Below are 107972 nucleotides of genomic sequence, written 5' to 3'. Positions count from 1 at the left end.
TTCGTAGGCCTTTTCTATTGCCTCGGCTATGATGTCGGCGATTCCCTGCGGGTGCGGGGCATCGCTGACGACGAACCTCAGCGAGCCGTCGGGATCAACGTCCACGTAACCGAACACGAGCATTTCTTTGCCCTCTTCGATCTGACCGAACTCCTCCTCGAAGATCTTGTAGTCGTCTCCAAAGGCCTCAACGGTTATCTTTCCAGTCCCGTCATTGAGGATGAAGACTATCGTGTTGTACTCTTCCGTTACCGTCTTCACGTTGCCCTTCTCATCAAAGACCTCGTAGGACATCGTCCCTGAGCCTTTTGTGAGTATCTCCTCGACCCTACCCTCGATGGCGAAGAACTGGTAGCGGTTCTTCTCGCTCAGATCCTTTATTTTAACGAGCTTGGGCGCGTAGTGCTTCTTCTCGTCCCATGGAGCCGGGTCTATCTCGTAGTCCCTCCTCGCGAAGAACTTGCCGAACTTGAAGTCCACGAAGTCAGGGAAATAAGCCGAAGCCGCCGCTATGACCGCTGCCAGAGTGCCCATCCTTATGTCGGCAACTAGGGCGGGGAAGAAGGTCGCCGCGGCGAGGCCCGATATGTAGTGAGTGAAACCCCTCATCTCACATCACCCCAGTCCGAGCAGGTGCATGAACACTTCTGTGTGGCCGGTCATGCTGAGGAGTACTGGCAGTATGAGGCCGCCGAGGCAGTAGCTCCTCCTCGTGTTGAAGGCAGCCGCCATTAGGCCGATGGCAGTTGAGACGAAGAGCACGACCACTCCCATCCAGCCCGTCAGGAGGTAGGAGATAACGACGAGAACTGCCGCGACGAAGTAGGAGACCTTCTTGATGTGCATGACGTTGAAGCTCCTCGCTATGAGCCTTGAAAGCCCGTAGGTGAAGAGGAAGCTTATTCCAGAGGCGAGCAGGATGACGCCGATGGCCGCTATGTACTCCGAGTAGCTCTTGGGCGTGTAGAGGGAGCTGACGAGCCACGCTCCAGCTCCCCTCGTGAGCCTCAGGTTCGGCAGGAAGAGGAGTGAGAAGGCCCCGACGTAGTAGAGGACTCTGTTGACGCCCTGGCTGATGATGAATGCGTCGTCGCCGCGCTGGCTCGTCATATGCCCCGCTACCATTGCTCCCATACCTCCAGTGATTATCGGATAAACTGCAGCTATTGTCCCTCCGAGGGCACCTCCGAAGCTGGCCTTCAGGGTGTTGTAGATACTGCTCTCGACTTTGTCCTCGGGCTTCTGCGGGAGCATCGGCGGGTTGGAGAGTATGTTGAGTATCACCCACGACATTCCGAAGAAGCCTATGAACATCGGCGTTAGCCTCGTGTAAGCACTAGTCGCTGGCAGGATGTTGGTGTTCGTGACTATGAACCCGAGTATCCCCGAGAGGAAGAACACGAAGATTCCGCCGAGTATCTGCCTCCAGGCAAGCCAGAGCCTTTCCTTCACCGTCTTGCCCCTGTCGCCTTCCTTGGGCCACTCGCTCATGAACATGAAGAGGACGATGGCCACGAGGAAGTAGGTGATGTACGGGCTGGTCGCCTGGTATATCGGCGGCAGCACCTTGGGGAATACGAAGAGCATTCCGAGGACGAGGATCAGCGTTCCCGCAACGGCCCCGATGAGGTAGAGCAGTACCGCCTCATGCCCCCTGCCGAGGAGGAGGTACCTCTGTGTCGGGAAGAGGAGGAACACTGCACTCTCGTCAGCAACGCTGAAGTAGACGCTGGAAATTGCGCTCACGTAGGCGTAAGCGACTATGGCTCCCACTGCGAAGAACGGGAACGCCTGGACTGGCATGAGCTCACCCACGCCGAAGACCGCCACCAGTAGGGCTATGATGTTGTAGATGTGGAACCCTGGAATCCAGGATATCAGCGAGCCGAAGAGCACGCCGGCGAACGACCAGATTAAAAGATCTGAGAGGGGGAGCACGGCCATCACCTCACCTCTATGGCATCGGCGGTGTACGGGATGACCTCAACCGTCCCCTTGTACTCAGTCACGTAGCCTCCGACCCTTATCGTCTGTCCCTCGCTGAAGGTTAGGTCTCCTCCGACGCTCTTCGGGATGAAGATAACCAGCTCCCCGCTTCCGTCGTCTATCGTGAGCTTGATGAAAGTCCTTCCTTCGTAAACGTCCTTGATCGTGCCCTCAACGATTACTGTTTTGCCCTTCATGTCGAGGGTGACGTCGCCAGTCTTGTAAGTCTCGGAAGGTATAGCCTCGATGACGGTGAGTGAGACCACTTTCTTTGCGTCGGCGTCGTAGGTTATCTCTATCCTGCTTCCCGTTCCGGCCTCGAACGGGTTCGGGAGGAGTTCGCGGCTGATTGAGAGTGTGGCACTTCCTGTATCGTCGCTGACGGTGATGTAGTAGCCGTTGTCGTAGTCCAAGCTATCCCAGACCACGGTAAGGTTCACCTGGCCAGTAGCTGAGGAAAGCTCTGAAACGGTGACCTCCTTGGTGGTCTCAGTTCCTCCTTGCGATGGTGCTCCCTCGACCTTCACTGCCTCGGTGGTGTACACTACGAGCTCCGGTGCACCGTTGTACTCTTCCACGTAGCCTGCCGTATAGACCACTGAGCCCTCGTCAACGCTCAGTTCTGCACCGTTCGGTATGAACACCGCTATCCCACCGCTTCCGTCGTCGAGGGTGAGCTTGAGGTTGTCTCCAACTGCCGCTACCTTGACTGCTGTCGCGTTGAGTGCTATGACCTTACCCTTCATGTCGAGCGTAACCTCTCCAGTCTGGTAAAGCTTCGGTGGAACTGCTTTTGCAATCTCCAGGGAGGTTACACTGCCGGAGAGCGGGTCGACAACGAGTTTGAGAGTGCTCCCAGTGGCAGCTTCGAGCGGGTTCGGTAGGAGATCCTTGGTTGCCGTCACGGTCGTGCTTCCCGTGTCGTCGTGGATTCCAAGGTAGTACTCTCCGCTCTCATAGGAGAGGGAGTCCCATGTGACCGTCAGGAGGAGCGGCTCGGTTGCGCTCTTGAGGTCAGATACCGTTCCCTCAACTGGCCCGCTCGCCCCTATCTTTCTGATGGCCTCTGGGTGGAAGACGACAATCTCAGGCTCGTCGCGGTAGAGCTCAACGTAGCCGCCTATCTCAACTAGGTCGCCCTCCTGTGGGACGTAGGCCAGCTCGTTGGCAGTAGTCCTTGGCACGAACACCGGGAGGCTTCCAAGGGTTATCTTGAGGTTGCCGCTGAGGTTCGCAACGTCCGTGACCCTGCCCGCGACGGCCACTACTTTGCCCACCATGTCCGATGTAACGTCCTCAGGCTTTATCTGAACTGGCGGAACCGCAGCCTGCACGGTCAGGGACTCTCCCTTGAGATTGTTCGGATCCTTGACGAACCCCCTTATGACGAGGACGCTTCCTTCACCCGCGTCGAGTGGGTTAAGGGCCATCAGGACGTCCCTCGAAATGGAGACGGTGACGCTGTCAACGTTCAGGTAGTAGGTTCCGTTGGCGTAGGTGAGTCCCTGGAGGGAGCCGACGAAGTCAACGAGCTTTCCAGTGTATTTTCCAAGCTCCGAGGCCTTAACCTTTGGAAGCTCGACTTCTGAAGAACCGACTGGCCTTCCCAGTGCCTTTATTCCGCTGCCCGTGTAGACAACTACCTCCAGGCTGCCGCGGTACTCGTCGAGGTAGCCGGCGACCTCAACGCCGAGCCCTTCCTTGAGGTCTGCTAGGGTCTCGTTGGAGAGCTCCCTGAGGGCGGCCGACGGTATGAATACGTCTATCTTCCCCGTTCCGTCGCTCACGACGAGCTTGAGGTTCGAACCGACGTTCTGGACGTCTTCAATATTCGCCTTGACTGCCACTATCGTGCCCTTCATGTCGGGTGTTAAAACTCCGATCGGAAGGAACTCCGTTTTGACGGCCTCAATGACCCCGAGGTACGCGCCGACGAGCCTGCCGTCGTCACCCATCTTTCCAGCGGCCTTGATTAGGCTTCCGCTTGCCAGCTCGAACGGGTTGAGGTTGGCGAGGACTTCCCTCGGGACGAGAACTTCGAGGTAGTTGGTTCCGTCGGTGAGCGTGAGGACGTAGCGGCCGCTCTCGTAGGTTATTCCCGTGAGGCTGCCCTGAACTGACATGACCATTCCGACGTAGCCAGGAGCTTCCGCCAGCGGAACGAGCGGCGCGCTCTCTATCGGCGTCACTTTGAACTGCTCAAGCGACCTGACGACGATTTCAGGCGAAGTCCCCTTGTAGAGGTAAACGATACCAGGAGCATAAACCGTGTCTCCAACCTTCACAGAGACGTTGTTTTTGATGAGGAGAACCCTCGGTATGAGGACGGTCACGGGCGCAACTCCAGTATCAACCGTCAGGAGGTAGCCGGAGCTGACGTTGGAGAACTCGGTAACGACGCCCTGAACGGCGACGTAGGTGTTGCTCATGTTCTCGGTGAGCTCCATCACTGTTTTGGGACTCTCGGAATAGAGCTTGTTATTAAATTCCAGGCCCCCGAGATATTGGAGTATCGCATAGGTGTAGGTCTCCCTAACGCGGAGCTGCACTTCAGCGGTGACGTTGTCTCCCGGGAACGGGATCACGCCCTTTTCAACCATTTCATCCGCGAGCGGCGAGTAAACCCTGACGTCCATCTGACCAGTCCCGTCGTCTATCGTGAACGTCAGCGAGAGCTTACCGCCGGATTCCGATACGTAGGGAACGCTCGAGATGGTTCCGCTCAGCCTTACGACGGCGTAGTTCATCATGTAGTTGCCAGTGACGTCGCTGACCTTCATCAGCGGGGCCTGGGCGCTCTGAGCAGCCACCAGGAGCACCGCGACCCCAATCACCGACAGCAGAAGGGAGAGGTATTTCAGCTTCGATACGTCGATCTTCTTCTGTTCCTTTAGGCCGTGATAATACAGCTTTTTCTCTTGTTTTTCGCCGGCCATAAACCTGACCTCCGATTATTTAACGTAGCGGAGGGGTTGGTGGGTGGCCTTTTTAACACTTTCGTGTCAAATCAATTCAGAGGTGGGCAGAACTGGGTAGGATTCAACATGACTTTCAGATATTGTAACTCTCAAGCCCTTGCACTGTCAAGGAAAAATAAGGTGAGAAGAGCGTCAGGAGTCCCCCTTCAGAATCTTCTCAACCTCAAAGCCTTCCTCGTACTTCTTCAGCTTCCTCTCGAAGAACTCGATGAAGAGCTTGTAGCGCTTGGCCCTGTGCTTCGGGCTTCCGCGGATGCTGTGGCCGTGTGCTCCCCTCCTGAATATCGCTATGTATGCCTCCTTTCCAAGGTCTTTGAGAACGTTGTAGAACATCAAACTTTGATCGAGCGGGCAGCGGTAGTCCTCAAGGCTGTGGATCAGCAGAAGCGGTGCCTTCACCCTGTCAGCGTAGAACAGCGGGCTTAACTTGCGATAGTTCTCGTTTTCGAGCGGGTTAGGGCCAATTACCTCGACATCGTACCAGAGGCCTATGTCCGAGAATGCGTAGCTGGTCAGCCAGTAGCTTATCCCGTTCTCGCTTATGCCTGCCTTGAAGAGGTCTGACTGCGTTACCGCCCAGTTCGTCATATAACCTCCATAGCTTATGCCCGTTATACCAACCCTCTCGCGGTCTGCCTGGGGCTCAAGCTTGAGGAACTCTTCTATGCCGTTCATTATATCCTCGAAGTCTTCCAAGCCCGTCCTTTCGAGAACTCTCAAAGCGAAGTCTTCATCGTAGCCGTTGCTCCCGCGCGGGTTCACAAAGACGATGTAGTATCCTTTGCTCGCCATCAGCTGCATCTCGTACTTGAAGTAGTGGCCGTACATTCCCTTCGGCCCGCCGTGGACGAAGACTATGACCGGGGCTTTTTCTCCCTCATTGAGTTCGGGCTTGATGTACCAGCCGTCTATCTCGAGGTCTTTGCTCCTGAAGCGGAAGTGCCTCGGCTCGAAGGTCTTAAGCTTTTCAAATATCGGCCCGTTGTAGTCGGTTATCTGCTTAAGCTCGCCATCGTAGAGGTAGAGCTCCCTTAGCCTCGTTGCTGTCTCTATAAGGAGTGCTATCCTTCCGTCATGGACATCGAAGCCCATTATCCAGTGGTCGCCGACGATGAGCGGCTTGACTTCCCCGTCCCAGAGGTAGAGGTTCACCCTTCCAGCGTCGGGAACCGTGAAGTAGACTTTCCCGCCGCCGAGCTTTGCACTCCCTGTGTTGAGCGGACCTTCATATACGGGCTTAAGTTCTCCGTCCCAGAGGTAGAGCCAGTCGTGCTCGCTCATGAACTTCTTCTCCCTCTTTCCGTGGAGGAGGATGGCCTTTCCGTCGGAATCAACAGCCTCGAATGAGACCCTCTCGAAGAGTTTTTCCTCATCTCCGTCCTTCCATAGGTAGATGTCGTAGAACTTGAAGAGGGCCGGCTTACTCCCTTCCCTGTGCGGGACGTTGATAACTACCCCATCGCCGTGCCATACCCCGCTGGAAAAGCGCGGCTCCTCAAACTCCTCAAGGATTTCTTCGCTCTCCGTGTCAAGTATCCAGAAGGTGGTCTTCTCGCCGTCGAGGAAGCCCATGTTGTCGAACCAGACGGGAACGTCGTCGTCGAAGACGAAGTCCTCATCGTCCCTCCTCTTGAAGCCCACAACGAGAAGCCTCCTCGAGTCGTCGTTCCACTGGACTGAGCGGATGTTTTTGGCGGAGAGGACTTTCTTTGCGCTGAGGGTCTCAATATCTGCAACCCATATCTCGGTCTCCTTCTTCTCCTCGTTGGAACGCATGAATGCGAGCTTTTTCCCGTCCGGAGAAATTCTCGGCATTGAGGCGTTCTCAACGAACCTCTTGGTTCCTCTCTCAAGGTCTTCAACGACGACGGTGCTCTCGTATTTGTTGTCCTTCATGTTGACCTTCGTGAGAACGTAGGCAACTTTGCTTCCCCTTATCCTGGGATCGCCGAGGTAGGCGAACTTAGAAAAGGCCTTCTCGTTCCATTCGATACTGCTCATAACGGTATCACCGAATTATGTTTGAGCCGAAGCTTATATCGTTTGCGGAAGGTTTTAAACTCCAAACCTGTAGTTTTCCTCCATGAGGGAGACAACCGCGGTTGGAATCATACTGGCGTTGGGCGTTGGAATCTCACTTGTAACAAGGGACTACCTCGGCATAGCGTTCGCCGCGCTTGGAATTCCGGCGTATCTGGCCTACACAGCGAGGGAGCAGAACATCCTGGCGAAGTCCAGGCTCTACGACAGGGACCTCTTCCTGATGATAGTTATCTCAGCGGCGGTCATACTGGCCTTCAACTACTTTTTCGACCCAAGGGCGGGCCTGATAATACTGGCGCTGGCGGTTCCACTGATAGCGCTATACGCGGACAGGCTAAAGACCAGAAAGAAGGTCCAGAACGCGTGAGAGGCTTCCGGTTCTCTTGTAGTGCCTCAGGGCATCTTTCATTTCTTCCCTGAACTTCTCGTCGAGGCCAAATTTCTCCCGCACCCTCTTTGATATCGCGTTCTCGCCTATGAATATCATCGCCATCGCCGAGGTCAGGTTGTTGGGCCTTCTGAACCCTGCCTTCTCGAAGTCTATCAGATAAACGTCCTCGCCGATTATGATGTGCTTCCCGCCCTGTATCTGCCCGTGGTCTATGCCCAGCCTGTCGAGGAGGGCTGTTTTCTCCACTATCTTGAAGAGATGCCCCTTTTCTACGTCCGCGAAGAGGATGGGTTCACCCTCGGCGAACTCCCTGATGAGGTAGGGAAGGCCCTCGAACTCGCCAAGGCCAACGATTGGAGGGGTTACCCCAAAGGTGGAGGCAATTTTGGTAAGCTCCGCCTCTTTTTCGAAGTTGCTTCTCGGTGAGTCTGGTCTTTGAAGCTTTATCACGACTTTCCTCCCGCCTAAAACTCCAGTGAAGACTAGGCTCGTCGTCCCCTTGGCGAGTGGCTCAACGCCTCCAACGCCCTCCTCGGCCAGGTGCCTTAGAAAGTCCCCCAGCCTTTTACTACTTATGATGTGTTCGAACGTCATACGCGATAAGCTTAAATAGTCCGGCGATAAAATATTTTTGGTGATAGCCATGGTGACGGCTTTTATTCTGATGGTTACGGCCGCCGGAAAGGAAAGGGAAGTTATGGAGAAGCTTCTTGCCATGCCCGAAGTTAAAGAGGCCTACGTGGTCTATGGTGAATACGACCTCGTTGTTAAGGTCGAGACCGAGACGCTCAAGGACCTTGACCAGTTCATAACCGAGAAGATAAGGCGCATGCCCGAGATTCAGATGACCTCGACGATGATAGCCATCTGAACTTCTGACTCTTTTTGTTCTCTTACTCACTGACTTGGCTATTTCTGAGTGCCAGGAATACCCTGTCATTGTCGTTGTCAAAAAGGAAAGAAAAGTGCTCACCCCACCATTTTTAGGAATATTTCTTCGAGGGAGGGTTCTTTGATTTGTAGGGTGAGTATTTTCGCTCCCCGTTTTGCCACGTAGTCGTGGAGTTCTTCTCTAATGTCTCTCTCGGCCGCAATCCTGTACTTGTTCTCGCCGAGGGGTGAAGCGCGCCAGGGAGCACTGCTCCAGTCGACGGGCTTGCTCGTCTCCAGAATTATCGTATAGCCCGCTTTCTCTAGGAACTCGCGTTTGATCTCTTCCAAGCTTCCTTCCCTGATGAGTTTTCCCTTCACGATGACTCCAACGGTATCGCAGATTTCCTCAACGTGGGCTAGGATGTGGCTTGAGAAGAAGACCGTTTTTCCGGCTTTTCTCTGTTCTCTTATGATGTCCTTGAATTCTGCGATGCCCTTCGGATCCAGACCGCTCATCGGCTCGTCGAGGATTAAGAGGTCTGGGTCGTTGATGAGTGCCTGGGCCAGGAGGAGTCTCTGTCGCATTCCCTTCGAGAACTTGCCCACCTTCCTGTTCTTAGCCTCGCTTAGGCCGACTAAGTCTAGGAGTTCTTTGATTCTTTTCTCCTTCTCGGTTTTTGGTATTTTGAATGCATCCGCGATTATGTCGAGGGTTTGGACTGGTGTGAGAAAGTCCCAGAGGGTCGCATGCTCGGGCATGTAGCCGATTCTCTTCTTTGCTTGGACGAGTTTGTTCTCGTCGAATTTTCCATCCCTGAAGACTTCTAGGTCGAAGAGCTGAATGTGGCCTTGTTGTGGGAAGATTAGGCCAAGGGTGCTGAGGATGGTGGTGCTTTTTCCTGCTCCGTTTGGGCCTAGGAAGCCGTAGATTTGGCCGGGTTTTACTTCTAGGTTGAGGCCGTTGAGGGCCTTAACGTCCTTGTAGAATTTGACGAGATTCTCAACCCTCATCACAAACCATCACCTCAAATCCATCCTAAGGAACCTGACTAATCCAAGCGCGAGGTACACGGGGGTGAGGCCCAGGATTATGAGAACCGGGGCCGGATTTTTGGCTATGGAGTGGCTGACCCCCAGGTATTCAATCGTGTATGTTCCGTCGTTATTGAACGAGATTTTTTCTATGTCTTCAAACGCCTCTATCATCATTACCTGGGGTGCGTAGAAGAGGTACTTCAGGTGGTACTCTTCCTGAAGCTCCTCAAGCCTCTGCTGGTACGCCGAGGCCTCTTCCGGGGTTAATTTGAGAAAATCTCCCCTCTTCTGGATTCCGAATTCCTTATCCGCTTTCTTCTCTGCCCACCCATCAACAACCTGGGGCATCACCAGGGAAGTCACAAGGAATAGGACAAGGGCAACTCCAAGGGCCGTGTTCTGGGAGCGTATCACGCTCGATATGAGAATTCCCAGGGCAAGGAGCTGGAGCATCGCCAGGAGGATGAGACCGTTGGCCAGCACGAGGTCAGAGATCAGCTTCCCCGTGAGCGAGACTCCGTAGTACTTCGTTATAACGAAGGAGAGCAGGGTGGCGATGAGCATGGCCACGATTATGCTGACCGACTGGCCCAGGAACTTGCCAAAGAGGTAAGTAGCTCTTCTTATGGGCTTGCTGAGGGCCAGTCTTATCGTCCCGTTCTCAAGGTCGGAGTTCAGCGCGGTTGCCCCAGCGATGAGCGCGTAGAGCCCTATGAAGAGGAATGCACCCGCTACCACGTATTCTACGAGGCTCACTGCCAGGACTTCCTGAGGATTCGAGGCACTCTCAAGGTTGCCTTGGATTTCATAAAAAGCCATGATGTAGATCAGCACCATCAGAGCCGTTATCAGCCAGAACTTCTTCTGCCGTATGCTGTTCCCAGCTTCTAGTTTTAGACTCCACACCTATATCACCTCAGGTCTGCCTTTTTGAACTTCAACCAAGAGGCGCCGAGGTAAAGTACCGTTGGGACGATCAGCATAAGCAAGTTTGCCTCATAGTCTAAAATACTGTCCAGTGGCCCTGGCGGCAGTGCTTTCTTCGGAGACACCGCCGATGCTAGGACAGAGTGCTGAACCTCTGGAACCGGGAAGTAGAGGGCCTTTCTCGCGAACTCTTCAGAGCGTCCAAACACTGCCATAAATGCTATCGGTACTGCGAAGTCCAGCAGGAAGGCCAGCAGGATTGAGGTTAGGAGTGCTTTTCTGCCCCCTGTGAGGGTTGAGAGCAGGTAGCCGAGGGCAAGGTAGTAGAGGAGCGAGAGGAAGACCAGAACTCCGAAGACGAGCCCAATTTCAACGGCCCTCCTTCCACCCCCGAGGTGAACGGCGTAGGCGATGAGAACCCCCGCGTAAAGGGCCGTTCCGAGGAAGACCGCCACCACGTCACTCAGGAGCGTTCCCAGGAAGAAGTCCTTTCTCCTTAGGGGCTTGCTGAGCAGGACTCTGGCAGTTCCGTTCTCCACGGTCGAGCTTATTGAAAGCGCCCCGAGCGGGAGAACCACGAGGGGCAGGGGAACCCCGCTTAGGTTGAAAATGAGCGAGTTCAAAAGGCCTGCAGGGCCGTAGTGGGTGTAGCCTTTGCTGAGGGAGGGTAACTTCATCAGTGCCATCAAGCCTGAGAAAACTGCAAAGGCAATGAAGCGCTTGCTCTGCAGGCTCAGACCGAGGAAAACTCCGTAAAGCCCGCGCAGTGGGGAGGAGACACCCACGGGCACTTCCGCGGGTAGGGATCTGGATCCTCTGAGCTCCGTCAGTCTGAAGATCTCCATTCCAGCGATTGAGAGGGCAAGTGAGAGGGCTAAAAGCTCTCCAACGGGTCTGTAGGATACCGAGATTTCACTTTCAAGAGAAAGAACCTTTCCGAGATAAACCGTCGGGATAAACGAATAGTCTAGCTCTCCCGCGAGGGCAAGGATGACGAAGGCCCCGAGGCCGAGAACGACTCCGAAGTCTCGGGAGGTCGCGAGCGGGAGCAGGAGGAGGGCGATTCCGATTACACCGATCAGCGAGAGCGAGAGTGCGAGCGAGCCGAGAACGTAGTCCCTGACCTCGAAGTCGTGAAGGAACATCGCGAGAGCTCCCGAAAGCACTATCCCAATAGTGGAAGCTAAGGCGAGCTTTAACCCCTCAATGACCCAGTTGAGGAAGTAGCGCCTTCTCGTTAGTGGCTTTGAGAGCATCAGGACTAAGTTGCCGCGCTCAAAGTCCGAGCCGAAGCGCGAGAGGAGGAGAATCAGGATAACTGGGAAGATCAGGTACTTGAGAAAGACGGGAAGCCACTCTGTCAAAAGTCTGAGTGTCACTAAGTAGCCAAGCTTTTCTGGGGGGAGTGTTATGTTGTGGACGCTGAAATAGTATAGCTCCAGCTCTACTCCGATGGCTGGGAAGAGAGAAAGGAGGAAGACGATAACTGGATGGTTAGTTCCGATCCGTTCCATCAGCTTGGCTCCTTTCATCTGACCACGCCCCTAAGCTCGATTCTGAGAGCGCGCAGATGGATAAGGAGTATAACGGGTAGCGTGAGAATAAGGAACAAGACGGCGACGAGGATTGAGTTCTCCTGGAGCGTTGGACTCATCAAAAGCCCTAAAAACGGGAGCACTACGAGCGCCAGTTTCCTGCTGAAGAGACCGATGAGAAAAATGACGGCCGACGTGAAGAGAAGCACTGGGAAGGAGGGGCCAAAAACAGGTGTGAAAAGAGTAAAAACGGCCGAAACCACGAGGAAACGCCTGGTTATGTATGTCCTTCTTACGGGTTTGCTGAGGATTAGGGAGTAATCTTCCGAGAGGATCTCCAGCACTGCCAGGGGGAGGAGGAATAGGGAGAAGAACGCCTTAAGAGTTCCCTCAACCGGAAGGATCAACACCATGAAGAGCGCGAGGAACGCTCTCGAAGCCCAGAGGGCCGCCACCTCCTTCCGAACCCACCAGGGGAGCGATTGGACGTACAGTGATGGGAGTGTCGGTCTTAGAAGTCCGCCTGGTTCGAGGCGGAGGAAAGTAAGGAGGGAAACCGCGAGTAGAAGGGCCGTAAAGCCAAGAGAAACCCCGAACCTAAGAAATGCATCTTCTCGATCTCCACCCGCAACGTCGCGGGCAAAGAGTTCGAGCTGGACGCCGGGTGAGAAGAACGCCATATTGCCGTACTCCTTTTCGAGGGAGTGCACGATAGCAGAGTACTCGGCTTTTTTGGCCTCGTAATCAGCAAAGGTCTCGATTCCCAGCGCTTTCTGAGCGTTGTCTTGGGCCTTCATATCTATGTAGCCCATTGGGACAAACGTCAGAAAGAGGAAAATCACAGTCCCCACGAGGACGACCTTCTTCGGATTTTTGAGGAAAAACGCGGTTAGGTATCCCATTGGAAGGAAGGGAAGGGCAAACACGGCATAGAGGGCGCTTATGGGTTTTATGACTGCAGGGAGGAATACAAAAAGGGACAGTGTGATGTGGGAGAGGAGGAGTCCAATGAAGAGCCCGGCCCTTCGGAAAGGCTTAGAGAGCAGTATTTCAATGCCCTCGGAAATGCTCATCGGGAAAACCGATGAAAGCAAGAAGCCGAGGGCTAAGTAAGGAATTATGGGCGAGATTTCACTATCAATGAGCATGGAGATCAGGGTTAGGGTCGATGCAACCAGGAGGGGTCTTGAGAGCCGTCGTGCTTCTATTTTGAGGATGGTCAGCATTTTATCACCACAGGAATTCAATCGGGATTTGGCAGGAGGCATGAATGCTAATGAGCCACTTTTTATATATCTAAAAACTTTAGCACTACTTTAAAGATATCCTCAATTCCAATCAGGAAAAGTTAGAAGGAGAACTTAAAAATTTACCTCTTGTCTGTTCCTCATGCGCTTTAGCCCTCGCGGCATCCTTAGACCCTTTGAACACCGCTAAGGGACATGGGATAATGGGCTGGCCGGCATCGTGGGGAGTACACTCCAACTTCGACCTCTAATTCTGGAGGGAGATACGGCATAATCACAGCCGTGGCTGCCACTGATCAACGTCCTCCTTGAGCACGTTTGACACCGCGATTGCAAAGAACGCTATTACCACCGCCGAGACGAGGACTGCCCACCAGTAGCGACCCATCAAGGCTCCCTGCTTGAGAAGTTCTGAGGTGTAAGAGCCCCAATTAGTGCCAGGAATAATGTTGAACAGACCGAGCACCGAAACAAACGCCACCACCCTGGGGAAGAGCATGCTGACGTAGGAGAGCGTATAACTGAGCACGAGGGGGAGAATGTGCCTCAATATTATGTAGACATCCGAGGCACCCATGCTTTTGCTGGCCGCAATGTACTCCTGAACTTTCTCATTTTCCACTATGCCCCGTACGGAGTTGGAGTACTGGCTGAAAAAGAAGAGCGCTATGATGATCCCGGCGAGCCAGTCTGGGATAATGAGTTTAGTGTACGCTCCCACCTTGGAAACGGCGTATATCATTACCAAGACGAGAGGGATTGCCGGTATTGAGTGAAACGCCTCCACAAGCACCCTGGCAGCATCACCGATAACGTTGGAGTAATAGCCTGACATGACGCCAAAGGGCAGGCCTATGACTATAACGAACAGCACTGCAAAGCCAGCGAGCACAATAGTTCCCCATGTGGCCCGTACAAAGCCGGCCCATAGATCCCTGCCATATCCGTCGGTACCCAACAGGCCGTAGGCGTTGCCGAATAGAACTACCTCCCCAGATTCGACTCTAATTGTGTAGTCCCCCATCAAAAGAGTCCCATCTCCAGAGAGGAAGAGAATCTGAGCAGGCTCGTGAAGAACAATACTCCCCTCATCGAGGCCCAGCTCCCTTCCGAAGGCTTTGACTTGGGCGGCCAAGGTGACGTTGGAGTTGACGCTTCCCGTTCCCGAAAGCCTGATTGAAAGGCCATCCGGACGGATTATGAGGAGGGTGGCGTTTGAAAGCACCAAGTTGGTCGGTAGGGTTCTCACGGACACAACAACCTCATCCCCTTCGCTTAATTTAAGCGACCCCATGTCTGCTCTTGGATGCCAAACAGGGAGGGCGTTTTTTGGATAGTCGACCCAGTAAAGCCTATCGTCCCAGTGCTTCATCTCCTCTGAAGAAACCGAGCTACGTGCGCCCAGCATGAACACGATAAAAACAGCCACCATCATGAGTCCTCGCTTGTTCACCCTCATGCCGTAATCCCCCTCGGGTCAAGTCTGGTTTTGAGGAATTCGACTGCCATAGCTATAAGGAGGTTCAGCACTATGAATACCAAGAGAGGGAATGCAAAGAGGCTGGGGACGAAGTAGAAGGTTTCTGCCATTGAACCGGAGAAGCTTGAACCAATCATTTGTCCCAGCCCTCCAAGCTTAAAGAGGTGGTCAACGACGATAACTATGCCCTCGACCTCGATTAAGTGAGAAAACCATATGGACAGCGCCGGCACGGATATCGCCCTAAGGGCGGACATCAGAATCCTGTTTTCGGGAAGGCCCATAGCACGTTTGTAACTCACATAGGGGTTGAGAACCTCCCTGCTTAACAAAAAGTAAAACTCGACGGCAAGATACCAGAAAGAGGTCAGGACGACCGTAAGAACGGGGAACACCATGCTCTCAAGGACATCGGGTAGCCCGGCACCTGGTCCGGGGGATATTACGAGATCGTTGGGGAGCGGCGAGTAAATGATGAGTAGGATGAAGACAACACCAGGCCACCAGGCGGGAATTCCCAAAACCACCTTGGTAAGGTTATTCAATAGCCCAGCCACCCTCGGACTTTTTAGTGCCCAAAAGGCAACCATGAGCGAGAGCGGGACTAAAATGATCTCGGAGATAAAGAGGAGAATCAAAGTTCGCAGAAGAGCCTCTTTTCTTGGAATCCTGAACTGGTATAACTCAAGTTTTCTCCAAATTTTGTCCTGAGGGGGTTTTACCGACGATACGAGTGCATTAAAGCCCACAACCACCGAGGGCTTTGTGAGTTCCGGGTACTTCTTGGGAGCTATGTACTTCATGTAGTATTCCTCTGGCGTCATGCCTAACTTAGGGGCGTTTTTGTAAACCTCAGGATGTTTTAGGATATCGTTTTTTGCCATCTCCCTAAGTCCAGCCTTGACGCCCGTTCCCACTAAAAAGGTCACCAGCAAGAGCGTCAGCGTGAACCTGACGGCCACCCGGAGCAGTCCCCGTGCGTTTCTCAATCAAATCCCTCCAAAATAATGTCCCTTCAGAAATCGACATCCCAACTGTTCCTCACTTTCCTTTTAGACTTATATCGAGACTTAGGGAATCCCCTCCCTCGTTCCTGATGATAACCTTCCAAGAACCCTCGGGAAGCTTCACGGTCTCCTTAACCTCGGTAACGTTCTCCCTCTTGAAAATCTCCTTTGATCCGTCCGAGGAGACTATCAGCAGGGTAAACGGACCGTTTCCGGAGACATTCACGTCCAAATCCACAGGTCCCTTAAAGGAGTACCTGAGCTCTTTATGAGGTCCAATTATCTTGCCCTTCGAGTAAACGAAGTTTCCTCCCTCCATGCATCCGGCAACGAGAGCCACAAGGAGCAAACTGGTTAAAACTACGAGGCCCCCTCTACTCATCCTTCATCCCCCGGCCGATAACTAAAATTCCCAAAGCAGAAATGATCACGAGACATTATAAATTTTACCTCTTCTTTGAGACATTGCACTTTATGGATGGGGATAGATAAGTAGCAAAACTAAACACAATAACAATAAAGAAAAATCCTCACTTGTTCATCATCAGCCTTATCCTCTCGGCGGCGTCCTTCGCCTTGTCGGAGATGTTGCTGAGGGTTCTGGCTATGTTGAGGATGTAGAAGCCCTCGCTCCAGTCCATCCTGCCAGCGTTCTGGAAGACCAGCCTCATGAGTTCGGTATCGAGGCCGTCGATCTTGCTTTCGACTCCCTCAATCTCATGTATGATCTCGTACTCCCTCTCGATCTCCTTCTCCGCAAAGCCGCTCTCGATGACCCTGTCCATCTGGACTATTGCCTCATAGACAAGCTTAGCCGCTTTGATGCTCTCAGTGCCCATCTGAAGGATGACTTCTTTTATCTCCTCTGGAATGTTTCCTGGCTCTTTAACGAGGAGCCACTTGGCCGTGTCCTCTGCGGCATCGGCCACCTTGTCCTGCATGTGGAGGTATATGAGGACATCCTCCCTCGCCACCGCCATCATGAGCTTCGAGCTGAGGGAGTCCCTTATCTCCTCTTTTATCCTGTCCGCAACGTCCTCAAGCCTGTCCACTTCGAGGGCGAGCTTCTTCATCTCCTCGTAGTTGCCCTCGCGCCACGCCTGGAGCGCCTTTTCGAGTGTTTCAACGGTCTGAAGGGCCACCTCGGCGTGCTTTATCAGAGGTTTGAACGGACTTTTCGCAAAGAGCTTGGTCCAGACCTGCATGCTATCACCCCACAATCATTAGCACCTTGAACAGGAAAGCACTTATTAGGGCCGCCACGGGAACCGTAACGAACCACGAGATGATTATATCCCTAACGATGTCCTTGTTTATTGCCTTTACTCCCCTGGCGAGGCCAACGCCGATGACCGCGCCAACGACAACGTGGGTCGTTGAGATTGGAAGCCCGAGCCAGCTCGCCACAAGGACGACTGTAGCGGCCGAGAAGTCTATTGTAAAGCCGCGCGTGTTGGTAAGCTCGGTTATCTTCTTCCCAACGGTCTCCATAACGCGGTAACCGTAGGTGGCCACTCCAATAGCTATGCCAAGGCCTCCCATGGTCAGTATCCACCTCGGAACTGGAACCTTCATCCCGGCCATCCCCATAGTTGCCACCGCGTAAACAGCCGCCACAGGCCCTATCGCGTTGGCGACGTCGTTAGCACCGTGGGCTAAGGCAACGTAGCCAGAGGTTATGACCTGAACGCGCCTGAAAATCGACTCAACCCCTATAAACGGGTCAGATGACGGGAACTTAACCCTGAGGGTGAGGAAGAGTATCAGGAACACAACGAGGCCTGCAGGAATGCCGTAGAAGAGCACTCCAGTCTTCAGGCTCTTTCCGTGGAGAACCTTGATGTAGAACATCGTGCCTATCACAACGAAGGCCAGCCCAATCCAGAAAGGCGACCAGATTTTGGAGCTTCTAACGGGGTCTTTTCTTTCGAAGATGCTCTTGGTCAGGGCCTTGAAGACCAGGAAGGCCATTATGGCGCCTATTATCGGCGAGAGTATCCAGCTGAGAACCACTTGAGTCATCTTGCCCCAGTTGACTATTGAGAACCCTGCGTAGACTATGCCGTAGCCCACGATTCCGCCTATGATCGAATGGGTAGTCGAGACGGGCAGGCCGAACTTAGTGGCTATGACCAGCCAGATCGTAGCGGCAAGCAGAGCCGCAACCGAGCCATAGATAAGCACCGTTGGATCGGTTATCCTGTCCGGGTAGAGGATTCCTTTCCTTATCGTCTCCGTGACGCTCTTTCCGAAGAAATACGCTCCAGTGAACTCCAGAACGCCAGCTATCAAAACTGCCTGCTTAGGAGTTATCGCCTTTGCACCAACGGCTGTGCTCATTGAATTCGCCGCATCGTTCGCTCCTATGGCCCACGCCATTCCAAAACCGACGATTATAGTTATCAGCAACCAGGGATCCATGACCGCCACCAGAGGTAGCAAAATTGTGCTATATAAATATCTTGCCGCAGTAGAATATACTCATGAAGATGTCTCTATATAGGGTGGATAGAATAAATAGAAAATCAGGGAGAGACTTCAACAGGTTCAACCTCAATCGAACCGTCGTCCCTCATAAACAGGCGGACGTAGTGGTAGAAGCCACCCTCCTCTGGCTTGGCGTAGAGTGGAGCACCTCCGCCACCAGTTATGACAAACGGAACTCCCTCGTAGGTGCCGTACCAGTAGACGTGGATGTGGCCGAAGATTCCGAAGGCGTTGTATTCCCTCATAAGTTCGAGAAGCTTCTTGGCATCAGAGGGGTCAAGGGTGTGCTCATCGCTCGGCCTCGGGTCGTAGGGCGGCGCGTGCATGACTATGACTGGCCTCTCTCCGCGTTCCTTCGCCCTTTCAAGTTCTTTCTCCAGCCACGCCCACTGTTCATCGGTGAGCCTGTAGCCGTTCATAACGTCGTTTGCGAAGATGTAGCGGTAGCCCCCGAGGCTGAAGGCGTAGTCAGTCGGGCCGAAGTAGTAATGGTAGATGTTGACGCCCTCCCCATTGTACTCGTGGTTCCCAACGGCCACGAATACCGGCTTGTTCCACTTCCAGGCCTTCATAAGCTCCTCCCACTGGTAAATCGTGCCCGAGTACACGAGGTCGCCGCTGTCAATAACAAAGGCACCGTTTTCCTTGTTGATTGCGTCCCTGATCTTGAAGAAGACCTCTGGCTGTTTCTCGCCGCTTCCTGGCCTGTGGTCGCCGAACGCTAAAACGGTGTAGTTGCTAACGTTTGCAGGTATTATTGAGAAGTCTCCAGAAGAGACCACGACTACCTTCGTTCCGCCGAAGATTGCCTCTTTCATTGCGTCTTCCTGGTCACTCACGGCCATAACGTAGTTGGGGTTGATGTTGTCTATCACATAGGTGAGGGTTATCCCTTTGTTGTTCTTCACCCTAACGCTCACGTTGAAGCCGAGGGCACGGATGTAGACCTTGGTGTCGTTCACCATCCTGATGAATCCTCCGCTGACTGTTATGTTCTCTCCTTTAACGACGCGCCAGTAGTACTGGAAGGGTTCGTCGAATATTATCTGGTGGAGAGTAACGAACTCATCTTCCCCCGCGATTCCATCGAGGTTCGTGTCCCCTATCTCCTTCACGAGCATCCCCTCGAAGTTCCCCGAGCGGACAACCGCCGTCCTGTCGAGCTGGGCTTTACCTGATTTTACACCCGCGAGGAAGTTTAGTGCCGCACCGACTCCTGCCCTGCTCGTGCCGGAGACCACCATTGCAGGGTTTCCTTCTTTGGAGTTGAATATTGCAACAACGCCGTGCCAGGGGCCGATGTAGTGCATGCCGTTCTTGTAGGCTATGTATCCAAAGAAATCAAGCTTCTGCACCTGAACCGGCTTTCCGAAGAGGATTTTCTTTGAATAGACGTCCTGTGGCGATAAAACCAGGATGCCGCTTCCGGGGTATTCGGAGGAGGGCTTAACGCTGGCATTTGGGAAGTAGTGCTTGACAAGGTCTTCGTAGCCATTGCTTACGTAGAATGTCTCGTTGAAAAGCTCGTACCAACTGGCGAGGACCTTGCCGGGGGCGTAGCTCTTGAAGTTTATGCCTGAACTCCCAGCGCTCATTGAAGCTGTTTTCGTGTTTGTGTTGGTGGTGCCTCCTATGCAACCGGCTATGAACACGACGGACAGTATCAAAAGAGCGACGGGCTTTCTCATTTTCATCACCTTGGCTCTCATTCAAATCGTCGGGGAACGTTTAAATATGATTCGATTCAATCTCCTATGGTGGTACCATGTTCGTCGGGCACTATAAGGATGTCCCGGAAAAAAATACGGGTTTTGAGGGAGTGACAATCCGCTGGCTCGTTTCTCCGAAGCTCGGGGCAAAGAACTTCGCGATGCGCTACTTCGTCATGAAGAAGGGCTCTGAGATTCCAATCCACCAGCACGACTGGGAGCACGAGATATTCATTGTGAGGGGCGAGGGCATAATAACCAACGGAAAGGAGGAGTTCCACGTTAAGGAAGGCAACTTCCTCTACGTTCCGCCCAACGAGCCGCACGGCTACAAGGCAACTGGAGAAACGCTGGAGTTCCTCTGCATAATCCCTGCCAAGAAAGAGGCGATTCCAGAGGAAGAGTGGGCCTGAGTTCTCACTCACTTTTTTCCATCTCTCCCCGCAGATACGTTGAACCAGCCCACGTAATCTTGGCCCGGGTTATTTCCCCTTTCTCGCCGGCATCGAGGATTATCTCCTTGTAGTTGAACGTCCTGGCATCAATTCCGCCCTTCTCTCCCTGTCCGTGAACGAGAACCTCAACTTTCTTCCCAAGATAAGTCTGGTTTATTTCGTAGGCTATCTGGAGGCGGAGCCTGTGGAGAATCCTGGAGCGCTCCTTAACCTTCCAGCCTGGAAGCTGTTTCCACTTAGCCGCGATCGTTCCAGGTCTTGGTGAATACCTGGAGACGTTTATCTTGTCGGGTCTGACCCTCTTCACAAGCTCAACGGTGTTCTGGAAGGCCTCTTCGCCTTCGCCTGGAAAGCCGACTATTATGTCGGTGTTGAGATTCAAACCCGGAATTTTCCTGCGGAACTCACTAACGATTTCCTCGAACTCCTCAACCGTGTAGTTTCGCCCCATCCTCCTCAGGACTTCGTTGTCGCCGCTTTGGACGGGCAGGTGAAGGAACTTGTAAACCTTGGGGTCTTGGTAGACCTCTATCAGCTCGTCGAGGAACTTTATCACGTGGTTTGGGTTCATCATGCCGACGCGGATTCTAAAGTCTCCTTCGATGGCTGTTATTTCGTCGAGGAGCTCTGCCAGGTTCGTTCCGATGTCAAAACCGTAGCACCCGGTATCCTCGCTAGAAAGCTGGATTTCCTTGTAGCCCCTTGCGAGGGCTTCCTTTACCCACTTCAACACGAGTTCGGGCTTGTAGCTCTTGAGCACACCGCGGGCAAACCTTGTCGCGCAGTATGTGCAGGCGTTGAGGCAACCCTCGCTTATTGGCACAACGAAAACTACACCTGACTTCCAGAGACGCGGCAGTTCGAGCTTGTCTACCTTCCTTTCCTTCCAGCCCTCAACTGAGACCAGCTTTCCTCCGCGTTCGGCAAGGTCTATCGCCTCGGCGATTCTGTCTATGCTCTTGACGCCGAGCATCCCGGAGACTCGGGGGTCAATAACGTCTGGATTAACGTGAACGAGGCATCCTGTAGCGATGACTTTCTTTCCAGAATCGAGCAGTTCGCGTATTCTCCTCGCCATCTTGTGCTCCGTTGGGTCTTTAACGGCACAGGTGTTCACAACAACGTAATCAGCGCTTTCAGGACTTTCGGCTAACTCATAGCCAGCCCTAAGCAGAATAGCTTCCATAATCTCCCCGTCTGCTTTGTTCCTCGTGCAGCCGTAGCTCTCGACGTAAACCCTGACCATCGGGATGGGTTCAGAAGTGGGTTTAAAAAACAGACGGGTCAAAAGTGGGAATAAATGAGAGTGAAAAAAGAACTCTCAATCACTCAATGACTGAGGCGAAAGCGAACTTCCTCTTGACTGAGTTGATAACGATCTCAACCTCGTCGCCGACCTGGGTGTTCGGGACGAATATGACGAACCCCTTTATCTTGGCGATGCCGTCACCGCCCTTTCCAAGGCTCTCAATCTTGACCGTGTATCTCTCCCCAACCTTAACTGGGGCTTCCTGTCCATATCCACCAAACCTGTCTCCATACATATCCAACACCAACTCTTTCAACTTTCGGGGCCCTTCGGGAAGACTCCAGAAGAGTCCCGTTGTTGGGTTAGTCGCGGAGTATATAAACCTTTGGGTCACTTCGCCAGTTTTTCGGCGATCTCGACCGCTTTTTGAACCCCAGCCTTTACCTCATCGCTCAGCTCCATGCCCAGGTCTATCTCCTTCGCGACTATCCCGATAAAGTGAATCTCCGCTCTCTTCAGCCTCTCATCGAGCGCCATGAGGAGCTTCAGCCCATCGATAGCACCCATGAAGTGGGCGCTCCTGATTTCTGCCTTCAGCTTCTCGAATATTTCCTCGCCACTAAAGTGAACTACCTCTCCGGGCTTCAGTTTATCGCTCAGGATGGCGTCGATGATTACTATCTCTCTTCACCGTTGTAGTGGTTGGCGAGGCGGAAGATGTCCGTCCCAACTTCGAGGACGTTGTAGCCCTTCTCCGCGAGAATTCTGCCCGCTTTCAGCCCGGCTCCGTCGTCTTTCATCAGCTCGTTGCCGAGGTCGAGGATGAGTACTCTCACGGCTAACCACCTATGATTTCAACCTTTTCCTTCTCAGCCGGAACCTTGAAGTCGTCGTCTATCGTGGCCAAGGAAAAGCCGTGCTCGATGCAAGTGGCAAGAATAAGAGCATCGTTGGGAAGGAGCGCGTACTTCTCTATCAGCTCGCGGGCTTTAAAGAGTGCATTCTGAGTCGTGGGTATAAAACCGAAGTCCTCTAACACCTTGAAAACAGTGGACAGCTCTTTGGGTAGCCTCTCGGGATGACCCTTTATCGTCCGAGGAGATGCCCCCAAGAAGTATCCTAAAAGAATGTAAACAACTTCACTGAACACGACCTCATTGATATAAAGAACGTCATCACTTTCTTCAAACTGTTCAATCAATCCAACAGCCCGCTCGTTTCCCCTGAAGTACTCAATCAGGACAGAACTGTCAATCAATAAGTCCCTCATAGAGCTCCCTCTTTATCTCTTTCCATGACTTATCGGTCTTCATGATCCCCTTGAGCTTTTTCAGGTTCTCAAAGAGCTCCTTCTTGTGGGCCAGATACCAAGCCCTAGCTTCGACGTCTTTCCGGAACTCCTCGGCGTACTTCTTCGGGACTTTAACATGAATCACAACATCAACAAGCTCCTCGGCCATGCCCTCACCATTGAAAAATATGCTTGAAACCTTAAAAAAGTTGAGATGCTAAAGCCTCGCCACGTGCACTGAACAGGAGATGCACGGGTCGTAGGCCCTCACGACCATCTCCGCGAGGAGCTTGAGCTTCTCCGGATCGTCGTTGTAGTGCTTCTCCGCCATCATCCTCACGTGCTGCTCCATCATGGCGAGGTTGAATGCCGTTGGGGTTATTATGTCTGCGTAGCTGACCCTTCCGTTCTCGACCTTGAGCGCGTAAACGAGCACTCCACGCGGGGCTTCGGTAGTTGAGACACCGAAGCCGTCCTTCAAAGCTACCTCGTCCCTCGGCCTTATCGGCCACTTCGCGAGGGCCTCGTCAATCAGGTCTATCGCCCTCTCCGTGAAGTAGACGAGCTCAAGCGCCTGCGCGAGGTTGTTGGCGAACGGATTGGTGGATCTCAAAAGGTCTTTATAGCTCTCGTAGAGCTCCTTAGCCCTTCCGTAGAGTGTATCGGCGTTGTTCACGAGGCGCGAAATGGCACCAACCATGAAGGGCTTTCCGTGGTAGTGGCTGTGCTTGGCGAAGCTGTGCTCAACGACGAACTCCTTTATGTGCTCCCTGTACTCCTCGCTCGGGAACTCATTTCCGTCCGAGGCCTTGAGGTAGTCGCCGTAGATGCCGTAAACTCCGTTCCTCGGCTTGACCGCTATGTGGGTGATCGGCCCCTCGACTTCCTCGTACTGCTCAAGCTTCGTGAAGAGCTCGAAGGTGTACTCCGCCTTCGGAAGGGCTTCCTTAAGGCGTCTCTTCATATTCTCAAGGACGCTCTTGTCCGGGAGCTTTCCGAAGCCGCCCAAAACTGCGTTCTCCTGGTGGATGGCTCTGCTTCCGAGTTCGTCCATCATCCAGCTCCCGAGGTTCTTTAGGTCGAGAGCTATGCTCATCTCTTTCTTGTACTCGTCTATCATATGGAGCGGCCCGGAGTAGCCCAGATAATCGGGCAGGACGAGGAGGTAAAGGTGGAGCGCGTGGCTCTCTATCATGTCGCCTATGTAGAGGACTTCCCTGAGGGCCTGGATTTCCTCGCGCGGGGTGAAGCCTATCGCCTTCTCAGCGGCCTCAACGGCGGTGAGTTTGTGGGCCGCCGAACAGAAAGAGCATATTCTTGGGTAAATCGCTAAAGCTTCGTCGAGCTTCTTGCCGAGGGTTATGGCCTCGAAAAACCTCGGCCCCTCTATGATGTTGAGCTTGACTTCCTTCACGCCATCGTCGCCGACAACGATCTCAACGCCGCCCTTGCCCTCGACTCTCGCTATGTGGTCAACGGTGATTGGGAGATAAACGTTCTTCATTCTTTCACCTCCTGGAAGATTTTGTTAACCATTTCCTCGAGCTTCGGGTTGTGGGCGTTGAACATCCTCATCCTCTCCAGGATCTCCTCTTTGGTCAGTCCTTTCTCCCTGAAGACCCTCGCTAAGGAGTCGAACCATGCCACATCGTATCCTATCGCCCCACGACAACCAATGCACGCTATTCCATAGGCAGGGCATCTCGCGTCGCAGCCGGCCCTCGTTACCGGGCCAAGGCATGGCTCGCCCTTCTCAAGGAGGACGCAGGTGTTGCCCCTGAGCCTGCACTCCAAACAGACTGGATAGTCTATGTCCTCGGGCCACGAACCTATGAGGAGCGTTCCGAGGGTGTAGAGGAAGTCCCTCTTCTCAGGCGGGCAGCCGTAGATGTTGTAGTCAACCTTGATGTAGTTGGAGATCGGCTCTGCCATCTTTGGCTGGAACTTGACCTTGGCGTCTCCATAGACGGTCTTCCAAAGCTCCTCCAGTGGTTTGTCCTTCTCCCAGCTCTGAACGCCGCCCTGGACGGCGCAGGAGCCGACTGCAACCACTATCTTGGCATTCTCGCGGATTTTCTTGACGAGCTCGGCCTCTTCCTCCGTTGAGACGCTCCCCTCGATGAAGGCTATATCAACGGGCTCGTCCTCGTAGGAGTCCCTCTCCAGCATGAACCAGCAGGCTATCTCGACGTTCGGAATGAGCTGGAGTATCTCGTCCATCATCGCGAACTGGAGCTGGCAGCCGTAGCATGAGGTCAGAGCGTAAAACCCAATCCTTATCTTCTTCTCGCTCATCTTCATCACCTCAGTCGAGCAAGCCCGGTGTTGATATTATGTCGAAGTAACCGAAGACAGGCCCGTCTTTGCAGATGTACTTCCAGCTCGTGCTCGTTCCGACGTTGCAGTGGCCGCACTTGCCAATTCCGCACTTCATTTTCCTCTCGAGGGTCACGTAGATGTTCTCGGGCCGGTAGCCGTAGTTGATGAGGGCCTCGAAAACGGCCTTGTACATCCTCGGAGGTCCGCAGATGGCCACGGCAGTCTTCTTCGGGTTCGTGTTCGCCTCGGGAATGAAGTTCTGGGGTCTTCCGTGTAAGCCTGGCCAGTCAGGGTCTCTCGTAACGCTCTGGATTATCTTGACGTTCTCCGCCTCAGCCAAGTCCTTCATGGCCTCAAGCTCCTTGTAGAAGAGGAGATCCTTACCATACCTCGCCGTGTTGATGAAGGTTATGTTGCCGTACTTCCAGCGGTTGTCCATGGCATACAAGAAGACGCTCCTGAGCGGTGCAGTCCCGAGACCCGCGGCTATGAGGAGGAGGTCCATTCCCTCCCACTCGTCAACCGGGAAGCCGTTTCCATATGGCCCCCTCACGAGGACTGTATCTCCCGGCTTGAGACGGTGGACGACCGTTGTGACTCTCCCAGCCTTCCTGATGCACAGCTCGAAGAAGCCGCGCCTCATCGCTGAGGAGCAGATGCTTATCGGGACTTCACCGACTCCGGGGATGGTGAGCTGGACGAACTGCCCCGGCCTGAACGTCCACTTTTCTGCAAGCTCAGCATCCTCAAACCTGAACAGGAACAGCTTTTCCTTCTCAGTGAGCGGGTAGACTCTGAGCACCTTGGCCCTGTGAAGAGCGTATGGGTTATCGTTCGGCATCATTATCTCCTTTGGAAGAACCATGCTCATAGCCCATCACCCCTTATGTGGGAGGCGTAGGCGAAGCCCCTCTTCGGAATCTCCTCGGTTATCTCGCTTGGACAGGATTTCTCTTCGAGGCCGAGAATAGTCCTCAGGTTCCTCACGAAGCTTATACCTGCAGGGCAGAAGTAGGTGCACCTTCCACAGCCGACGCAGTAGCTCAGGCCGAGCTTCTCGTTGTAGGAGTTCTTACAGAGGTAGCGGTTCCTGAAGCGGTCTTTCTTCGTCGGCCTGAAGTTGTGGCCGCCGGCGACAAGACCGTGGCTCCTGAACTGGCAGGAGTCCCAGCGCCTCTCGCGGTAGCCGGTGTTCCCGTCGAGGTTCACTATGTCCTGCACCTCGTAGCAGCGGCATGTCGGGCAGGTGGTATTGCAGATTCCGCAGGCGAGGCAGAGGTCGGCCTGTTCTTCCCACATCGGGTGCTCCATCTCGAGCTCGAGGAGGTAGCGCAGGTTGCTCCAGTCCTCGTGGTACTTGAACGCTTGAGAGCGCTTGTTCTCAAACTCCCTGAAGTTGCAGATGTCCTCGGTGGTTACCTCCTCGAAGAGCTCCATGTTCTTGTCCACTATCCTGTGGCCCGTCGGTGAGCCGACTCTGACGAGCCATCCATCGGGAAGCTCGTGGAGGAAGAGGTCAAAGCCGTCATCGGCAAAATCTGTCTCCCTCAGGTTGCAGAAGCAGTATTCATCTGGCATGCAGCTTATCCCGATGATTATTCCCTTTTCCCTTCTCGCCTTGTAGTACTTGTCTGGGAGCTCGTCGAGGTAGACCGTATCGAGGATTTTGAGGCCGTGGATGTCGCAGGCGTGAAGGCCGAAGATCACAAAGGGTTCAACGTCCTCGATGGTTTCCCTGTACTCCGGCCTGCTCAGGTCGAACTCGAAGAGCTTCTCCCTCGGGAGGAAGAAGAACTTCTTCGGCGGCATTATCGTCCTGTTGTAATTGAACTCGACCTTTCTGACGTCGTCTATCTCTCTGAAGTCGTAGAACTTCTCCGAGATCTTCACGGGAGCGTAGAGCTTACCCCACTCCTTCAGGCGCTCAAGGAATGTGTACGTGTTTTCCTTCGGGAGCTTAACGTATCTCAACCTTACCACCCCCAATGAACATAAACATACATGCGTCCAATTATGTTCATTTATTGAGAGTAAGAGACAGCCTTAAAAAGCGTTTTTAAACCCAGAAATTCAAAACCAAAAGTTTAAACTCTTTTGTTTGATTAAAATCTCTTAGGTCAACAAAAAAGTTAAACTCATCGTGGATTCTTTGTGGAGCGATAATGAACAACACTGAGTTTTGGGGTTCAATTTTGGTTGTTTGTGGATTTGGAACCTTCAATACTTAAATAGGGCGGTATTGAACTTTTGGTTTGAAAATAACCGTTTGAAAAACGCTTTTATGGGCATTCTTTCAAAAAATACTGGGAACTTAAAGAAGATGTAAGCCCATTCAGCGGGCTCGCAGGTGATATCTGTGCTGAAAGCGGAACTCTGTATTGGGTGCGGGGCGTGTGCAGGTGCCTGTCCTTATTCGGCTATTTTGGTTTTTGAGAATGAAGTTAGGAGAATACTTTTTGAGCCCGCGAAATGCGGAGACTGTGCCTTTGAATGCAACGAAGTTTGCCCCACTGGAGCACTGGAGGGGAGACCTGAGAGTATGGAGCTGGCCTTGGAGTTTGCCCGCTGTGCTGTCTGCGGAAAACGTCTCAACAGCACCAAGAAAGAAGCCGATTATCTCGCAAACCGGCTTCTAAAAACTGGAGGAAACCCTGAACTCGCCTTTCTGTGTAATGAATGCAAGAGAAAGAGGCTGTTTAGGGCGTCGAATAAGTACGAAGCTTACACGGGGTGATTAGGGATGGAAGGGATTAGATTTGCGTTTCTATGTAGGGAAAAACCCGAGCCAACCGGAAAGAAGGTGGCCGTCATCGGGGCGGGACCCGCCGGTCTGGCAGCCACAGGGTACCTCGTCTGCCAGGGACACGAGGTTCATGTTTACGACAAGCTGCCTGAACCCGGAGGTCTAATGCTGTTTGGAATACCCGAGTTTAGGATTCCTATCTACAGGGTTAGAGAGGGCTACAAAGAGCTTGAGAAGGTCTACAACGTCAAGTTCTTCACGAGAACGAAGGTATGCTTCGGTAATCCCAAGGAGAGCGGCGATGAGTTCGTTGAGCGCAGAATAGAGTTCGAGGAGATCCTAAAGAACTACGATGCCGTTCTGATAGCCACAGGCACTTGGAACGCCTACGTTCCAACGATACCAGGTTCAGACCTTGAGGGGGTCTACCCGGCGCTTGAGTACCTGTTCAGGATCAAGAGCGCCAAGCTGGGCCATATGGACTGGAGTGAAGTGCCCCCTGTTGAGGGGAGAAAAGTCCTCGTGGTAGGCGCGGGACACAGCGCCGTTGACGCGGCTCTTGAAAGCATAAACCTGGGGGCGGAGAAGGTCTACATGAGCTACCGCAGAACGATAAGGGAGGCCCCCGCGGGGGCTTACGAGATCAACCTCCTCCAGCAGAGAGGGGTTAAGTGGCTGGAGAGGACAATGCCTGTCAGGATAATAGGTGAAAACGGAAGGGTTAGAGCTGTTGAACTCGTCAAAACGGAGCTGAGCGAGCCAGACGAAACCGGGAGAAGAAGACCAATCCCGATTGAGGGCTCCAACTTCCAGATCGAGGTTGATTACATGGTCTGCGCAGTTGGCCAGATGCCAACCCCACCGTTTTCCAAGGAGATGGGCATAGCGCTTGACAGGAAGGGAAGGATCGTCGTGGATAGCAGGCACATGACCAGCAGGGAGGGCGTCTTCGCTGCGGGAGACGTTGTTCTGGGGCCATCAAAAGTTGGAAGGGCTGTCAAGGACGGCCTGTATGCAGCCGAGTCCATACACCTGTGGCTGATGGGGAGGTGAGGGAAATGACGAGGAGGATACTCCACGTTGATTACAGCCTTTGCATTGGTTGTGAGACGTGCGAAGGAGTCTGCGACTTTATTCACGGCGGCAGACCCAACATAAAGGTCTATTACACCATTACAGGGATCCCCGTTCCCATAAACTGTCGTCACTGTGAGAAAGCCCCATGTATGGACGTCTGTCCTGCGGGGGCGATCTACCGCGACAGCGATGGGGCCGTTATAATAAACCCCAATAAGTGCATAGGCTGTCTGATGTGCCTCGCCGCCTGTCCTTTCGGAGTTCCCACTTTTGATGTCAAGCTCAAGGCAGTTACTAAGTGCGACATGTGTGCTGATAGAAGAAGGCTTGGAACGGCCCCAGCGTGTGCCGAAATGTGTCCGGCAGGGGCCATATTCTTCGGAAAGCCCGAGGAAGTCGAGGAAAAAGTTAGGAGAAGAACCGCCGAAAAGATAGCACGGGAGCGGCTGGCGGCGGTTAACTTGGAGGGAGTCGGACGGATGCTCTGACGCCGCTTGATGCTTTGACCTTTATTTTTCCTGCTTGGAACGGAGGTTCGGAAGTATCTTAAACTCTTTTGTTAGCCACAGTGCTTCTGAGAATACGAAAGGTGTTAACATAGCCTTATTACTCAATACCTCGACTATCATAACCTTTTGTTAAAAACCAAGCGATTTAAAAACGGTTTTAAGCCAGAAGCGGGAGTTCTGTGTGGGGATAAAAAAGTACAGTGTTGAATATTAGTGCTGTAATGACGCATGATGTACAGTGCGATGATGGAGGTGTTGAGAATGGATGAAAAGCTCGTCCCTGTGGTCTGCCCCTACTGCGGTGTGGGGTGCAGGCTGTACATTAGGAGTTCTGACGGCCATCCCCTTGGCATCGAGTACGCCAATGACATACCCGGAATCTCAAACGAAAATGGAAAGCTCTGTCCCAAGGGCAACGCCGTTCTTGAGTACGTCCTCGCCCGGGACAGGCTTAAGAAGCCATTAAAGGCGAAGGAGCAAGGCAAGTTCGTCGAGATAAGCTGGAGTCAGGCCATAAAGGAGGTCGCCGAGAGGCTTAAGGAGTATTCAAAGGACGATCCGAATTCAATGATGTTCTTCGGCAGTGCAAAAACTTTCAACGAGCCAAACTACCTTATACAGAAGCTGGCCAGAATGCTCGGAACCAACAACGTTGATCACTGCGCGAGACTCTGCCATGCATCAACAGTTTCCGGCCTCAAAGCCGTCTTCGGCGCTGGGGCGATGACGAACACATACAGGGACATTGAAGAGGCGAACGTTATCTTCATCATCGGCCACAACTTCGCCGAGACTCACCCGGTTGGCTTCCGCTACGTTCTCAAGGCCAAGGAGAGGGGAGCTAAGGTCATAGTGGCCGACCCGCGCTTTACAAGGACAGCCTGGTTCGCCGACATTTACCTGCAGCACTACCCCGGTACCGACATCGCCCTGATAAACGGCCTCATTCATGTCATCATAGAGGAGAGGCTCTACGACGAGAAGTTCGTCAGGGAGAGGTGCACGGGCTTCGATGAACTCGCCAAGACCGTTGAGAAGTTCACTCCCGGGTACGTCGAGAAGATAACCGGCGTTCCAGCAGATCTGATAGTCCAGGCCGCGAGGACGTTTGCAACGGGGGGGAAGGGCGTAATAACGTGGGCGATGGGAATAACCCAGCATACCCACGGACACGACAACGTGAGACTGCTCGCAACGCTTTCAGCCATATGTGGCTACCAGGGAAGGGAAGGCTGTGGAGTATCCCCAATGCGCGGCCAGAACAACGTCCAGGGAGCCTGCGACCTTGGAGTACTTCCAAACGTCTTCCCCGGCTACAAAGCGGTTTCCGATCCTGAAGGGAGGAAGTTCTTCGAGGAGTTCTGGGGAACCGAGCTGAGCGGAGAGGTGGGACTTACAGTCATCGAGGCTGCCCACGCCATAGAGAAGGGGAAGGTCAGGGCCTACTACGTCATGGGTGAGAACCCTGTCATAAGCGATGCTAACACCAACCACGTCATCAAGGCCCTCCATAAGCTTGAGTTCATGGTCGTTCAGGACATAGTTCCCACACCGACCATGGAGTTCGCGGACATAGTTCTCCCGGCTGCGGCTATGCTTGAGAACGAGGGCTCCCTCACGAACACCGAGAGAAGGGTTCAGTGGAGTTTCCAGGCGATCAACCCGCCGGGGGAGGCGAGGCCGGACTGGTGGATAGTCAGTGAGATAGGCAAGGCCGCTGGCTTCACAGGAGACGGGCCGAAGGGCTTCAACTATTCCGGCCCAGAGGACATTCTGCGTGAGGTCAACGCCTGCACCCCACAGTATCGGGGCATAACTCCAGAGAGGCTCAAGGCAAACTTAGCTGGAATACACTGGCCGTGCCCGAGTGAAGACCATCCCGGCACGAGGGTTCTCTACAAGGAGAGGTTCCTGACCAGCGATGGCAAGGCGCACCTCGCGGCCGTTGAGTACCGCGGGCCGGCTGAAACACCGGACGAGGATTACCCGTTCCTCCTGACGACAGTGAGGTACGTTGGCCACTACCACACCCTCACGATGACCGGAAGGAGCAGGGCCCTCGTCAAGAGGTGGCCCGAGCCCCTCGCTGAGATACACCCTGAGGACGCCGAGAGACTTGGAATAAAGACCGGGGACTGGGTCAAAATCGTCACAAGAAGAGGAGAGTATCCGATCAGGGCAAAGGTCACGAGGACAGTCAAGAAGGGGGTTATAGCGGTTCCCTGGCACTGGGGAGCGAACGTCGTTACCAACGATGCCCTCGACCCAGTGGCCAAGATTCCGGAGACCAAGGCCTGCGCCTGCAAAGTCGTCAAGATTACGGAGGAAGAGGCCAGGGAGCTCATGAAGAAGGTACCTCCCGTTATACCAGAGATTGAAATTGTTAGGGGGTGACCTGAATGGCCAGAAAGACCGTTTTTATAGACTTTTCAAAGTGCATCGAGTGCCGCGCCTGTGAGGTAGCCTGCGAGCGCGAACACAACGGAAGATCATTCATAAACGTCTTTGAATGGCAGGAAATGGCCGCGATGGCCCTCAACTGCCGCCACTGTGAGAAGGCTCCCTGCCTCGAGGTCTGCCCGACAAACGCACTCTATCGCGATGGGGATGGAGCAGTTCTGCTCGCCCCCCAGAAGTGCATTGGCTGTCTGATGTGTGGAATCGTGTGCCCCTTTGGAATACCAGAGCTTGACTCCCTTGACAAGATAATGATGAAGTGCGACCTCTGCGCCCACAGGAGAGCCGAAGGAAAGCTCCCGGCGTGTGTGGAAACCTGCCCGACCGATGCCCTTCTCTTCGGCGACTTCAACGACATCCAAAGGATGAGGAGACAAAAGTTCACCGAAAAGGCGATAGAGATAGCCAAGAGCGGCGAGAGAATACAGTTCAGGGGTGTGTAGGTATTTGTAGTTTCCTAACTTTTTCCTTACTCGTGGAGACGCATACCAAACGGGGGGTAGGGCGACCAAAAGTGCTGAAGAGGGATGAAAATGCCTGAAACGTTGAAGTGTTCCTTAATACCATTGGAACATCTTCCTAATGGTTTGGGAGTCCCGCAAATAGACCCAGAGCTCTGCATCGGTTGCGGCGCCTGTGTTAATGTTTGCCCTGCGGGTGCTCTGCAGGCTATAGACGACTACATGGAAGGTATCAGGAAGATATCCCTCAACATCGGAAAGTGCACTCCATGCACTCGTTGTGAGGAGGTCTGCCCGACGGGGGCTATTAAGATAGCAACTTTTGAGGTTATCTCTCTGAGGAAAAGGGCTTACGTTGAGGTTGTGGAACTAAGGCTTCACCTATGTCCTGGTTGCGGGAACTATGCCGATTACACAGAGAGATCGCTGGAAAAGTCCCTCCAGATGCTTTCGGAAGGAATGTTTGATCGCGATGAGATAGTGGGAAGGGCCGTTCTCTGCAGGAGTTGCCGCAGAAAGCTCACGGTAAATGAAACGATGAGAGCAAGTAGGGAGGGATAAGATGAACCTTCGTTCCTTTCTGTGTTTTCTCCGTGATACCACTCGGAAGGGCCTATCACGTGGGCTTGGAACATCTTGAGGAAAGGTTATGAAGAATAGGAGGTGATCGAATGGTCGATCCGAAAGAACAAATCCTGTATGGTGTGGATACCACCTTTGAGGGGATAGCCAAGAAGGCCACCCCCAAGTTCAGAACAACCCCCGGAAGGTTACTCTTTGCCGGCTTTATGGCTGGAGCGTTCATCGCCTTCGGATTCCTCTTGGCGGTGGTGGCGGCTTCCGGCTACAGCCCCAAGCTCTTCCCTGACAAGGGAAACATATCCGCCTTCAAGCTCCTCCTCGGTGCCGTCTTCCCTGTCGGCCTCATTGGGGTTGTCATAGGCGGTGCTGACCTCTGGACCGGCAACGTTCAGTTCCTCAGCTCCGCGAAGGTTAAGGGCTACGCCGACTTCAAGTGCGTCCTCTACAACTGGTTCGGAAGCTACGGGGGCAACTTCATAGGCTCAATCTTCCTTGCCCTGCTGGCAACTACCCTAACCGGACTCTTCGGCCACGTTGGAGACCCTAACACCTTTGGAAAAGTCACGGTGAGCATAGCCACGGGCAAGGTTTCAAAGGACATGCTCGCGCTGTTTTTCCTCGGCATCGGCTGTAACTGGCTCGTCAACCTTGCAATATGGCAGTCTGCTAGGGTTCAGGACGGGGCAGGTAAGATACTCGCTATATGGTTCCCAATCTTTGCCTTCGTCGCCATAGGCTTTGAACACGCCATCGCCAACATGTGGGCGATCCCAACGGGGATACTCCTCAGCAACTACACCATAACCTGGACAAAGTTCTTCCACAACCTGATCCCGGTGACCTTCGGCAACGCCGTCGGCGGCTTCCTCTTCGTCGCGTTCTACTACTGGTACCTCAGCCACCCGGAGCTCACCGCCGAGAGGCTCATCAAGGAGATCGTTGACTTCCTGGTTGTCTTCATAGCATTCTGGATCGTCGCGACCCTCGTACCTGCTGGAATAGCAATGGCACTCGACAGCGCTCTCGGCAGTGGTGCAATGTACGCCGTTCCGCTTGCGCTTTCAATCTACTACATAGCGGGCACGTTCTTCCTGGCCAAGATTGCCAAGCCCGCCTGATGCATTTTCCTTTATTACCCCCTAATTCGCAGCATTGAAGTTCTTAATTTAACTTTTAGATTTGAACCATTGGTTCAAAACGAGCCGTTTAATACCTTCTCTTGCCAAACAAAAGCTTGGGAAAAGCGTTTTAAGCAGAATGAGAAATCGGAAGTGAGAGGTGCTGAAAATGTCTCATCTGGAGGTGGTAGTTTGCCGTTCATAGTGGCGTTCCTCTTCGCCTACATCGTGTGGCTGGTCTTAACAGCGGGAAGCAACGGACTGCTGTGGAGCACGGAAGAGCTAGTGGCTGGACTGATATTCGCGGCAATAATCGGCTATGCGACGAAGGACGTGGTAGGTGAGAACTCAACGCGCTTCCTGAACCCTGTGAAATGGCTCGGCTTCATAGCATATGCACCGGTTCTCTTCTGGGGCATGGTGAAGGCCAACTTCGACGTCGCTTACAGGGTCATAACGGGGAAGATAAGGCCGGGGATAGTCCGCGTCCCAGTTGACCTCAACAACGACGCCCAGTACACAATTCTCAGCAACTCGATCACACTCACCCCTGGAACCCTGACAGTTGAAGCCGATCCGGAAGAAAAGGCGCTCTACGTTCACTGGATCAACGTGCCGGAGGGCCTTGAGAGGCCCGAAAGCTCGGAGCCGGTTGCTGGGCCCTTCGAAAAATGGGCCAGGAGGCTGGGAAGATGATGGCATTCTTCTATGCGATGGTTCTCGTTGGGATAGCGGGTTTAATCTCGGTGCTGAGGCTCATACTCGGGCCAACGGTTCCCGACAGAGTAGTCGGCGTTGACACCCTCAACACGCTCGTCGTCGCGGGCATGGTTCTCCTCGGAGCGGCCTACGACAGGACGATCTACATCGACATCGCGATAGTGTACGCCCTTCTGAGCTACATAGGCACGCTCGTGATAGCGAAGTACCTCCAGGGGGGATTGGCATGAACTACGTTGAAGTGCTCATCTACGTCTTCCTCGGAATAAGCGTGACCTTCAACCTCCTCGGAAGCTTCGCGCTCCTCCGCTTCCCCGACGTTTACACAAGGCTCCACGGCGCCACCAAGTGCACGACCTTCGGGACTATCTTTGCCGTCTTTGCCGTCGTCACCCACGCCCTCTACCAGCTCCACAGGACAGGGGACTCCAAGTATCTCCAGATGGCCCTCCACAGCTTCATTGCCCTCATAGCGCTCCTACTCACGAACCCGACGGGAGCTCACGCGATAGCCAAAGCGGCACACCTCAGCGGAGTCAAGCCGGTTAGAGCGGTTGTTGATGCCTACGAGGAGAAGCTCGGGGGTGGTTCCGAATGAACGCCGTTGACCTTGATATGCTCATCCAGGCCATAATCCTCGTCGGAGTGCTGATCACGGCCTATCTTACGATACGCTACCGCGACCTTCTGTCGGCGGCTTTGGCCTCGGCAGCGATGAGCCTCTTGCTCAGCCTTGAGTTCTACACCCTGCACGCGCCGGACGTTGCCATAGCCGAGGCTGCCGTCGGAGCGGGCGTTGTTACGGCCGTTGTTGTTTACGGCATCGCGAAGACGGAAAGGTGGGAGCGTGAGGTGCCATGAAGAGAACCTTAGCTTATCTGTCGCTCCTGTTCATACTCGGTGCGCTCCTCTACATAGCGAACCCCAACTACGGCCTCAAGTTCGGGCCCGGCGGAGAAGACTGGCTGAAGTACCGCTACACCGACAACTACTACATCGAGCACGGCGTTGAGGAAGTCGGCGGAACGAACATCGTTACCGACATCGTGTTCGACTACCGTGGCTACGATACCCTTGGAGAGGCTACCGTTCTCTTCACCGCCATAGCCGGTGCAGTTGCCCTTCTAAGACCCTGGAGGAGGGATGAGGAATGAACGACTCCGACATGGGTGTTATCGTCAGGACTGCTGCGAGGGCTACGATACCGCTCATCGGAATATTCGGGGCCTACGTTGTCATGCACGGCCACCTCACACCGGGTGGCGGCTTTCAGGGAGGAGCCACCATAGCAGGAGCCGGAATCCTGTTCCTGATAGCATTTGGATTAGGCGAGATGAAAAAGCGCTACAACAAGCACCTTTACTCTGCCCTCGAAGGCCTCGGCGGCCTCGTCTTCCTCGGTGCGGCGATGCTGGGTATAGGAACGGCCTTCTTCTACAATACCCTCTGGCACAACGGCCCGTTCTTCAACGGAAAGCCTGGAACGCTGCTTTCCGCTGGATTCCTGCCGATAATGAACCTCGCAGTCGGACTGAAGGTCTTCACGGGACTTGTTAGTGCCCTAACTGCCATAGCCCTCTGGAGGAGGTGGAAGTCTTGATTCAGTTCCAGTTCATAGTTGCGTTCCTCATGATAGCCCTCGGAATCTACGCGTTCCTCGCGAAGAGGAACCTGCTCAAGCTCGTGTTGGCGCTCAACATAATAGACGCTGGAATTCACCTGCTCCTCATCAGCCTCGGCTACAGAATGGAGCTCAACGAAGTCCCGACCGCCCCAATTTACACCGGGTACGAGACGCTCAAAAGCCCGATGGTCGGCCCGCTGCCGCAGGCGCTCGTCCTCACGAGCATAGTCATCGGCGTCTGTGTGCTTTCCCTAGCCGTTGCCCTGACGATAAACGCCTACCGCCACTACGGAACCCTTGACGTGAGAGCCCTGAGGAGGTTGAGGGGATGAACGGCGAGACGATCTTACCCTACCTGATTATCGTCCCGCTCTTCGGAGCATTCTCAATGCCGATAATCAGTCTGGCAGGAAGGAAAGCCAGAGAGGCATGGACGGTCATTATCTCTGGAATAACCCTAATCATTGGCTCCGCGGTCTTCTATTCAGTCTACGAAAACGGCCCGATACTTTACACCCTCGGCGCTAAGAGCCCGTTCGGCAAAGCGAATTTCCCGGTCAGGATAGTCTGGGAGGTTGACCTGCTCTCAGCTTTAATGGTGCTCATGGTGACCCTCGTCGCGTTCCTTGCCGTTGTCTACTCGCTCGGCTACATGAAGCACGACACGGGTCTGGACAAGTACTACACCCTCATCCTGATCCTCGAACTAGGAATGCTCGGCATAGCGATAACCGGCGACCTCTTCAACTTCTACGTCTTCCTGGAAATAATGAGCATAGCCAGCTACGCCCTCGTCGCCTTCAGGAACGACACCTGGGAGGGCATCGAGGCGGGCATAAAGTACATGTTCGTCGGCTCGATAGCGAGCTCGCTCGTCCTCCTCGGGATAGCACTCCTCTACGGCCAGTACGGGACGCTGACTATGGGCTACCTCGCGATCAAGCTGTCTCAGAACCCGAGCGTTGTTGCCAAGGTGGCTTTAGCCTTCTTCATAGCGGGTCTGCTCTTCAAGAGTGGTGCTTCTCCTGTTCACATGTGGCTGGCCGATGCCCACCCAGCAGCACCGAGCTCAATCTCGGCCATGCTTTCAGGCCTGGTCATCAAGATAGGCGGTGTCTACGCCCTGGCGAGGATACTCTTCAGCATCTACGGGGCGAGCGTCAGCATGAAGACCGTCGGCTGGGTGATCATAATCTTCGCCTGCATAACCCTCATAGTAGGCAACGCGATGGCGGTAATACAGACCGATATGAAGCGCCTTCTGGCCTACTCCTCCGTCGGGCAGATAGGTTACATCCTCCTCGGCCTCGGAATAGGTTTGGCAGCCTACGGAAGCAGAACTGGAGATATTGCCCTCGCTGGAGCGATATATCACACCTTCAACCACGCCCTCATGAAGGCGCTCCTCTTCCTCATAGCTGGAGCGGTTATACACGAGCTCGGAACGAGGAACCTCAACGAACTGAGCGGTTTGGCCAGGACAATGCCGAAAACAACGTTCGCCTTCCTCATCGGAGCGGCCGCGATAATCGGAATGCCGCCGCTGAACGGATTCGCGAGCAAGTGGCTCATCTACGAGAGTTCTGCGATCTTCAACCCGGTTCTCGGTGCAATAGCGATAATTGGAACTGCATTCTGTACGGCGGCCTACGTCAGGGTTCTCTACACCTTCTTCGGAAGGCCGAGCGAGAAGGTCATGAACGCCAGAGACCCGGAGGCGAGCATGCTCTGGCCGATGATAATCCTGGCTTTGGCAATAATCATCATGGGACTCTTCCCGTGGCAGATAAGCGACAAAGTCATGATTCCAGCGGCTAAGGCCCTCGAAAACCAGCTCGGATACATAGCAACACTGATGGGGGGTGCCTGAAATGTTCGGTTATTGGGATGCCATTTACTTCGTCTTCGTCTTTATCATCGGCCTCATCCTGGCTTATCTCCTCGACAAGTGGGCGAAGAGAAGCGGAATGGGAACGAGGGAAACCGGAGATGGGACGAAGATATTCATCAGCGGCGAAGATCCGGACAGGATAATTCCCGGCTTCGAGCACCTGGAGGGCCACTACACGGGAAGAAACGTCATGTGGGGCCTAACCTACGCCCTCAAGAACTTCTTCACTGTGCTCAGGAGGGATCACACAGGCCTGCTCACTGACTACGCGAGCTACCTGGTGATAACGACGGCCTTCGTGCTCGGCGTTTTGTTAATCTGGGGGTGAATGATGATGGAGCACATTGATGAGGTTCGCATTCACTTCCCGTCCGAAGGACGGACTAAACGTGCGAACAGTGAGAATAGTGCCAGTACGAGCCACCCCCTCTGGAAAGAAGAAGGTTTTGGGAGTGAAAATGTTTCCGCGAGCGCTTTGCGAAGCAAAGGGCTCATATGGGGGTGAGGTAAGATGGCGATAACAGTTCCCGCCAACCAAAACGGGCAGAAATCAAATCCATCGGAGCGCGAGAGGCTCGAAAAGAGAATAGCCCAGCTCTGCAGGTTCCTTGGAAAGTCGCCCTGGGTATTCCACGTAAACAGCGGCTCGTGCAACGGCTGCGACATCGAGATAATAGCCGCTCTAACACCGCGCTACGACGCTGAGCGCTTTGGAGTCAAGCTCGTCGGCAGCCCAAGGCACGCAGATATACTGGTCGTTACGGGCCCCGTGACCAACCAGAGCCTTGAGAGGGTTAAACTCGTCTACGAGCAGACACCAGACCCAAAGATAGTCATAGCCGTTGGAGCATGCCCAACCGGTGGAAGCGTCTTCTACGAGAGCCCGTTCACAAACGCCCCGCTGGACAGGGTTATCCCCGTGGACGTTTATGTTCCCGGCTGCCCGCCGAGGCCTGAGGCCATTCTACACGGCGTCGTTCTTGCCCTGGAGAAGCTCGCCAGGATGATTAAGGGGGAGGTTCCAGAGGAGGTGGGAGAATGAGTGAAGCTAATCCCATTACCGAGGTTAACGAAGTCAAAGAACCGACAAAGGCGGAGGATGTTGCAAGGAAAATAGCCGAGCGCTTCCCGAGCGCGAGCGTTGAGGTGAAGACCAACAAGTGGGGCAGACAGAGGGTCTGGGTGAGGGTTCCGAGGGAGGACTACAAGGCTTTGATGAGTTTCATCAAGGGGCTCGACCCAGAGGCCCACTACTCGATAGGAATAGAGCAGGACTGGGGAGAAGAGCTGGGCTTTCTCAGCCACATCCTTATCCACTACAGGGACGCTCCTGCGGTTTCACTCATCGTGGACGTCCACGCACCAAAGGACGACCCGGTGCTCCCAGATATCAGCGACGTCTTCCCGATAGCGCTCCAGTTCGAGAGGGAAGGCATGGAGATGGTCGGGCTTGACTTCGAGGGTGCCCCCGACAAGAGGAGGCTATTCCTTCCAGATGACTTCCCAGAGGGCATCTACCCGCTCCGCCTCGACGATAAGGGCATTTCAGAGGAGATGGTCAAGAACGCTGGTCATCCATACTTGTTAGGGGGTGCAAAGAAATGATGCCCGTTAGTGAGGTTCACGCTCACCCGCCGTCAGGCATTTTCAGTGAGGTGAACAGTATAGAGAAAGCGAGTAGTGGGGCACCCAAAGGGATAAACTGGCCCGTTTTGGGAGTTAAAGCTTTTCCGCCAGCGCTTGCGCAAGCAAGGGCTGTGATGGTGAAGAACGCGGGTCATCCGTACCTGATGAAGAAGGGAGGGGATTCAAAATGACCGAAAAAGTCGAGTACTGGGTCAAGATACCCTTCGGTCCAATTCATCCAGGCCTTGAAGAGCCCGAGAAGTTCATACTCACCCTAGACGGCGAGAGGATAGTTGACGTTGACGTCAAGCTCGGTTACAACCTTCGCGGAATCCAATGGATAGCCCTCAGGAGAAACTACATCCAAATAATGTACCTCGCCGAGAGGATGTGCGGAATCTGCTCCTTCTCTCACAACCACACCTACACGAGGGCCGTTGAGGAGGCTGGAGGCATAGAGGTGCCCGAGAGGGCCGAGTACATCCGCGTAATCATCGGCGAACTCGAGAGGATTCACTCCCACCTCCTCAACCTCGGCGTTCTTGCCCACGACATAGGCTACGACACCCTGCTTCACCTCACCTGGCTGGCAAGGGAGAAGGTTATGGACACCCTTGAGGCCGTCTCAGGAAACCGCGTTAACTACTCGATGGTGACGATAGGCGGCGTCAGGAGGGACATCGACGAGAAGAAGAGAAGGATCATCGAGGAGATGATAAAGTACTACAGGGAAGTCTTCCCGCAGATAGAGGAGGCTTTCCTCCACGATCCAACGATAGAGGCCCGTTTCAGGGACACAGCAGTGATAAGCAAGCGCGTTGCCCTGGAGCAGGGAGCCGTTGGCCCAACGGGAAGGGGGAGCGGAATCAGGGACGACGCCCGCTGGAGCGAGGGGCTTGGGGTTTATCCGGACCTCGGCATAAAGCCGGTCATGCCGCAGGATGTAACGGGAGAGAGGCCGAGGGGGGACGTCTTCGACAGGATGGCCGTCAGGATAGGGGAGCTCTGGCAGAGCCTTGAGCTCATAGAGCACGCCCTCGATGCGATGCCCGACGGGCCGATAAAGACCTTCCCGAAGGACAACGTCCTCTACGCCAAGCTGAGGCTGATGGTTGACGGTGAGGGAATAGGCAGGTACGAGGCGCCGAGAGGAGAGTTGGTGCACTACGTCCGCGGAAAGAAGGGAAGCGATAAGCCGCTCCGCTGGAAGCCGAGAGAGCCGACGTTCCCGAACCTCTTCGCGGTTGCCAGGGGAGTCATCGGCGACCAGGTGGCGGACTTTGTGGTTGCGGTTGCTTCAATAGACCCGTGCCTGAGCTGTACCGACAGGGTTGCCGTTGTGCAGGACGGGAAGAAGAAAATCCTGACCGAGAAGGACCTCCTGAGGGAGTCGATAAAGAGGACGCGCGAGATCAACCCGGAGATCAAGGGAGACCCGAGCCCGCTTGGTGTTGGCTGTGTGAGGTGATAGCATGGACGTGGTAAGCAACGTGGTTTACCCAATCGCGGGCCTGCTCGGCCTCTACGCCTTCGTCTCACTCGCTTCACTCGTCTGGGAGGGAATAGACAGGAAGTTAGTGGCCAGAATGCAGAGGAGAATCGGTCCCCCTATACTCCAGCCGATCTACGACTTCCTCAAGTTGGCGAGCAAAGAAACTATAATACCGAACACCGCGAACTACATGTTCAGGGCCGCTCCTGTTCTGGCCTTAGCCACCGCTATAGCTCTCCTCGCCTACACGCCGATGGGCTTCACGCCGATTCTGGCGAGCAAGGGAGACGTCATCGTCTTCATCTACCTCTTAACCCTCATCAGCTTCTTCAAGATGCTCGGCGCAATAAGCTCGGGGAACCCGTACGCCAAGATAGGTGCAGCGAGGGAAGCGACGATAATGGTCTCAAGGGAACCAGCCATGATGCTGGCGATATTCACCATAATGTGGCGCATTGGAAAGCTAGGCGTTGACAAGCCCTTCAGTATGGGGACGTTCTATCAGCACAACATATGGGAGATAGGGACTCCGATGAGTTTCGTTGGGGCAGTTATACTCCTCTACGTCTTCGCCGTTTGGCTGGCGAGCGAGATAGAGGTCGGGTTCTTCAACATACCCGATGCCGAGGAAGAGATAGCGGAGGGACTCCTCGTCGAGTACAGCGGAAGGTACCTGGCACTCCTCAAGCTGACGCACTCGATAAAGGCCTTCATCTCAGCGTCGCTCGTTGTCGCGATATTCTTCCCGTGGGGAATCTCGGGCTACTTCGGGCTGAGTGGCCTCTCAGCGAACGTCGTTGACCTGCTCTTCCACACGCTTAAGGTGTTCTTGGTTCTCTTCATTGTCCAGAGTGTCTTTAGGGCAGTAACGGGAAGGCTGAAGATAACGCAGGCCGTTGACTTCCTCTGGAAGAACGTCTTCCTGGCCTCGCTGATCGGCTCGCTCCTCATAGCGATGGAGGTGATAATGTGAAGGCCCCAATCCTCGTCCCAGTGGTGCTCAGAAACCTCTTCAAGAAGCCGGCGACAAACCGCTTCCCGCAGACGGAGCCGGTTCCGATTCCCGAGGACTTCAGGGGAATGATAGCCTACAACGTGGACAAGTGCGTCGGCTGCAGGATGTGCGTCAATGTCTGTCCAGCTGGGGTCTTCGTTTACCTGCCGGAGATAAGGAAGGTGGCCCTCTGGACAGCTCGCTGTGTCTACTGCGGCCAGTGCGTTGACGTCTGTCCTACAGGGGCGCTCCAGCTCAGCAAGGACTTCCTGCTGGCCAGCTACGACAACCACGACGACAGGTTTATCCCTCTGAAGCCTGAAAAAGTCGAGGAGATAAAGAGGAAGCTGGAAGAGCAGAAGAAGGCCAAAGAGGCCGCGAAGAAGGAGAAGGAAGGGAAGGCATGATTACGCCGTCACCTTTACTTTTATTCCATACTGTTCAACGCTGAAGCCCATGAGCTCAGCCTCGCCCTTGAGCCTCTGGTAATGGGCCCACTCTACGTTGGCAAGGTATTGGTAGACCTTTCTGGCCTCCTCGTTCTCCGTTATTGAGGCGAGATGTCTGTACAGCTCCATCGCAACGAGCTCGGTCTCCATCGCTATTGCGAGAACTTTGGGTATGTTCTCCGGGTCTTCAAAGGCCTTTGAGAGAACCTCCGCTTCAATGTACGGCAGGTCAACTTTTTTCGGTTCTTCACCGTAGGTTTTAACGTATATCCTCTTCAGAGTGTCCCCGTGCTCCTCAGATTCCTTGGCCAGCTTCCTGAAGGCAGAGAGGAGACCGGGCGGAAGCCTAAGCTCCTCAGCTTTTTTCGCGAGCCCCCAGTAAATCCTGGCCTCCTCATATTCGCCCCAGATCCAGTAGGAGAGGATTTCGCGCTCGGAGAGCCCAAGCAACATATCTTTGAACCTTTCCAGAGTCTCTTCAAGGTCTTCCATTGACGATACCCCCTGCCAGCTTTTTCAGGGACTCATAGTGTCCCCTCTCAACGTCCGCCAGCGTGAGATAAACCCTTTTGAGCTCCTCCTTTTTGCACTCCTCCGCGAGCTTTCTGTATATCGTCTCGGCCAGCTTCTCGCTCTCCATCGCTATCTCCAAAACGTCCTTCAAATCCTCGACCTTCCAGAACTTGCCGAGGACGTTGAGGGATTCAACGTTCGGAACGTTCACCTCGACCAGCTCGTCCCCGTAGTTCTGGCGGTAGATTTTGTAGAGCTCGTCGCCGTGCCCCTTTGACTCGTCACCGAGCCTCTTGAAAGTGTTGACAACTTCCTCTGGCAGTCCAAGCTCCTTAGCACGCTCGGCGAGCTTCCAGTACGTTTCAGCCTCTTCGTATTCACCTTTAATCCAGTAGCTTAACAGCTCCCTCTCGTCCAGCTTCCTTATCTCGTTAAGGATCTCCACGACCATTTCAATCACCCAGCTTTTCGTATTCCGCCTTCAGGGCCTCGTAATGGGTCCTCTCAACCTCAGCGAGTTTGAGGTAGAGTTCCTTCAGCCGTTCATCTTCCACCTTCTCGGCGAGAAGCTTGTAAACCTTATGGGCGGTCAGCTCGCTCTCCATCGCAGCCTCAAGGACTTCTTTTATCTGGTCTGCCCTCTCGAACTTGTTGAGAACTGATAGAACTTCTACCGGCGGTATGTCAGTCTTCGGCTCCCTTGAAAAGCTCTCCTTGAAGATTTTCGTCAGCTCCTCGGCGTGCCTCTGGGAGTCTTTTGAGAGCTTTTCAAAGACCTTGACAATACTCTCCCCAAGACCGAGCGCCCTTGCTCTCTCGGCGAGCTCCTTGTAGAGCTTTGCCTCTTCCCTCTCCCCACTTATCCAGTAGGCTAAGGCCTCTTCGTAGCTCAGCTTTGAGAGCATCTCAATGACCTCATCAACGTCCATCATTTTGACCACAGTGGGAAAACGGTGCCCACCCTAATAAGCCTATTCCTCTACCTCGAAGCGGAGAAGCTCCCCACGCCTGAGAACTCCCACTCCAGCTTTCTTCCCGAGGACTTCAACGATGACGGTGTAGTCTGGATCACTCAGATTCACCGGCAGGTTATAGCGCTCGACTATGAGCGAGCCGAGCTTTATCTCAAGCTCCCGCTGGGAGAGTTTTTTGTTTCCCCTGACCTTTGCCCTCACCGCAAAGCTACCCTGGATTCTCTCAGCGAGGTTTAGTACTGCATCCGCTATCTCGTCAAAGGAGGCCCTCACAAGGACTTCCAGCGGCACAACCCTTTGGATTGCCTGCGTTTCAAAATCTTTGAGCCTTCGAAGCGCTTCTTCCTTTGATAGGGGAGTTTCAGCGAGCAGGACACCCCTCCAATCGGTTCCATGGACCTTAACCTTTTCAAGCGCCCACTCCAGCTCGAGTATTGCATCGCCTTCCCTTCCCTGCGGGCATGTTACTAGGAGAATCATATCAGCTCACCGATGGACAGGTTTTTATATTCCGAAGGACATTCTAAATCGGTGAGGTGAAATGGAAAGGGATGGCCTTAAGTTTTACCCTTCTCATTCATATGACGTTTATGGTCTCTCTCACAACCCGTTTGAGCAGCTCGCAAGCGAAGGAATAGCCGACGTTGAGAGCATTCACGTCTACCAGGAAGTTGATATGCGCCTCCAGATGATAATCTCGGAGGTAATTGGCAATAAAAGCTCGATAGCCCTCAGCATAGTCGGCCCCCTTGGAATGGGAAAGACCCAGAGGCTCAAGAACATAGCCAAGGCCATCGAGGACAACGGCGGAAAGGCCATTTACGTCAAGGTTGACACCAATGACATCTTGAAGCTCACGCGCGACATCTTCTATGCCCTTAAGCCGCCGAGGAGCAGGACGAACATCTTCCTTGAGAACCTCTCGAGGAAGTTAGGCTTCATAGACAGACTTGAAAAGATGCTGAGCGACCCGAACGAGTACAAGAGCAGGGACATTGCGGAGCTTCTGGTTGAGCAACTCAAAAAGTACCCCTACTCCGCTCTCCTTTTGGATGAGCTCGAGAACATGCAGGGAGCGGGAGAGAGGGAGAAGATACAGTTCTTTGAGATGCTGAGGCACGTGATAAGCACGATGCCGCCAGGGTGTATAGTGGCCTTCGCCTGCATCCCGGAGGCGTACGAGGAGTACACGAAGATATTCCCAGCGTTCTTCATGAGGCTCCACTACGAGTTCAAGCTGAGGCCGATGAGCGTCGAGGAGACATTTGAACTTGTCAAGAAAAGGCTCAACAAGGCGAGAGTGAAGGACACGGACGACCCGATCTATCCGTTCACGGAGGAGGCGATCAAGCTCATCCACGATCTGGCGAGGGGCAACCCTAGGCAGATTTTAAGGCTCCTCCACTACGTCCTGAGCGAAGCGGCGAAGCACAAGTTCGACCCCATAGACGACTACGTGGTGACGACCATCCTCGAAGAGCCGAAGAGCCTTGAGGAGTACCTGATGAGGATTCCAAAGGACTACAAGGACCTCGTTGAGGCGGTGGTTTTTGAGTTCAAAGGAGGCCCTGTGAGTTATATTCAAGTGGCCAAAGCGGTCAAGAAGCCGGGCATGCAGGTTTATGAGAGCCTCAACGAGCTCGTGAGGCTTGGCTTTCTCGTTGGAGACCCGAACGGCAGCTACAAGGTTCCTGACTATGTCAGAAAGTTTTTAGAAGAGGGACAGGCCGAAAAGCTGAGGGGTGAGTGAATGCCGAACTACGATGTCCACGTCCTCAGCGGGATAGTTACCTATCCGGTGGCCGTCCTCGTAGGTTTCCTTCTCAAAGTCTATCTGGGGGTTCCGCTTGAACTCACGTCAACGGCCATGGTACTTGGCTATGCCTTCTACGTCCTTGGGAGCGATCTCCCTGACCTAGACCACCCCGATGCCCTTATACACAGGGGTGCAAAGCCCATAGCCAGCGTTGCAGTCGGAAGCGCTGTTTACTTATGGGCAAGCGGATGGGTAAATCTCAGCCCAGAATGGGCCTCAGTTGTCGCGGCCTGGGTGATCGGAGCCGTTGGGGCTTTGGTTGGATGGTACGCCTTCACCTGGCTGATGCCGCACCATAGGGGGATCGTCCACTCTCTCCTCTTCGCGGCCGTTTACGGTCTGTTGGCCTTCCTGCTCGTTGAATACGGGCTTAGAATGAGCACTGGGGAAGCTATCTATGTGGGACTGTCCGCGTTCCTGGGCTACACCCTGCACTTACTCCTCGACGGTTCCCTGAAACTCGTCTGAATTTTCGTTTTTCAGTTCACACTTTTGTGGAACAAGGCTTTTAAATTGTCCACTTTAGTGGATGGCGGAGGTGAGTAAAAATGTTCAGCCTTGGAGGATTCTCGCGCGGTGGGGAGTACGAGAAGAAGACCTGGGACGTTCTCATCATTGGAGCAGGGCCAGCTGGGTTCACAGCGGCTATTTACGCCGCCCGCTACGGCCTTGAGACACTGATCATAAGCAAAGACCTCGGCGGAAACATGGCCTTGACCGATCTTATAGAGAACTACCCCGGCTTCCCAGAGGGGATCAGCGGTTCAGAGCTGACCAACAGGATGCACGAGCAGGTGAAGAAGCTCGGCGTTGACGTTATCTTTGATGAGGTGGTGAGGATCGATCCAGCGGAGTGCGCCTACTACGAGGGGCCGTGCAAGTTTACGGTGAAGACCGCCAACGGGAAGGAATACAAAGCCAGGACGATTATCATTGCCGTCGGTGCCGCACCGAGGAAGCTGAGGGTTCCCGGTGAGGAAGAGCTTACGGGAAAGGGCGTTTCTTACTGTGCAACCTGCGACGGCCCGCTCTTCAAGGGCAAGAAGGTCATAGTAGTCGGCGGTGGAAACACAGCCCTCCAGGAGGCCCTCTACCTCAAGAGCATCGGCGTTGACGTTACCCTCGTCCACAGGAGGCAGCAGTTTAGAGCCGACAAGATACTCCAGGACAGGTTCAAGGAGAGCGGCATTCCAGCGATACTCGACACGGTAGTTACTGAGATCATCGGAAAGGACAAGGTTGAGGGAGTTAAGCTGAAGAACGTCAAGACGGGAGAAGAGACCGAGATGAAGGTCGACGGCGTGTTCATTTTCATAGGCTACGAGCCGAAGACCGACTTCGTGAAGCACCTCGGCATAACCGACGAGTACGGCTACATCCCGGTCGACATGTACATGCGCACCAAGGTTCCGGGCATCTTCGCCGCTGGAGACATAACAAACGTCTTCAAGCAGATAGCGGTGGCGGTCGGCCAGGGTGCAATAGCAGCTAACTCTGCAAAGGAGTTCATCGAGGAGTGGAAGAATAAGAACAGCGAGTGATCTTACTGTTTCTTTTTCTTACTTCTCAAATGCTTGCTTCGTTTAGCTCGGGATATTTCTCGAAAAATTTTCGGTCAAAAATGTTCATTGATGAACACAGGCTTATATAGGGGAAGGACAACGTTCTTCCGGTGATGCGCATGGTGGTTAGACCGAACGTTAAGGAACTCCCGGGGCCCAAGGCCAAGGAGGTTATTGAGAGGAACTTCAAGTATCTGGCCATGACAACCCAGGACCCAGAGAACCTCCCGATAGTCATCGAGCGCGGTGAGGGTATAAGGGTCTATGACGTTGACGGAAACGTCTTCTACGACTTCGCGAGCGGCGTTGGTGTCATAAACGTCGGCCACTCCCACCCGAGGGTCGTCGAGGCCATAAAGAAGCAGGCCGAGAAGTTCACCCACTACTCACTGACCGACTTCTTCTATGAGAACGCGATAATCCTCGCCGAGAAGCTCATCGAGCTGGCCCCCGGTGACATCGAGAGGAAGGTCGTCTACGGCAACAGCGGTGCCGAGGCCAACGAAGCTGCCATGAAGCTCGTCAAGTACGGAACCGGAAGGAAGCAGTTCTTAGCGTTCTACCACGCCTTCCACGGAAGGACGCAGGCGGTTCTCAGCCTCACCGCGAGCAAGTGGGTCCAGCAGGATGGCTTCTTCCCGACCATGCCGGGCGTTACCCACATCCCCTACCCGAACCCCTACAGGAACACCTGGGGCATTGACGGTTACGAAGAACCCGACGAGCTAACCAACAGGGTTCTCGACTTCATCGAGGAGTACGTCTTCAGGCACGTTCCGCCGCACGAGATTGGAGCTATCTTCTTCGAGCCGATACAGGGTGAGGGCGGCTACGTTGTCCCGCCGAAGGGCTTCTTCAAGGCCCTCAAGAAGTTCGCCGACGAGTACGGAATACTCCTCGCCGATGATGAAGTTCAGATGGGCATAGGAAGAACCGGAAAGTTCTGGGCTATCGAGCACTTCGGCGTTGAACCTGACCTCATCCAGTTCGGAAAGGCCATTGGCGGTGGTCTCCCGCTGGCTGGCGTTATTCACAGGGCGGACATAACCTTTGACAAGCCCGGCAGGCACGCGACGACCTTCGGAGGAAACCCGGTTGCCATTGCCGCTGGAATAGAGGTCGTCGAGATCGTCAAGGAGCTCCTCCCGCACGTCCAGGAGGTCGGAGACTACCTCCACAAGTACCTTGAGGAGTTCAAGGAGAAGTACGAGGTCATCGGCGATGCCAGGGGTCTCGGTCTTGCTCAGGCAGTCGAGATCGTCAAGAGCAAAGAAACTAAGGAGAAGTACCCCGAGCTGAGGGACAGGATCGTCAAGGAGTCAGCCAAGCGCGGTCTCGTCCTCCTCGGATGCGGCGACAACAGCATCCGCTTCATACCGCCGCTCATCGTCACCAAGGAAGAGATCGACGTTGCCATGGAGATATTCGAGGAGGCCCTCAAAGCTGCTCTGAAGTGAAAGCTTTTAACTTCCCCCTATTTTTTATTCTGGTGATGCAAGATGACGGATATAATAAGCGAGCTTGCCCACTACACACCCTACGTTTTCCTCTTAGCCATAGTGGTGTTTCTGGCTTACATCTGGGTTAACAGGGAGAAGTTCAAGAGCGTTAACACAATAGCCATAGCCGGCATTGCTGCCGCGCTCGTTGCCGTGGCAACCTATGTTATCAAGATTCCGACGCCGGCAACCAGTGGCTACATAAACCTCGGAGACACCATGGTCATGTTCACGGCGATGCTCTTTGGTCCTGTTATTGGAGCGTTTGCAGGTGGCGTCGGTTCAGCACTCGGTGACGTCATTAGTGGCTATCCTGGATGGGCTCCTATAACCTTGGTCGTCAAGGGCATTGAGGGACTTGTGGTGGGATATGTGGCGAAGAGAATGCAGGGGAACTCAGGGCTCATCGTTGGTGGAACAATAGGCGGGCTCCTGATGGTCACAGGTTACTTCCTCTTTGAGGCCTACGCCTTCGGAGTTCCGGCCGCGCTTGAAGAAGTACCGGGGAATCTCCTTCAGGCGGTTACGGGAATTATCGTAGGAACACTGCTCACGAACGCAATAAAAAAGAGATATCCAGAAGTGGAGGCACTAATTTAGACGTCGAGGTTTTTAATCTCGTTCCACACTTCCTTTTCTTCGATTATGGGTTCAACGGAAACTCTTCTTGATGCCTTCTTTATCTGGCCCAGATAGTTGGAGTCTGCTATGACTGCATCATAGCCAAGCTCCTCAATTCTGTATATTTTGAGGTTTATCTGCTTCAGTGCATCTTTTGAGTACTCTATGAACTGCGGGCCCGCCAGCATTATGTTGGGATTCATTCCTTCGGATCTTAACTCCTCTATTACTCTCCTTATCACTTCGAGTATCTCACTCATCTGGAGCACCCTCTACTATTTTTACTCCACTTGAGGTTCCAATCCTGTTGGCTCCTGCCTCTATCATCTCAAGAGCCTGCTCATACGTCCTTATCCCGCCAGATGCTTTAACGCCCATCTCGGGCCCAACTACCTTTCTCATCAGCCTGACGTCTTCAACAGTCGCTCCTCCTGTTCCGAAGCCGGTCGAGGTCTTAACGAAGTCGGCGCCGGCCTCCTTCGCCAGCTCGCAGGCCTTAACTTTCTCTTCCTCAGTTAGATAGCAGGTCTCGATGATTACCTTTACCTTGGCCCCTCTCTCGTGGGCGACTTTGACAACTTCCGCTATGTCGTTCTTTACGTACTCGTAGTCCTTATCCTTGAGGGCGCCGATGTTTATCACCATGTCGAGCTCATCTGCGCCATCTTCAAGGGCCCTCTTTGCCTCGAAGACCTTGACCTCCGTTGGGGTTGCTCCCAACGGAAAGCCTATGACGCTCGCAACCTTAACGTTGGCGTTCTTCTCTCTCAGGTAATCTTTGGCGAGTTTGACTCTGTAAGGATTGACACAGACCGCGTAGAAACCGTACTCAATGGCTTCATCGCAGAGCTTTATTATGTCCTCCTTGGTGGCATAGGGCTTCAGGTTCGTGTGGTCAATATATCGTGCAATCTCCCTCTTGTTCATCTTACATCCCTGCTTAAAGTTAGGTTCATTACAGTATTTAGGATTTTTCCCGCTAAAAATGAGTACTCCATCATCAAAAATGCGTAGTTCCGGAAGATTATAACAAATTCCTCCTAAGCACCCTTAGAAATCTGTTTGAGACATCTTCGTCGCCCAAATTAGGCTCGATCTCCCCCTTAACGATCATTTCCAGTACTTCAACTGCGTTGTCCCAGTTCTCTTCCAACGTTTCTCCTTTGGGTATGGGGTTCCTGAGGACGTACCAGCGGGAAGTTTTTTCGTCGTACACGATTATTCTTGGGATGTAATCCAAGTCAAGGAAAGTATTGTCTAGGGTCAGCTCTATTCGAAAACCGGGTATCTCCAGGCAGCCCTCTTCTCGAAGTTGCTTTTTCCAGTTCATCTTGTTTACCCCTGATAATCAGGTGAAATTAGCATTTTAAAAATTCGTCCCCTAGATTTTGACCATCAGAATTATAAGAGGGAACGAAAAATATCACCCGAGGTGATTAGCATGGAGAACCCGTTTGAGATAACCAACGTTATAGCGAGGGAAATCCTCGACAGCAGGGGAAACCCAACGGTTGAGGTCGAGGTCTACACCCCGATAAGCATGGGCAGGGCCGCCGTTCCGAGCGGAGCAAGCACCGGAACCCACGAGGCTCTTGAGCTCCGCGACGGTGGAAGCCGCTACCACGGGAAGGGTGTCAGAAGGGCCGTTGAGAACGTGAACAAGATAATCGCCCCCGAGATCATCGGAATGGACGTCACCTGGCAGAGGGACATTGATACCCTCATGCTCGAGCTCGATGGGACAGAGAACAAGAGCAACCTCGGTGCTAACGCAATACTCGGCGTTTCTCTAGCCGTTGCCAAGGCGGCCGCCAACGCACTTGGACTGCCGCTCTACCAGTACATAGGAGGAACCAACGCTTACGTCATGCCCGTTCCAATGAGCAACGTCATCAACGGAGGTGTGCATGCTGGCAACGAGCTCGACTTCCAGGAGTTCATGATCATGCCCGTTGGAGCGGACTCGTTTAGAGAGGCTATAAGGTGGGTGAGCGAGACCTACCACGTCCTCAAGAAGGTCATCATGGAGAAGTACGGGAGAAATGCTGTGAACGTCGGAGATGAAGGTGGCTTCGCCCCGCCGATGAAGGAAGTTACCGAGCCGCTCGAAGTCCTCATCAGGGCTATTGAGGAAGCAGGCTACAAGCCTGGCGACGAGATAGCCTTCGCCCTCGACGCCGCTTCCAGCGAGTTCTTCGACACCGAGAAGAGCAAGTACGTTGTTGCTGGGAAGGAGTACGACAAGGGTGAGCTCCTCGAGCTCTACCGCGAGCTCGTCACGACGTATCCAGTAGTCTCAATCGAAGACCCGTTCCACGAGGAGGACTGGGAAGGCTTCGTCATGATAACGAAGGAGCTTGGAAGCAAGATACAGATCGTCGGCGACGACCTCTTCGTCACCAACCCGAAGAGGATAAGGAAGGGTATTGAGATGGGAGCAGCGAACGCGCTCCTCCTCAAAGTCAACCAGATCGGAACCCTCAGCGAGGCAATAGATGCCGCCTACACATCCTTCAGAGCAGGCTACGGCGTCGTCGTCTCCCACAGGAGCGGAGAAACGGAGGACGCAACAATAGCAGACCTCGCCGTTGCCCTCAACGCGGGTCAGATAAAGACCGGTGCCCCGGCCAGGAGCGACAGGAACGCCAAGTACAACCAGCTCATAAGGATAGAGGAGGAGCTCGAGGGCATAGCCGTCTATCCAGGAAAGAAGTTCAGGAACCCGTTCCTGTGACTTCTTCTCCTTCTTCCAGCATTTTTCTCAGCTGTTCCCTCTTTGTTTCGAGAATTTGTATTATGCCGTCGAGGATTTTAAGGTACTCCTTAATCGCTTCCCTTTCGAACTCCTGCCTGCTGTAGCCCTTCTCCTGGAGCTTCTTCCTCATTCTTTCATGGTACTCGATGGCCACGTAGAGGGATTTAAGGGCCAGCTCATTGGCCTCCTGGAGCCACCTCCAGCCGTTCTCGGTGAGTCGGTACTTTACGCGCCTCCTCCTTCCCTGGTACTCTTCCTTGGGCTCTATAAGGCCCTCCTCGACCATTTTGTTGAGCATGGTGTAGAGGTTCCCGTGACTCGGCTTCCATATCCCCCAGGCTATCTTCTCTATCTCCTTGAGGATTTCATAGCCGTGCGTCTCTCCTCTAAGCCCGATTATCAGCAGTATCATGTTCTTTATTGGAACCGTAAACATGTCCCTCACTATTTTCTCCTCGGGCAACATACGCTCACCGCCCTCGAAAGGCTTATAAATCAGGGTCCGCCACATATGTTTGGATTAAACATATTTGAATCAGACAGATTTACTATTGACATATAACTGTCAACCTCTTAAAAAGGTTGGGGTGGTGGCAATGGCGTGGAACGACTGGATAGCGAAACATCCCAAGATTGTGCTGGCGGCGTGGATAGTCATCATAGTCCTCATGGCGCCGCTCGCAGGAAAACTGAGTGAGCTTACCGATTACAGTACGGAGCAGATGGTCTCCCACGAAATCGAGTCAATCAAAGTTCAGGATTTAATGGCCCAGGAGTTCACGGGAGCACAGAACGACAACCTCACGTACCTTCTCATCACGAACATCAACGTGAACGATGAAAACGCGAGGAAGGCCTACTATTCTTTCAAAGACCGGGTTGAGGGCAAGTACGCCTCCAACGTTACATCCTACTACGATGCCCTGGATATGCTCTGGGAAATGGACTACGAGCTCACGCTCAACGTAACAAGGATGACCGCCAACATAACGGGGCTTCTCTACACGAGCGTCAAAGGCGCCCACGATGGCTATGGTATGGCCCTCAACCAGGTTCTTCTCCTCAAGAACACAACTGATATGGTAAAAACCAGCCTCGTCGGAACAGCCCAGGGATACGTTGCCCTTAAGAACAACCTTACGTCCCTTTACACCCAGCTCAACGCGACTGCAGGACTGCTTCAGATGGCCGATGGCATCTACGTCCAGCTCTGCGCCCAGAACCCGAACATGACAGCCCAGGAGAGGGCACAGGCACTCCAGAACGAACTGATGGTCAAGGTTCCCGAGAGTCAGCAGGCCATTGTCCCTGCGGTCGTGCAGGCGGTTGTCTCTGCCGACCCCTACTGCACGGGAACTCTTCTCTCCAACAAGGGGCTGCTTGAAAACACGACGGTTGAACTCGTGTACGGCATGATAACGAGTGCCGGAACTCCCCTCCCGTTTGAGATTCCGAAAGAAGTTCTCTTCCAGCTCTACGAGAGCGGAGGAAACGAGACTGTAATCGACACCATGGCACAGAACATGCTCAAGGCCCAAATAGCCGAGCAGATGAGGGGCCTCGCTCCGAACCCAGAGGCCCTTGCAGAGGTCATCGTGAGCGAGGTCGTCAAAGACCCCTATGGAATAATAAGCGGCGAAAAACTCGAAGATGCAACTGTCAGTGTGGTTCTTGCCCTGTCCCCGCAGAAGACTGAGGACACCGAGAAGCTGGTCAGAGCTCTCTACAACGGCGCAGACCCGAAAGAGCTTGCTAGAGAGCTGTTCTTGAAGGGAATGCAGGAACAGATGGCAGGCCAGGAAATTCCTGAAGAGTTCGCGGGGGTTATGAACAACCTCATCGAGCAGGCCATCCAGAACTACCCGATGAGCGAGGAAGAGCTCGAAAAACTTGTGAAGGACGCCGTTAAGTCCATGGTGTCCGATTACGCCAAGAACAACCCCTACGGAGTGGAGTTCAACTTTGACCAGGACCTTCTCGTGGACATCGCCTTCAAGTTCAAGGACAACCCCCAGGCAATATCGAAAGATGATGTCAAGCCCCTCGCAGAACAGCTCTGGCCAATCGTCAAGGAAAAGGCTGGAACCTACCTGAGCATGCTCAAAAGCGACGACAACACTACGCTCCTGATAACCTTCATACCGTTTGGAAGGCCAGGTCCGAGCGGCGATGAATTCAGGTATCTCGCCCAGAACGCGACGGAAGTCAAGAAGGTGGCCCTCGAGGAGTTCGGAAAGTACTTCCCTGAGGTCAAAGGCGCCCTCGGTGGCACCCCCGTCCAGATGCACGAGATGACGAAGTACGGCCAGGAAGACAACCAGAAGACGAGCCAGGCGAGCATCATAGGCGCTCTCATCGTGCTCTTCATCCTGATGGGCGGCGCCCTCCTGGCGACGTTCCTTCCGTTCACGGGTGTTGCAACGTCTGCACTCACGGCCCTCGGAATAGCTTACCTCCTGGCCAAGGGCGGGATACTCAACGTCGGAAGCTGGGCACAGATGCTGACGATCACCACAGCCCTCGGTCTTGGAATTGACTACTCGACTTACTACGTCCACCGCTTCAAGGAGTACATTGCTGAGGGCTACGACCACGAGAAAGCGGTCGCAGAGGCACTTAGGAGGGCTAAGGATGCAGTCCTTGCGAGTGCGTTCACAGACATCATAGCCTTTGCCAGCTTCGTTCTGGCATGGGAGTTCCCGATATTCCAGCAGATTGGCATAATCGCGCCGCTTGCCGTTGTTACTGTCCTAGTAGCGAGCCTTACGTTCATCCCGGCAATAACAGCACTCATAGGCGATAAGAGCTGGTTCTGGTGGCCAAGGCACATCAAGCACATTGAAACCATGGACGTCCACGAGAGGAGTAGAATAGCCGAGTGGGTCGTTAAGCATGCCAAGGTAGTGCTCCTCATTGGCCTGCTCATAGCGGTTCCGGCAACGTACACGTTCTTCACGTTTGAGGGAACCCACGACATAAGCCTATTCCTGCCGGAGGGCAGTGAAACTCTCACCTTCATGGAGCTGAGCCAGGAGAAGCTCGGTGCCTCGATAACTTCGCCGAACTACGTGATCATAGACATTGGACACAAGATTACCGACGACGACCTTAAGCTGATCGACGAGATAACGGCCCACATAGCGGGAATGGAGGGAGTTAAGGCTGTCTATTCACCAACTAGACCCTACGGCGAGCCGGTCAGCAACCTCACGCTTTCAGCAATCAAGGCCCTCGGTGGGGACAGGTTCATCTCAAAGGGCGGTACCATGGTCATGATACAGATCGACCCGGTCTACGCTCCAACTGACGAGAAGGCGAAGGAGCTCGTCAAGGGCCTCAGGAGTTACATGGCCGAGCTTGAGAAGGAGGGCAAGATAAGGGAGGGCCTCGTCGGCGGTGGAGCGGCGCTCTCAATGGACCTCACAGACAGAATCAACGATATCTTCTGGCACAGGATAATCCCAGTGGCGCTGGTGCTGATGTTCCTGTCGCTAATCCCGACGCTCAAGGGACTCCCGGCGGTCGTCTCGACAATGATCACCATCTTCATGGGCGTCATGACGAGCATCTGGGTATCAACGTGGCTCTTCGGCAAGGTCTTCAATCAAGAAGTCATGTGGTTCCTGCCGCTGATGGTCTTCGTCGTGCTCATGGGAGTCGGCATTGACTACAACAGCTTCTATCTGGTTAAGGCCAGGGACGAGTTCGAGCGCAGGAAGCCCGAGGAAGCCCTCATAGTCGCGGCAGGAACGATGGACATGCTCGTCATAGGCCTTGCAGTCGTCCTGGCCAGCACCTACGGAGCCTTGATGCTCAGCTCGACGTGGGGAACGAGGGAGATGGGCTTTGCCCTCTCAGCGGGAATCCTCCTGACAGCTGTTATGGCAGTGTACTTCATTGGGCCAGCCTTCATGAGCCTCTTCGGGGAGAAGGCCTGGTGGCCGCTGTTCAAGAACCAGAAGGATGCAAAGAAGGAATGATTTCCTTCTTTTCCCATTTTTGTCCCAAAAGGGTTATATTCTCTGGACACTGTCCTTTTCTGGAGGGTAAGAATGGAGCGAAAAAAGCTCAAAATCTACATCCCCGGTATCAAGTTCCCTTCAATCTCGGTCACGGGCAACGCCTGCGCCCTGAACTGCGCCCACTGCGGAAAGCACTACCTCGAAGGCATGAGAAAGCCCGAACGTGGTGAACTTTTGAGCTATTGCCTCAAGTTAGCGGAGGAGGGTTACAACGGCTGTCTCCTGAGCGGTGGCATGGATGGACGCCTGAAGGTTCCGCTCGACTTTTATGCGGAGGAGATAAAGGAAATTAAGAAGAGAACGAACCTCAAGCTCAACGCCCACGTGGGTTTTATTGATGAGAGCGACCTAGAGTGGGTTAAATACGTTGATGTCGTTTCCCTTGACTTCGTTGGTGACAACGACGTGATAAGGCGCGTTTACAAGATAGACAAGACTGTTGAGGACTATCTGAGGGTTCTTGACATTCTAACTGAAGCCGGTGTGAGAGTCGCACCGCACATAACGATAGGTTTGGATTTCGGAAAGATTCACTGGGAGTACAAAGCCATAGACATGCTGGTAAAATATCCGATAGACGTGCTCGTTCTCGACGTTCTAATTCCAACAAAAGGCACAGAAATGGAGAACATTCCAAAGCCGAGCGTCGAGGAGAGCCTTGAAGTCGTTAAGTACGCGCGTGAGATGTTCGATGGCGAGCTGAGCATAGGCTGTATGAGACCTCTCGGAAGATGGAGGTTGGAGTTTGACAGAGGGGCAATCTTAACAGGCGTTGACAGACTGACGAATCCGCCCAGAAAAGTTATCGAATGGGCAAAAGGGATAAGGGACGTTGAGATTATCTACGAGTGCTGCGTTATGTAGGGCTCACCAAACCTCGCATCATCACAAATCAGAAAGGAGAACGCCGATCATCGCCCTCTATTTTCAAAGTTCTTCCTTTACGGTAACGAACGAGACCATTGTAACCGTCTGTCCGATTCCCTTTATCTCCCTTAACTTATCAACAACGATTTTACCTACCTCTTCTGCGCTTGGAGCACGGACCTTTATCATCATATCCCATTCTCCAGAGATTATGTGGACTTCATAGACACCATCGAGGGCCGCTATTCTCTCGGCAACCTCCCTCTGGGTGAGGCCTGAATCGGGGTCGTAGCGAGCCAGTATGAAGGCAGTAGTCCCCAGGTCAAGCTTCTTGTAGTTCGGCTTCACCGTGAATTTCTCTATGATGCCCTCGTCCACGAGGCGCTTTATTCTGTAGTGGACTGTGGTCCTCGGGATCCCGAGCTTCTTGCTGAGGCTGGCTATGTTCTCCCTGGCGTTCTCCTTCAGTTCGTTAAGCAGCTTAACGTCTATGGCATCCAATCCTCCCGTCATCGCTATCCCCGTTGTCATTTGTTCAACAAAAATCTGGACTAATTGAAGTCTCTACTTATTTAAGGTTTTCCTTCAGCCAGTTGGCAAATTCCATCAGCGCCCTGCCACGATGTGATATGCGGTTCTTTTCCTCCGTTGTCATTTCGGCAAACGTCCTGTCGAAGCCTTCAGGTATGAAAATCGGGTCGAACCCGAAGCCGCCACTTCCCCGGGGTTCCGTTGCTATTTTGCCGTCAACGCGGCCGGTAAAGATGTGTAGCTCGCCGTCCCAGTAGGCTATCACGCTCTTGAAATGGGCTTTTCTGTTTGTTTCTTCTTCGAGGAGCTTCAGAATCCCCTGGTATCCAATCGTTTTGTAAACATAGGCGGAGTAAACGCCTGGAAATCCTTTTAGAGCTTCAACGAAGAGCCCCGAATCGTCGAGGAAGAAAGGTCCATCTACTCTCTGTGCCAGCCATTTTGCCCCGTACTCGGCCACTTCCTCGAGGGTGTCCGCCTGTATCTCTGGGTAGCTGACCTTTAGCTGGTAAACTTCGACTCCCAGCGGTTCAAAGTACTTTCTCGCCTCTTCCACCTTTCCAGGATTAGACGTCACAAAGGCCAGCCTCATGCAACCACCGAAAAGAGAAGGAGAAACGGCATAAAAGGTTTGATGTCAGTGGATCGTGTAGCCAATCTTCTCGACGAGCTCCCTGCGCTCCTTTCTCTGCTCTTCCGTCTCGATCTTGTTCGCGGCCTTGCCGTCCACGACGCCCAGGACGCTTCTTCCGAGGTCTGTCTCGGCCACTATGACCTGGAACGGGTTCTCGCTAGCTCCATAGACCATTGCAACTGCCGGGTGGTTCTTGACGGTGTTGAGAACGTTTATCGGGAATGCGTTCCTCATAAGGATGACGAAGACGTGGCCGGCCCCTATCTTCACGGCGTTCTTGGCTGCGAGCTCCTCAAGCTCCTTGTCGTTTCCTGTGAAGCGGGTGAGCTGGGGCTTTGCCTCGTTCATTGCGATTCCAAACTTTATCCCCGGAACTGCCGTCAGAAGAGCCCTGGCGAGGTCATCAACGGTGAATATCGAGAAGTTGCCCTGCCCGATTATGACCTCAACCCCCTCGGGCTTTTCTATGTCAACGACCTCTATCCTGACCATCCGGCATCACCAGAAGAGTTTTTAATTGTCGGATAATATAACTTTTCTGGGTCGGTGGTGTTTGAACATGGGGGAAGTAAAGCTTGAAGAGATCGAGTTTTTGGTGGAGCTGCTGAGCAAATACCCCCTAGAAAGCCTTAGGAGCATAGCCCGGGAAGAGGGGTTAGATTATTACAAGCTTAAGCGCATCTATGACAAGTACTATGGTAAATACCTAACTGTGAGCGCAAGGTACAACATAAGAATTATAGGTCTCAAGAGCTTTGTTGCTTTTCTTGCGGTTTCTCCTGAGAGCCTTCTTGAGACTGCAATACAGCTAACCAAGAACCCCTTTATTAAATATGTGAATCCGGCTTTTGGCTTTAAGAACGGTTTGTCCTTATATTTCCAGGTTCCGCATGACCAAGTGGATCTTATAGATGAAATGCTTGGAAAGTACTCAGATGACTTCGAGTACTATGAGGTTAGGGCGTACACTAAGGGTGAACTTCCCGATGAGTGGGGGGACTGGGATCTTGGCTATGAGTATGCCCTCCTAATGGACATCCTCAAGTGGGACGCTCGAACACCTATCACTGAAATTGCAGAAAAACTCGGCAAGTCAAGGCCCACCGTCAGGTACATGATAAACCGCCTGAAGGAGAAGGGCATACTGATTAATTTTGTTCCTCTCCCCGACATGAATGTCTCGGATCGAGGAGTTATCGGAATCGCGAAAGAGCTTGACGAAGAGGTGCTTAAACGATTCAACGACTATGAGATTACCGTTGGCGTGCTCCCGGGAGAGGGGTATATCTTAGAGTGGTTCTTCTCCTCAAAGGAGGATATGGGTTCAAAAATCTTGGAGTTCAGCAGGTACGTTGAGAAAATCCTTGTTGAGTACTTTGATCCGACCTTCAAGGAGCTTAACGACAGAAATTCCAGGATGGCTTTCCAGAGAATGGTGAAAAAAGACGGGAGCGGCTACAGATCAATACTTGAGTTTTAAAGCCTCATTAGGATGAGTGGGCAGTACTCAAGTCCGTCTATTTCACCAGTAGCTTGATACTCAAGTGCTCTACAGTCATGGCAGATGTACTTGAATGGGCAGCTGGAACATGCGGGTATGTTATCCTTGGTCATTCTCCAGAAGGCCCTGAGGCGTTTTCTGCGGGTTACCTTCCTGAGGCTCTCTTTTTTCAGATCGCCAACGATGTAGTTTCTGAGTAATGGACATGGCAGTACGTAGCCATCGGCCGTAACCGCGACTGTTCCAGCGAGACAGTCGTGGTACTTCTCCGTGGTCGGGTTCAGTATGCGTCTGACTTCTATGGTGTTAAAGCTGATTTTTTTAACGGAACCTGGATATAATACGTCCACGTATAGCTCCCCTTGAAAGCTCTCTCTTATAACATCCTCTAGGTAGTCTGGATCCACAACAGCCAGAACTCCGTGAAGCCATGGATAGCCGGACAGTTCCTCTGGTCCGACGTCAGGGTACTTTATCTCGGCTATGAAGCGAATCTCTTCTGCTGGCGTAATCTTTGGAATGTCTTCGAACCTAACAACCGCATAAACTTCAGGGATTTCTATTTCAGATGCAAAGTTAGCCAGCGCCATCAGAGGTTCAATGCTATCGTAGTTGGTTAGCCAGAGCTCCTTACCGCCCATTTTCCTGAACTCGAGTATAGCCCTTTTGAATTCCTCCAGGCTCAAAGGCTCCCTTCTGAGGATGAACCGGTTGTTTCCTATGCACCCAATTGACCTCGGAATTCCGGTAACCTCTGAAAATTTTCCCTTTCCTGCGCCAAGTTGGAGGATGAGCCTCTCTATCTTCCCCCTGTGCTTCTTATTGCTCCATGGAGGTTTGCCAATGATTACGTTCTTGACTTTATTGGTCATGCTAATTGGGGTGGCAATCGACTCAACCCTCTCCACGATTCTCACCGAAAAAAGATTTGCTTCGGAGTATATATACTTTATCTATTCCGATTTTGCAAACTACTAGAAAAAGTAAGCAAAAAATGGAAAATTACTCCCCCACAGCCCTGTCTCCCTCAAGCCAGAAAGCTCCTTCGGGGGTGACCTCCTTCTTCCACACTGGGACCCTTCGTTTTACCTCGTCAATTGCCCACTCACAGGCCCTAAACGCTTCCTTCCTGTGCTTGGCACTCACCACGATCAGTATTGTGTCCTCGCCGACATCAAGCTCTCCGTATCTGTGCCATATTACCATGTCTAGAATCGGGAACTTTTTGAGTGCCTCCTCTCTTATCCTCTCCATCTCTGCTTCGGCCATCTCTGGGTAAGCCTCGTATATGAGCTTCTCGACCTTTCTTCCAAGGTTCTCGTTCCTGACCTGGCCGAGGAACACAACGTAGGCGCCGGACTCTGGAACTCGGAGCTGAGAAATCGCCTCATCAACGCTGAATTTATCTTTGGTGAGTCTGACTTTCATCGGAATCACCCATATGTCATTGTCCGAAACTCAATTAAACCTACCGATGGAGGGGAATTAGAATTCAAGGGGTGAAGAGCATGAATGGAAAAAGAGTCTTGGGGCTTTTAATAGCTATCCTAATCGTTGCGTCAGCCGGTTGCTTGGGGAGAGATACAACGACCGGTACTAAACCTGAAACCGCCGACTCAATACATACCAGTGACATAAATAGCACAAAAACGAACACTGGCATCGACTCCTCGTCTTCTAATAGAAAAACAGGAGACGTTGACCTTGAAAGCATAGTCGGGAAAATAGAAACCTACTCATACCATCAGAATGCCCTTATGAAGCTTGATGTGACCACAACCGAAGGCAACATCACAATGAATACCAACGTTAGCATGCTGATAATCGAGAATGGATACGTTGATACTGTGGGGAGAAAGGCTCTGGTTAACTCCACGATCACAATTCTCCCGGATAATCTGACTGACAATATGCTCCAGATTGTAATAGGGAACAAGACTTACATAAAGACCAGCTTTGGAGTCAATGAGATTAACTTCACGACCCTATGGGATTCCCATCCCATAAAGATAGTTGAGAGAGCGATCAAGGATAGGCCACTCGCTAAATACACCGAGAACGGGACTACTGTTTTCGTGTACTCACTATCGGAGGACGTTATCCTTCCCTTAGCCGAGGCATATCTTAGTCCGGGCGATTCAAACGTGACGATAACGGACGCAGTCCTGGAGATCCGCATTGCCAACAGCACAATCTCCCAGGTAAAGCTGGTGTATTCGCTCTTGGTGAGAATCTCAAGTGAGGGCCCATTTGGGCATGTGGATGTAGTTGAGGCCGGAACCTGGAAGAGCACGGTCAGAATAACCTCAATAAACGAGAAAAGGGAAGTGGAGCCTCCGACTACTTAAGTTCCACCACCTCGAAGATGTTCAAGGCTAAGTCTATCAGAAGGAGCTTGTTCAACAGAGGCTCTCCAATGCCCGTCAGCAGTTTGATGACTTCCATTGCCTGTATCGAACCAACCACCCCCGCTGTGGCACCGATTATCGGGAACTTCTCCTCTTTTTCTCTAACTTTCGGAAAAATCTCCCTGAGGCTCTTTGTGATGCCTGGAACTATCGTAGTCACCTGCCCGTGCATGCCTTCCACTGCGCCGTGGACGAGCGGGATTCTTTTTCTATGAACGTACTCGTCGAGCAGGTAGCGGGTCTGGAAGTTGTCCAGGCAGTCAACCACGATATCAACGTCCTTAAGGACTTCATCGATGTTATCCTCTGTAAGCCTTCCCGTGTACGTCTCTATCTTTATGTCGGAGTTGAAGCGTTCGAGCTTCCATTTAGCTGACTCTGGCTTTGACCTCCTTCCAACATCCTCCTCCCAGTGGAGTATCTGCCTGTTGAGGTTGCTCAGCTCGGGAGTCTGTTCGTCGATGAGGAGAACGGTGCCTATTCCAGCGGCGGCCAGGTAATACGCGACGGGACTGCCGAGGCCGCCAACACCGACGACTGCGACTTTTGCGCCCTTCAGTTTTTCCTGCCCTTCCCTTCCGAATATCATTATCTGCCTGTCGTACCTCTCAAGTTCTCTCTCGGTCAGCATCTCAACCACCACTTACAGGCGGGAATATCGCGATTACGTCCCCGTCCTTCAACACCTCGTCGAACCTTACGTAGCGCCCGTTTCTGGAGACGTTGACATCGGCAAGGTCGTCATCTTCGGCAAAAACTTCGTTCTTAAGGACAGGATAGCGCTCCTTCAGGATTTCAATGAGGTCTCTCACGGTTATCCCGTCGGGAACTTCCAGCTCTTCCTCGCTCTTGCCCACGAGGGAGCGGTAGCGGGCGAAGTATCTGACTTTTATTCTCACCTTTCATCACCGGGATAAAATAGAAGGCGGAGTTAAAAAGGGTTGCCAGGATAAAATTGTGAAGCTCTACCATGGCACGCTCTTCCAACCCATCCTGTAGGCGAAGTAGTTGGCCCCCCAATGAATGAACGGGGACACGACCAGAAGGAAGATTATCTGCCCGCTGGAAAGAGTTTTTACAGGGTAGGCGAATGCCAGAGCGCTTATGAGGAAGCCGAGCTGATCGAGTCCTATAGCAGGATAGCCCCTCGGGAGGTTTGCTCTCCTCTTAATGAAGCTTCCGACGAGATCACCGACAAGAGCGCCGAATGAGAGGAGAAATGCGAGCTTTACGGCAGTCTCAATGCTTCCGTAGAAATCTGGGGTTATGAAGTACTGGATTGCCCCGACCAAAGTCCCTATCAGGACGCCCCCAATGAATCCCCTCCAGGTTTTTCCGTCTCCCAGAAGCCTTCTGCCGTCCTTCCAGACCCTACCACCGTCTATGGGTCTACCTCCCCCAACGAGGACAGGGGATGCGTTGGCGAAGTAAGCGGGAAGTATGTACCAGAACGCCCAGAAGATTGATGAAAGCCAGCCCATTTAATCACCTACTTTATGGCCGGTAGAATCGCTTATAAGGATTAAGGCGGTTGGATTACAAGGTGGAAGTTATGAAGAAAGCCATTGCGGTTGTTATCCTGATAGTTCTGATTCTAGCCCTGTGGGGAGCTTACGTCGCCTACGCTGTGATGACTATAAACCCTCTCCTTACGGCAGAGTGGGGCAACGTGAGCGAGGAGAAGGTTGAGGTAGTGGTCGATGCAGAGCTTGGAAAGGCTCTCCTTGTCCCGGCTTCCGTTGAGAGCCTTTCAATGCAGTTCAACGGCGTTGAAGTCGCTTCCCTTGAGGAATTTGACTACTCACCCACGAAATCAAACGCAAGAATCGTGATAGGCATCGACCCAAATGAACTAGTAAGGGCACTCGAAAGGTACTTTGAGAGCAACCAGCACGGTGAGCTCAGCGTCGAGGCTAGGCTGGGGCTTTTCGGTCTGCTTCACCCCACTCTCACTTTCTCCAGGGAATTCCAGCAGGACATCCTCGGCCAGATGGACTTCAAAGCCGAGAGCAAGCCGATCTTTGGTGGTCTCCTCTACACTCCGTCCGTTGAGGGAACGAAAGTAGTTTGGCTGGGAGCTGAGAACGGCGTCTGGAATCTGAAGACCTATGCAATGCTGAAGAATCCGAACTCATTCCCCATTCCAGTCTCAAACCTTGAGTTCGAGGTGTCTGTAAACGGCATAAAAGTAGGTGTTGGAAACATCAGTCAGGGAGTTACGATACCGGCTGGAGGCGTTGCGACGGTTCCAATTGACACTGAGATATATTCGGAGTACCTTCCGATGGTTCTGGTAGCCCACATAAAGAACGGAGAGGAGAGCTCAGTTGAGGTAAACTTCTACATAACAGTGAGCGCGGGCGGTAAGAGTTCCAGGATAAAGCTTACAAGTGAGAGGATAATAATACAGACGGACATAATGGCCAGCATAAACGATGCCCTTTCGGGGATTTCTCCTAGGGAATGACTTTTAAACCGCTTTTCTCCCCTTATTTTTGGTGAGAGCATGAGGGGAAAATTTGACGTGAGAGCCGTTCATGAGTTCCTTAACAAGCTCTGGGAGGATGTATTCACGCTCAACGAGGAGCTCAAGGAGGAACTCCCAAGGTTCGGCTTTAAGGTGGAAGACGTTGAGGAGGTCTTTGGAGCGTACCTTTTCCTTGACGGCGAGTGGAGGCAGATGCTCTATCCCCACCCTGCCTTTGAAGTGAAGCCCCAGATTGAAGTTGGCGCAACTCCTGAAAGCTATTACTTCGTCGTTGCGGTTCCAAAGGAGAAGATTAGCGAGGACTTTCTTGAGGCATTTCTCGAAGCCTTTCCGAAGAGCTTCATCTACGGAAGTGAGGACTTCCTCAACGACGTCTACAACTGCATGAGGGACAGTCCCCTGTCGGAGGAGATCGTCGAGAGAATACATGAAAGTCCTGAAAAGGTTTTCCAGTTCGAGGCCAACTTTGACGATGTTGAAAAGCTTAAAGAGGGCCTTTTCAAGGTTATAGAACTCGGAAAGCGCTTTGAAATCTTTGACCTTTGAGGTGTGTCTATGGGCTACGAGGAGGCTTTTCCGGCCGAGCTCAGGGATTACTACAGAAAGCTCTTTGGGAGCGAGGCAGAAGAGATCATGGCATCATTGAGAACTCCAGTCGAGAAGTACTACATCAGGGTGAACACCCTAAAGACGAGCAGGAGCGAGCTGATGAGGCGGCTGAGGAGAGAGGGATTGAAGCCCAAGAGGAGTCCTTACCTTGAGGAGGGGATTTACTTCGAGAGGGAGGGGCCGAACTTCGATGATGATTACGATCCAGGCCTCAAGAAGGTTGTCGCGAACAAGTTTGCCAGCGAGAGCGTCTATCAGGGAGCAATGCTCTACGCCCCGGGAGTTCTGAAGGCTGATAAGAGTATAAAGCCCGGTGACGAGGTTGAAATAAGGGATCCGAGAGGACTTCTGGTCGGAATCGGCATCGCGAGGATGAGCGGGAAGGAGATGGTAACCGCCACGAGGGGACTGGCGGTTGAGGTAACACTGCCGAAGTTCAAGCTCCCAAGTTTGAGCGAGCTGGAGAGTTTCAAAGAGGGTCTCTTCTACGCTCAAAGCCTGCCCTCGATGGTAGCTTCAAGAGTCCTGGAGCCGAGTGAAGAGGACCTCATCATTGATATGGCCGCGGCCCCTGGAGGAAAGACCTCACACATAGCCCAGCTCATGCAGAACAGGGGGGAGATAATAGCCATAGACAAGTCCAGAAACAGGCTGAGGAAGATGGAGGAGGAACTTAAGAGGCTCGGCGTGAAGAACGTCAGGCTCATCCACATGGATGCTAGAAAGCTCCCCGAGCTTGGGATTGAAGCCGATAAGATACTCCTCGATGCCCCCTGCACCGCGCTCGGCATAAGGCCCAAGCTCTGGGAGACGCGGACGCCAAAGGACATTGAGGCAACCGCGAGATACCAGAGGGCCTTCATCTGGGCCGCTATAAAGTCCCTTCGGAAGGGGGGGACGCTGGTTTACTCAACATGTACAATCAGCTACGAGGAGAACGAGGCCAACGTCAAATACATGCTCCAAAAAGGCCTGAAGCTTGAAGAGCAGAGCATTTTCATAGCATCCCCCGGAATTGACATGGAGGGCGTCCAGAGGTTTTATCCGAACAGGCACCTGACTCAGGGCTTCTTTATAGCGAAGCTCAGGAAGGTGTGAGGATGGACTGGAAAAAGGTTTCACTTTTTGGTGTCGCGATGGGAATCATCGCCGCTCTCCTCTGGTGGGCTGGGATAGATGAGGTAATTGCCATCCTAAAGGATGCCCAGCCTAAATATCTTGTTCTGGCGTTTCTTATGTATCTGCTTGGCCTCTTAGCTTGGGCAATGAGGTGGAAGGTTCTGATAGATGCCCTCAATATGGACGCTCCGTTTTCAAAGGTCTTAATGGCCTTAATGGCCGGCATCTTCGTGAACAACGCGACTCCTGGGGCGCGAGGCGGAGGGGAGCCAGTGAGGACGTATTTTCTGGCCAAAGAAATTGAGATGCCCTATGGTCCAGTTTTCGCGACTGTGATGATGGACAGAATACTTGACCTCATTCCAGTGGTGGGAATGCTAGCCGTTGCCACCGCGTACGTCTATTCCCTCGGTTCAAGGTCGCTGGCGATAATCCTGATTTTCCTGGATGTTGTGTTTTTTGGTCTTGTTGCCTTCACCCTGGGAATCCTTCTAAGCGAGAGGAAGACCAAGGGGGCGCTCCGCTGGTTCTTCAGGCTTGTAGAGCGCTTCCTGCCGTTGGTGGCCGAAAAGTACCGCGAGAAGTTCGAGAGGGTTGTTGAAGTCGACGTTCCCCGCTTCCAGAACGATTTTAGATTTCTAATAACCCACAAGAGGGCTTTTTTACTTGCCACTGTGTACTCCACACTCTCCTGGCTAACCGTCGTTGTTAGGGGCTATTATGCTTTCCTCGCCATAGGGTATCCCATAAAGTTTGCGGACGTTGTCGTCGTTCAGATGGTCGGGATGGTAGTTGGAATGTTGAGCGTGATTCCTGGAGGGGCGGGCCTCATAGAGACGGTCAATTCAGCAACCTACGTTCTCCTTGGGATTGAGAAAGAGCACGCCGTCACCGCTACGCTCCTTGATAGGCTCATCTCCTACTGGATACCGACTGTGGTGGGGGCACTGGCGACGACCCACCTCGGGGCAAAAATTCGCAGGAAAAAGAAAGGTTTAATTAGGTAAATCCCCAAGGATTAAGGAGAAGTGCCCTCGGTGGTTCGATGAAGTTCGGTGTCGTTGCCAGGAGAGACAAATTGGAGGCACTGAAGCTGGCCTACAGGGTTTACGATTTCCTCAAGGTTAGTGGTTTTGATGTCGTGGTGGATGAGGACACCTACAGGTACCTTGGAGAGTTCAGTGAGGACGACGTTCTCCCCCTGGAGGAGTTTGATGTCGACATCATAGTCGTTATCGGCGGTGACGGTACGATACTCCGTGTGGAGCACAAAACAAAGAAGGAGATACCGATTTTAGGCATTAATATGGGCACCCTCGGTTTTCTGACGGAGGTTGAACCCCACGAGACCTTTTTTGCCCTGAGCAGGGTTATAGAGGGAGACTACCACATAGACGAGAGGATAAAGCTGAGAACGTTCCTTGACGAAGAAAACCGAGTCCCCGATGCTCTCAACGAGGTCGCAGTACTTACTGGGATTCCTGGGAAGATAATTCACCTGAAGTACTACATCGACGGCGGTCTGGCTGACGAGGTTCGTGCCGACGGGCTCATCATCTCCACGCCAACGGGCTCAACAGGATACGCGATGAGCGCGGGCGGCCCCTTCGTTGATCCGAGACTTGACGTTGTCGTGATAGCCCCTCTAGCTCCCATAGCCCTCAGCTCAAGGCCCATGGTAGTACCGTCCTCCAGCAGGATAGACGTCAGGAACGTTGCCATGACTAGGGAGGTAATCCTTTCAGTGGACGGACAGTTTTACACGTACCTCTCGCCAGAAACAGAGATAACGATAGTCAGATCGCCAAGAAAAACTAAGTTCGTGCGCTTCAACAGGGAGATATATCCCAAGTACACTATGAAGATAAAGAGCAGGTTTTAGAGCGGTTCGAACTCCTTCAGAAGGAGTGCTCTCTCCTGGTTGCTCAGCACTTCTTCGTCAACGAAGACTATCAGTCCCGAGCCGTACTGGATCACCACGTAGTCCTTGAGCGCGGACAGGAACTTGAGGACTGATTTGAAGTCGTTGTAGAGCATGAGGTACTCGAGGCAGTCTATTATAACGACCGAGCCTGGATTTTCCTGTACGAAATCGAGGATGATTCCCTGAAGAACGTGGAGGGCGGTTGGTGCGACGCCTTTTCCGCTCTGCGTGACCCATATGGCAGAAACGTTCTCCCTATTGAGCCCCGAATAAAAATCAGGAGACCTCGTTATGACAAGAACTGGGAAGTCTCCCTCCTTGAGGACGTCTATAACGTCGAGCAATCTGTTTTTGGAAAAGACTATGTGGGCCTTAAACGAGGTCCGCAACTTGGGAACTTTCTTCGCGGCAGGCAGGTACCTCATCTCTACAAGCTTTACGTAGTGGATAACAGAGTATATAATGCCGATGATGGAGATGAAATACGTAACATACTGAAGGGTATCGAACGAGCCAGCACAGCAGAAATCGTCAATCAAATCGGTTATTCTACCAAGCTCCCCTATCACGAGGAAGACCAGCGACCATTTAATAAAATTGTTTAACTGAGGATCCCCGTATTTGTTGAGCCTCCTTATAAGGAATACAATAGCATACCCAATAGCGAGGAAGAGAATAACATCGAATACAAAAACGGGCCCAGGTACTATCAGTCCCATACCACTTCCACCTCGTCAGTGCGGAACTTCTGCTTGACCACTGTGTCTTCAATCTTAAACCTAACTCCTCCGCGGTACATTCTCAGGCCTGTGTAGGCTATCATGGCCCCGTTGTCCCTGCAGAGGTCGTAGGGCGGTACGAAGAACTCAATCCCCCTGTCCTCAGCCATGATCTTGAGCATCTCGCGGAGCCTGTTGTTTGCCGCGACTCCTCCGACCAGGACAACCTCTTCTTTGCCAGTGTGGGCAACTGCCCTCTCTGTGACCTCGACGAGGGCTGCGAAGGCCGTTTCCTGGAAGGAGTAAGCGAGGTCTTCAATCCTGTATTTGCCAGTGCGGTACTTCCTGACGGCTTCAGTAAGAACGCCCGAGAAACTCAGGTCCATGCCCTTGACAGCGTAGGGCAGTTCAATGTACTTCTCCCCTTTTAGGGCGAGCTTCTCTATCTTAGGTCCCCCCGGAAAGCCTATGCCGAGCTCCCTCGCGAAGGTATCTATCGCGTTCCCTATTCCAATATCGAGGGTTTCGCCAAAGACGCGGTAGCGACCGCCCTCTAATGCCAAAACCTGCGTGTTCCCACCGCTCACGTAGAGGCCGACTGGATCTTTAACGCCGAACATCTTCGTTATCTCGACGTGGGCTATGCAGTGGTTCACGCCGACTATCGGCTTGTTGTACTTTATCGCTAGCGCCCTCGCTGCTGTTGCAACGACCCTGAGTGCAGGCCCCAGTCCAGGCCCCTGGGAGAAGGCTATCAGGTCAACGTCTTCCATGGTTATCCCAGCCGTCTCGAGGGCCTTCCTGAGGAGCGGCTTTAGTAGCCTCGCGTGGTGCTCGGCAGCCTCCTTTGGGTGGATGCCACCCTTTTCTGTTGTGAGAGTGTCAAATACGTTGGCGAGGACTCTCTTTTCAGTCACTATGCCTATGCCGAGCGTGTGTGCCGTACCCTCTATACCAAGCGCTATCATGCCAAGGCATGCTAAAAGGAGAGGGTATAAAAGGGTTTGGTATTGGAAGCCCAGAACAGGCTATCTCATCGAGAGCCACTTCAGTGCCCTCGCCGCTCTCTCGGGCGTCGGGAAGTTTTTAATGCCGTGCTCATCGAGGAGTTCAACGCCGTCCCTAACCAGCTCACCCGCCATGAAGTTCACTATTACCGGCTTGTCGCACTCTGCCTCTATAACTGCCCTCGCTATCTCCTCGCTTGGTATGAATATCGGCGGCACGCAGATAACGAGGAGTGCATCAACGTTCTCGTCCCTGCAGACGACCTCGATAGTCTTCCTATAACGCTCGTAGTCCGCATCCGCTATCAGGTCTATCGGGTTCTTCACTGAGCACTGAGGCGGGAGGAAGGAGCGGAGCTTTTCGACCGTTTTCTCATCCAGCTTCGCTATCTCAAGGCCGAGCCTCTCGAGCTTGTCGGTTGCCAGAACACCCGGCCCCCCGGAGTTAGTGATAACAGCCACGCGCTTTCCAGATCTCTGGTACATTTCGAAGGCCTTCGCCGCGTCGAACAGTTCCTCCATCTCCTCGACCTCTATCGCTCCCGCCTGCTTGAACGCCGCGCGGTAGATTTCATAACTCCCAGCCAAAGAGCCAGTGTGGGACGCTGCCGCTTTGGCACCGCTTGCACTCTTTCCGGCCTTGAGAACTATAACGGGCTTCCTTGATGAAGCATAGCGGAGCGCGTTAAGGAAGCGTCTCCCGTCCTTCACACCCTCGATGTAGAGGGCTATCGCCTTGGTATTTTCGTCGTCGGCAAAGTACTCTAAAAAATCGCTCTCGTTTAGGTCGGCAGCGTTTCCGTAGGAGACGAAGGCGGAAAAGCCAATGCCTTCGTCGTTTCCCATTGCCAGCGCCGCTCCGCCGAAGGCGCCGCTCTGGCTGATCAATGCCAGTCCACCGGGCTTAACGCGAACCTCGAAGGAGCCGAAGAACTTCCCGTGAACACCGAAGATACCCGCGCAGTTCGGCCCTATCAGCCTTACGCCGTGCTTCCTCGCTTTCTTCACAAGCTCCCTCTCCAGCTCCTCGTTGCCGACCTCAGAAAATCCCGCCGAGATAACCACGGCACCCTTGATGAGCGGCCCTATCTCGTCAATCAACGCAGGGACGATTTTGGCTGGAACCGCTATTATGGCCGTATCAACTTGCTCGTCCAGCTTCTCCCTGATTTCGAAGGTTTTACCGCTCACTTCAACGGTTCCACCCTTTGGGTTCACTGGAATTATCTTCCCCTCAAAGCCCCCTTCGACGATGTTCCTCAGGATTTCGTAGGCTATAGCTCCCTTCCTGAACGAGCCGAAGACGGCGACGCCTGACGGATAGAAAAAGAAGTCTAGGCTCATCATCACCACCACTTACCGTTTTCAGCGGGACAAAAAAGCTTATTGGTCTGCATGAGTAAATTATGTCATGAAGAAAAAGTACCGAAAAGTCGTCGTTGGTGGAACCTTCGACAGGCTTCACCTCGGCCACAAGGCCCTGCTCAGAAAGGCCTTCGAGGTAGGGAAGATAGTCTATATCGGCCTGACTTCCGACGAGATGGTCAGGAACAAGCCCTATGCCGAGAGGATACTCCCCTATGAGCACCGCCTTAAGGATCTTCTCAAGTTCATTGAGGTAAACGGCTACACCAACTACAGGATAATAAAGATACATACTGCAATAGGCTTCGCTGACAGCATGAAAAGTCTCGAGGCCATAGTCGTCAGCGAGGAGACGTACAAAGGAGCTCTCATCGTGAACAGGGCGCGCGAGGAGAAGGGATTAAAGCCGCTCGACATCGTGACGATTCCCATAATAAAGAGCTACCTCGGGGACAAGATAAGCTCTTCTTTAATCCGTGCCGGCTTGATTGACCCCTTTGGAAGGCCGCTCCATTGGAAAGGAAACTCTCCGAAAGACGTTTAAGCCCAAAAGTGATAACACTAACGGTGATACCCATGGCGAAGCTAAAGGAGCCTATTATAGCGATAAACTTCAAGACCTACATCGAGGCAACAGGAAAGAGGGCTCTGGAGATAGCGAAGGCGGCTGAGAGAGTCTGGAAGGATACGGGCATAACGATCGTCGTTGCCCCCCAGCTGGCCGACCTGAGGATGATAGCTGAGAGCGTTGAAATCCCAGTCTTTGCACAGCACATTGACCCGATAAAGCCCGGAAGCCACACCGGCCACGTTCTTCCAGAGGCCGTTAAGGAAGCCGGGGCTGTCGGAACGCTCCTCAACCACTCCGAGAACAGGATGATTTTGGCCGACCTTGAAGCGGCGATAAGAAGAGCTGAAGAAGTCGGGCTGATGACAATGGTCTGCTCCAACAACCCGGCGGTTTCAGCGGCGGTCGCTGCCCTTGGCCCGGACTACGTTGCCGTTGAGCCGCCAGAGCTAATAGGGACCGGAATCCCAGTGAGCAAGGCAAAGCCCGAGGTCGTCACGAACACCGTCGAGCTCGTGAAAAAGGTAAACCCGGACGTTGGAGTCCTAACTGGAGCTGGCATCTCCACGGGAGAAGACGTCAAGAAGGCACTCGAACTCGGAAGCGTCGGAGTCCTCCTCGCGAGCGGCGTCACGAAGGCCAAAGACCCAGAGAAGGCGATAAGGGACCTCGTGTCGCTTATTATCTGATACCTCTTTTTCAAACTTTTGCACTGTTTTGTAGTCTTAAAGTTTATAAGCCAAAACTCGGGTCTCTCTATCGGGCAGCCCCGTGGTGTAGCGGCCAAGCATGCGGGACTTTGGATCCCGCGACCCGGGTTCGAATCCCGGCGGGGCTACCATAGAAACTTTGCTGGGCAAAGTTTCATCAAAGATGGAATGTCCTTTTGAGTGCCCAGCTTTTCAGTGATTCTCACCATAAATTGGAAATCCTCAAGGGGTTTGCTCGCAGTATAACGCCCGAAGGGCGTTAAAAGAAGAGAAAACCCACACTTCTCTGCCCATCTACCAAAGAGAATCTAATCGCATCAAGCCAACATCAAGAAGACATTCAAACTTTTGGTGAAGCTTTTTCTAAAAGCTTCAACGCTGGCGGAAGAAGAGTATGCACTTTTAAGCACGCTCATTTTATGGGGGGTTTACTTTCATTGGCTGATTCAAAAGGATTTTATCACCGTATAGTGCCCGAAGGGCACTAAAAAGAAAGTCAAAATCACAATTAGCGGGAAGATTTTGGAATTAAACCCGCGTGAACTTGCTTCCTGGTGGAAGCATACACTTCCCAACAACAAGTTCAAGGGGGAAGGGAACATTTTTGGTCAAGCTTTTCCTAAAAGCTTGCTGGCGAAGTTTGATCAAGGTTCGTAGCTCTTTTTTGGAATGCCAATTCACCGTGATTTTCCAATTCAAATGGCTTTTTGAAAGTGAGAACCCTTAACCCACCCTGTCAACTCGTGTTTAACTCTAAATCGACGCCCAAAGGGCGTCAAAGAAAAGAAAACACCATTCTAAGAAGCCCTCCTAAACATGTTCTCACTAAAAATAAGCACAGTCGCAGTGTAAAATCCTGAATAAAAAGAGCCACCTCAAAGAAGAGCTACAAACTTTGATGAAACTTTGCCCAGCAAAGTTTCTTGGCAAACATATAAAAGGAGCTGGAGATTATGTCCAACGGTGAAAACAATGAGCTGGAAGGACAGACTTGGTTTGATTCACATCTACACTGGCAACGGAAAGGGAAAGACTACTGCCGCGTTTGGACTCGCTGTGAGGATGCTCGGTTCAGGTGGAAAGGTTGCCATAATCCAGTTCATGAAAGCTCCCAAGGTCTATGGAGAGCAGAAGAAGATAGAGGAATGCGGTGCCCTCATTGAGTCCTTTGGTTTGCCCGGCTTTGTCCACGGAAAGCCGAGCGAGGAGGACATAAAAGCGGCAAAGAAGGCACTGGAAAGAGCAAAAGAGCTGGCTTCAAGCGGTGAGTGGGATCTCGTTATTCTCGATGAGGTATGCGTCGCCCTCGGCTTTGGAATGCTCGGTGTTGAGGAAGTTAAGGAAGTGATAAAGAACAAAGCTGAAAACACCGAACTCGTTCTCACTGGGAGATACTGCCCGGAGGAGCTTTTCGAGCTGGCCGACTACGTGACCGAGATGAGGGAAGTTAAGCACCCGTACCAGAGGGGGATCCTAGCGAGGCGCGGTGTTGAATATTGATTTCGACAATTGACCGAAAAGCTTTTTAGTTAGTAAAGCTTAAGATAAGCCGAGGGAGTTTTAGTTACAATTTTTTATTAAAGAAGCGAAGGGGGTGAGGAGAGATGAGCGAGCTTATCCAGCAGATTGTGCAGGTTCTCAAGGAGCAGGTCGTTCAGGACACCGTCGTCCCGAGGAACATTAGGAGGGCCGCCGAGCAGGCCATTGAGGTTCTCCTCGATGAGAGCCGCGATCCGGCCGTTAGGGCGGCGGACGCCATAGCCATCCTTGAAGAAATCAGCGAAGACCCGAACATGCCGATGCACACGAGGACCATAATCTGGGAAGTTCTCGGTGCCCTTGAGCAGGTCAAGTGAGCCTTTGATTTTTTCCGCTCATTTCCTGCTCAGATACCATAGTTTTGCGCTTTCTTCCACGAGTTCAGCCCTGTAGAACGCCTCTCTAAGGCTTCTTCCAACGGTCACAATTCCGTGCCTCTCCATGAGAACCGCGTCCGCTTCCCTGATTTTTTCAGCCACGACTTCTGCCAGTTCTTCGGTTCCGGCCGGTCTGAAAGGTGCTATCGGAATCTTACCGAGGTATATCTCGGCCTCTGGAGTGAGTATTGGGAGCTCTCCAGTGAGCAGTGCGGAGGCAACTATCGAGTACGGCGGGTGCAGGTGGGCGATGGCCTTAACGTCGGGTCTTTCCCGGTAGACTGCAAGGTGCAGGCGGTATTCTGAAGAGGGTTTAACGCCGCTTATCTGTCTTCCGTCGAGGGCAACTACGGCAACCTGCTCCGGAGTCATCTCGTCCATCACGGAGCCGGTGGCCTTGATGAAGACCAGATCCCCAACTCTTATGCTCAAGTTTCCACCGAATGCCGCAGTCAGGCCCCTCTCGTGGGCTTTTCTGGAGTACTTCACAAGCTGGGCTTTTGCAGTTCTCATTCTTCCACCACCTTCACTCCGTAGCCGCAGTCCAGGCAGATGGCCTTCTTCCCTCTCCATGATAGTTCGCCACCGCAGATCGGACAAACGTCGAGCTTTCCACTCTCTTTCCACCTCTGGAGGGTGTCCTTGTCGATTACGAGGTAAATCCCATCTTCCTCTTCTCTGAGGTCTCCGAAGACGGGGGCACTCTCAAGCTCCCCACTCTCGAGGCTGATTATTGCAGGCTCGACTCCAATGTTCCCCTCGTACTCTATGTCGTTCGCGGGGAGAACTTCGAGAATGAGGGCGTTGAGCTTTCTGTCGTGGTAGGCAATGACCTCAAGAGCGTCGCTGACCTCTCCGGTCGCGGGTATTACATCAATCACAAGGCTCTCACGGGGGAATACCAAAACAACAACGTCCTGGTTTCTCAGGAGTGCGAGTCCCTTCCCGGAGTAGAGCTCCTCAAGTCCAAGCTCTTTCAAGATTGTCTTCACTTCGTCGCCGCTCGGGAGGGACTTCTTCTCCAGCATTATCTTTTCAAACCTGTAAGCGAGAGGAATGGCAACCGTTACTGGGTCGTAGGCCCTCATGTTCTCACCGAGCTGAAAATGAGAGAAAAATTTATAAACCTACTCCAGCGATTATGGAACGGGTTGCCCAGTAGGGTCCCGCGGTAGCCTAGCCTGGGAGTGGCGGCGGACTGTAGATCCGCAGGTCCCCGGTTCAAATCCGGGCCGCGGGACCACCAGAATTCTTCTATGGTTCTCAACGTTGCCAATTCCGTTTTTAAGAAGTCTCCCAAGCTGTTTGGTTCTGTGTGCTTTTAGCAGGATGATTAACCTGCACTGCGGAGTATAAAACACTTAATCATAAGCGGAATTGGTGAAATTAATGCTGTAGAACGAGAAAAGAGAAAAGAAAGGTTCTCACTTCATCTTCTCGAGGATGATCGCCGGGCAGACCTTCGTAACGCCGTCAATTCTTCCTATCTTCTCTGAGATTATCTCAGAAAGGTGCTCTCCGTCCCTGGCCCATACCTCGGCCATTATCATGTGGTCGCCGCTGGTCAGGTAGACATGCTTGACGAAGTCGAACTCCTTGAGCTTGTTGGCCACCTCGAATATCTTCTCCGGCTTCGTGTCTACTCCAGTAATGCTGACCAGGTTGTAGCCAAGCTTCGCTGGGTCAACGACGATCGTGTACTGCTTTATTACCCCGGCTTCTTCTAGGGCCTTGACCCTCTTTCTCACGGCCGTTTCGCTTATCCCAAGTACCTTGGCTATCTCGGTGAATGGTGTTCGGGCATCCTTGGTGAGCATCTCAAGTATAATCTTGTCCCTCTCGTCTAACATAATCTCACCACCTAAGTTTCAAATACGCACTAATCCTTTATTAAGGTATCGGATTTTTTGGTTTATTATTCAAACTTTTCTGAGTTTGAGGACTGCCTCAACGTGGGGCGTGTGCGGAAACATGTCGAGGCCAACGGCCTCTTCAATCTTGTAGCTTTCCGAGAGCTCTTTGAGGTTTTGGGAGAGAGTCTTTGGATTGCAGGACACGTAAACGAGGGTCTCAGGCCTGTCTTTTAAGATTTTCCTGACGAGCTTGGGGTGGAGGCCAGCCCTGGGAGGATCAACTACCACTGTGTCATATTCGGAGAGGCTGTTAACGTCTTTGTCCTCACCAACGCGGAATTCTGCATCAACTCCGTTAATCTGGGCGTTTTTCTTTGCCATCTCAACCGCGAACGGGTTTATCTCGATGCCCTCAACTTTGAAACCCCTCTTCGCAAGATAGATTCCGAACGTCCCAACGCCGGAGTAGAGGTCGAGAACCTTCTCACCTTCCACCAGCTCGGCCACTTTTCGGACGAGGTTAACGGCCTGGTAGCTGTTCGTCTGGAAGAAGCTGTTTGGGTGGATTAGATAAGTGACGTCGTCGATCTTCTCCCTTATGAAGGGCTCACCCCAGTACCTCTCTACATCTCCGTAAGAGACGTCGCTCTCCGTTCTGTTCACGCTCCAGTAGAGGGAAGTTGCGTACGGGAAGTATTCTGGAAAGCTCTCTGGGAGTTTGCCCTCCGAAGTTACGAGGTTCACCATGAGTTCGCCCGTGAACTTGCCCTCTCTCATGACGATGTATCTCAGAAAGCCCTCGTTCTTCCTTATCTCGTACAAAGTCGGCTTTTCGTCTTCTATGAATTCCCGTAGGGACTTCAGAACCTTTCGGCTCGTCTTTCCAAAAACGGGGCATTCCTCAATGTCAACGGCATCCCACCATGTTCCGTATCTCCTGAACCCTATTCCCCCTGTGCTTATAACGACGTCTATCCTGTTTCTGTGGCCATAGATTAAGGGAGAGGGCATAACATCAACGTCCGTCCCGATATACCTGGAGAGCTTCTCACTCTTGAACTCTATTTGCTTCTCGTAGGGGAGATGCTGAAGAAGACAGCCGCCACATACGCCAAAGTACGGGCATTTTGGTTCAGTCCTGATCGGGGACTCTTCTATAACCTTAAAATCCGTCGCTATCAGCTTTTTCTTTTTCCTCCTCCAGCGCGCAACTTCCACTACATCGCCCGGAGCAGTGTACGGGACGAGGATCTCCCTTCTACTAGCCCTGATTGTCCCAAGCCCCTCGTCGCTGAGCCTTTCTATTGTTCCCCTTATCACGCTCATGGCCACAATTTTGAGCACCGTTTTATAAATCTGCCGAGCTGACGATTCGACAAAAGTGTTCACAGAAGGTTTATTTAGGTCTCCAACGTAGTATTATTGGTGCCGGGTTCATGTTCGGCCGCCGCAAGGATATGGTCTATAAGGTTTTGAGCACTAAGAAGAGGGCAGTTGCCCTCCAAAAGCTGAGCGCAGAGCTTGAAACCCCTGCCCCAGCGCTGCTTAAGACCGTCAAGGAGCTTGAGTCTGAGGGCCTCGTTGAGGTCTTCTACGGCGTTGATAAAGCCTCCATTATGGTTCGGGCCAAAACACTTGAGGACTACTTCGGCTCTGAAGTGTAACTGGTCACAATAAGCAAACGAGAAGAGGAGAGCTGATTAACATGGTTGCCGTTGTGGTCACTGGAAGGGGTGGGGCAGGAAAAACAACGATGAGCGCGAACCTCTCAACTTATTTTTCTTTGAACGGCTATAAAACGCTCGTCATTGACGGCGACCTATACCTCCCAAAGCTGGCCTTTCATTTTGGTATCTACAACCCCGTCACAAACCTCCATACTCTTCTATCTACTCCTGATGCTAGACTCAAGGACGCTATCTACCACGACGTCAAGACAGGTGTTGATGTTCTTCCTGGCAGTTCAAAGCTGTTTGATATCCTCACAATGGACGAAAAGCGGCTCAGAGATATTGTGCGTGAAGCGGCAGAGAATTACGATGTGACGTTCATAGACTCCCCCGTTGGAATTCCCTTTGATACCATCTCTACCTTCAGGCTCGCCCAGTACCAGCTCATCATTGTGGAGCTTGGCAGGTCTCCAGTTTACTCTTTTAAGAAGATGGTGGAGAACGAGGTGGACAAGCTTAAGGCACTTGGAGAAGCCTACGGTCTCAAAGTTGGAGTCATACTGAACAAGGTCCGCGAGGAAAAGCCAATAGTTGATGACATCGTTGAGTACCTTGAGGAGAGCGTTGGCGTTCCCGTTGTGGGTATAGTGTCCTTTGACCCAGCTGTTCCAGCGAGTCAAAACAGGGGTATTCCTGTTGTTGTGAACGTCCCGCACTCCCATGCAGCCCGGGACATCAGGATGGCCGGCGATGTCCTTAGGGAGTGGATCTTTGGTGTAGAAATGAAAAGAAGTTTGCTCGATAGCTTTCTTGATACACTCCGTTCACTCTTTCTGAGGCTCTTTCCTTCTGGCAAAAAGCTCTGAGACCCTGACCAGTGGTATAAACTTATATTTTGCACCTATGGCCTCCTCGGCTCCTTCTTCTCTGTCAACGACAACCATTACGGCCGCTATTTCTGCACCTTCCCTTTCGAGAACTTCCGCAGCCTTCAAGACGCTTCCACCCGTCGTAGTGACGTCCTCGACAAGGAGAACTTTATCACCTGCTTTAACCTCACCCTCAAGTTGGCTTCCGGTTCCGTGTCCCTTTGGCTTTTTCCTGACGATGATGAGTGGCTTTTCAGTCTCCAGAGCAAGGGCAGTGGCTATCGGGACGGCTCCGAGTTCCGGCCCAGCAACCCTGTCAAAGGTTATCCCTCTTTTCTGTGCTTCCTCTGCCATGAGCTTTGCTATGAGCTTAAGCGCCAGGGGATTGGTGCTGAGCTTCTTGACGTTTATGTAGTAGTCGCTCTCCTTCCCCGACGTCAGTATAAAGTGGCCGAAGAGTATCGCTTCCTCGTCAAAAAACATCCTGATGAGTTCATCTTTTGAGTCACTCATGGTAATCCCCATGATTCACCTTTGGGTTTAAGTATAAAAAACTGCCGGGAAAAGCTTTTAATGTAATCATGGAAAGTGTTAACGGTGATATTATGGTCAGTGTAATCATGCTGATACTTTACTTGATATCCGCCCTGTTGGTGGGAATAAAGCTGTACGGAAAGGTTGATAACTGGCTCTCTACCCTGGACAGGATAACTCCTATAGTGGAAACAGGGAAAGCCCTGAAGTATGGATTTCTGGCTTTTATGTTGGCTGTCGTTCTTGAACTCCTTGCGTTGTATTTCATTTTTTCTGATGCGGGCCTTCTGTTCCTGCCGCTCGTAGCCGGTTTTGTAGAGGAAGGAGTGAAGCTCTTTCCATATCTCCGTGGTGGAGATGAGCTCTACCGCTGGAGGCTGACAGTCAAAGTTGCTTTGATATTCGCGGTTATAGAGGCCGTTCTTTATGGAGTGACTCTTTTCTTCTCCGGCAACATCCTGGGTGCTCTCCTCAGAGTTGTCGTGGTCATGTATCACGTCTCCTTCACGGCGATCGCCCTCGAAATGGCTCTAAGGGGCTCTCTCCTTTCGGGCTACCTGAAGGCGGCATTGCTTCACACCCTCTACGACGCTCCTGTTTTTGTAACATTGGCAGCTTCGGACCTTTCTCCGCTGGCTTCCATTCTGGGAATCGTCGCGATCGTGTACACCTACTATCGTGTGGACGAAGCCTTTGAATTGGCTCACAGAAAAGCTAGGGAAGCTCTGGAGGAAAGAAAAAGGAAAGCTCGGGAGTTCTGGGAGGGAAAAGGAATCTCACTCGCCGAGGATGAGGGAGGGGAGTTCACTTCTTCGCCTTGAACCTCTCCTGGAGCTCGTAGAGCTCCGCCACCCTTTCAATTGTGTCGGCCTCTTCTGGGCTTTTGTCTTCCCTAAGGGCGACGTAGCGTGGGAATCTCAGGGCGAAGCCGCTCTTGTACTTCGGGCTCTTCTGTATCTCCTGGTAGGTGACCTCAATGACGAACTTCGGCTCTATCTCGACGAACTTGCCTTCCTGGCGTACTATGTATGGCTTGAGCATCTTCGTGAACTCGACCAAGTCCTCGTCTGTGAAGCCGCTCCCGACTTTACCCACAGGCAGGAACTCGCCGCTGTGCGGGTCGTAGGCAGCAACGAGGAACGAACCAAGCAGATGGGCCCTCCTTCCCTCTCCCCACTCTGCACCGATGATGACGAGATCGAGGTTCTCCATCGTGGGCTTAATCTTGAGCCACTTCTTGCCTCTGTTCCCTGGTTCGTAGATGGAATCAAGCCTCTTTGCCATAAGCCCCTCATGGCCGAGCTCAAGTGCTCTCCTGTAGAAGGCCTCCGCTTCCTCAACTTTCTTTGTTATAAGCTGTTCGGCGAGCTTTATCTTCTCGCTCTCCTTCACTATTTCTTCAAGCTTATTCCTCCTGTCGATGAACTTAGTCTCTATCAGGCTCTCGCCGTCAACGAACATGACGTCGAAGAGATTCAGTTCGAGCGGTATCTTCTCTATCATCTCGTCGATGTTGTACTTCCTCCTGAAGCGCCTAAGCACGTATTGGAAGGGCCTTGGCCGTCCATTTTCTCCAACTGCGACAAGTTCTCCCTCGACTATGGCTTTCTCTGGCTTCAGGGCCGCTTTTATGGCCTCAATGACTTCTGGGATTGATCTCGTGACGTTCTCAAGCCTTCTGGAATACACGATGACTTTGTCCCCGTCCTTGTGCACCTGTACTCTCGCGCCATCGTACTTTATCTCGAAGGCCGCTTCCCCACCCATCTCGATGAGGGCATCTTTAACGCTCGCCGCGTTCTGGGCGAGCATCGGTCTTATCGGCTTGCCTATCTGTATCCTGACCTTTGAGAGCCCCTCGTTGCCCTCGAGCTTGGCTATCTTGGCAACGTATCCGAAGTCGCTCGTCAGCATGTAGGCCCTCTCAACGAGCTCTGGTTTCACCCTGAATGCCTCGGCTATTGCATCCCTGAGAATTCCCTCAGCGACCCCAGTGCGCATCGTCCCCAAAACCGTCCTCGCCAGGTATTTGCCTTCCTCCGGTTCAGCGTCCATGAAGAGGTTGGCGAGGTACTTCATCTTCCTGTCCTGGCTTCCTTCGCCTTGGGCTTCGGCTATTTTCACAAAGGTGTCGTAAACACGCTTTATCGTGAGCGGCTGTGAGAAGAAGCTCTTCTGCTTCTTTTTCTTTATGGCCAAAGCAACGCTTTCTCCCAGATCGCCAGTGTCCCTAACGGAGTCTTCTATCTCCTTATCTGGAACACCAGTTGCCATAGAGACAGCTTTTATTAGGAGCTTCTCTCCCACGCCTAGCTCCCTCTCGTCCCAATCGGGAAAGACCTTTCCGAGGATTAGGTATGGAACTATCTCAAGGAGCTCGTCTGGAGTCTTTTTTAAAAAATCGGCAACGAACTTTGTCTTCAGGGTCTTGAGCGTGGTCTTTTCGAGCCGTCTATAGAGATCGGCCAGTTCAGAGTAGCGCATATCTCTCATTCTCACCACCAGATAAAATACGGCAAGGGAAATAAAAGGGTAGCGGGCTACCCGACCCAGCGCCCGACCTTCGGCCTCTCGGTGTATATTTCAGCTATGTCGTAGGGAAGGCTCATATCACTCAGCAACTGCTTTGCCTTTTCAGCTTCTTCGTCTCTTACGAGTGCAAAAAGCCCCTTCCCGAGCATTATCATTGAGCTCGGGTTCTTCAGGACTTTATCAAGCTCTCTCGCTATCTCGGAGAGTTCTCCCGAGAGAAGGCCTGTCTTTTCTGCAAAGTTTCTGGCCAGAACCATCATTCTCTCTGGCTTCGGCTCCTTTAGGAGTTCTTCAAGCGCCTTTCTGCCCTCGACTTCGATGGCCTTTACAACGTCCCCGTCGAGCACTTCCCTTGTGGACAGCCTGCCTAGGGGCACAACGAGGACTTTGTAGTCCTCGAAGAACAGGTTGTCAGTAACCCCGATTCCCGGGCCTCCTGGTTTAATTCTCACCTCAATTCCACCAGCGAGCTGTCCGATCACATCTCCAAGGCCACCCTTATGCTTTACCTCTGCCTCATGGGCTAGCTGAGCAGCCTTAAGCCACGTCCCACCAAAGGCGTAGCTTAAAGCTAGAGCCGTTCCAAGGGCACCACCGGCGCTGTTTCCGAAGCCGTAGCCGTTGGGGAAGTCGAAGTACTGCCATACCTCAACCTCTCCAAGGAAGTCCTTGGGTACGAGCTTTTCCGCAACGTAGTATGTGATCTCCGCTTCTTCCCTTTTCACGGGTTCTCCGTTGAAAGCGGCGTGGATGTGCCTCTCCAGCGTCCCAGTCTCGATGCTGGCGAAGACGTTGGTGCCCTTCGAGAGGTTCACACCAGCACCGAGCGAACCTGCCTCCAGCGGCTCTTTGTGGAACACCGGCACGAAGAACGCCGTTATGTGGGCTGGAATAAACGCCCTGATGAGCATGCTTTTTCACCCCAGAATTGTTCAGAAGAGGCTCTTAAAAGCCTTTCAGGATATAAAAGGAAAGAAGAGGTTGAAGTTCACTCCTCAACGACGTAGATGGGCACCTTTCCGTGCGGGATGCCGTACTTCTTGCCGTACCACTCGCTGAGAACGTGCCAAGCAGCCACGAGGAGCACTATTCCAAGCGGTAGGAGTATTATCCAGCTCCTGACTCCAAGGCCGAAGAGCAGGTAGAGCGCTGCACCTATGCTCGCCACAGTAACAGCGTAGGGTATTTGGGTTGTAACGTGGTCGATGTGGTCCGAGCCGGAGAACATCGAGCTCATAATCGTTGTGTCGCTTATCGGTGAGCAGTGGTCTCCAAAGATTGCCCCGGTAAAGGTCGCCCCGATGGTGGCAAAGACTATTTCGTTCACGTGGCCGCCAGTAAAGGCGAGAGCCAGCTGGACGCCCAGCGGAACCATCACTGAGAATGTCCCCCAGCTCGTTCCCGTTGTGAACGCCACGAACATTGCCGCCAGGAACATTATCAGCGGCATCCACGGGCCGAGGTCCTGGCCAGAGCTGGTGGCGAGGTTTATCACATAGCTTCCGGTTCCGACGGAGTCAGCCGCGGTTCCGAGAGTCCATGCAAGTACGAGTATCGTGTTTGCGAAGAGCATCTGCTTCATACCGCGGATGACGGTGTCTTCCCACTGCTCTATGGTCATCTTCTTCCGGCCGACGAGCATTATGCTCGCAACGAGAACCATGGTGAAGGATCCCCATAGCAAGGCTGTTGCGGCGTCTGCCTCCCTGAATGCATCAACGAAGCCGTAGTTCGTGAAGTGGACCCCAAAGGGATTGTCGAGCTCAGTCCACCAGTCGAGCCCTTGGTCATATGCGTAGAGGTTGGCCGCTCCTGTGTACCACAGGCCGAGGAGTGAGACTACCACGAGGGTTAGGATGGGTATCACGAAGTCCCAGGGACTTCCATTTGGCTGTGGGGCTCCAAGGTCGGTTTCAGTGGTCATAAGTGGCTTGGCTCCGTCGCGGAGAACCTTCCCAGTAGTCCTTGCGCGGTACTCGGCATGGAGCATCGGACCATAGTGCCTGTGGGTGTAGGCAACGATGAAGACCAGTATTATGGCCAAGATTGAGTAGAACCTGAACGGAAGGCTTGAGAGCCATGCATCGTAGGAGTTGTAAGTAATTCCGACACCGTCAAATCCCTTGCCTATCATGGCCAGCTCGTATCCAATCCACGTTGATATCAGCGCAAGGCCCGCAACCGGTGCCGCGGTTGAATCATCTATGTAGGCCAGCATCTCCCTAGAAACCCTCGTTCTGTCGGTTATCGGCCTCATGGTGTTGCCGACGATTATGGTGTTTGTGTAGTCATCGAAGAACACCAGAACGCCCATGAGCCACCCGAGGACTGAAGCGCCCCGGCTTGTTTTGATCCTGCTTCCGAGAACTTTTGCGAGTGCGTGCACTCCGCCAGATTTGTATATCAAACCGACACCCGCACCGATGAGGAAGTCAAACACCAGTATCCTTGCGTTCCAGTCGTCTGTAACACTGCCGACAACCCACTCGAGGGTCTGAGTTGTCCCCGTTAGGGGATTCCAGCCAGAAACCATAAGGCCTCCAATCCAGGCACCGGCAAACAGCGCCAAGACAACTCTTTTTGTCCATATGGCAAGGCCTATCGCAACGAGGGGTGGTAGCAGAGACAGCACACCAAAGTCCGACACATTTTCACCTCCAAATATTTTCAACCAAAGGAAATTCGACTTTTTATAAATTTTTCGATGTTTTTTGCCGTGTTGGTCGGATTTTTCGAAGTTCTCTGCCATATACTTGGCGATTCTTTGTCTTTAAGGCACTTAGCGAGATATTCAAGTATATATTAAGTCATCAAAGATATAAAAAGTCTTCCCAAGTATCTTTTTGAGTTTTACATAAAACATCTCTTGACTTTCAATACGAGCTCAAAAGGTTTGGGTATAAGAAAAAGATAATATTGATCTTTGTTTTGCTGGAACTTTTAAATCTGTGAAAAATTCAGATGTTTTCGAGGAGTGATTTCAGCTTCTTAAAGTCCTTCCTCAGCTCCGCCCTTAGCGGCGGCTTGTAGAGGGCCGCCGCTGGATGGTACATCGGCATTATTATGATCTTCCCGAAGAGGGTATGCGCCTCGAAGGTCTTTCCGTGGATTCTGCTTATCGGTTCCGGCTCAAAGCCGAACTTCCTGAGGAGGTAGTTCATTGAGTACCTTCCTAGGGGGATTATGACCTTCGGCCTGATTATGTCTATCTGTCTGTCGAGGTAGGGAGAACAGGCCTTTATTTCCTCCTCGGTAGGATCGCGGTTTTCTGGTGGGCGGCACTTGACGATGTTGGTGATGTACACCTCGTCCCTGCTCAGGCCAATCTCAGCAAGAAGCTCGTCGAGGAGCTTTCCCGCTCGACCGACGAAGGGCAGACCCTTCTGGTCTTCCCAGTAGCCTGGTGCCTCACCGACGAACATAACTTTTGCATCGTAGCTCCCAGCTCCTGGAACTGCGTTCGTCCTGAGCGTTCCAAGTGGGCACTTCTGGCAGTTCCTGATCTTCTCCTCAAGCTTTTTCATGAGCTCTTCCTTTCCCATCTTCATCACGCGAGCGTTTTCTGGTTCAGATAAGCCTTCAGAAACTCGGCCCAAGCGGTGTAGTAGCCCTTCTCGTACTCGTCCCTGAACTCCTGCGCTGCCATCTCGGAGTACACGCTTAAAAGCTCCTCCGCCCTCTCCCTGTCGTTGGTCGTTAACAGCTGAACGATAAGAGAATCAGTATCGTTGTCCTTTACAGCGTTCATTATGCCCTCGACGGCCCTTGCGTACCCCCTGCCCCACTCATCGCTTCCGGCTATCTTTATGAGCTTCTCCATGTGTCCCTTTGCTTTGTTTAAGTCCCTCCTCATTATTGCCCTAACGAACATCTCCATCCTCATGTCACGCGCTGGCATTCTACCACCGCCCCTACTTCCCGGCTTCCCTTTTAACGTTAACCTGGGGACTTCTCAATTTTGTCCCATACCTATGAAGGAAAATCTTCATATTTACGCAAAAGTTTTTATACCTGTGAATTGAACCTCAAGCCAGAGGCAGAATTAGGGGTGAAGCCTTATGGCTGAAAGCATTGGCGAAGTTCCCAGCGGTGAAAAAGAGTTTGCTGAATCTACCAAGCGGATCAGGGATATTGTTGAGTTCCCTGAAATAAGCGAGGAGGAGTTTTATGAGCTTCTCAATAATGCCAGCAGAGCCTATGGCGCTGAACTCCCGCACAGGACGTACTCGCTCTGTCCCGAGACGAGGAGGGTTGTTCCTGCAGTCGTCTGGGAGAAGGACGGTAAGGTTTGGATAACCAAGAAGTGTCCCGAGGGTATGATAACCGACCTCTATTACGAGGACGTTGAGATGTATTACAGGTTTAAACGGTGGAAGTGGGACGAGAAAGAGCTCTTCAGCGCCAACGTTCAGAACACCGGTGTCAACTGTCCCCTTGATTGCGGCCTCTGCCCGAGGCACCGCTCCCATACGAACCTTCTCAACATCGTTCTCACCAACCGCTGCAACCTGAGCTGCTGGTACTGCTTCTTCTACGCCCGCGAGGGACAGCCAATCTATGAGCCGACCCTTGAGCAGATTAGAATGATGCTTCGCAATGCAAAGAAGGAGCATCCTATAGGCGCCAACGCCGTCCAGTTCACTGGAGGAGAGCCGACTTTGAGGGATGACCTCATTGAGATAATCAGGATAGCCAAGGAAGAGGGCTACGATCACGTCCAGCTCAACACCGACGGAATAAAGCTTGCCTTTGACCCAGAGCTGGTTAAGAAGATAAGGGAAGCCGGAACCAACACCCTCTACCTCAGCTACGACGGAATGACCCCTCAGACCAACTGGAAGAACCACTGGGAGATCCCGCTCATCTTCGAGAACGTGAGGAAGGCGGGTGGTCCAGGTATAGTCCTCGTGCCCACCACGATCAGAAACGTTAACGACCACGAGCTCGGTGCGATAATTAACTTCGGCCTCAACCACCTCGATATTGTCAGGGGAGTCAACTTCCAGCCGATCTCCCAGGTCGGGAGGGTTCCGAAGAAGGAGCGCCAGAGGTTCAGGATAACCATACCGGGCGCCATCAAGAGGATCGAGGAGCAGACCAATGGGGCTATAGCCAAGGAGGACTGGTATCCAATTCCGATAGCAGGCCACATAGCGAGGTTCTTTGAGGCATTTGCCGGCTCACGCTACTACATGACCAGCCACTTCGCCTGCGGTGCCGCTACCTACGTCTTCCTTGACAGGGAGAACAAGCGCGTCGTTCCAATCCCGAGGTTCCTCGACGTTGAGGGCTTCGTTGAGTTCCTTGAGAGCAAGGCCGAGGAAATCGAGCAGTGGAAGAAGCTTGGAAAGCTCCAGAAGCTCAAGCTCGGTGCGGAGATATTCATGAAGTTCAGGAGCTTCTACGACGACAAGTACGCCCCGAAGGGAGTCAAAGTCCTCGACCTCATCAAGAACGCCTTCATGCACGGCAACTATGATGCCCTCGGAAAGTTCCACGAGAACGCTCTCTTCGTCGGCATGATGCACTTCATGGACGAGTACAACTACGATGTCGAGAGGGTTGAGCGCTGTGTCATCCACTACGCGATGCCCGACGGAAGGATTGTTCCCTTCTGTACCTTCAACGTCATTCCAGAGCTTTACCGTGACAAGGTGCAGGCCCAGTTCAGCTACACCTGGGAGGAGTGGAAGGCCCTGCACCCCGACTGGGACTACAAGAAGGACAAGTATTTCAGGAGCAAGGAGTTCGTGGAGAAGATGAGGAACAGCGAGCTCTACAGGAAGACCTACATTGACATCGAGGACTACTTCGGGCTGAACAAGGAGTGAGGTGGTGGAGATGACGATAGAGAGGGTCTTCAACAAGAAGCTTACCAGACTTGATCTGAAGTTCGGCGACATCAACTGGGAGAAGGCGACGATAAAGCAGTACGAGCTTGAGAAGGACGAGAGAGTATGGAGAATATTCCTCAACGGCTACGCCAGGAACGGCTTTGTAATCTTTGACGAGGAGCTCTTTCCGAGGGAGGAACTCCTCAAGGAGCTTGAAGAGCTCAAGCCAGAAGTCGTCGGGGAGAAAACTCTGACGGTTCAGGAGCTCATCGAGGAGAGCATGAGCTGGAACAACGTTTTCTCCCATTCTTGATCTTTTTTGAATCAGTTATGTTTTTCTTTCGTTTCGTGGATTCTCCCTTTTTGCCATCGTAATTACCTACATAAGCCCCTACACAAAAGGGATTTAACAAATGAAGTCATAGACTACTTCTAGAGCTTCCAAGATTGGGGGGTGATTCCGTTGCAATTCCGGAAGAAGATAGCCGTCATCGTGATAGCCGCTGTTCTCGTGACACTCCTTATTGGTTCTGCTACGGTCGGTTATGCGACCCTCAAGATGAGGGACAACATCCAAAAAACGCTCGACGTTCAGCTCAACGAAGTTCTGCCCAAGGAAATGGCGAAGAGCGTCCAGGAACCAATAACAGAGGAGGCGGGCACGATAACTGTAAGTGCCGCCGAGCTGGGGGCGAGGCTCTTCGACGACTACTTCGACAAGATGCGCATGATGGGGGATGTGGCCGTTCAGGATGTCCTGGAGGCGTATTCGAAGTACGACGAAAGCGATCCCCAGTTCAAGGCTTTTCTTCTCAAGCGCTTTGAGATGGTCAAAAACCTCGATCCCAACGTGGCCTACGTTTACTTCGGAAGCACCACCGGCGGGATGTACATGTGGCCCGACGAGCCTCTCCCAGAAGGCTACGATCCCCGCGTGAGGCCATGGTATAAGGAAGCAGTCGACAAGAACGGCCCAGTGTGGACTGAGCCTTATAAAGACGCATCAACGGGCAAATGGATAGTTACTTTCTCTGAGCCTGTTTACATCAACGGGGAGTTCGTTGGCGTTATTGGTGTTGATGTCTTCGTCTCGACTCTGATAGATCAGGCCAAGCAGATAAAGATAGGCCAGACAGGTTACATAGCGATTTTGAACAAAGACGGCACCATCATTGTTCACCCCGATGAGAGCCTCGTTCAGAAGCTCAACATCCACGATGATCCGAACCTGGCAAGCCTCGCCGGTGAGCTGGACAAGAACAAGGAGACCGGATGGATTAGGTACACATTCAAAGGAGTGGACAAGATAGGCGGCTACAAGAGGATGAAAACGACCGGCTGGATAGTCCTGGCAACGGTTCCCATAAACGAGCTAACCGACCCGATGATGAACGCCATTGATTCCTCTCTAAAAGCGAATACTGAAAAGGTCGCCAGCGAGATAAACTCGGAAGTTAACTCTGGCATAAAAACCTCCTTACTGGGATCTGTTTTCGCGGCGGTCTTCGGCCTGATAGTCCTGGGAATCGCATACAGGACTTTGAACACCACGCTAAAGCCCCTCGAACAGCTCCGTGACGTGGCCCAGGCCCTGGCGGACGGAAGGCTGAGCGAGGTTCGGGAGAAGCTCAGAGGGATACAGTACCTCGAAGACGACGAGATTGGAGCGCTTATAAAGGCCTTTGAATCGGTTGGAAAGGACCTCGTGGGGGCCCTGGATACCATAGCGAGCAAACTTGAGCGCCTTGCAGAGGGCGATCTAAGCAACGGCCTCAGCGTCGAGGCAAAGGGTGAACTCAGGGAGGTCCTAGAAGATCTGAGGGACACGACCCACAGGCTCAAAGGTCTAATCGGCGAAATCGTGAACGTCACGAACGAGCTGGACAAGAGAGCAAACGTCCTCGCTCAGATTGCCAACGATGTTACTGAGGCTATCAACCAGGTGAATGAAGCGGTCCAGCAGGTTAGTATTGAGGCGCAGAGGCAGCAGGAGAACATTAATGAGATTACTGAGGGCATGCGGTTGGTTGCTGATATGAGTGAGGAGAGCGTTAGGGCCATGGAGGAGTTTGAGGGTGCTGTCAACGAGGTTGTTCACATTGCTGAGGAGGGCAGGCAGAAGGGTGAGGTTTCGGCACAGCAGATTCAGAGCATTCAGGAGATGATGGGTAACATAGAGGCCGCAGTCAACAGGGTTAATGAGATGAGCAGGAGTATTGAGGAGATTACGAACGTTATTACTGGGATTGCAGAGCAGACTAACCTCTTAGCCTTGAATGCTGCCATTGAAGCGGCGAGGGCTGGAGAGGCTGGTAGGGGTTTTGCTGTGGTTGCACAGGAGATCAGGAATCTGGCCGAGGAGAGCAAGAAGGCGGCTGACAACATTAAGGAGATTATCAACAGGATGACGGAGGAGATTAGGGATGCCGTCAATGCCACGCAGAGGGGTGTGAGTGTTGTTAGTGAGTCGTCGGAGACTCTTAGAGAAACCACGGAGTACTTGACGAACATTGCCGAGTTGATTAGTGATACTGGTGCTAGGTTGGGTCACGTGAAGGAGCAGATTCTTAGGACGCAGGAAGAGGTTGATAAGGCTCTGAAAGCCTTGGAGAATCTCGCTGCCTCTGCTGAGGAGACAACTGCTTCGGCAGAAGAAGTCAGCTCCGCCGTCGAAGAACAGACTGCGGCAATAGAAGAACTCCAGAGAGCCGCCACAGATCTAAAGGCCATCGTGGAGAAGCTGCGCGACATCATCGGCAAGTTCAAACTGTAAAAAGGGAGAGCTCAGAGGAGCTCTATCCTTACTTTTCCCTTCACCTCTTTTTCCAGCTCGAAGCCCACGATTCCGGAGAATGTCCTCAGGTCGATCACGTTTCTCCCTGCCTTTAGGTCAACGATCTCTTCTTCCGCAGTACCAGCTGGAAGTGAGAGGTCGTACTCGTAGACCTTCAGCTTTATGTCGTTCTTCACGTAGAATATAGCCCTAGCACTCTTGTAACCATCGAGAGGAATGCCCCCGAAGGTTCTTTTACCTGCTTTTCTTAGGAGGTCGAGCGGGACTGAAAAGCTCACCGCCGGCGGCCTCTCCTGGAGTATCTTCTCGTCCAGAACGACTATATCCCTGTTTCCGGTGTCGAAGGGCGTCGCCTCGGTAGCGCCGGTGTTTGGTGTTGTGTTAGTTGCCACAAGGAGCTTCCCGTCCATTTTCTCGATGCTCGTTACCCTCGCTCCAAAGGCTCCAACTATCTTCACCATCGGTGGAGCGATGTAAACGAGGACGCTTGGCCCCACGAGGGTGTTCGTGAAGTCCCATCCGATTCCAGCATCGCTTGAATCCTTCCTGTACGATGCATCGTGATGGGAGTTGAATGCCGTGAGGATTCCTCCACCGACGTTTATTGCGTTCACACGGAAGGGAGCGTAGAACGTCGGGAAGTCGAGGAGGCGGTAGAAGGTGAATACCTCGCCCATGTAGGGGTTGCCAGCGAAGATTCCACCGCGGACGAAGGCGAAGGCCCTGTTGTAGGCCGAAGCCATTGCCCCGAGTTCGGGCCTCTCGTAGGGCTTTCCGTCCACACTACCCCCTGGCTTAAAGGTCTCCCACTTCCCGCTTATGAGGTCAATCGCTCTGAACTCTCTGACTCCGCCTGTGAAGTTGTTGCCCACTCCGAAGAATGCAACGTCGTGGACGCGCGTTCCCTTCGGAGACGGTTCGGTTATGAGGGGCTCGGCCTCTCCCCTCTTCCTGTCGAGGGAGTAGACGCCGAGGTTGGTGTGGCCGTCCTCCCTCGCTAGGAGAAGCCTGTCGCCATAGGGATCGTAGATGATGTCGCTCACCTCGCCGGCCCAGTCGGTCTCGTGATGTATGGACTCCTTCCACAGGAGTTTGACCGAGCCTTCCTCGGTGTCATAGACGTGCACGTGGGAGTACTTGTTGTTGAAGAGTATCCTTCTGTCCTCGCGGTAAACCGCTGGAGCATGAACCCAGCCGCCGAAGTAGATGAACTCGTCAACGGTCTCAACGGCGTTGTAAGTGTCCCCGCCGCTCGTGGGGGCGTCTCCGACCAAGATAAAATCGTAGGTCTTTTCTTCACCGCTCTTCATGTCTATGAAGTGTGCCTCGGCTTCGAAGGCCACGGTGAAATAAAGGACGCCATTGTGGTACCTCAATCCGAAGATCCCGCCGCTCCCCCACTCGGGGCCGTACCTACCCGGAAAACGGTAGTTCTTGAAGAGCATGGTATCACCCGTGGTAGTAGGTCCCTTAGCTTATTGCCTTTTCGCCAGAGGATTTTTATATTTCGCCGCTTAAGAAGAACCATGAACGCTTACAGGGGATTGGCCATAATCTTCGGCTTCTACGCTCTGGGAGAGTTCACTAGTTCTGCCTTCAACCTACCTATCCCGGGGAGCGTCCTCGGCATGCTTTTTCTGCTTGCGGCCTTAACTGCCGGCCTTGTCCGGCTGGAGTGGGTTGAGAACGAGGCCGAACTGTTCGTAAAGAACATGAGTGTCATGTTCATTCCTCCAGGGGTCGGGATAATACTATACATCAGCCTCCTAAAGAGCCAGCTCGTCCCCGTCGTGGGTGCCCTCGTGGTCAGCTTTCTGGTCACATTGATAACGACGGCAAAGGTCGTTGAGCTTTTGAGGAGGGAGGGAAGGTGAACCCTTACGGCATGGCCATAACCCTCGTAGTCTTCTACGTTTTTTCGGAGCTCCACGCGAGAAGGAAGGCCTTTTACACAAACCCTGTTCTCCTCTCAATAGCCACGATAGCGGCATTTCTCTGGTTCGGCGGCTTTTCCTACGATTCCTACATGGAGAGCGCCGGGATACTCAAGTTCCTCCTCGGGCCGGCCGTTGTAAGCCTTGCCGTCCCAGTTTACAGGGGGCTTGATACAATCAAAGCGTACTGGAAGGAGATAGCAGCGGGAATAACGGCCGGTGGAACCGTTGCCATACTAAGTGCCTTCTACACGGCAGAGGTACTCGGTGGGAGCAGTAATGTGCTCCTAAGTATAGCCCCCAAGAGTGTTACAACTGCAATAGCCATAGGAATCAGCGAAAAAATCGGTGGAATTCCCGCCCTTACGGCAGTCCTCGTTATTCTGACTGGAATACTCGGGAATGCGGTTGGACCGGAACTCCTGAACGTATTTCGAGTCAAGGACAGAGTGGCAAGGGGGCTGGCAATGGGGGTCACATCCCACGGCCTCGGGACGGCAAGGATCCTCTTGGAGGATGAGATTGCCGGGGGAGTTAGCGGGCTTGCGATGGCATTAAACGGTGTCTTTACCGCCTTCGTGCTTCCCTATCTCATCAAAGTCCTCTAAGATGCACTCGCTAACGCGGAGCCTGTCCTCCCTGTCCAGGAAGAGCGTGAAGTCCCTCTTGGCCAGCCTGTCATCTATTGGCGCATGTTCCACCAGAAACGCTATTATCTCCGCCGTGCTGTAGGGGACCTTCACGCCAAGCTCGTCGGCCTTCTTAAAGAGCTTCTCGGGAACCTGGAATATATCCTCACCCTTTTTGACCTCAACGCTTATTTTCGAGTTTATCTGCTCCCACAGGAGAAGAGTGTTCCTGGCTTTTTCAATCTTTTCAAGGGCTCTTCTTTCTAGAATGCTCACATTGGCCCTGCTCGTCCCGAGAATTTCGGCTATCTCGCTCTGTTTTAGGCCTTTGGCCCTAAGCTGGAGAACCCTAATCTGCTGCTCGGTTAAAAAGCTCTTCATGATAAGCACCATTAGTTAACAGAACGCTGGAAGTTAAAAGGTTTTTGAGAAGATGGTGCGGTGGCCGGGATTTGAACCCGGGTTACCGGCTTGGGAGGCCGGTGTCCTAGACCAGGCTAGACTACCACCGCAGTCCAAGCCCGTAGTATAGAGGGATCGTGACTTTAAAAGCTTTACTCCACGTTTAAGTCCCTACCCGTCCGTGAGGCAGGATTTTGTCTCGTTTCCATCAACAAAGTTTTCAAATCGCCCGAACGGTAGAGTTTTTAAGAGCCCCGCTGAAAGCCCATCGGTGGTGTCAATGCCTTACCTGATAATCGAGCATCTTGAGGATATTAGTGATTGGCTGTGGCTCGAGTACTCTCACGTCGCCCAGTGGTGGGGGGATAAGCTCATCTTTACCAACGTCCGCGAGGATGAGAGGGAGAGGCTGGCGAAGCTTGGGAGCGTCATCACAGAGAGCGTCACGAAGTTCCCCTTCGACCGTTCAAAACTCATCGTTCTTGACCTCCAGTCTGAGGAGGAGCTGAAGCCCGAAGACATAGAGGAGGACACCATGATAGTGGTCGGCGGAATCCTCGGAGATGCAGTTCCACGCGGAAGGACGAGGGAGTTCATAACCTCAAAGATGGAAGGCGTTAAAGTTAGGCACATCGGAAAACCTCAGTATTCGATAGATGGCGCCTCGATAGTTGCTAAGCTCATAGCGGACGGAAAACGGCTGGAGGAAATCGAGTACGAGGAGCACCCCACGATAAGGCTCGACGAATTCAGCGAGATAACGCTCCACTACGCGGTGCCGAAGCTGGACGGAAAGCTCCTCCTGACGCCGGGCCTCATAGACCTCCAGAAGAGGGAGCTTGGATACACCGAAGCCGACGAGGAGATAAGCGACGAGGAGCTGATCGAGTTCTTTGAGGGAAAGAGGGAGCTTTGAAAAGAAAAACAACAACTTGGTTATCCTTCAAAAACCCTCCTAACCCTTCCCTGCCTGTCCTTCAGGATTTCCACTTCAACTTTTCCTTCACTGGTTTCAAGATCTACCTTCTCAGTCCAGAGCTTTTCACCGTCATTTGTCCAGACATCATGGCCAACCTTACCTTTGAGACCATGCGATTTTCCGGTGTGCTCGTGTTCCTCTGAGACGTGTTTAGCTTCTACCTTTCTCTTCTCTCCCAAGGATATTACCTCCTCCTGAAGAGGAGAAGCGGCGTGAACGAGAGCAGAACCAGCAGAGCCGGGCCGCAGATTGCCTGAAGGCTGAAGCCCTTGTTCTCCTTTGGAGGAACGTAGAACTTAACGGAGGAGCCATCTGAGAAGACTATTGTCCAGTAACCGGGAATATCCCTGCTAGGACAAGTAGCTTGATATCCCTCTGAGTACAAGTTACCGGAAGGATCGTAGAGTTTTATATAGGGCCTATAATAGTCATGGCTACTCTTTGACCATGCTTCAAGTTCAAACCAGTCGCAATCTCCATTTTTAAAGGCTTTATGTAAAGCAGCTGGTGGGTCATTGTTATATACCCTGTAGTATTCCGATGTATCTTTTTCCTTTGAATAAACCTTAACTCCAGTTATGCTTTTAGCTATTGGTTCCTTCTCTTCAGCACTCCCAAGAGGCAGGGCGAGTATTTCTAGAAAGAGAATGGCCAACACCAATAAGGCCCAGCGCTTCATTCCCTTCTCCCTCCGGGTATTTATATTTTTCCCTTCTCCCGAAGGGTAAAATACTGGATGGTGTCCTTAACCGTTATATATCCAAAGACATCAACAATGGAAATGGTGAATCCAATGGAAATTCCAGGGGAACTCAAAGAAGTTCTCAGCGTGCTTAGGTCAATGAACGCCAAGGCTTATCTTATCGGTGCAAGGGCTCTCCTCATGCATGGAGCTATTGCAAGGACTACGAAAGATATCGACCTTATGATAACGATCGAGAACCTAAATGTCCTCAGAGAGCGGCTCACAAGAGAGCTAAGAAAGAGGGGTTTCACCGTCCAGTGGCGCTCCTGGGGGCTTTTAGTGAAGAGCAAAAACGGGGTTGAAATCGACCTCAACACTCCAATGCTCCTGCTCGATGAAGAGTTTGAAAAAAGGGCCACCAACATTACTGACAATCTCTACCTTCCATCGATTGAAGACTTAATAGTCACAAAACTCATGTCCCTTGAAAGAAAGGACTACTCTGACATTAAGGAAATTTTCAGGCTGGCGAGCAAGATTGACTTTGAGTATCTCTGCAGAAGAATTAGAGAGGCAAACCTTGAAAGAGAGTTTAACAAAATAGCCAGAAGAATAGGTGTGGAAAAATGCTGAAGCTTAGTGACATCTTGCCCCCGGAGGTTTTAAAAATACTCTCAAAACACAACTTCCGCCTCGTTGGGCCATGGAGGGAGTATTATCTCCTGAAGGGCAACGCTCTCATGGTTCGGGAGCTTCCTCTGAAGGTGACGTTCAGGGGGAAGAAGGAAGAGATTGTTGAAGAGCTTAAGCCCTATGCCAAGAGGGTTGTTTACGGGAAAAACAAGGTTTCATTCTTGATTGGAAGGCACTGGCTTGTCCTTGAGTTTGAACCCTGAAGCTCAAAGCACTAAACCCTCTTTCAGAGCCTCCCTCACGATTCCGAGGTTTTTCCTCTTTCTCTCAAACTCTTCGTGTGTAGCAGAGTATCTCGAAGTCCTTCCTAAGGCCTGCTTTCCAGAGCAACTTTTGTCTCTTCTCTCATCTCTCCAATACTCCGAGTAAAGTACGACGGGCATGATTTAACTCTTCTCCCATTTCTCAGCCAGCGTTTCTATCTCCCTCCAAACCCTCTCCCTATCGGCTTTATCAACGACCAGAAAGACCTCCTGGACAGAACCATCACTCTTGGCGACGAGCTTTAAACCTGTCTGAGTCTCCCTAGTGACCTTTACCTCGAAACCTCTGGAGTCGCTCGCGTATATCCTGCCTGGAATTACCTTCTTCACTCCAGGGATTCTGGCTATCTCCTCCAGCGGCTTCTCAAGGCCCTTGAGAAAGTGGTGCTCCCTCTTCACTCCGCGCTTGAAGTGCTTGGGCATGTTGGAAAACACGCAGGTGAGGCTTTTAGATATTGCGCAATGCTTAAGTCATGTGCACTCTAAAAATATGTGGGGGAGATTATGGAAGAAGTCTGGATACTGAAGGAGTTTGAGAAAGTTGCTCAGCTTATGCCAAAGAGGGCCCTGTCCTTGATAAAACAAGACAGAGAGTTATTCCTGGAGATCGTGATTTCTGCATACCTAGATGGACTGATAAGCATCGGAAAAGCAGCAGAAGTCCTTGGGGTTACCAGGGAGGAAGTTATTGAAGAGTTCAAGCGCAGGGGGATCCCCATAAGAACGCCGGACAGAGACGACGTTGCTTCCGAGGTGGAGGCGATAGAGTGTTTGTAGTGGACACCACAGTTATTTCGAACTTTGCCAAAACAGGACATCTCGACCTTCTGGAGGTTATCTTAGGCGATAAAGGCACCACAACGGTTCAAGTGATGGAAGAATTTGAGGTTGGAATAAAGCGAGGGAAGTACCCAAACCTCGAAATTCCACTAAACGTCATCGAGCTTACCGAGGAGGAAAGAGAGCTCTACACCTTGCTCAATCAAAGTCTCGGAAAAGGAGAGGCATCCTGCATAGCTGTTGCAAAGTTTAGGGGTGGAATTATGCTCAGCGATGACTACGACGCAAGGAAGAAAGCTAGACTGCTAGGTGTTAAGGTTTCTGGCACCATTGGAGTCCTCGTACTTGGCGTTAGAAAAGGAATCCTTGAGCTGGAGGACGCAAACGGCCTCCTGAATGAAATGATCAAGAAGGGCTTTTATTCTCCAATAAAGAGACTTGAAGAAGTCATACCCTCTTCCTCACCTTAACGGCCACTCCCTTCTTCGCCCTGACCATCTCCTCGCCGCTGAGGACTGCCTTCCCTACGCCGACTACCTTTTCATCCCTGACTATGCCGACTATGTCATCTGGCCTTATCCTCGGGTCAGCTTCTTCAACGCCGACAGCGAAGACGTCTCCCCTCAGCTCGAAGTCTATCTTCACCCAGTAGCTCTTAACCGCATCGTATATCCTCTGCATTCCGTAGGGGGTTACGCTTATCACGCCGTCGGTGAAAGTCCCGGTCTGCTGGCCCTCAACGAAGATGCGTAGCATCTTTGAGCCCTTAACCTGCCCGTTCTCAGGAAGAATGGCCTCTCCAGCACCGACGCCGAAGTAGAAGTCGAAGACCTTCCTTATGTTCTCGAAGTAGCGGTAAGTCCTGTCCTCCTTTGTCCCCTCAATCTGGAACTCCCTCAGGGTCTCGGTGAGTGAGCGAAGGCTTTCATGGCTCGTCGTCCCGTTTTTGACGTCCGTGAAGATTATCTCCCTTCCAGAGAGCTCGGAAGCGAGCTTCGCTATCTCAACGTAGGCCTCGTCGAGGTGAGCTATGATTGGGATGTCCTTCGGGTACTTTTCGAGCGTCTTGGCCAGGAGTTCAGCGGCGGGCTTTATCTCCTCCTCGCTCCAGTGTCCGGTGACTACTATGTCGTACTTAGCCAGCCACTCCCACTCCCTCGGGACGACGCTGAAGGGTGAGGTTAAGATAAGCTCGTGGACCTTTGAGATTCCCGAACCGAGTGCCTCTTTCACGGCCCTTCTGTAAAGGGTGTGCGAGCGGGAGAACGAGTAGGGTTTTTTCGCGGAGCACGGGAAGAGCAGGAGGAGTTCAACGTTTTTAGGAGGCATGAAGCGCTCAAGCACGCGCTCGTGCCACCTTTTGACCTCGGGCCTCCTGATGGATGCATCGCTGATGAAGTATACCGTCTCCTTCTGGATTGGAGTGTATTTCTCAAGATAATCTGAGTGCTCAAGGTCTGCTATTCTCAGAATTCCAGCGCTGTACTGGGTCGGGAAGAAGTTTTCTACTAGATACCTCAGCTTGCCCTCTTCAAGGGCCTTCCTCACGAGCAGTATAACCTCACGGGCGAAGTCGAGGGAGTTGGGCTCGTTGCTCCACAGGAATGGAGAGAACTGGGTGAATCCCTTACCCTCGAAGTCGTAGAGCTTGAGAGAGCGGGTATCGAAGGCATCAATGCCAAGATAAACCGCCAGCGGGTAGAAGAACGGCTCAAGGTCGGCTATAATCATTATGTTCGGGAATCTCTCGCGGAGTTCCCTTAAAATCCTCACGAAGTAGCGGTACTCCTTGATTAGAATTTTCGAATTGCCGAGGTAGACGGCATCGAAATTGTATCTATCCATAATCTTGAAGAACTCCTCAAGGTACTCCGTTCTTCTCAGGGCAGGAAGGTAGAAGGCGTTGAAGCCATCGTAGTTTACACTCCACAGCCTCCCGATGGCCTTCTGGATTACCTCATCGGGAGTGTAAAACCCGAGCGGTATTGATGGGGCGAGGTTGAAGTCGTACTCGCCCGGCTCTTTGGGATGGAAGAAGGAGTTGAAGGGAGACAGGGTAAAGTCTACCCCGACTAACGCGGGAGTTCTGAAGGAACAATCCCCTAGCCTGACTACCCCAAGCCTTCCGGGTCCTTCGTGTTTGATGACTTCCATAGCGATTCCTCAGACGAGGTTGTACCTCTGCAGGAGCAGGAGCTCGTCGAGCGTGAGCTTCTCGCCGCGCTTGAACTTCTCGAGGGCTTCAACTGCCTTCTCGAAGTTGGCGTCCTTCTTGGCGCGCATCTTGGCGACGAGGCGGTAGGCGATAAGCTCCTTGTGCTTCTCGTCGTACTCCCTGATCTTCCTCTCGATCTCCCTGAGCTGCTTCCTGGCTTCCCTGACCTTCTCGCGGAGCTCGACGACCTTTTGGTGGTACTCGTCGGCCTCTTTCTTGACCTCGTCAGCCTTGTTGAAGGCCTGAATCATCTGCTCGTGGAACTGCTGGCTCTGGTTGGCGAGCTTCTGTATCTCAAGGCTGATGGCTTTCCTGGCTTTCTTGAGCTGGTCTACCTTCTTCCTCGTCTCAACGAGCTTCTTGTGGAACCTCTCAGCCTGCTGGATGATCTCAAGCTCGGTCGCGAGAACCTGTATCTGGTCAACGATCTGCTTCTCCCTCTCTGGAGTTATGTTCGGGTTGGTCTGGAGCTCCCACTCAAGCTTCTCGATCCTCTCCTGTATCCTCTCGGGGGACATCTTGAGTCTCCTGAGCTGGTTGTACTCGTTTCTCTTGGTCTTGTACTCGAGTATTTCCTGGTAGAGGAGGTCAAGCTTGGCGTTGATCTCCTCGCGGTTCTTCTTAAGCTCCTGTATCTTCTGGTTTATTTCATCCCTCTTCGCCTTGTACTCGCGCCCCTTCTGGCGGAGCTGCTGTACTTCCTTGTTCTTTTCATCCCTCTTTTGAATCCAGACCTGGAGCTCCTTTTCGAGCTCATCCAGTTTGGCCCTGATCTCGTTTCTCTCCTTTTCCAGGGCCTCAATCTCCCTCTTGATCCTCTTAATTTCCTCTGGGTCTACTTTAACCGTTGTCATCTCTCTTACCCCTCTTCCTTTTTAGAACAGCTCTGTTCACTTCGGACATCTGGACTGGAAATTGAGATAGTAAATAAAAACTTTTTGGATGATTCGGCGGTATTGTCTTGAGCACGATAGATTCGTTTCCCTTTTGTTTAATGTAGCCCACTCTGTAACAGCGAATTCTACAAAAGTCTTCAAAAACATTCAAAATTGAGACAGAATAATGGTAAAACAAAAAACTTTGCTCCAAATTCACTCCCTTACAACCTGCGTCCCCGTCTTCCCCTCAAGCGCCTCGACGGCCCTGTCAAGGGAAGCTATTACTGCCCTCTCGCCTCCCCACTCAACGAACCTTATCGCGGCAAGAACCTTCGGCCCCATGCTGCCCTTCTTGAAGTGACCTTCTTCGTAATAGCGCTTCAGCTCGTCCACGGTTACCTTCCCGAGCCACTTCTCATCGGGCTTTCCGTAGTTTATTGCCGCGCCGTTCACGTCCGTGAGTATCATGAAGATATCCGCTTTAACCTCTTCAGCCAGCTTTTCACCAGCTAAATCTTTGTCTATAACCGCCTCAACGCCCTTAAGCTCTCCATTCTCCTCAATCACTGGGACGCCACCGCCGCCGCTCGCTATGACGATGAAGCCCTTCTCGACGAGGTCAACTATGACCGGAGCCTCTACGTGCCCCTTTGGGTCAGGGCTCGGAACTACCCTCCTCCATCCCCTCCCTGCGTCCTCTATAACCGTCCAGCCCTTTTCCTTTGCGAGCTTCTTGGCAGTCTCTTCGTCGTAGAACGGGCCGACCGGCTTGCTCGGGTTCTGGAAGGCTGGGTCGTTCTTGTCAACGATGGTCTGGGTTACTATCGTTGCGACGGGCTTCTCGATCCCTCTCTTCCTAAGCTCGTTTATGAGCGCCTGGCCGATCATGTAGCCTATCTGCCCCTGGGTCATCGCTCCAGCGACGTCCATAGGCTGGGCTGGGATGCCGTAGACCTGCTGGCCAGCGTCCATGTGAAGAAGGAGCGCACCAACCTGTGGGCCGTTTCCGTGGGTGATAACGACTTCATAATCGCCGTCAAGGATTATGTCAGCGATCTGTTTGGCAGTCCTCCTCACGTTCTCCATCTGTTCCTCATAAGTACCTTTCTGGCCTCGCTGGAGTATGGCGTTCCCGCCCAAGGCTATGACAACCCTCTTCATGCTCTCACCTCCAGGGATGACTAATTACGCTCACGGGCATAAAAACGTTCGTTAGGCTTCACTCATGTTCACTTGAAGAAGGTTCGAACAAATCAAAGGACAGTCTACAAATGTAAAGAAAAGTGGCTCTCAGAGGTACCATTCAGAAAAGTTCCCAAGTCCGAGCCTTTCAAGGGTCTTCATGACGCCGAGGGCTATACCCTCGACCTCTATCCCGCCGGGTAGCTTGTAGGCATCGCCGACGATGTAGATATCCTGAATCGGGAAGTCCTCAACGGCCTGCCCGCTGGCGACCCTGTTAACGGGGTTTCCGTCGAGGTAGGTCTGGATGAGCAGGATCTCGCCCTCTTCATCGAGGTTAGGGAAGATTCTGTAAATGTCGTCTATGCCCTTCTTCTGCTCCTCCTTAACGTTCCTGCTCTGAAGGGCATGGTGGAGCATGATAAGGGTGTATCCCTCTGGAGCGAGCTCAGGGCTTAGAGCGGTCGGCTCGTTGTACCCGTTTATCCTCTCGGTATCGAGTGTAAAGACGACGGTGTTTCCAATCCTCGGTTCTCCTTTCAGGGCGACGTTGTACTTTATCCCCTCGCTCGGCTTCAGAGAGTCAACGTGCCTGAGGTATTCCCTATCGAAGTTCTCCCTTCCGACGAGCTCGACGGTCTCTTTGATGCCGATGTTCGAGATAAGGACATCGTAAGGAAACTCCTCGTTGTCGGCCGTCACTACCTTCTTTGCCTCGGCATCGACTTCAACGGCCTTCTTCCTCGTCAGAATCTTCCCGCCGTTTTCCATCACAATTCTAGCGAGTTCATCAGTAAGAGCTTTACAGCCGCCTTTCACCAAACCAGGCCCGCCCCACTTCAAAGCCGCTTTAATCTCCCTGGCCAGCTCTCCTGCAGGAACGTCGAGAACGCTGTCCGCCCAGCCGAGGAAGCTCTTGATGAAGAGGTCGGTGAACTCGTTGTCGCCTATCTTTTCCTTAATCCACCCGCGCCCGCTCATCTCGGCCTCTTCTCCGGTCGGGAGCTTGTTTCTCTTTATGTCCGCCATCAGTTTCATCGCCCTGGCTTTCTCCTTCCAGCCGAGGTACTTCCAGCCCTCGCGGTAGTGGAAGGTCTTGCCCTCGTAGAAGATCATGCCCTTTGGGTTGGAGTTCACTATGGTGACGTTCGCACCGAGGAGTTTTAGGAGGTGTGCCAGTGGGCCGTCTTCGCCGTGAGGGAGCATGTGAAAGGCTCCCGTTGAGAGGCCGAAGCCCTTGTAATTCAGATTTGTGAAGCGGCCGCCGATATAAGGAGCTTTTTCAAGAACCGTGACATCGTAGCCTTTCCTGGCTAGAAATCCAGCTGTCAAAAGCCCGCCGATTCCAGAGCCAATAACCACTGCCCTCATTCTACCACCTGAAATGCCAAGGGTGAGGAAAAATATAAGGGTTTGGCCGTTGTATGGATGTACAACTCCTTTACTCATGCTTCTTTTGATTCGTTCTAAGAAGAAAACTTAAGTTTTAATAATTTTATACCTCAAAAAGAGAATAAAATATGGTTAGCAAAAATAAATAGAAAAATTTGTAAATATAAGTTGTTCAAAATATATCTCAAAAACTTAAGGAGGTGAACTTATTGAAGTGGAAAGCCTTGGTAGCCATCATGGTTGGACTGCTTGTGGGTGCAATAAATCTAGCAACGGTTCACGCAGCTCAACCCCTCACAGGGAATACTGCAAAGAAGGTCGGCGTTCATAAGATAGTAATCTTCATCAACGGGACCTATGTCTCTGTGGAGCAGTTTAATAATGGTGTTATCATCATAGGAAAAACGCCCAAAATTGGTAGGGAAGAGATTTTAAAGAGGGTAAATCAGGTGATGATACAACGTGTTTTGAATAGGTGGAACGATGTGACGATAGAAAGCAACTATGCTAACACAATATCTAAATCTAACTATAACTACAGGGTTACCACATTTAAACCAAATCCGAACGATGATACGAAAATAAAGCTCTCTGTGGGCACTGCGCTTTCAGCCAAGTTCAGAATAGACTACTATGATCCAATTGAGACGATAAACTTCAGCGTATACAACTACGCATACAGTACAGCAGTTTCTGATTACCCACCTTATATCACGTATTACTATGAATGCAAGAGCATTAGCTTGGATAATAGGCTCTCATTTTCTGGAGAATCGTCAGTCAGTTCTACAGAAATCTCTTTCACTATATCCAAACCGCCCGGTTTTAGTATTGGTGTCTCTCAAAGTAGTTCCATAGTCACAATAGACGGGTCTTTTGGAGAAAACAGCGTGCATAACTACGATTCAATATCAAATACATACGAGGATTCAATAACGTCTTATAACTACCATAAAGTGAAGATTTATAGGGTAACTTCGTATCCCATAGCCACATTTGAAGTCAAGACTGGTACGTTCAGAACCCTTGGCACGAGCACCTCCGTCTCCGTGGATTCAACAGCATTTTGAGGTGATGTTATGAACAAGAAAGTTCTTGCCCTTTTTCTTATCTTTCTGGTGGGACTTGTGCCCATACTGACCAACGTCTTTGAATCCGAAACAGAGTATCCGAACATCATAGATTCTTCCTGGAAAAACTGGACTGTTACTCGCCTCAAGCTTGCCCAGGATCCTGATACAGGGGGATGGAATGGCGATTTGTCTCTTACAATACTTCCCTCATTACCTGGAACGTATCACGGAGTTCTGGCTCTATCCCTGTTGAATTTAAGTCCGGTAAATCTTCCCCAAACAAGAAATTTCTTGAGGGAATATGAGAGAGAAATCTACAAAAAGCTCTATAACAACGAGAGAGACCTCTCACTTGTTGATGTTTACTATCTGCTGGTGCTTTTCAAGGAGCTAAATATGAGCGTTGAAGATAAGAAAACTATAGGCGATTTTTTACTTGATGACATAAAAAGATCAGACGAAACTTACTCGCACATCAAAAGTCTTCTTCTGCTTAACTTTTCTAACCAGGACTACGTAAAAAACGCTTCTATGTCTCTCTGGCTGTCATTAAAGCCAGAATCGTCAGTGGAGTTTTTATGGATGTTCCTCTTGTATCGAGAACTCCTGATTATGTCCGGGTACTCTCTGGATGAGGTTCCCAATTATAATACCTTGCACAAATTCGCGATGGAGGTGTTTAAAAACTCATCTCGCAGGACAGACACGCTCGGCTTTTTTGAGATTCATACCTTGGCTAGGTTCATGAAAGAAGAGGAGATACAAAATGAAAGCATCAGGAGACAACTGCTATGGGCCATTTCTCAATATAAGTGCCCGGATGGTTCGTACTCCGATACAACGGGGTCTGAAAGAGGGTACATCGACACTACTCACTGGGCCGTGGAGACAATAATTTATCTGGGGGGAAGAGTTGGAGAAGATACTGTAGGTTATCTGCGGTCTCTTGAGAGTCCACTTGGGGGTTTCATAGAAGTTCCGTTGTACAATATAATACCGAACCCGCTGGACACTGCTTTCTCGGTGATGACCCTCGGACTTCTGAACTACACAGTGCCTAGAGATGAGAAAGTCAGGGATTACTTACTCTTGGAGATTTCGAAAGCAAATAAGCCAAGCATAATGTGGGCAGAGTACAGAGCCTTAAGGTCATTAGATGTTCCCAACGAGGATCTAAAGAAGATTATAGAACCCCGCTTGCAGAACTTTATTACCTCCCTGAATCTGTCTGATGTTTATGGGAACCATTACCTTCTCAAGGATGTGTATTACCTGCTCGTAATGAGCACGGAACTTGGGATTGAACTTAATGAATCGTGGAAAGAAAATGTGGCTTCCTTCGTTTTGGGTTTGAAGGATGGTGACGGTGGATTCGGTGGTAGAATATCCGAAATAAAAACTGTTAGACTTGAAACAACGCTTTACTCCGTTTTAATTCTCAACGAGCTCGGGTATAGGTACAGAGATAAAAAGACGGTAGAGTTCATTGAGTCTAACAGAAACGGTCCACTGTGGTGGTCTTTACCAATAACTAGATACGCGTTACTGGCCCTAAACTCAATGGGAATCGAAGTTAAGGGCAAAGAGGATATAGTAAAGGCCCTTGAGCAAAGAAAGTGTCCCTACGGTTTTTTCTCCTACGCCCCCTGCGAGAGTCCCAAGCAGGGCGATCTGATAGCAACATTTTTGGCACTTGATATTCTTGGGCTTCTAGGTTATCGTTGAGTATTCATTTTTGTATTTTTCCCTTTACCTTAGGTTCAAACATGCTTAATGGAATAAAGAACTGACAATCATAATCTTTTCTGTCCACAATATATGAAAAATAAAAGCTCGCTCAAAGCCTCCACTCGACCCCAAGCATCTCGCTGTAGGCATCGAGAACCTTCTCAAGGTACTCCCTGGCCGTTCCGACCTTGTCGATCCTGAACTTCTCGGCCCATTTTTCGTTGCCGAACTCCTCACTTCCCCTGGCAACTAAATCAATGACGCGCATGCTGTCCCAGAACACCGGCGTGTAGCCGGCCTTTCTCGCGAACTCTATAAGGCGCTTTATCTGCTTCTTAGCGTGCTCCTCCATGTCGACGTTCTCGCCGTAGGCCTCCATGAAGAGGGCCTTGAGGACCGGCTTCATCCAGCCGCGGTGGAAGCGGCACCAGCCGACGTTGTCGTACCAGAACTCCCAGAGGGCGCTGGCGATAATCTTCTGGGCAAGCTCCTCGGGCTCTAGGAAGACTCCGAACTGGTAGAACGTCCAGTACCTCCCCTGAATCGGGAGCGGGATGTAGTTTCCGATGGCCCAGTACATCGTCGGCGTCATCTCTCCGTCCTCGCCGAGGGGGGTAAACACAGCGTAGTCCTTGAAGCTCTCGCCATACTTTAGCCTGTCCTTGAACTTCTCGTCGAGGATTACGCTTGCTTTTCTCTTCCCGAGGCCGAGTATCTTGGCTATCTCGTTCTCGGCGAAGGCTACCCTGTGTGCAAGTTCGGCAACGAGCTTGGCGTTCTTCTCGCTGGCCTCGACGGGCCTCTCAAGGAGGGCCTCCTTCGTGAAGTCTGGGACATCGCTGAGGCCGACTTCCTCAGGCTTGAGTATTCCGCGGTGGACGAGCTCGAGAACCCATGCAGCTGTTCCGCCGAACTCTATGGCGTCGAAGCCCATCGCATCAACGGCCGGAACGCTTATGTCGCTCGCTCTGAGGGTTATAACGCCGCTGAGCGGGCCGTTGGCCTCCCTGGGTTCGTACTCGATGTGGTGGCCGTTGGCGTACTTCTTGCACACGACCGGGCACGGCTCACCGCAGTTCGTCCAGTTCTTGGTCTCTATCGCCTCCTTGTTGAAGGGCTCCCAGTAGTACTTCATTATAGCCTCGTGGATTTTGATCCTCTCTTCTTTCGGGATGTAGGGCATCTGCCAGTTGAGAATCGGGACGAAGTCGCCCTCCGCCGGGTAGTTCCCACCGAAAGTTCCTCCTGTCTTGAGCTTGGGGTTGTACTTGTACTTGACGGTCTTCTCAGCTATGACGTCGTTGTAGGGCTTCTTGTGGACGCCCTCAACGATCTCCTTGGCGGTTCTGAATGACGAGATGTCCTCGCCCGGGAAGGCCCTCTTCCTCGGCTTTCCACCGAAGATTACCCCGACGACGTTGTGGGCCCTGAGGAGGACGCTTCCAGAGCCGCCCCTTGCCGCCCAGTCCTCGCTTCCCTCAACGCGCTTGCCCTTCCTTAGGGTCTGGGAGAAGATAGCACCGTAGTTGGAGTTGAGGGCTGCAGGACCCACGACGGCGATGCGGTACTCGAAGTCGAACCTCTCGCCGAAGGTGTCTATGAGGTACTGGGTGAGCGCGTAGACGCCCTCCTCGCCCTTATAGTCCTTCCAGATCTCGATCAGCTTTTCGAGCTCTATCTCGTGGAGCTCGACGTTGATGTTCGAGCCGTCGTTGTAGAGGATGACAACAACCGGCTTCTCAGCCTTCCCTTCAAATGTGACGAAGTCAACGCCGACGTTCTTGAAGGCGTAGGCGGCACCGCCCATCGCCGACGGGAAGAGCGTCCCGTAGAGCGGCGAGCGGAAGAAGAACATAAGCCTGTGGGCACCGGGCAGTATTGAACCCGAGAACGGCCCCATTCCCATTACGACAACGTTCTTCGGATCATACGGTTCAATTGAGTGAGTTCCAAGCCTCTCATGGAGTTCGAGGCCGTAGTCTATGATGCCGTAAACTCCCTCTTTTTCGAACTCCTCGCTTTCCACCTTCTTCTCATCGAGCTTCAGATGAAGCACCGTGAACTTCATGCTCCCACCACCTTTGTATCACTCCGAGTGTTGAAATCAACTTGAAGAATATTTAAGGTTTCCGCTCCAGCTTAGACTATAGGGTGGTGAAATATAAAAACC

Annotated in this window: 122 protein-coding genes, 3 tRNA genes and 1 pseudogene (1 of these 126 cut by a window edge); 61 read left to right on the top strand and 65 right to left on the bottom strand. The window is 52.4% G+C overall.

What is annotated here, in order from left to right:
* The 4 genes from ACZ5TN_RS07395 to ACZ5TN_RS07380 form a co-directional block, all read right to left on the bottom strand.
* Positions 1-609 carry the 5' portion of a metal-dependent hydrolase gene (locus tag ACZ5TN_RS07395; protein WP_011250996.1) on the bottom strand. The gene continues 792 nt to the left of window position 1, outside the view, so only the first 609 of its 1401 coding nucleotides appear in the window; the start codon lies at positions 607-609; its stop codon lies off the left edge, out of view.
* Positions 610-615: 6 nt separating this feature from the next.
* Positions 616-1938 (bottom strand): tripartite tricarboxylate transporter permease, encoded by a 1323-nt coding sequence (locus tag ACZ5TN_RS07390; protein WP_048053881.1) that lies wholly within the window; start codon positions 1936-1938, stop codon positions 616-618.
* Between the two features lie 5 nt (positions 1939-1943).
* Positions 1944-4922 (bottom strand): hypothetical protein, encoded by a 2979-nt coding sequence (locus ACZ5TN_RS07385; RefSeq protein WP_464916374.1) that lies wholly within the window; start codon positions 4920-4922, stop codon positions 1944-1946.
* 174 nt (positions 4923-5096) lie between these two features.
* Positions 5097-6965, bottom strand: a complete 1869-nt coding sequence (locus ACZ5TN_RS07380) for a S9 family peptidase (RefSeq protein WP_464916373.1) — start codon at positions 6963-6965, stop codon at positions 5097-5099.
* A gap of 82 nt (positions 6966-7047) precedes the next feature.
* Here ACZ5TN_RS07380 and ACZ5TN_RS07375 point away from each other — a divergent pair, with 82 nt between their 5' ends.
* Positions 7048-7374: a hypothetical protein gene (locus tag ACZ5TN_RS07375; RefSeq protein WP_464916372.1), complete on the top strand. Its 327-nt coding sequence runs from the start codon at positions 7048-7050 to the stop codon at positions 7372-7374.
* Here the strand turns inward: ACZ5TN_RS07375 and ACZ5TN_RS07370 are convergent.
* A complete protein-coding gene (locus ACZ5TN_RS07370; RefSeq protein WP_464916371.1) occupies positions 7342-7992 on the bottom strand; it encodes a serine/threonine protein kinase in 651 nt (216 codons plus the stop codon). The genes ACZ5TN_RS07375 and ACZ5TN_RS07370 overlap by 33 nt on opposite strands.
* Before the next feature lie 49 nt (positions 7993-8041).
* Between ACZ5TN_RS07370 and ACZ5TN_RS07365 the strand changes: the two genes are divergently transcribed.
* The gene (locus ACZ5TN_RS07365) at positions 8042-8269 is read left to right on the top strand and encodes an Lrp/AsnC family transcriptional regulator (protein ID WP_011251002.1); all 228 of its coding nucleotides are present in this window, start codon (positions 8042-8044) and stop codon (positions 8267-8269) included.
* Positions 8270-8367: 98 nt separating this feature from the next.
* On the opposite strand, the gene ACZ5TN_RS07360 is transcribed toward ACZ5TN_RS07365, so the two are convergent.
* From ACZ5TN_RS07360 to ACZ5TN_RS07315, 10 genes are all read right to left on the bottom strand, one after another.
* Positions 8368-9285 carry an ABC transporter ATP-binding protein gene (locus tag ACZ5TN_RS07360; protein ID WP_464916370.1) on the bottom strand — a complete coding sequence of 306 codons (918 nt, stop codon included), beginning with the start codon at positions 9283-9285 and terminating at the stop codon, positions 8368-8370.
* Between the two features lie 6 nt (positions 9286-9291).
* Complete coding sequence (locus ACZ5TN_RS07355) at positions 9292-10212, bottom strand: ABC transporter permease (RefSeq protein ID WP_464916369.1); 921 nt, start codon at positions 10210-10212, stop codon at positions 9292-9294.
* Positions 10213-10217: 5 nt separating this feature from the next.
* Complete coding sequence (locus ACZ5TN_RS07350; protein ID WP_464916368.1) at positions 10218-11765, bottom strand: ABC transporter permease subunit; 1548 nt, start codon at positions 11763-11765, stop codon at positions 10218-10220.
* Positions 11762-12994, bottom strand: a complete 1233-nt coding sequence (locus tag ACZ5TN_RS07345; protein WP_464916367.1) for a hypothetical protein — start codon at positions 12992-12994, stop codon at positions 11762-11764. Before ACZ5TN_RS07345 ends, ACZ5TN_RS07350 begins: the two co-directional genes overlap by 4 nt.
* A 295-nt stretch (positions 12995-13289) precedes the next feature.
* Positions 13290-14423 (bottom strand): ABC transporter permease, encoded by a 1134-nt coding sequence (locus ACZ5TN_RS07340; RefSeq protein WP_464917569.1) that lies wholly within the window; start codon positions 14421-14423, stop codon positions 13290-13292.
* A gap of 47 nt (positions 14424-14470) precedes the next feature.
* Complete coding sequence (locus tag ACZ5TN_RS07335) at positions 14471-15457, bottom strand: ABC transporter permease family protein (RefSeq protein WP_464916366.1); 987 nt, start codon at positions 15455-15457, stop codon at positions 14471-14473.
* 79 nt (positions 15458-15536) lie between these two features.
* The gene (locus ACZ5TN_RS07330) at positions 15537-15884 is read right to left on the bottom strand and encodes a hypothetical protein (RefSeq protein WP_464916365.1); all 348 of its coding nucleotides are present in this window, start codon (positions 15882-15884) and stop codon (positions 15537-15539) included.
* Positions 15885-16032: 148 nt separating this feature from the next.
* The gene (locus ACZ5TN_RS07325; protein WP_011251010.1) at positions 16033-16707 is read right to left on the bottom strand and encodes a TIGR00153 family protein; all 675 of its coding nucleotides are present in this window, start codon (positions 16705-16707) and stop codon (positions 16033-16035) included.
* A gap of 4 nt (positions 16708-16711) precedes the next feature.
* Complete coding sequence (locus ACZ5TN_RS07320; RefSeq protein ID WP_464917568.1) at positions 16712-17923, bottom strand: inorganic phosphate transporter; 1212 nt, start codon at positions 17921-17923, stop codon at positions 16712-16714.
* A 104-nt stretch (positions 17924-18027) separates the two neighbouring features.
* The gene (locus tag ACZ5TN_RS07315; protein WP_464916364.1) at positions 18028-19683 is read right to left on the bottom strand and encodes a metallophosphoesterase family protein; all 1656 of its coding nucleotides are present in this window, start codon (positions 19681-19683) and stop codon (positions 18028-18030) included.
* Positions 19684-19754: 71 nt separating this feature from the next.
* Here ACZ5TN_RS07315 and ACZ5TN_RS07310 point away from each other — a divergent pair, with 71 nt between their 5' ends.
* A complete protein-coding gene (locus ACZ5TN_RS07310) occupies positions 19755-20111 on the top strand; it encodes a cupin domain-containing protein (protein WP_011251013.1) in 357 nt (118 codons plus the stop codon).
* 4 nt (positions 20112-20115) lie between these two features.
* Here the strand turns inward: ACZ5TN_RS07310 and ACZ5TN_RS07305 are convergent, their stop codons facing one another.
* The 9 genes and pseudogenes from ACZ5TN_RS07305 to hydB all read right to left on the bottom strand — a co-directional run bounded on the left by ACZ5TN_RS07305 (position 20116) and on the right by hydB (position 26983).
* Positions 20116-21399 (bottom strand): tRNA (N(6)-L-threonylcarbamoyladenosine(37)-C(2))-methylthiotransferase, encoded by a 1284-nt coding sequence (locus ACZ5TN_RS07305; RefSeq protein ID WP_464916363.1) that lies wholly within the window; start codon positions 21397-21399, stop codon positions 20116-20118.
* Positions 21400-21478: 79 nt separating this feature from the next.
* The gene (locus tag ACZ5TN_RS07300; RefSeq protein ID WP_011251015.1) at positions 21479-21697 is read right to left on the bottom strand and encodes a TRAM domain-containing protein; all 219 of its coding nucleotides are present in this window, start codon (positions 21695-21697) and stop codon (positions 21479-21481) included.
* Positions 21698-21792: 95 nt separating this feature from the next.
* Positions 21793-22238 (bottom strand): annotated as a pseudogene (locus ACZ5TN_RS07295) (hydrogenase maturation protease).
* Between the two features lie 2 nt (positions 22239-22240).
* Entirely contained in the window at positions 22241-22672 is a 432-nt protein-coding gene (locus ACZ5TN_RS07290; RefSeq protein ID WP_464916362.1) for a type II toxin-antitoxin system VapC family toxin, read from the bottom strand.
* A complete protein-coding gene (locus ACZ5TN_RS07285; protein WP_054839557.1) occupies positions 22653-22862 on the bottom strand; it encodes a hypothetical protein in 210 nt (69 codons plus the stop codon). The genes ACZ5TN_RS07290 and ACZ5TN_RS07285 overlap by 20 nt, the downstream gene beginning before the upstream one ends.
* Before the next feature lie 48 nt (positions 22863-22910).
* Positions 22911-24197: an NADPH-dependent hydrogenase/sulfhydrogenase 1 subunit alpha gene (gene hydA, locus ACZ5TN_RS07280; protein WP_011251019.1), complete on the bottom strand. Its 1287-nt coding sequence runs from the start codon at positions 24195-24197 to the stop codon at positions 22911-22913.
* Positions 24194-24988 (bottom strand): NADPH-dependent hydrogenase/sulfhydrogenase 1 subunit delta, encoded by a 795-nt coding sequence (gene hydD, locus ACZ5TN_RS07275; protein WP_054839558.1) that lies wholly within the window; start codon positions 24986-24988, stop codon positions 24194-24196. Before hydD ends, hydA begins: the two co-directional genes overlap by 4 nt.
* A gap of 10 nt (positions 24989-24998) precedes the next feature.
* Entirely contained in the window at positions 24999-25877 is an 879-nt protein-coding gene (gene hydG / locus ACZ5TN_RS07270; protein ID WP_464917567.1) for an NADPH-dependent hydrogenase/sulfhydrogenase 1 subunit gamma, read from the bottom strand.
* A 2-nt stretch (positions 25878-25879) separates the two neighbouring features.
* Positions 25880-26983 carry an NADPH-dependent hydrogenase/sulfhydrogenase 1 subunit beta gene (hydB, locus tag ACZ5TN_RS07265; protein WP_011251022.1) on the bottom strand — a complete coding sequence of 368 codons (1104 nt, stop codon included), beginning with the start codon at positions 26981-26983 and terminating at the stop codon, positions 25880-25882.
* Positions 26984-27368: 385 nt separating this feature from the next.
* Here hydB and ACZ5TN_RS07260 point away from each other — a divergent pair, with 385 nt between their 5' ends.
* The 22 genes from ACZ5TN_RS07260 (at position 27369) to ACZ5TN_RS07155 (ending at position 42713) form a co-directional block, all read left to right on the top strand.
* On the top strand, positions 27369-27746 hold the full coding sequence (locus ACZ5TN_RS07260; protein ID WP_011251023.1) for a 4Fe-4S dicluster domain-containing protein: 378 nt from the start codon (positions 27369-27371) through the stop codon (positions 27744-27746).
* Between the two features lie 6 nt (positions 27747-27752).
* A complete protein-coding gene (locus ACZ5TN_RS07255; protein WP_011251024.1) occupies positions 27753-28808 on the top strand; it encodes an FAD-dependent oxidoreductase in 1056 nt (351 codons plus the stop codon).
* A gap of 5 nt (positions 28809-28813) precedes the next feature.
* Positions 28814-29320, top strand: a complete 507-nt coding sequence (locus ACZ5TN_RS07250) for a 4Fe-4S dicluster domain-containing protein (protein WP_011251025.1) — start codon at positions 28814-28816, stop codon at positions 29318-29320.
* 282 nt (positions 29321-29602) lie between these two features.
* Positions 29603-31735 carry a formate dehydrogenase subunit alpha gene (fdhF, locus tag ACZ5TN_RS07245; protein WP_048053768.1) on the top strand — a complete coding sequence of 711 codons (2133 nt, stop codon included), beginning with the start codon at positions 29603-29605 and terminating at the stop codon, positions 31733-31735.
* Positions 31736-31740: 5 nt separating this feature from the next.
* A complete protein-coding gene (locus ACZ5TN_RS07240) occupies positions 31741-32241 on the top strand; it encodes a 4Fe-4S dicluster domain-containing protein (protein ID WP_011251027.1) in 501 nt (166 codons plus the stop codon).
* 84 nt (positions 32242-32325) lie between these two features.
* A complete protein-coding gene (locus tag ACZ5TN_RS07235) occupies positions 32326-32820 on the top strand; it encodes a 4Fe-4S dicluster domain-containing protein (RefSeq protein WP_232500578.1) in 495 nt (164 codons plus the stop codon).
* Positions 32821-32930: 110 nt separating this feature from the next.
* A complete protein-coding gene (locus ACZ5TN_RS07230) occupies positions 32931-33959 on the top strand; it encodes a formate/nitrite transporter family protein (RefSeq protein ID WP_011251029.1) in 1029 nt (342 codons plus the stop codon).
* A 192-nt stretch (positions 33960-34151) separates the two neighbouring features.
* Positions 34152-34655, top strand: coding sequence for a monovalent cation/H+ antiporter subunit E (locus ACZ5TN_RS07225; protein ID WP_011251030.1), 504 nt, complete (start codon positions 34152-34154; stop codon positions 34653-34655).
* Complete coding sequence (locus ACZ5TN_RS07220) at positions 34655-34909, top strand: cation:proton antiporter (RefSeq protein ID WP_011251031.1); 255 nt, start codon at positions 34655-34657, stop codon at positions 34907-34909. Before ACZ5TN_RS07225 ends, ACZ5TN_RS07220 begins: the two co-directional genes overlap by 1 nt.
* On the top strand, positions 34906-35277 hold the full coding sequence (mnhG, locus tag ACZ5TN_RS07215) for a monovalent cation/H(+) antiporter subunit G (RefSeq protein WP_011251032.1): 372 nt from the start codon (positions 34906-34908) through the stop codon (positions 35275-35277). Before ACZ5TN_RS07220 ends, mnhG begins: the two co-directional genes overlap by 4 nt.
* Positions 35274-35540 (top strand): hydrogenase subunit MbhD domain-containing protein, encoded by a 267-nt coding sequence (locus ACZ5TN_RS07210; protein ID WP_011251033.1) that lies wholly within the window; start codon positions 35274-35276, stop codon positions 35538-35540. The genes mnhG and ACZ5TN_RS07210 overlap by 4 nt, the downstream gene beginning before the upstream one ends.
* Entirely contained in the window at positions 35537-35833 is a 297-nt protein-coding gene (mbhE, locus tag ACZ5TN_RS07205) for a hydrogen gas-evolving membrane-bound hydrogenase subunit E (RefSeq protein ID WP_011251034.1), read from the top strand. Before ACZ5TN_RS07210 ends, mbhE begins: the two co-directional genes overlap by 4 nt.
* Complete coding sequence (locus tag ACZ5TN_RS07200) at positions 35830-36279, top strand: Na(+)/H(+) antiporter subunit B (protein ID WP_011251035.1); 450 nt, start codon at positions 35830-35832, stop codon at positions 36277-36279. The genes mbhE and ACZ5TN_RS07200 overlap by 4 nt, the downstream gene beginning before the upstream one ends.
* The gene (locus ACZ5TN_RS07195; RefSeq protein WP_011251036.1) at positions 36276-36635 is read left to right on the top strand and encodes an NADH-quinone oxidoreductase subunit K; all 360 of its coding nucleotides are present in this window, start codon (positions 36276-36278) and stop codon (positions 36633-36635) included. Before ACZ5TN_RS07200 ends, ACZ5TN_RS07195 begins: the two co-directional genes overlap by 4 nt.
* Positions 36632-38173 carry a proton-conducting transporter transmembrane domain-containing protein gene (locus ACZ5TN_RS07190; protein WP_464916361.1) on the top strand — a complete coding sequence of 514 codons (1542 nt, stop codon included), beginning with the start codon at positions 36632-36634 and terminating at the stop codon, positions 38171-38173. The genes ACZ5TN_RS07195 and ACZ5TN_RS07190 overlap by 4 nt, the downstream gene beginning before the upstream one ends.
* Position 38174: 1 nt before the next feature.
* Positions 38175-38522, top strand: a complete 348-nt coding sequence (locus tag ACZ5TN_RS07185) for a hypothetical protein (protein ID WP_048053770.1) — start codon at positions 38175-38177, stop codon at positions 38520-38522.
* A gap of 183 nt (positions 38523-38705) precedes the next feature.
* A complete protein-coding gene (locus ACZ5TN_RS07180) occupies positions 38706-39236 on the top strand; it encodes an NADH-quinone oxidoreductase subunit B family protein (RefSeq protein WP_011251039.1) in 531 nt (176 codons plus the stop codon).
* A complete protein-coding gene (locus tag ACZ5TN_RS07175) occupies positions 39233-39799 on the top strand; it encodes an NADH-quinone oxidoreductase subunit C (RefSeq protein ID WP_464916360.1) in 567 nt (188 codons plus the stop codon). Before ACZ5TN_RS07180 ends, ACZ5TN_RS07175 begins: the two co-directional genes overlap by 4 nt.
* On the top strand, positions 39796-40011 hold the full coding sequence (locus ACZ5TN_RS07170) for a hypothetical protein (protein ID WP_464916359.1): 216 nt from the start codon (positions 39796-39798) through the stop codon (positions 40009-40011). The genes ACZ5TN_RS07175 and ACZ5TN_RS07170 overlap by 4 nt, the downstream gene beginning before the upstream one ends.
* The gene (locus ACZ5TN_RS07165; RefSeq protein WP_464916358.1) at positions 40008-41288 is read left to right on the top strand and encodes a hydrogenase large subunit; all 1281 of its coding nucleotides are present in this window, start codon (positions 40008-40010) and stop codon (positions 41286-41288) included. Before ACZ5TN_RS07170 ends, ACZ5TN_RS07165 begins: the two co-directional genes overlap by 4 nt.
* Before the next feature lie 4 nt (positions 41289-41292).
* Positions 41293-42285, top strand: coding sequence for a respiratory chain complex I subunit 1 family protein (locus tag ACZ5TN_RS07160; protein ID WP_464916357.1), 993 nt, complete (start codon positions 41293-41295; stop codon positions 42283-42285).
* A complete protein-coding gene (locus ACZ5TN_RS07155) occupies positions 42282-42713 on the top strand; it encodes a 4Fe-4S binding protein (protein WP_011251043.1) in 432 nt (143 codons plus the stop codon). Before ACZ5TN_RS07160 ends, ACZ5TN_RS07155 begins: the two co-directional genes overlap by 4 nt.
* Here the strand turns inward: ACZ5TN_RS07155 and ACZ5TN_RS07150 are convergent, their stop codons facing one another.
* Genes ACZ5TN_RS07150 through ACZ5TN_RS07135 form a run of 4 tightly spaced genes read right to left on the bottom strand, consistent with a single transcriptional unit; the run spans position 42714 to position 44722 of the window.
* Positions 42714-43247, bottom strand: coding sequence for a ferritin-like domain-containing protein (locus ACZ5TN_RS07150; RefSeq protein ID WP_011251044.1), 534 nt, complete (start codon positions 43245-43247; stop codon positions 42714-42716).
* Positions 43234-43719: a ferritin-like domain-containing protein gene (locus ACZ5TN_RS07145; protein WP_011251045.1), complete on the bottom strand. Its 486-nt coding sequence runs from the start codon at positions 43717-43719 to the stop codon at positions 43234-43236. The genes ACZ5TN_RS07150 and ACZ5TN_RS07145 overlap by 14 nt, the downstream gene beginning before the upstream one ends.
* A 1-nt stretch (position 43720) precedes the next feature.
* Complete coding sequence (locus ACZ5TN_RS07140; protein ID WP_048053772.1) at positions 43721-44200, bottom strand: ferritin-like domain-containing protein; 480 nt, start codon at positions 44198-44200, stop codon at positions 43721-43723.
* Positions 44201-44239: 39 nt separating this feature from the next.
* Positions 44240-44722, bottom strand: a complete 483-nt coding sequence (locus ACZ5TN_RS07135) for a THUMP domain-containing protein (protein WP_464916356.1) — start codon at positions 44720-44722, stop codon at positions 44240-44242.
* A 61-nt stretch (positions 44723-44783) separates the two neighbouring features.
* On the opposite strand from ACZ5TN_RS07135, the gene ACZ5TN_RS07130 reads away from it, so the two are divergent.
* The 5 genes from ACZ5TN_RS07130 to ACZ5TN_RS07110 all read left to right on the top strand — a co-directional run bounded on the left by ACZ5TN_RS07130 (position 44784) and on the right by ACZ5TN_RS07110 (position 49719).
* The gene (locus tag ACZ5TN_RS07130; protein ID WP_464916355.1) at positions 44784-45992 is read left to right on the top strand and encodes a TniB family NTP-binding protein; all 1209 of its coding nucleotides are present in this window, start codon (positions 44784-44786) and stop codon (positions 45990-45992) included.
* Positions 45993-46526 carry a metal-dependent hydrolase gene (locus ACZ5TN_RS07125; protein WP_464916354.1) on the top strand — a complete coding sequence of 178 codons (534 nt, stop codon included), beginning with the start codon at positions 45993-45995 and terminating at the stop codon, positions 46524-46526.
* Between the two features lie 80 nt (positions 46527-46606).
* On the top strand, positions 46607-47599 hold the full coding sequence (trxB, locus tag ACZ5TN_RS07120; RefSeq protein WP_464916353.1) for a thioredoxin-disulfide reductase: 993 nt from the start codon (positions 46607-46609) through the stop codon (positions 47597-47599).
* Positions 47600-47739: 140 nt separating this feature from the next.
* Positions 47740-49077: an ornithine aminotransferase gene (locus ACZ5TN_RS07115; protein ID WP_011251051.1), complete on the top strand. Its 1338-nt coding sequence runs from the start codon at positions 47740-47742 to the stop codon at positions 49075-49077.
* Positions 49078-49119: 42 nt separating this feature from the next.
* Positions 49120-49719, top strand: a complete 600-nt coding sequence (locus ACZ5TN_RS07110) for an ECF transporter S component (protein WP_464916352.1) — start codon at positions 49120-49122, stop codon at positions 49717-49719.
* Here the strand turns inward: ACZ5TN_RS07110 and ACZ5TN_RS07105 are convergent.
* From ACZ5TN_RS07105 to ACZ5TN_RS07095, 3 genes are all read right to left on the bottom strand, one after another.
* On the bottom strand, positions 49716-50000 hold the full coding sequence (locus ACZ5TN_RS07105) for a family 4B encapsulin nanocompartment shell protein (protein WP_054839569.1): 285 nt from the start codon (positions 49998-50000) through the stop codon (positions 49716-49718). The genes ACZ5TN_RS07110 and ACZ5TN_RS07105 overlap by 4 nt on opposite strands.
* A complete protein-coding gene (gene deoC, locus ACZ5TN_RS07100) occupies positions 49993-50667 on the bottom strand; it encodes a deoxyribose-phosphate aldolase (RefSeq protein WP_464916351.1) in 675 nt (224 codons plus the stop codon). Before deoC ends, ACZ5TN_RS07105 begins: the two co-directional genes overlap by 8 nt.
* Positions 50668-50764: 97 nt before the next feature.
* A complete protein-coding gene (locus ACZ5TN_RS07095) occupies positions 50765-51070 on the bottom strand; it encodes a hypothetical protein (RefSeq protein WP_464916350.1) in 306 nt (101 codons plus the stop codon).
* Positions 51071-51181: 111 nt separating this feature from the next.
* On the opposite strand from ACZ5TN_RS07095, the gene eno reads away from it, so the two are divergent.
* A complete protein-coding gene (gene eno, locus ACZ5TN_RS07090) occupies positions 51182-52474 on the top strand; it encodes a phosphopyruvate hydratase (RefSeq protein ID WP_464916349.1) in 1293 nt (430 codons plus the stop codon).
* On the opposite strand, the gene ACZ5TN_RS07085 is transcribed toward eno, so the two are convergent.
* Positions 52455-52961, bottom strand: coding sequence for a PadR family transcriptional regulator (locus tag ACZ5TN_RS07085; RefSeq protein ID WP_011251057.1), 507 nt, complete (start codon positions 52959-52961; stop codon positions 52455-52457). The genes eno and ACZ5TN_RS07085 overlap by 20 nt on opposite strands.
* Positions 52962-53091: 130 nt before the next feature.
* Here ACZ5TN_RS07085 and ACZ5TN_RS07080 point away from each other — a divergent pair, with 130 nt between their 5' ends.
* Both ACZ5TN_RS07080 and ACZ5TN_RS07075 read left to right on the top strand, forming a co-directional pair.
* Positions 53092-56475 carry an MMPL family transporter gene (locus ACZ5TN_RS07080; RefSeq protein WP_464917566.1) on the top strand — a complete coding sequence of 1128 codons (3384 nt, stop codon included), beginning with the start codon at positions 53092-53094 and terminating at the stop codon, positions 56473-56475.
* A gap of 72 nt (positions 56476-56547) precedes the next feature.
* Positions 56548-57381, top strand: a complete 834-nt coding sequence (locus ACZ5TN_RS07075; protein ID WP_464916348.1) for a radical SAM protein — start codon at positions 56548-56550, stop codon at positions 57379-57381.
* 63 nt (positions 57382-57444) lie between these two features.
* Here ACZ5TN_RS07075 and ACZ5TN_RS07070 read toward each other — a convergent pair whose 3' ends face one another.
* The 3 genes from ACZ5TN_RS07070 to ACZ5TN_RS07060 are packed head-to-tail and all read right to left on the bottom strand — an operon-like array spanning position 57445 to position 59041.
* A complete protein-coding gene (locus ACZ5TN_RS07070) occupies positions 57445-57897 on the bottom strand; it encodes an Lrp/AsnC family transcriptional regulator (protein ID WP_011251060.1) in 453 nt (150 codons plus the stop codon).
* Between the two features lie 55 nt (positions 57898-57952).
* Entirely contained in the window at positions 57953-58507 is a 555-nt protein-coding gene (locus tag ACZ5TN_RS07065; protein ID WP_464916347.1) for an XTP/dITP diphosphatase, read from the bottom strand.
* 45 nt (positions 58508-58552) lie between these two features.
* Positions 58553-59041 (bottom strand): adenosine-specific kinase, encoded by a 489-nt coding sequence (locus tag ACZ5TN_RS07060; protein WP_011251062.1) that lies wholly within the window; start codon positions 59039-59041, stop codon positions 58553-58555.
* Positions 59042-59108: 67 nt separating this feature from the next.
* Between ACZ5TN_RS07060 and ACZ5TN_RS07055 the strand changes: the two genes are divergently transcribed.
* Positions 59109-60029 carry an Lrp/AsnC family transcriptional regulator gene (locus tag ACZ5TN_RS07055; RefSeq protein WP_464916346.1) on the top strand — a complete coding sequence of 307 codons (921 nt, stop codon included), beginning with the start codon at positions 59109-59111 and terminating at the stop codon, positions 60027-60029.
* On the opposite strand, the gene ACZ5TN_RS07050 is transcribed toward ACZ5TN_RS07055, so the two are convergent.
* On the bottom strand, positions 60026-60958 hold the full coding sequence (locus tag ACZ5TN_RS07050; protein ID WP_464917565.1) for an SPASM domain-containing protein: 933 nt from the start codon (positions 60956-60958) through the stop codon (positions 60026-60028). The two genes, ACZ5TN_RS07055 and ACZ5TN_RS07050, sit on opposite strands and share 4 nt — an antisense overlap.
* A gap of 94 nt (positions 60959-61052) precedes the next feature.
* A complete protein-coding gene (locus ACZ5TN_RS07045) occupies positions 61053-61478 on the bottom strand; it encodes a molybdenum cofactor biosynthesis protein MoaE (protein ID WP_464916345.1) in 426 nt (141 codons plus the stop codon).
* Between the two features lie 329 nt (positions 61479-61807).
* On the opposite strand from ACZ5TN_RS07045, the gene ACZ5TN_RS07040 reads away from it, so the two are divergent.
* Positions 61808-62398: a hypothetical protein gene (locus tag ACZ5TN_RS07040; protein ID WP_464916344.1), complete on the top strand. Its 591-nt coding sequence runs from the start codon at positions 61808-61810 to the stop codon at positions 62396-62398.
* Here ACZ5TN_RS07040 and ACZ5TN_RS07035 read toward each other — a convergent pair.
* The 3 genes from ACZ5TN_RS07035 to ACZ5TN_RS07025 form a co-directional block, all read right to left on the bottom strand.
* The gene (locus ACZ5TN_RS07035) at positions 62391-63089 is read right to left on the bottom strand and encodes a ThiF family adenylyltransferase (protein WP_464917564.1); all 699 of its coding nucleotides are present in this window, start codon (positions 63087-63089) and stop codon (positions 62391-62393) included. The two genes, ACZ5TN_RS07040 and ACZ5TN_RS07035, sit on opposite strands and share 8 nt — an antisense overlap.
* Before the next feature lies 1 nt (position 63090).
* The gene (locus ACZ5TN_RS07030; protein WP_011251068.1) at positions 63091-63357 is read right to left on the bottom strand and encodes a ubiquitin-like small modifier protein 1; all 267 of its coding nucleotides are present in this window, start codon (positions 63355-63357) and stop codon (positions 63091-63093) included.
* A 66-nt stretch (positions 63358-63423) separates the two neighbouring features.
* A complete protein-coding gene (locus ACZ5TN_RS07025) occupies positions 63424-63939 on the bottom strand; it encodes a CDP-2,3-bis-(O-geranylgeranyl)-sn-glycerol synthase (protein WP_464916343.1) in 516 nt (171 codons plus the stop codon).
* Positions 63940-64010: 71 nt separating this feature from the next.
* Between ACZ5TN_RS07025 and ACZ5TN_RS07020 the strand changes: the two genes are divergently transcribed.
* From ACZ5TN_RS07020 to ACZ5TN_RS07000, 5 genes are read left to right on the top strand one after another with little or no spacing between them, the layout of a single operon-like run.
* Positions 64011-64925, top strand: coding sequence for an LEA/WHy family protein (locus ACZ5TN_RS07020; RefSeq protein ID WP_464917563.1), 915 nt, complete (start codon positions 64011-64013; stop codon positions 64923-64925).
* 39 nt (positions 64926-64964) lie between these two features.
* Positions 64965-65492, top strand: coding sequence for a DUF3201 domain-containing protein (locus tag ACZ5TN_RS07015; RefSeq protein WP_464916342.1), 528 nt, complete (start codon positions 64965-64967; stop codon positions 65490-65492).
* A gap of 9 nt (positions 65493-65501) precedes the next feature.
* A complete protein-coding gene (locus ACZ5TN_RS07010) occupies positions 65502-66653 on the top strand; it encodes an NOL1/NOP2/sun family putative RNA methylase (RefSeq protein ID WP_464916341.1) in 1152 nt (383 codons plus the stop codon).
* A 2-nt stretch (positions 66654-66655) separates the two neighbouring features.
* Positions 66656-67681 carry a flippase-like domain-containing protein gene (locus tag ACZ5TN_RS07005; protein WP_464916340.1) on the top strand — a complete coding sequence of 342 codons (1026 nt, stop codon included), beginning with the start codon at positions 66656-66658 and terminating at the stop codon, positions 67679-67681.
* Positions 67682-67719: 38 nt separating this feature from the next.
* The gene (locus tag ACZ5TN_RS07000) at positions 67720-68556 is read left to right on the top strand and encodes an NAD(+) kinase (protein WP_464916339.1); all 837 of its coding nucleotides are present in this window, start codon (positions 67720-67722) and stop codon (positions 68554-68556) included.
* Here the strand turns inward: ACZ5TN_RS07000 and ACZ5TN_RS06995 are convergent.
* From ACZ5TN_RS06995 to ACZ5TN_RS06985, 3 genes are read right to left on the bottom strand one after another with little or no spacing between them, the layout of a single operon-like run.
* A complete protein-coding gene (locus ACZ5TN_RS06995) occupies positions 68553-69317 on the bottom strand; it encodes a DUF835 domain-containing protein (protein ID WP_464916338.1) in 765 nt (254 codons plus the stop codon). The two genes, ACZ5TN_RS07000 and ACZ5TN_RS06995, sit on opposite strands and share 4 nt — an antisense overlap.
* The gene (locus ACZ5TN_RS06990) at positions 69308-70285 is read right to left on the bottom strand and encodes a bifunctional N(6)-L-threonylcarbamoyladenine synthase/serine/threonine protein kinase (RefSeq protein WP_464916337.1); all 978 of its coding nucleotides are present in this window, start codon (positions 70283-70285) and stop codon (positions 69308-69310) included. The genes ACZ5TN_RS06995 and ACZ5TN_RS06990 overlap by 10 nt, the downstream gene beginning before the upstream one ends.
* Before the next feature lie 60 nt (positions 70286-70345).
* The gene (locus tag ACZ5TN_RS06985) at positions 70346-71668 is read right to left on the bottom strand and encodes an acetate--CoA ligase family protein (RefSeq protein WP_464917562.1); all 1323 of its coding nucleotides are present in this window, start codon (positions 71666-71668) and stop codon (positions 70346-70348) included.
* 67 nt (positions 71669-71735) lie between these two features.
* Between ACZ5TN_RS06985 and coaD the strand changes: the two genes are divergently transcribed.
* The 5 genes from coaD to ACZ5TN_RS06960 all read left to right on the top strand — a co-directional run bounded on the left by coaD (position 71736) and on the right by ACZ5TN_RS06960 (position 74823).
* Complete coding sequence (coaD, locus tag ACZ5TN_RS06980; RefSeq protein ID WP_464916336.1) at positions 71736-72233, top strand: phosphopantetheine adenylyltransferase; 498 nt, start codon at positions 71736-71738, stop codon at positions 72231-72233.
* A 32-nt stretch (positions 72234-72265) separates the two neighbouring features.
* Positions 72266-72946, top strand: a complete 681-nt coding sequence (tpiA, locus tag ACZ5TN_RS06975) for a triose-phosphate isomerase (RefSeq protein ID WP_464917561.1) — start codon at positions 72266-72268, stop codon at positions 72944-72946.
* 76 nt (positions 72947-73022) lie between these two features.
* Positions 73023-73098, top strand: a tRNA-Gln gene (locus tag ACZ5TN_RS06970).
* Between the two features lie 841 nt (positions 73099-73939).
* On the top strand, positions 73940-74467 hold the full coding sequence (gene cobO, locus ACZ5TN_RS06965; protein WP_464917560.1) for a cob(I)yrinic acid a,c-diamide adenosyltransferase: 528 nt from the start codon (positions 73940-73942) through the stop codon (positions 74465-74467).
* Positions 74468-74571: 104 nt separating this feature from the next.
* Positions 74572-74823, top strand: a complete 252-nt coding sequence (locus ACZ5TN_RS06960) for a UPF0147 family protein (RefSeq protein WP_011251081.1) — start codon at positions 74572-74574, stop codon at positions 74821-74823.
* 18 nt (positions 74824-74841) lie between these two features.
* Here ACZ5TN_RS06960 and ACZ5TN_RS06955 read toward each other — a convergent pair whose 3' ends face one another.
* On the bottom strand, positions 74842-75396 hold the full coding sequence (locus ACZ5TN_RS06955; RefSeq protein ID WP_464916335.1) for an aldolase: 555 nt from the start codon (positions 75394-75396) through the stop codon (positions 74842-74844).
* Positions 75393-75971 carry a hypothetical protein gene (locus ACZ5TN_RS06950; RefSeq protein WP_464916334.1) on the bottom strand — a complete coding sequence of 193 codons (579 nt, stop codon included), beginning with the start codon at positions 75969-75971 and terminating at the stop codon, positions 75393-75395. Before ACZ5TN_RS06950 ends, ACZ5TN_RS06955 begins: the two co-directional genes overlap by 4 nt.
* 77 nt (positions 75972-76048) lie before the next feature.
* On the opposite strand from ACZ5TN_RS06950, the gene ACZ5TN_RS06945 reads away from it, so the two are divergent.
* Positions 76049-76126: transfer RNA gene (locus tag ACZ5TN_RS06945), tRNA-Tyr, on the top strand.
* Between the two features lie 181 nt (positions 76127-76307).
* Here the strand turns inward: ACZ5TN_RS06945 and lrpA are convergent.
* Both lrpA and rlmD read right to left on the bottom strand, forming a co-directional pair.
* Positions 76308-76733, bottom strand: a complete 426-nt coding sequence (lrpA, locus tag ACZ5TN_RS06940) for an HTH-type transcriptional regulator LrpA (RefSeq protein WP_062388662.1) — start codon at positions 76731-76733, stop codon at positions 76308-76310.
* A gap of 69 nt (positions 76734-76802) precedes the next feature.
* Positions 76803-78053, bottom strand: coding sequence for a 23S rRNA (uracil(1939)-C(5))-methyltransferase RlmD (gene rlmD / locus ACZ5TN_RS06935; RefSeq protein ID WP_464917559.1), 1251 nt, complete (start codon positions 78051-78053; stop codon positions 76803-76805).
* Positions 78054-78172: 119 nt separating this feature from the next.
* On the opposite strand from rlmD, the gene ACZ5TN_RS06930 reads away from it, so the two are divergent.
* Positions 78173-78400, top strand: a complete 228-nt coding sequence (locus ACZ5TN_RS06930) for a hypothetical protein (protein WP_011251086.1) — start codon at positions 78173-78175, stop codon at positions 78398-78400.
* A 41-nt stretch (positions 78401-78441) separates the two neighbouring features.
* The gene (locus ACZ5TN_RS06925) at positions 78442-79272 is read left to right on the top strand and encodes a MinD/ParA family ATP-binding protein (RefSeq protein ID WP_464916333.1); all 831 of its coding nucleotides are present in this window, start codon (positions 78442-78444) and stop codon (positions 79270-79272) included.
* On the opposite strand, the gene pyrE is transcribed toward ACZ5TN_RS06925, so the two are convergent.
* On the bottom strand, positions 79231-79788 hold the full coding sequence (gene pyrE, locus ACZ5TN_RS06920) for an orotate phosphoribosyltransferase (RefSeq protein WP_464916332.1): 558 nt from the start codon (positions 79786-79788) through the stop codon (positions 79231-79233). The genes ACZ5TN_RS06925 and pyrE overlap by 42 nt on opposite strands.
* 68 nt (positions 79789-79856) lie before the next feature.
* Here pyrE and ACZ5TN_RS06915 point away from each other — a divergent pair, with 68 nt between their 5' ends.
* A complete protein-coding gene (locus tag ACZ5TN_RS06915) occupies positions 79857-80630 on the top strand; it encodes a PrsW family intramembrane metalloprotease (RefSeq protein ID WP_464916331.1) in 774 nt (257 codons plus the stop codon).
* Here the strand turns inward: ACZ5TN_RS06915 and ACZ5TN_RS06910 are convergent.
* From ACZ5TN_RS06910 to ACZ5TN_RS06890, 5 genes are all read right to left on the bottom strand, one after another.
* Complete coding sequence (locus ACZ5TN_RS06910; RefSeq protein ID WP_464917558.1) at positions 80614-82293, bottom strand: ATP-dependent DNA ligase; 1680 nt, start codon at positions 82291-82293, stop codon at positions 80614-80616. The two genes, ACZ5TN_RS06915 and ACZ5TN_RS06910, sit on opposite strands and share 17 nt — an antisense overlap.
* A gap of 56 nt (positions 82294-82349) precedes the next feature.
* A complete protein-coding gene (locus tag ACZ5TN_RS06905) occupies positions 82350-83252 on the bottom strand; it encodes a pantoate kinase (RefSeq protein WP_464916330.1) in 903 nt (300 codons plus the stop codon).
* Positions 83253-83329: 77 nt separating this feature from the next.
* Positions 83330-84988, bottom strand: coding sequence for a Na+/H+ antiporter NhaC family protein (locus tag ACZ5TN_RS06900; protein WP_464916329.1), 1659 nt, complete (start codon positions 84986-84988; stop codon positions 83330-83332).
* 310 nt (positions 84989-85298) lie between these two features.
* Positions 85299-85883: a type-4 uracil-DNA glycosylase gene (gene udg / locus ACZ5TN_RS06895; RefSeq protein WP_464917557.1), complete on the bottom strand. Its 585-nt coding sequence runs from the start codon at positions 85881-85883 to the stop codon at positions 85299-85301.
* A 5-nt stretch (positions 85884-85888) separates the two neighbouring features.
* Complete coding sequence (locus ACZ5TN_RS06890) at positions 85889-86239, bottom strand: hypothetical protein (RefSeq protein ID WP_464916328.1); 351 nt, start codon at positions 86237-86239, stop codon at positions 85889-85891.
* 160 nt (positions 86240-86399) lie between these two features.
* On the opposite strand from ACZ5TN_RS06890, the gene tes reads away from it, so the two are divergent.
* From tes to ACZ5TN_RS06875, 3 genes are all read left to right on the top strand, one after another.
* Complete coding sequence (tes, locus tag ACZ5TN_RS06885) at positions 86400-88172, top strand: tetraether lipid synthase Tes (RefSeq protein ID WP_464916327.1); 1773 nt, start codon at positions 86400-86402, stop codon at positions 88170-88172.
* 10 nt (positions 88173-88182) lie between these two features.
* Entirely contained in the window at positions 88183-88488 is a 306-nt protein-coding gene (locus ACZ5TN_RS06880) for a DUF3213 domain-containing protein (protein ID WP_464917556.1), read from the top strand.
* Positions 88489-88638: 150 nt separating this feature from the next.
* On the top strand, positions 88639-90948 hold the full coding sequence (locus ACZ5TN_RS06875; RefSeq protein WP_464916326.1) for a methyl-accepting chemotaxis protein: 2310 nt from the start codon (positions 88639-88641) through the stop codon (positions 90946-90948).
* Between the two features lie 11 nt (positions 90949-90959).
* Here ACZ5TN_RS06875 and ACZ5TN_RS06870 read toward each other — a convergent pair whose 3' ends face one another.
* Positions 90960-92414: a DUF2139 domain-containing protein gene (locus ACZ5TN_RS06870; protein WP_464916325.1), complete on the bottom strand. Its 1455-nt coding sequence runs from the start codon at positions 92412-92414 to the stop codon at positions 90960-90962.
* 81 nt (positions 92415-92495) lie between these two features.
* Between ACZ5TN_RS06870 and ACZ5TN_RS06865 the strand changes: the two genes are divergently transcribed.
* Together ACZ5TN_RS06865 and ACZ5TN_RS06860 are read left to right on the top strand one after the other, a co-directional pair.
* The gene (locus ACZ5TN_RS06865; RefSeq protein WP_464916324.1) at positions 92496-92843 is read left to right on the top strand and encodes a CidA/LrgA family protein; all 348 of its coding nucleotides are present in this window, start codon (positions 92496-92498) and stop codon (positions 92841-92843) included.
* Positions 92840-93511, top strand: a complete 672-nt coding sequence (locus ACZ5TN_RS06860) for a CidB/LrgB family autolysis modulator (RefSeq protein WP_464916323.1) — start codon at positions 92840-92842, stop codon at positions 93509-93511. The genes ACZ5TN_RS06865 and ACZ5TN_RS06860 overlap by 4 nt, the downstream gene beginning before the upstream one ends.
* On the opposite strand, the gene enfR is transcribed toward ACZ5TN_RS06860, so the two are convergent.
* Both enfR and ACZ5TN_RS06850 read right to left on the bottom strand, forming a co-directional pair.
* Positions 93458-93913 (bottom strand): transcriptional factor EnfR, encoded by a 456-nt coding sequence (gene enfR / locus ACZ5TN_RS06855; RefSeq protein WP_464917555.1) that lies wholly within the window; start codon positions 93911-93913, stop codon positions 93458-93460. The two genes, ACZ5TN_RS06860 and enfR, sit on opposite strands and share 54 nt — an antisense overlap.
* Positions 93914-93966: 53 nt before the next feature.
* A tRNA-Gly gene (locus tag ACZ5TN_RS06850) sits at positions 93967-94044 on the bottom strand.
* Positions 94045-94214: 170 nt separating this feature from the next.
* Between ACZ5TN_RS06850 and ACZ5TN_RS06845 the strand changes: the two genes are divergently transcribed.
* Positions 94215-94850, top strand: a complete 636-nt coding sequence (locus ACZ5TN_RS06845; RefSeq protein WP_464917554.1) for a hypothetical protein — start codon at positions 94215-94217, stop codon at positions 94848-94850.
* A 20-nt stretch (positions 94851-94870) separates the two neighbouring features.
* Here the strand turns inward: ACZ5TN_RS06845 and ACZ5TN_RS06840 are convergent, their stop codons facing one another.
* On the bottom strand, positions 94871-95092 hold the full coding sequence (locus tag ACZ5TN_RS06840; RefSeq protein WP_054840225.1) for a hypothetical protein: 222 nt from the start codon (positions 95090-95092) through the stop codon (positions 94871-94873).
* 5 nt (positions 95093-95097) lie between these two features.
* On the bottom strand, positions 95098-95592 hold the full coding sequence (locus tag ACZ5TN_RS06835; protein WP_054840224.1) for a CGP-CTERM sorting domain-containing protein: 495 nt from the start codon (positions 95590-95592) through the stop codon (positions 95098-95100).
* Between the two features lie 57 nt (positions 95593-95649).
* On the opposite strand from ACZ5TN_RS06835, the gene ACZ5TN_RS06830 reads away from it, so the two are divergent.
* Both ACZ5TN_RS06830 and ACZ5TN_RS06825 read left to right on the top strand, forming a co-directional pair.
* Complete coding sequence (locus ACZ5TN_RS06830) at positions 95650-96231, top strand: nucleotidyltransferase (RefSeq protein ID WP_464916322.1); 582 nt, start codon at positions 95650-95652, stop codon at positions 96229-96231.
* Positions 96225-96494: a hypothetical protein gene (locus ACZ5TN_RS06825; RefSeq protein WP_464916321.1), complete on the top strand. Its 270-nt coding sequence runs from the start codon at positions 96225-96227 to the stop codon at positions 96492-96494. The genes ACZ5TN_RS06830 and ACZ5TN_RS06825 overlap by 7 nt, the downstream gene beginning before the upstream one ends.
* A gap of 3 nt (positions 96495-96497) precedes the next feature.
* Here ACZ5TN_RS06825 and ACZ5TN_RS06820 read toward each other — a convergent pair whose 3' ends face one another.
* Both ACZ5TN_RS06820 and ACZ5TN_RS06815 read right to left on the bottom strand, forming a co-directional pair.
* On the bottom strand, positions 96498-96674 hold the full coding sequence (locus tag ACZ5TN_RS06820) for a hypothetical protein (RefSeq protein WP_464916320.1): 177 nt from the start codon (positions 96672-96674) through the stop codon (positions 96498-96500).
* A 3-nt stretch (positions 96675-96677) separates the two neighbouring features.
* Positions 96678-96977: a DUF2103 domain-containing protein gene (locus tag ACZ5TN_RS06815; protein ID WP_054840221.1), complete on the bottom strand. Its 300-nt coding sequence runs from the start codon at positions 96975-96977 to the stop codon at positions 96678-96680.
* An 81-nt stretch (positions 96978-97058) separates the two neighbouring features.
* Between ACZ5TN_RS06815 and ACZ5TN_RS06810 the strand changes: the two genes are divergently transcribed.
* Positions 97059-97331 carry a UPF0175 family protein gene (locus ACZ5TN_RS06810; RefSeq protein WP_464916319.1) on the top strand — a complete coding sequence of 91 codons (273 nt, stop codon included), beginning with the start codon at positions 97059-97061 and terminating at the stop codon, positions 97329-97331.
* Complete coding sequence (locus tag ACZ5TN_RS06805) at positions 97322-97804, top strand: PIN domain-containing protein (RefSeq protein WP_464916318.1); 483 nt, start codon at positions 97322-97324, stop codon at positions 97802-97804. Before ACZ5TN_RS06810 ends, ACZ5TN_RS06805 begins: the two co-directional genes overlap by 10 nt.
* On the opposite strand, the gene arcS is transcribed toward ACZ5TN_RS06805, so the two are convergent.
* The 4 genes from arcS to ACZ5TN_RS06785 form a co-directional block, all read right to left on the bottom strand.
* The gene (arcS, locus tag ACZ5TN_RS06800) at positions 97782-99488 is read right to left on the bottom strand and encodes an archaeosine synthase subunit alpha (protein WP_464916317.1); all 1707 of its coding nucleotides are present in this window, start codon (positions 99486-99488) and stop codon (positions 97782-97784) included. The genes ACZ5TN_RS06805 and arcS overlap by 23 nt on opposite strands.
* Positions 99489-99497: 9 nt before the next feature.
* A complete protein-coding gene (locus ACZ5TN_RS06795; RefSeq protein WP_011251107.1) occupies positions 99498-100403 on the bottom strand; it encodes a coiled-coil protein in 906 nt (301 codons plus the stop codon).
* 237 nt (positions 100404-100640) lie between these two features.
* Entirely contained in the window at positions 100641-101588 is a 948-nt protein-coding gene (gene arcC / locus ACZ5TN_RS06790) for a carbamate kinase (RefSeq protein ID WP_464916316.1), read from the bottom strand.
* A gap of 129 nt (positions 101589-101717) precedes the next feature.
* A complete protein-coding gene (locus tag ACZ5TN_RS06785; RefSeq protein ID WP_464916315.1) occupies positions 101718-102980 on the bottom strand; it encodes a phytoene desaturase family protein in 1263 nt (420 codons plus the stop codon).
* 230 nt (positions 102981-103210) lie between these two features.
* Here ACZ5TN_RS06785 and ACZ5TN_RS06780 point away from each other — a divergent pair, with 230 nt between their 5' ends.
* Together ACZ5TN_RS06780 and ACZ5TN_RS06775 are read left to right on the top strand one after the other, a co-directional pair.
* Positions 103211-104071 carry a hypothetical protein gene (locus ACZ5TN_RS06780; RefSeq protein WP_464916314.1) on the top strand — a complete coding sequence of 287 codons (861 nt, stop codon included), beginning with the start codon at positions 103211-103213 and terminating at the stop codon, positions 104069-104071.
* Positions 104072-104080: 9 nt separating this feature from the next.
* Positions 104081-105799, top strand: coding sequence for a prenyltransferase/squalene oxidase repeat-containing protein (locus ACZ5TN_RS06775; protein WP_464916313.1), 1719 nt, complete (start codon positions 104081-104083; stop codon positions 105797-105799).
* Between the two features lie 112 nt (positions 105800-105911).
* Here ACZ5TN_RS06775 and gor read toward each other — a convergent pair whose 3' ends face one another.
* Complete coding sequence (gor, locus tag ACZ5TN_RS06770) at positions 105912-107870, bottom strand: glyceraldehyde-3-phosphate:ferredoxin oxidoreductase (protein ID WP_464916312.1); 1959 nt, start codon at positions 107868-107870, stop codon at positions 105912-105914.
* Between the last annotated feature and the right edge of the window lie 102 nt (positions 107871-107972).

The sequence above is a fragment of the Thermococcus sp. JCM 11816 genome, from assembly GCF_055396515.1.
The sequence above is the reverse complement of the archived record's forward strand: the minus strand, read 5'-3'. Positions and strand labels throughout refer to the sequence as shown.

Excerpts from the sequence above, each read along its gene's own strand:
- ACZ5TN_RS07385 (WP_464916374.1), bottom strand. The coding sequence starts at position 4,922 with ATGGCCGGCGAAAAACAAGAGAAAAAGCTGTATTATCACGGCCTAAAG.
- ACZ5TN_RS07380 (WP_464916373.1), bottom strand. The coding sequence starts at position 6,965 with ATGAGCAGTATCGAATGGAACGAGAAGGCCTTTTCTAAGTTCGCCTAC.
- ACZ5TN_RS07375 (WP_464916372.1), top strand. The coding sequence starts at position 7,048 with ATGAGGGAGACAACCGCGGTTGGAATCATACTGGCGTTGGGCGTTGGA.
- ACZ5TN_RS07370 (WP_464916371.1), bottom strand. The coding sequence starts at position 7,992 with ATGACGTTCGAACACATCATAAGTAGTAAAAGGCTGGGGGACTTTCTA.
- ACZ5TN_RS07365 (WP_011251002.1), top strand. The coding sequence starts at position 8,042 with ATGGTGACGGCTTTTATTCTGATGGTTACGGCCGCCGGAAAGGAAAGG.
- ACZ5TN_RS07350 (WP_464916368.1), bottom strand. The coding sequence starts at position 11,765 with ATGAAAGGAGCCAAGCTGATGGAACGGATCGGAACTAACCATCCAGTT.
- ACZ5TN_RS07345 (WP_464916367.1), bottom strand. The coding sequence starts at position 12,994 with ATGCTGACCATCCTCAAAATAGAAGCACGACGGCTCTCAAGACCCCTC.
- ACZ5TN_RS07340 (WP_464917569.1), bottom strand. The coding sequence starts at position 14,423 with ATGCTGGGCGCACGTAGCTCGGTTTCTTCAGAGGAGATGAAGCACTGG.
- ACZ5TN_RS07330 (WP_464916365.1), bottom strand. The coding sequence starts at position 15,884 with ATGAGTAGAGGGGGCCTCGTAGTTTTAACCAGTTTGCTCCTTGTGGCT.
- ACZ5TN_RS07325 (WP_011251010.1), bottom strand. The coding sequence starts at position 16,707 with ATGCAGGTCTGGACCAAGCTCTTTGCGAAAAGTCCGTTCAAACCTCTG.
- ACZ5TN_RS07320 (WP_464917568.1), bottom strand. The coding sequence starts at position 17,923 with ATGGATCCCTGGTTGCTGATAACTATAATCGTCGGTTTTGGAATGGCG.
- ACZ5TN_RS07315 (WP_464916364.1), bottom strand. The coding sequence starts at position 19,683 with ATGAAAATGAGAAAGCCCGTCGCTCTTTTGATACTGTCCGTCGTGTTC.
- ACZ5TN_RS07310 (WP_011251013.1), top strand. The coding sequence starts at position 19,755 with ATGTTCGTCGGGCACTATAAGGATGTCCCGGAAAAAAATACGGGTTTT.
- ACZ5TN_RS07305 (WP_464916363.1), bottom strand. The coding sequence starts at position 21,399 with ATGGTCAGGGTTTACGTCGAGAGCTACGGCTGCACGAGGAACAAAGCA.
- ACZ5TN_RS07300 (WP_011251015.1), bottom strand. The coding sequence starts at position 21,697 with ATGTATGGAGACAGGTTTGGTGGATATGGACAGGAAGCCCCAGTTAAG.
- ACZ5TN_RS07290 (WP_464916362.1), bottom strand. The coding sequence starts at position 22,672 with ATGAGGGACTTATTGATTGACAGTTCTGTCCTGATTGAGTACTTCAGG.
- ACZ5TN_RS07285 (WP_054839557.1), bottom strand. The coding sequence starts at position 22,862 with ATGGCCGAGGAGCTTGTTGATGTTGTGATTCATGTTAAAGTCCCGAAG.
- hydA (WP_011251019.1), bottom strand. The coding sequence starts at position 24,197 with ATGAAGAACGTTTATCTCCCAATCACCGTTGACCACATAGCGAGAGTC.
- hydD (WP_054839558.1), bottom strand. The coding sequence starts at position 24,988 with ATGAGCGAGAAGAAGATAAGGATTGGGTTTTACGCTCTGACCTCATGC.
- hydG (WP_464917567.1), bottom strand. The coding sequence starts at position 25,877 with ATGGTTCTTCCAAAGGAGATAATGATGCCGAACGATAACCCATACGCT.
- ACZ5TN_RS07255 (WP_011251024.1), top strand. The coding sequence starts at position 27,753 with ATGGAAGGGATTAGATTTGCGTTTCTATGTAGGGAAAAACCCGAGCCA.
- ACZ5TN_RS07250 (WP_011251025.1), top strand. The coding sequence starts at position 28,814 with ATGACGAGGAGGATACTCCACGTTGATTACAGCCTTTGCATTGGTTGT.
- fdhF (WP_048053768.1), top strand. The coding sequence starts at position 29,603 with ATGGATGAAAAGCTCGTCCCTGTGGTCTGCCCCTACTGCGGTGTGGGG.
- ACZ5TN_RS07240 (WP_011251027.1), top strand. The coding sequence starts at position 31,741 with ATGGCCAGAAAGACCGTTTTTATAGACTTTTCAAAGTGCATCGAGTGC.
- ACZ5TN_RS07235 (WP_232500578.1), top strand. The coding sequence starts at position 32,326 with ATGAAAATGCCTGAAACGTTGAAGTGTTCCTTAATACCATTGGAACAT.
- ACZ5TN_RS07230 (WP_011251029.1), top strand. The coding sequence starts at position 32,931 with ATGGTCGATCCGAAAGAACAAATCCTGTATGGTGTGGATACCACCTTT.
- ACZ5TN_RS07220 (WP_011251031.1), top strand. The coding sequence starts at position 34,655 with ATGGCATTCTTCTATGCGATGGTTCTCGTTGGGATAGCGGGTTTAATC.
- mnhG (WP_011251032.1), top strand. The coding sequence starts at position 34,906 with ATGAACTACGTTGAAGTGCTCATCTACGTCTTCCTCGGAATAAGCGTG.
- ACZ5TN_RS07210 (WP_011251033.1), top strand. The coding sequence starts at position 35,274 with ATGAACGCCGTTGACCTTGATATGCTCATCCAGGCCATAATCCTCGTC.
- mbhE (WP_011251034.1), top strand. The coding sequence starts at position 35,537 with ATGAAGAGAACCTTAGCTTATCTGTCGCTCCTGTTCATACTCGGTGCG.
- ACZ5TN_RS07200 (WP_011251035.1), top strand. The coding sequence starts at position 35,830 with ATGAACGACTCCGACATGGGTGTTATCGTCAGGACTGCTGCGAGGGCT.
- ACZ5TN_RS07190 (WP_464916361.1), top strand. The coding sequence starts at position 36,632 with ATGAACGGCGAGACGATCTTACCCTACCTGATTATCGTCCCGCTCTTC.
- ACZ5TN_RS07185 (WP_048053770.1), top strand. The coding sequence starts at position 38,175 with ATGTTCGGTTATTGGGATGCCATTTACTTCGTCTTCGTCTTTATCATC.
- ACZ5TN_RS07180 (WP_011251039.1), top strand. The coding sequence starts at position 38,706 with ATGGCGATAACAGTTCCCGCCAACCAAAACGGGCAGAAATCAAATCCA.
- ACZ5TN_RS07175 (WP_464916360.1), top strand. The coding sequence starts at position 39,233 with ATGAGTGAAGCTAATCCCATTACCGAGGTTAACGAAGTCAAAGAACCG.
- ACZ5TN_RS07170 (WP_464916359.1), top strand. The coding sequence starts at position 39,796 with ATGATGCCCGTTAGTGAGGTTCACGCTCACCCGCCGTCAGGCATTTTC.
- ACZ5TN_RS07165 (WP_464916358.1), top strand. The coding sequence starts at position 40,008 with ATGACCGAAAAAGTCGAGTACTGGGTCAAGATACCCTTCGGTCCAATT.
- ACZ5TN_RS07160 (WP_464916357.1), top strand. The coding sequence starts at position 41,293 with ATGGACGTGGTAAGCAACGTGGTTTACCCAATCGCGGGCCTGCTCGGC.
- ACZ5TN_RS07150 (WP_011251044.1), bottom strand. The coding sequence starts at position 43,247 with ATGGAAGACCTTGAAGAGACTCTGGAAAGGTTCAAAGATATGTTGCTT.
- ACZ5TN_RS07145 (WP_011251045.1), bottom strand. The coding sequence starts at position 43,719 with ATGGTCGTGGAGATCCTTAACGAGATAAGGAAGCTGGACGAGAGGGAG.
- ACZ5TN_RS07140 (WP_048053772.1), bottom strand. The coding sequence starts at position 44,200 with ATGATGGACGTTGATGAGGTCATTGAGATGCTCTCAAAGCTGAGCTAC.
- ACZ5TN_RS07135 (WP_464916356.1), bottom strand. The coding sequence starts at position 44,722 with ATGATTCTCCTAGTAACATGCCCGCAGGGAAGGGAAGGCGATGCAATA.
- ACZ5TN_RS07130 (WP_464916355.1), top strand. The coding sequence starts at position 44,784 with ATGGAAAGGGATGGCCTTAAGTTTTACCCTTCTCATTCATATGACGTT.
- ACZ5TN_RS07125 (WP_464916354.1), top strand. The coding sequence starts at position 45,993 with ATGCCGAACTACGATGTCCACGTCCTCAGCGGGATAGTTACCTATCCG.
- trxB (WP_464916353.1), top strand. The coding sequence starts at position 46,607 with ATGTTCAGCCTTGGAGGATTCTCGCGCGGTGGGGAGTACGAGAAGAAG.
- ACZ5TN_RS07115 (WP_011251051.1), top strand. The coding sequence starts at position 47,740 with ATGGTGGTTAGACCGAACGTTAAGGAACTCCCGGGGCCCAAGGCCAAG.
- ACZ5TN_RS07110 (WP_464916352.1), top strand. The coding sequence starts at position 49,120 with ATGACGGATATAATAAGCGAGCTTGCCCACTACACACCCTACGTTTTC.
- ACZ5TN_RS07105 (WP_054839569.1), bottom strand. The coding sequence starts at position 50,000 with ATGAGTGAGATACTCGAAGTGATAAGGAGAGTAATAGAGGAGTTAAGA.
- deoC (WP_464916351.1), bottom strand. The coding sequence starts at position 50,667 with ATGAACAAGAGGGAGATTGCACGATATATTGACCACACGAACCTGAAG.
- ACZ5TN_RS07095 (WP_464916350.1), bottom strand. The coding sequence starts at position 51,070 with ATGAACTGGAAAAAGCAACTTCGAGAAGAGGGCTGCCTGGAGATACCC.
- eno (WP_464916349.1), top strand. The coding sequence starts at position 51,182 with ATGGAGAACCCGTTTGAGATAACCAACGTTATAGCGAGGGAAATCCTC.
- ACZ5TN_RS07085 (WP_011251057.1), bottom strand. The coding sequence starts at position 52,961 with ATGTTGCCCGAGGAGAAAATAGTGAGGGACATGTTTACGGTTCCAATA.
- ACZ5TN_RS07080 (WP_464917566.1), top strand. The coding sequence starts at position 53,092 with ATGGCGTGGAACGACTGGATAGCGAAACATCCCAAGATTGTGCTGGCG.
- ACZ5TN_RS07075 (WP_464916348.1), top strand. The coding sequence starts at position 56,548 with ATGGAGCGAAAAAAGCTCAAAATCTACATCCCCGGTATCAAGTTCCCT.
- ACZ5TN_RS07070 (WP_011251060.1), bottom strand. The coding sequence starts at position 57,897 with ATGACGGGAGGATTGGATGCCATAGACGTTAAGCTGCTTAACGAACTG.
- ACZ5TN_RS07065 (WP_464916347.1), bottom strand. The coding sequence starts at position 58,507 with ATGAGGCTGGCCTTTGTGACGTCTAATCCTGGAAAGGTGGAAGAGGCG.
- ACZ5TN_RS07060 (WP_011251062.1), bottom strand. The coding sequence starts at position 59,041 with ATGGTCAGGATAGAGGTCGTTGACATAGAAAAGCCCGAGGGGGTTGAG.
- ACZ5TN_RS07055 (WP_464916346.1), top strand. The coding sequence starts at position 59,109 with ATGGGGGAAGTAAAGCTTGAAGAGATCGAGTTTTTGGTGGAGCTGCTG.
- ACZ5TN_RS07045 (WP_464916345.1), bottom strand. The coding sequence starts at position 61,478 with ATGAAAGTCAGACTCACCAAAGATAAATTCAGCGTTGATGAGGCGATT.
- ACZ5TN_RS07040 (WP_464916344.1), top strand. The coding sequence starts at position 61,808 with ATGAAGCTTGATGTGACCACAACCGAAGGCAACATCACAATGAATACC.
- ACZ5TN_RS07035 (WP_464917564.1), bottom strand. The coding sequence starts at position 63,089 with ATGCTGACCGAGAGAGAACTTGAGAGGTACGACAGGCAGATAATGATA.
- ACZ5TN_RS07025 (WP_464916343.1), bottom strand. The coding sequence starts at position 63,939 with ATGGGCTGGCTTTCATCAATCTTCTGGGCGTTCTGGTACATACTTCCC.
- ACZ5TN_RS07020 (WP_464917563.1), top strand. The coding sequence starts at position 64,011 with ATGAAGAAAGCCATTGCGGTTGTTATCCTGATAGTTCTGATTCTAGCC.
- ACZ5TN_RS07015 (WP_464916342.1), top strand. The coding sequence starts at position 64,965 with ATGAGGGGAAAATTTGACGTGAGAGCCGTTCATGAGTTCCTTAACAAG.
- ACZ5TN_RS07010 (WP_464916341.1), top strand. The coding sequence starts at position 65,502 with ATGGGCTACGAGGAGGCTTTTCCGGCCGAGCTCAGGGATTACTACAGA.
- ACZ5TN_RS07005 (WP_464916340.1), top strand. The coding sequence starts at position 66,656 with ATGGACTGGAAAAAGGTTTCACTTTTTGGTGTCGCGATGGGAATCATC.
- ACZ5TN_RS07000 (WP_464916339.1), top strand. The coding sequence starts at position 67,720 with ATGAAGTTCGGTGTCGTTGCCAGGAGAGACAAATTGGAGGCACTGAAG.
- ACZ5TN_RS06995 (WP_464916338.1), bottom strand. The coding sequence starts at position 69,317 with ATGGGACTGATAGTACCTGGGCCCGTTTTTGTATTCGATGTTATTCTC.
- ACZ5TN_RS06990 (WP_464916337.1), bottom strand. The coding sequence starts at position 70,285 with ATGATAGCGCTTGGTATAGAGGGTACGGCACACACGCTCGGCATAGGC.
- ACZ5TN_RS06985 (WP_464917562.1), bottom strand. The coding sequence starts at position 71,668 with ATGAGCCTAGACTTCTTTTTCTATCCGTCAGGCGTCGCCGTCTTCGGC.
- coaD (WP_464916336.1), top strand. The coding sequence starts at position 71,736 with ATGAAGAAAAAGTACCGAAAAGTCGTCGTTGGTGGAACCTTCGACAGG.
- tpiA (WP_464917561.1), top strand. The coding sequence starts at position 72,266 with ATGGCGAAGCTAAAGGAGCCTATTATAGCGATAAACTTCAAGACCTAC.
- cobO (WP_464917560.1), top strand. The coding sequence starts at position 73,940 with ATGAGCTGGAAGGACAGACTTGGTTTGATTCACATCTACACTGGCAAC.
- ACZ5TN_RS06960 (WP_011251081.1), top strand. The coding sequence starts at position 74,572 with ATGAGCGAGCTTATCCAGCAGATTGTGCAGGTTCTCAAGGAGCAGGTC.
- ACZ5TN_RS06955 (WP_464916335.1), bottom strand. The coding sequence starts at position 75,396 with ATGAGAACTGCAAAAGCCCAGCTTGTGAAGTACTCCAGAAAAGCCCAC.
- ACZ5TN_RS06950 (WP_464916334.1), bottom strand. The coding sequence starts at position 75,971 with ATGAGGGCCTACGACCCAGTAACGGTTGCCATTCCTCTCGCTTACAGG.
- lrpA (WP_062388662.1), bottom strand. The coding sequence starts at position 76,733 with ATGTTAGACGAGAGGGACAAGATTATACTTGAGATGCTCACCAAGGAT.
- ACZ5TN_RS06930 (WP_011251086.1), top strand. The coding sequence starts at position 78,173 with ATGTTCGGCCGCCGCAAGGATATGGTCTATAAGGTTTTGAGCACTAAG.
- ACZ5TN_RS06925 (WP_464916333.1), top strand. The coding sequence starts at position 78,442 with ATGGTTGCCGTTGTGGTCACTGGAAGGGGTGGGGCAGGAAAAACAACG.
- pyrE (WP_464916332.1), bottom strand. The coding sequence starts at position 79,788 with ATGAGTGACTCAAAAGATGAACTCATCAGGATGTTTTTTGACGAGGAA.
- ACZ5TN_RS06915 (WP_464916331.1), top strand. The coding sequence starts at position 79,857 with ATGGAAAGTGTTAACGGTGATATTATGGTCAGTGTAATCATGCTGATA.
- ACZ5TN_RS06910 (WP_464917558.1), bottom strand. The coding sequence starts at position 82,293 with ATGCGCTACTCTGAACTGGCCGATCTCTATAGACGGCTCGAAAAGACC.
- ACZ5TN_RS06905 (WP_464916330.1), bottom strand. The coding sequence starts at position 83,252 with ATGCTCATCAGGGCGTTTATTCCAGCCCACATAACGGCGTTCTTCGTG.
- udg (WP_464917557.1), bottom strand. The coding sequence starts at position 85,883 with ATGGGAAAGGAAGAGCTCATGAAAAAGCTTGAGGAGAAGATCAGGAAC.
- ACZ5TN_RS06890 (WP_464916328.1), bottom strand. The coding sequence starts at position 86,239 with ATGCCAGCGCGTGACATGAGGATGGAGATGTTCGTTAGGGCAATAATG.
- tes (WP_464916327.1), top strand. The coding sequence starts at position 86,400 with ATGGCTGAAAGCATTGGCGAAGTTCCCAGCGGTGAAAAAGAGTTTGCT.
- ACZ5TN_RS06880 (WP_464917556.1), top strand. The coding sequence starts at position 88,183 with ATGACGATAGAGAGGGTCTTCAACAAGAAGCTTACCAGACTTGATCTG.
- ACZ5TN_RS06870 (WP_464916325.1), bottom strand. The coding sequence starts at position 92,414 with ATGCTCTTCAAGAACTACCGTTTTCCGGGTAGGTACGGCCCCGAGTGG.
- ACZ5TN_RS06865 (WP_464916324.1), top strand. The coding sequence starts at position 92,496 with ATGAACGCTTACAGGGGATTGGCCATAATCTTCGGCTTCTACGCTCTG.
- enfR (WP_464917555.1), bottom strand. The coding sequence starts at position 93,913 with ATGAAGAGCTTTTTAACCGAGCAGCAGATTAGGGTTCTCCAGCTTAGG.
- ACZ5TN_RS06845 (WP_464917554.1), top strand. The coding sequence starts at position 94,215 with ATGCCTTACCTGATAATCGAGCATCTTGAGGATATTAGTGATTGGCTG.
- ACZ5TN_RS06835 (WP_054840224.1), bottom strand. The coding sequence starts at position 95,592 with ATGAAGCGCTGGGCCTTATTGGTGTTGGCCATTCTCTTTCTAGAAATA.
- ACZ5TN_RS06830 (WP_464916322.1), top strand. The coding sequence starts at position 95,650 with ATGGTGTCCTTAACCGTTATATATCCAAAGACATCAACAATGGAAATG.
- ACZ5TN_RS06825 (WP_464916321.1), top strand. The coding sequence starts at position 96,225 with ATGCTGAAGCTTAGTGACATCTTGCCCCCGGAGGTTTTAAAAATACTC.
- ACZ5TN_RS06820 (WP_464916320.1), bottom strand. The coding sequence starts at position 96,674 with ATGCCCGTCGTACTTTACTCGGAGTATTGGAGAGATGAGAGAAGAGAC.
- ACZ5TN_RS06815 (WP_054840221.1), bottom strand. The coding sequence starts at position 96,977 with ATGCCCAAGCACTTCAAGCGCGGAGTGAAGAGGGAGCACCACTTTCTC.
- ACZ5TN_RS06810 (WP_464916319.1), top strand. The coding sequence starts at position 97,059 with ATGGAAGAAGTCTGGATACTGAAGGAGTTTGAGAAAGTTGCTCAGCTT.
- arcS (WP_464916317.1), bottom strand. The coding sequence starts at position 99,488 with ATGGAAGTCATCAAACACGAAGGACCCGGAAGGCTTGGGGTAGTCAGG.
- ACZ5TN_RS06795 (WP_011251107.1), bottom strand. The coding sequence starts at position 100,403 with ATGACAACGGTTAAAGTAGACCCAGAGGAAATTAAGAGGATCAAGAGG.
- arcC (WP_464916316.1), bottom strand. The coding sequence starts at position 101,588 with ATGAAGAGGGTTGTCATAGCCTTGGGCGGGAACGCCATACTCCAGCGA.
- ACZ5TN_RS06785 (WP_464916315.1), bottom strand. The coding sequence starts at position 102,980 with ATGAGGGCAGTGGTTATTGGCTCTGGAATCGGCGGGCTTTTGACAGCT.
- ACZ5TN_RS06775 (WP_464916313.1), top strand. The coding sequence starts at position 104,081 with ATGAACAAGAAAGTTCTTGCCCTTTTTCTTATCTTTCTGGTGGGACTT.
- gor (WP_464916312.1), bottom strand. The coding sequence starts at position 107,870 with ATGAAGTTCACGGTGCTTCATCTGAAGCTCGATGAGAAGAAGGTGGAA.